The sequence below is a fragment of the Pseudomonas sp. Irchel 3H9 genome (assembly GCF_900187495.1).
In the GTDB taxonomy this organism is placed as follows: domain Bacteria; phylum Pseudomonadota; class Gammaproteobacteria; order Pseudomonadales; family Pseudomonadaceae; genus Aquipseudomonas; species Aquipseudomonas sivasensis.
The window spans coordinates 342,395-454,127 of record NZ_FYDK01000003.1; the positions used below are offsets into that span (position 1 = coordinate 342,395).

Sequence of the window (111,733 nt, forward strand, 5' to 3'; positions counted from 1 at the left end):
GCCGTCGCCCTGCAACTGCCGCGCTACCAGCAACAACCGGAAGACCTGGCCGAGCAACTGCCGCGTATCGAACGCATCCAGGCCTGGCTGCACCATGCGCGTAACGTGGTGGATATTCCTGAGCTGGACCGTTTGTACGGCGAACTGAACAAGTTGGCGCAATTGGCCAACCAGCCGATCACTGATGAATCGCTGGATGCGCGTATGCATCAGGCGATTGCGGTGTATCAGAACCGTGCCTGGAAGACTCTTCTGCGTCTGTAATACCACCATCGGGGGGCAATCCCCTCCCACATTTGGACGCGTTTCAACTGTGGGGGGGGGACTTGCCCCCGATGAAGCCCCCGCTGTCAGCGCTAGACTGGCAGGGAAGTGGTGGACTTGATTTCCGACAGCGCCACAATCGAATTCACCTCCTGAATCCCCGGCACCATCGACAATTTCTCAAAGAAAAACCGCTCGTACGCCTCGATGTCCGACGTCACGATGCGCAGCAGAAAATCCACCGCCCCCATTAGCACATAGCACTCCAACACTTCCGGAAAGCCGCGAATCGCATCGGTGAACTCAGTGAAGTTGGATCGGCCGTGGGCGTTGAGTTTGACCTCGGCAAAAATCTGCGTGTTGAGGCCGATCTTCTTGCGATCCAACAACGTCACCTGCCCGCGGATCACACCTTCCTCCTTCAGCCGCTGGATTCGTCGCCAGCATGGCGACTGGGACAAACCCACCTGTTCGGCAATCTGTGCACTGGAAAGCGAAGCGTCCTCCTGCAACAGGGCCAGGATGCGACGGTCGTAAGCGTCTAACTCGCTATGCATAGAAATACCTATTATTGAATCTAACTCGAATTGATCTATTCGATTTTTAGCAAAACATGCCCATCTTAGATAAGAAATCTCCGCTGGCGAATGTAAAAATTCCTTCCATCGAATCTGGAGAGTCAGCATGCACGCCGTCGAAACCATCCAACCTGCTGCGCGCGCCGATGCGTGGGCTGTCACCAGCGCCCATTGCCAGGCGCACTACCAGATCGTCGCCGAGGCGGAGCCCGATGTGTTGTGCCGAGTACTCAACTATTTTGCGTTGCAGTTTCTGACGCCTCGGCACGTCGCCGTGAATCGGGAAGACGACCTGCTGAAAATCGATATCGTGATCGACGGCCTGAGCTGGCATCGGGCCCAAGTCATCGGTGAAAAGATTCGAAACCTGATCAGCGTGTGCGCGCTGGACATGTGGTCAGCTGATTCCGTGGGGCCTATAGCGGTGGTTGCAGCCGCTCAGTAAAGACCTGCAACACACACTGGGAGGATGAAACTCGGGAGCTGGCTAGCCTGAAATTTCGTCCAAGGCTACCCAGGAACACCTTCATGTCTGTTGATCAGCGATTGGAACTGCATGCGTTGCTGCCGGCCTTGGTGGAGGAAGGTTTGATCACTCCCGACGCCGCGCAGCGGTTATCGGCGGCGCACCCCGACAACGCTCAACACCCATTGGAGCGTATCGCCGCCCATGGGCCCTCCCTGGAAACCCTGACCCAATGGCTTGCCCAGCGTGTCCGGCAACCTTATCTGCGTATCGACCCGTTGAAGATAGATGTCGCAACAGTGGTGCCACTGATGTCCCACGCGTTCGCCCAGCGCCACGCCATTCTTGCCGTGGCCGTGGATGCGCATACCGTTACCGTCGCCAGCGCCCAGCCCCACGTCAGCAGTTGGGAATCCGGACTGGCGCAAGTACTCAAGCGTTCGATCAAACGAGTGGTTGCAAACCCTCAGGACATCCAGCGGTGTATCAGCGAGTTTTACCGGCTGGCGAAGTCCGTCAGCGGGGCCGATCAAAAGGTCGCGGTGCCGGGTAACTTCGAGTTGCTGAACCTTGGCGCCAGCGACCAGGAGCCGGACGCGAATGACGCACATATCGTTAATATCGTCGACTGGCTGTTGCAGTACGCCTTCGCACAGCGGGCCAGCGATATTCATATCGAGCCTGGCAGTGAGCAGGGTCGGGTACGTTTTCGCATTGATGGGTTGCTGCACGACGTCTATCAATTTCCACCCCAGGTGACGATGGCGGTGGTCAGCCGCCTGAAAAGCCTGGGGCGGATGAACGTGGCAGAAAAGCGCAAGCCCCAGGATGGCCGGGTCAAGACCAAAAGCCCGACGGGCGCAGAAGTTGAGTTGCGTCTGTCGACCTTGCCCACAGCCTTCGGCGAGAAACTGGTGATGCGGATTTTCGACCCCCAGGTGCTGCTCAAGGATTTTGACCAGTTGGGTTTATCCACCGAGGACCAGCACCGCTGGCACGCGATGACGCGCCAGACCAACGGCATCATCCTCGTCACCGGTCCTACCGGCTCAGGCAAGACCAGCACTCTTTACACCACGCTCAAGCAACTGGCTACCCGGGAGGTCAACCTGTGCACGGTGGAAGATCCGATCGAGATGGTCGAGCCGGCCTTTAACCAGATGCAGGTGCAGCACAACATCGACCTGACCTTCGCCAGCGGCATCCGCGCTCTGCTGCGCCAAGACCCGGACATCATCATGATCGGCGAGATTCGCGATCAGGAAACCGCAGAAATGGCTATCCAGGCCGCACTGACCGGGCACTTGGTCCTCTCGACGCTGCACACCAACGATGCGCCCAGCGCCATTAGCCGCTTGCAGGAACTGGGCATCGCTCATTATTTGATCAAGGCCACCTTGTTGGGTGTTATGGCGCAGCGCTTGGTACGAGTGCTGTGCCCCCATTGCAAGCGCTCGACGGGCGATGTCCACGAGGCCGTCGGATGTGCGGAATGTCGGAACAGCGGGTACCGGGGACGCGCAGGGGTCTACGAAATCATGGTGTTGAATGAGTCGATCAAAGCACTGATCACTCCGGGCGCCGACGTGCAGACCTTACGCCAGGCGGCTATTGCGCAAGGCATGTGCAGCCTGCGCATGGCCGGATTGAGGAAGGCGCAAGCTGGGCTGACCACGATGGCCGAAGTGTTGCGAGTAACGCCTGGGGATTCGGTAACAAATCCTTTAGTTACGGCGCGCTGAAATCGTTCTTATCTGTGACAACACCGTTACACTCGGCCAACCGTCGTTTAACTGACACCATCAGATAGGGAATCGCTATGCAGATCGGAACCGTACTGCTTCTTTTCGTGGGCTTGGCCGCCGCCATATTATTCATGGGCTTCAAGGTGGTGCCTCAAGGCTACCAGTGGACCGTCGAGCGTTTCGGCCGTTATACCAACACCCTCAAGCCTGGCCTGAACATCATCATCCCGGTCATGGATCGCATCGGTCGCAAGATCAACGTGATGGAGAGCGTGCTGGATATTCCACCCCAGGAAGTCATCACCGCCGACAACGCCACCGTACAGATCGACGCCGTGTGTTTTTTCCAGGTGGTCAATACCGCCCAGGCCGCCTACGAGGTCAACAACCTCGAACACGCCATCCGCAATTTGCTGCAAACCAATATCCGCACCGTGCTCGGCTCCATGGAGCTGGATGCCATGCTCAGCCAGCGTGACGGCATCAACGAAAAACTGCTGCGCACCGTGGATGAAGCCACCGCTCCGTGGGGCATCAAGATCACCCGTATCGAGATCAAAGACATCAGCCCGCCCGCCGACCTGATGGCCGCCATGTCCGGCCAGATGAAAGCCGAGCGGATCAAGCGTGCGCAAATCCTTGAGGCCGAAGGCCTGCGAGCATCGGCAATCCTGACTGCCGAAGGCAAGAAGCAGGCACAGATTCTTGAAGCTGAAGGTGGACGCCAAGCCGCATTCCTGGAGTCTGAAGCCCGTGAGCGTCAAGCAGAGGCTGAAGCCCGTGCAACCCAGGTGGTCTCCGAGGCCATCGCCACCGGTAACGTGCAGGCCATCAACTACTTCGTTGCGCAAAAATACATCGACGCCCTGGGCAAACTTGCCTCGGCCAACAACAGCAAGGTCATCCTGATGCCGCTTGAAGCCAGCCAGGTGATCGGTGCGGTGGGCGGCATCGGCGAGATCGTCAAGGCAACGTTCGATAACAAGAAAGGTTGAGGCCGTCGCCATGTGGGATTTCCTGCAGCATCTTTCATTCTGGGATTGGCTGGCGCTGGGTACAGTGCTGTTGATTCTTGAAGTGTTCGGCGCCGGTGGTTACCTGCTATGGATGGGTATCGCAGCAGCAGCCGTAGGCGTTATCAAGTTCCTGGTGCCGCCCCTGGGACCGGAATGGCAACTGCTGCTGTTCGCCGTGTTGTCGATATTGACAGCGGTCTATTGGTGGAAACGCCAGCGAAGCAGCGCAAAGGCCAGTGACCAACCGGGGCTCAACGAGCGCGGCTCGGAGCTGATCGGCCGCACATTTGTAGTGCATCAGGCGATTGCGGGCGGTCGGGGTAAGGTAAAAGTCGGTGATGGCGTATGGATGGTGACCGGTCCTGACAGCCCTGCAGGCGCTCAAGTACGGGTGGTTGGTCTGGATGGCGTGATTTTGAAGGTAGAAACTGTTTAGTCAGTGATGGAACTCGGTTGGGCTAACTACAATCAAACGGTACAGATCACCCACCCGGAGTCACCCACCATGCGTCTCAAATATGCTGTCGCTACCCTTGCTGTGCTTTCCCTTCCTGTCGGTTCAGCCATGGCCGACAGTTTCTGGCGCAATGTCATCTCGTCGGGCGCCACCACCGGCTCGACGTACCTGACCTTCAAGGACCACAAGCTGGTCGTTGCCGCACAAGACGACGCAGGCAGCTTTGTTGCCAGCGACGGCGGCATCCGTGGCCCATACCTGGAAGCCGCCATGCAGAAAGTCCGCGCCGACAATCCTGGCCTGCAGGCCACGGATATGGAGCTGGCTAACGCTATCCTCGCGAAAAACGCTGTCACCGAGTGATTTCCGCACTCTGAAGAATGCCGCTTTCGAAGCGGCATTTTTTTTGCCCGTAACATGACGATTCATTCACAGGTGACAGGCTATATTCAGTCAAGCCGTGCAACCATGCCGGCACTGATACCTCCCGTACTCATCGCCAACCTGAAACGGATGCATTCGTCGTTATGAGCCAACTGCCCTTTCTGCCGTTCTCCAAACCCACCATCGATGAAGCCACCATCTCGGCGGTGGGCGATGTATTGCGTTCGGGCTGGATCACCAGCGGGCCGAAGGTGCAGGCGTTCGAGGCGCAGCTGTCGGAATATTTTGGCGGGCGCCACGTTCGCACCTTCAACTCGGGCACCTGCACCATGGAGATTGCCTTGCGCATCGCCGGTATCGGGCCTGGGGATGAAGTCATCACCACACCGATTTCCTGGGTGGCAACGGCCAACGTAATACTGGAAGTCGGCGCAACACCTGTGTTCGCCGATATCGACCCAATCACCCGCAATATCGACCTGTCCCAGGTGGAAGCCGCGATCACACCGCGCACCAAGGCCATCATCCCCGTTTACCTGGCCGGGCTGCCGTTGGATATGCCAATGCTTTACGCGCTGGCCAACAAGTACAAACTGCGCATCGTCGAAGACGCGGCCCAGGCCCTTGGCTCCAGTTGGGATGGCGAACGCATTGGCGCCACCGGGGACTTCGTTTCGTTCAGCTTCCAGGCCAACAAGAACATCACCTCGTCCGAGGGTGGTTGCCTGGTTTTGAATAGCGCCGAAGAGGCACGCCTGGCAGAAAAATACCGCCTGCAGGGCGTCACCCGTACCGGCTTCGACGGCCTGGATGTTGATGTGCTGGGTGGCAAGTTCAATATGACCGATATCGCTGCGGCCATTGGCCTGGGGCAGTTTGCCCATATCGAGAAAATCACCGCCCACCGCCAGAACCTGGCGAGGCACTACTTCAAGTGTTTCGGCAGTGACTTTGAAGAGAAGTACGGCGCACAACTGCCACCCGCCGACTTCGAAAACAGCAACTGGCACCTGTTCCAGCTAGTGCTGCCGGAACGTCAGGACGGCCTGCCGGCCCGCGCAACGTTCATGGAACAGATGCAGGCTCATGGCGTGGGCATTGGTTATCACTACCCACCGATCCACCTGCTAAGCCTTTATCGGGCACAGGGTTTCAAGGAAGGCATGTTCCCGGTGGCGGAAAAGGTTGGGCGCTTGATTGTTTCATTGCCGATGTTCACGGCGATGACTGAGGCGGATGTGGAGCGGTCGGTGGCGGCAGTGAAAGCGGTGCTCAAACGCTAACCCTATAGGGGCCGGTTTGCCGGCCCCTATAGGGTTATGTGCGGTGTTACTCGCCGATGGCGGCTTTGTAACCAGCAGCATCCAGCAGTTTTTCCAGGTCAGCCGGGTTGCTTGGCTTGAGCTTGAAGATCCAGGCGCCGTACGGGTCGGAGTTCAGCAACTCGGGGCTACCACTCAGTTCCTCGTTGACTGCAATCACTTCGCCTGCAACCGGGGCGTAGATATCCGAAGCGGCCTTGACCGACTCCACCACACCTGCCTGATCAGTCGCGCCAAACTGGGCGCCGACTTCGGCCAACTCAACAAACACCACATCACCCAACGCTTCCTGGGCGTGGTCGGAGATCCCGACGGTCACGGTACCGTCAGCTTCCAGACGGGCCCATTCATGACTCTCGGCAAAACGCAGGTCGGCCGGGATATTGCTCATAGTCTGTGTCCTCAGAAGTAGTGTCAGCGGCCATCGGCCTGCCGGAAATAGTTAGATCAAGGTTTTGCCATGGCGCACGAAGGTCGGTTTGACCACTCGAACCGGGTACCACTTGCCGCGGATTTCCACTTCGGCCCGGTCGGCAGTTGCCGTCGGTACACGCGCCAAGGCAATGGATTTGCTCAGCGTAGGAGAGAAACTACCACTGGTGATCTCACCTTCGCCAACATTGGCGATGCGAACTACCTGATGAGCGCGTAAAACCCCACGTTCTTCCAGTACCAGCCCGACCAGTTTGAACTGCACACCGGCGGCCAGCTCTGCTTCCAGCGCCGCACGCCCGATGAAATCGCGCTCGGCTGGTTCCCAGGCAATACTCCACGCCATGTTGGCCGCCAGGGGCGAAACGCTCTGGTGGATATCCTGGCCGTACAGGTTCATGCCGGCTTCCAGGCGCAGGGTGTCCCGCGCGCCGAGGCCGATAGGTGAGATGCCTGCACCCACCAGATCGTTGAAAAATCCCGGTGCCTGATCGGCAGGCAACACAATTTCCAGGCCGTCTTCGCCGGTGTAACCCGTGCGGGCGATAAACCAATCGCCGTCGGCCTCGCCTTCAAATGGCTTGAGCTGGTGGATCAGGGTGCCGCGAGACTGGGTGACCAACTCGGCGATCTTCTGCCGAGCATGGGGGCCTTGAATGGCGAGCATGGCCAACTCGGGCCGCTCGTGCAGTTGCACTTGATAGCTGCCGAGTTGCGCCTGCATCCAGGCGATGTCCTGGTCACGAGTGGCGGCGTTGACCACCAACCGGTACCCGGCATCAGTGCGATAGACAATCATGTCGTCCACCACGCCGCCCTGCTCGTTGAGCATGGCGCTGTACAACGCACGGCCACAGCCATGCAAACGTTCGACATCATTGGCCAGCAGGTGCTGGAGCCATTCCTTGGCCTGGGGGCCGCTGATATCGATCACGGTCATATGAGATACATCGAACACCCCGCAGTCGCGTCGCACCTGATGGTGCTCTTCAACTTGCGAGCCGTAATGCAAAGGCATATCCCAACCGCCAAAATCGACCATTTTCGCGCCGAGGGCGAGATGCAGGTCATACAGAGGCGTACGCTGTCCCATGGGTTTCTCCTTCCGGGCTTGGCGAAGGTGCGCAGCGTTGCTGTTCGTGCTGAAGACCTTGAATTACAAGGGCTGCAGCCACGTACAACGACCCGATCCGAAAGGCGGAGCGCACCGAATGCCGCGCATTGTAGCCTCAAGCCGTAGGACTGACACCTAACCGATTGGTCGGGCAGAGCGTCGGATCAGCCCGATCACCGGCAGCAGGCCCACCAGTACCAGTGTCAGTGCCGGCAGCGAAGCCCGTGCCCACTCGCCTTCGCTGGTCATTTCAAAGATCCGCACCGCCAGGGTGTCCCAGCCGAACGGGCGCATCAGCAAGGTTGCGGGCATTTCCTTGAGCACATCCACGAACACCAGCAGCGCAGCACTCAGGGTGCCGGGTAGCAACAGCGGAAGATACACTTTGCAAAACAGTCGCGGCCCACTCACGCCCAAACTACGCGCCGCTTCCGGCAACGAAGGCCGGATGCGCGCCAGGCTATTTTCCAGCGGCCCGTAGGCCACCGCCAGAAAACGCACCAGATACGCCAGCACCAGCGCCGACAGGCTGCCCAGCAACAGCGGTTTGCCCGCACCACCGAGCCAGCCGGACAGCGGCACCACCAGTTCGCGGTCCAGATAACTGAACGCCAACATGATCGACACCGCCAGCACCGAACCCGGCAATGCATAGCCAACATTGGCCAGGCTGATACCGGAGCGAATCGCCCGGGTCGGCGACAGGCGGTTGGCGAAGGCAAGTACCAGCGCCACGCTGACCGTGATCAATGCCGCAATACCACCGAGATAGAGGGTGTGGACGATCAGGCCCGAATAGCGCTCATCCAGGTCGAACCGGCCGCGCTGCCAGAACCAGACGATCAACTGCAGCACCGGAATGACAAAGGCGCACGCAAACACCAGCCCACACCAGGCACTGGCGGCTAACGCTTTGAACCCACGCAGGTGGTAGAGCGCCTTGCCCCGAGGCCGCTCATTGCTGGGACGGCTCGCGCCACGGGCACGCCGTTCGCCGTACAGCACCAGCATCACCACCAGCAATAACAGGCTGGCCAGTTGGGCGGCGCTGGAAAGACTGAAAAAGCCGTACCAGGTTTTATAGATCGCGGTGGTAAAGGTATCGAAGTTGAACACCGAGACCGCACCGAAATCCGCCAGGGTTTCCATCAACGCCAGGGCGACCCCGGCGCCAATCGCCGGCCGCGCCATGGGTAGCGCCACGCGCCAGAACGCTTGCCACGGCGATTGCCCCAACACTCGCGCGGCTTCCATCAGGCCTTTGCCCTGGGCCAGGAATGCAGTGCGCGCCAGCAGGTAGACGTAGGGGTAGAACACCAGCACCAACACGATGATCACGCCACTGGTGGAACGCACGCGAGGCAGGCGCAGACCGGTGCCGAACCACTCTCGCAGCAGGGTCTGCACTGGGCCTGCGAAATCCAGCAGGCCAACAAAGACGAAGGCAAGCACGTAGGCGGGGATGGCGAAGGGGAGCATCAACGCCCAGTCAAGCCAGCGCCGGCCGGGGAATTCGCAGAGGCTAGTGAGCCAGGCCAGGCTTACGCCCAAGAGGGTCACGCCCAAACCCACCCCAACCACAAGGGTCAGGGTATTGCCCAGCAGCCGGGGCATCTGGGTTTCCCACAGATGGGACCAGATTTGCGCATCGATGCTTTGCCAGGACAGCAACAGCACGCTCAGCGGCAGCAGCACCAGGGCAGCGACGGTGAAAACCGGCAGGTACCAGCGGCGTTGGGCGGGGTGGGCCAAAGGTGGGTTCTCGATAATGAAGATCTTGAAATCACCACAACCCAATGTGGAAGGGGGCTTGCCCCCGATGTCGGAATGTCAGTCGACTCATCGGTGACTGATCCTCCGCCATCGGGGCAAGCCCCCTCCCACATTTGGATCTGCGGCGTCCTACAAATTGTACTTAGTTCCAGCCGGCGCGATCCATCAAGCGAATGGCTTCAGCCTGGCGCTTACCCGCCACTTCCACCGGCAAGGTGTCCGCAACGAACTTGCCCCAGGTCGCCACTTCGGCCGACGGCGGTACAGCCGGGTTGGCCGGGAACTCCTGATTCACATCGGCAAAGATCTTCTGCGCTTCAGGTGTGGTCATCCATTCCACCAGAGCCTTGGCGGCTTCCGGGTGTGGCGCGTGCTTGGTCAAGCCGATACCCGACAGGTTCACATGCACACCACGGTCGCCCTGGTTCGGCCAGAACAGCTTCACAGCCAGGTCCGGCTTCTGCTTGTGCAGGCGGCCGTAGTAGTAGGTGTTGACGATACCCACGTCGCACTGCCCGGCGTTGATCGCCTCCAGCACGGCGATGTCATCAGAGAACACGTCAGTAGAGAGGTTATTCACCCAGCCCTTGACGATTTCTTCGGTCTTGGCCGCGCCGTGGGTTTCGATCAGGGTCGCGGTGAGCGACTGGTTGTAGACCTTTTTCGCCGTGCGCAGGCACAGACGACCTTCCCACTGTTTGTCGGCCAGGGCTTCGTAGGTGGTCAAATCACCCGGTTTTACCCGGTCAGTGGAATAGGCGATGGTCCGCGCACGCAGGCTCAAGCCAGTCCAAGCGTGGGCGGATGAGCGGTATTGCAGAGGAATGTTCTTGTCGATCACGGGCGAGGTGAAGGGTTGCAGGATGCCCATTTGCTCGGCCTGCCAGAGGTTGCCGGCATCCACGGTGAGCAACAGGTCGGCGGTAGCGTTTTCGCCCTCGGCCTTGATGCGCTGCATCAGCGGGGCTTCCTTGTCGGTGATGAACTTCACCTGGACGCCAGTCTTTTTGGTGTAGGCATCGAACACGGGGTTGATCAGTTCGTCGATGCGCGAGGAGTAGACCACCACTTCGTCGGCTGCCTGCACAGTCGTGCTGCCGATCAGGGTGAGTGCCAGGGCAGTCAGTAGGCGCTTGGGTGCCAACATGGGTGCGGTCTCTCATTTGCAAAGTGAGCGCAAATGATAGGGACTCACATTTGGTAACGCTCGGTAGAGGCGTTACCAGATGTTGCACAGATGCCTCAGGGTTTCGCGAGTGTTGGCAGATCGCCCGTCAAGCCCAAGGCCTGGCGCACAAATACCGCTTTGGCTTCGGGCATCTGGTCGACCATCTTCAGCCCGGCGTTACGCAACCAACGTAACGGCAGTTGATCGGCCTGGAACAACCGCTCAAAACCTTCCATTGCGGCCATCAGCGCCAAGTTGTGGGGCATCCGACGACGTTCATAACGGCTCAGCACTTTCACATCCGCCAGACGCTCGCCGCGTTCAGTAGCCGACAGCAACACTTCGGCCAGCACCGCAGCATCAAGGAAACCCAGGTTGACGCCCTGCCCGGCCAACGGGTGGATCACATGAGCCGCATCGCCGATCAACGCCAGGCCCTCGGCCACGTAGCGTTTGGCGTGACGCTGGCGCAACGGTACGCAAACCCGTGGATCAGCACTGACCACAGTGCCAAGCCGCCCTTCAAAGGCGCGCTCCAGCTCACGGCAAAAACTTTCATCATCCAAGGCCATTAGGCGCTCGGACTCAGCCGGTGTGGTGGACCATACGATCGAACACCAATCTTCCTGCCCATCGCGTACCAACGGCAAAAACGCCAACGGGCCGGTGTCGGTAAAGCGTTGCCACGCCGTACGCTGGTGCGGCTGACTGCTACGTACGCTGGTGACGATGGCGTTATGCAAGTAATCCCATTCACGGGTGGCGGTGCCGGTCAGGCGACGCACGGCGGAGTTGGCGCCATCGGCGGCGACCACCAACGGCGCGCGCAAGGTGCGGCCATCGGCCAGGGTCAGCAGCCAGTCATCGCCGGAGCGGCGCATCTGCTCCAACCGCGCGTTGGCCAGCAGGCCCAGGTCGCAGTCGTGCAGGCGATCAAGCAAAGCATCCTGCACCACACGGTTTTCGACGATATGCCCGAGCACCTCGGCGTGCACGCTGGCCGCCGAAAAGTGGATCTGCCCAGTGCCGCTGCCATCCCACACCTGCATCTCGCCGTAAGGGCTGGCCCGGCGCGACACAATGCCGTCCCACACGCCCAAGCGCTCCAGGATGCGCTGGCTGGCGGCCGATAAGGCGCTCACGCGGGGTTCGAAGGCCGCGTCACGGTCGAACGGTTTGACGCTCAGCGGGCTGCCATCGAGCAGCAGCACTTGCAGGCCACTGCCCTGCAACGCCAGCGCCAGCGCGCTTCCGACCATTCCGGCCCCGACAATCAGCACATCTGCGCGCATGTCCATGGTTTAAGCCTGTCTCGCTTGCGGCTTGCGCCGCACGTAAAGGGTTTTGTCGACCCGCGCCACCAGGGTGCCGGAGCCGTCATGAATCTGGACCGTGAGGTGAGGCAGGTATTTCTCGCCGCCTTCGGTCTGTCGGCGCACCTCGTCAAGCAAGGCCTCGTCGATGAAAAATTCGGCGTACACCGGGCCTTTGCCCGGCGAGATAAAGTCGATGCTCGCGGCCTTGTCCCAGACGATGTAGTCGCGGCCCAGATTTTCCATCAGCATCAGCATGTAGAACGGGTCGACCATCGAATACAGGCTACCGCCGAACTGCGTGCCGACGTAATTACGGTTGTACCAACCCAGCCCCATGCGCACTTTGACGTGACGAAAATCCGCGCTCATATGCTGCACGCTGACGCCAGCGCCCAGGTATGGCGGGTACAGGGTCATGATCCAACGCAGCAAGCGCGCCTTGCCCAACCGCGCCACCAGCCACTTACGCATCGGGACGCGTCCCCAAGCCCATGGCCTGACGGGCGAACCAGCGTTTGGCCGGCGGCAACAAATCCAGGCCCAGCAGACCCATATTGCGGCCCAGCGCTACCAGCGGTTGTGCACTGCCAAACAGGCGCGTGACCTGATCGGAGAAACCGACAGTCAACTTCTGGTCCATACGCTGGCGCTCGCGGTACGCCTGTAACGTCGCCAGGTCTCCGGGCACCGCTGGCCCGGCTAGCAGAGCCTCGGCCAAGGCACTCGCATCGCGCAGGGAAAGGTTGAAGCCCTGCCCTGCAATTGGGTGCAGGCTGTGGGCGGCGTTGCCAAGGATCACCAGGTGGGAACGTACCTGCTCTTCGGCCTCCACCAGGGTCAGCGGATACAAATGGCGCGCGCCGACTTGCTTCAAGGTGCCCAGACGGTAGCCGAACACGCTCTGTAATTCGCTGAGGAAACTGCGTTCGTCGAGGGCGGCCAGGCGCTGGGCGTCCATACCGATGCGTGTCCACACCAGCGCGCAGCGGTTGTCTGGCAGCGGCAGCAAGGCCATCGGGCCTTCGTCGGTGAAGCGCTCGAAGGCTTCGCCGTTATGGGCTTCGCTGGAAGTGATGTTGGCAATCAGCGCGCTCTGGTTGTACGGACGGGTCTTCACGCCAATGCCCAATTGCTCGCGCAAGCCGGATCGGCCGCCATCGGCGAGCACGGCGAGGTCGCATTCCAACACGGTTTCATCGTTGAGCGTCAGGCGATAGCCGTCGGGCCGCGGCTCCATGCGGGTGACTTCCGCCGGGCAGCGCCAGCTGACCACGTCTTTGTCCAGGCCTTGCCACAGGCATTGGCCGAGCCAGGCATTTTCCACTACGTAGCCGAGTGCTGGCACGCCCTCCTCCATGGCGGACAAACGTGCGGTGGAGAAACGCCCACGGTCCGACACGTGAATCTGCTTGATCGGCTCGGCTCGGCGGGAAACCTCCTGCCAGATACCCAGCCGCTGATAAATCTGGCGCGCGCCAAACGACAGTGCCGACGATCGTGCATCGTAGCTCGGCTGGTAGCTGTCGCCCGGAGCGAAGGGTTCGATCAGCATGATCTTCCAGCCCCGCGCCTTGGCCCCGGCCTGCAACGCCAGCGCCAGGCTGGCGCCCACCAGGCCACCGCCGATAATCGCGAGATTGACCCGGCTCATCGGGAGGCCGCCATCAGCGCTTCGATCTCGACGACGGTCTTGGGAACGCCGCCGGTCAGGATTTCACAGCCTTGCTTGGTCACTACCACGTCGTCCTCGATGCGTACGCCAATGCCACGCCATTTCTTCGCCACGTTCTGGTTGTCCGGCGAAATATAGATCCCCGGCTCCACGGTCAACGCCATGCCGACTTCCAGCACCCGCCATTCACCGCCCACCTTGTACTCGCCCACATCGTGCACATCCATGCCCAGCCAATGGCCGGCGCGGTGCATATAGAAAGGTTTATAGGCTTCGCTGGCGATCAGTTCGTCAACGTCACCTTGCAGCAGTCCCAACTTAACCAGCCCAGCGGTGATGACCTGCACGGTCGCCTCATGGGCCTGGTTCCAATGTTTATTCGGCGCGATCTCGGCAAAGGCGGCTTCCTGGGAGGCCAGCACAATCTCGTAGATCGCTTTTTGCTCAGGTGAAAACTTTCCGTTGACCGGCCAGGTGCGGGTAATGTCGCTGGCGTAGCAGTCGATCTCGCAACCGGCGTCGATCAGCACCAGGTCCCCATCCTTGAGCAGCGCGTCATTCTGCTGGTAATGCAGGATGCAGCTGTTGCGCCCGGCGGCGACGATGGAGCCGTAAGCCGGCATCTTCGCGCCGCCTTTGCGGAACTCGTAATCCAGCTCGGCTTCCAGGCTGAACTCATGCAACCCAGCGCGGCTGGCCTGCATCGCCTTGACGTGGGCAGCGCAGGAAATCCGCGCGGCCTCGCGCATCACCCTCACTTCTGCCGCCGATTTATACAGGCGCATGTCGTGGAGCAGATGATCCAAGGCAACAAATTCGTTCGGGGGCTGGGCGCCGAGGTGCGCTTTAGAGCGGATCACGTTGATCCACTCCATCACGTGCCGGTCAAATTCAGCGTTGCTGCCCATGGCCGAATACACCCGGTCACGGCCTTCGATCAGGCCGGGCAGGATGTCGTCGATATCGGTGATGGGGAAGGCATCGTCGGCACCAAACTCACGGATTGCGCCTTCGGTACCGGCACGCAGGCCGTCCCACAGTTCACGCTCGGCATTGCGTTCGCGGCAGAACAGCACGTACTCGCCATGCTGGCGACCGGGCATCAGCACGATCACAGCTTCCGGTTCGGGGAAACCGCTCAGGTACTGGAAGTCGCTGTCCTGACGATAGACGTGCTCCACATCGCGATTGCGGATGGCCACGGCGGCGGCCGGCAGAATCGCGATGCTGTTGGGTTCCATCTGCGCCATGAGCGCCTTGCGGCGGCGGGTGTATTCCGCTTTGGGGATATGGATCATGGGCAGATGGGCTTCCTTTCTTAATGCAGCGACGGCTTGGGTGCAGCAGGCTCAGCGGACTTCTTGGTCTCGGTGAACAGCAGCAGCGGCGCGACGCGCAGGTATTCCATGACTTCCATGTAGTCGCCTTCGCCGTCTTCGGACTCTTCCAGCGCATCTTGCACTTGGGAGATCGCGGCGAGGTCCTGCAGCACTTCCTTCGCGTCGGTGCTCAGCTCCAGGCCGCCGGCGTTCACGCCGAAACCGTGAAGGAAACCCTGGCACCATTGGCCCAATGCGGCGGCGCGTTCGGTGAGCGGAGCGTCGTCGGTCGGTAGCAACAGGACTACGGTGACGTCATCACCGGTCAGTTCGCCCTTGACCATCTCTTGCAGGCCGATCAGCGCGTTACGCACGTTGTCGGTCGGTTCGGTTTCCAACAGCTCGGCGACATCGGCCAACCAGTTGTCGGCATCAAAGCCAACACCGGTGCAGCTGCGACCCAACAGCACGCCGTGCAGTTCGGCAGGCGAGCATGGGTGGCCGCTGGTGCTCAGCAGTTTGGAAAAAGCATCGTACGGGGAGTTCTGAATGGGCATGGTGAGCTAGGCGCCAGACGGCGCAATGTCTAGAATGGAGCGCTGTATCCTAGCACCGGCAGACGTACCAAGACTATCAAGGGCGTCAGATCGTTTATCCTGCAGTTGCCATTCATCAGACAAAATCCAGTGGAACCCAATGGAAGACACCGACCTGCAAGCGCTGATGGCCAGACTCGAATTGCTAATTACTCGGGTCGAGCAACTTAAGAGTCAAAACGGACTCCTATTAGCTCAGGAAAAGACCTGGCGCGAGGAACGCGCTCACCTCATTGAAAAAAACGAAATCGCCCGGCGTAAGGTCGAATCGATGATTTCGCGCCTGAAGGCCCTGGAGCAAGACTCATGAGTTCAAGCAATAGCGTCACCGTGCAGATCCTCGACAAAGAATATTCGATCATCTGTCCCCAGGAAGAGCGCAACAACCTGGTGAGCGCCGCCCGTTACCTGGATGGCAAAATGCGTGAAATCCGCAGCAGCGGCAAAGTGATCGGCGCCGACCGTATCGCCGTGATGGCCGCGCTGAACATTACCCACGATCTGCTGCATAAGCAGGAACGCCCTGACGTGCAGGCCAGCGGCTCGACCCGCGAGCAGGTTCGCGATCTGCTCGAACGTGTTGATCTGGTGCTTTCCAGCGACACAGAGCAACCCAAGGGCTGATCCCCGCGACTGTTTAAGGTATACTCGCCCCACTCCCTGGCGTGCTTGCCAGTCGGCGATGTCCCGGAGCCGATTCGCACTACCCTGGAAGTTGCACGTTGGGCTGGTGTGCATGTCCGCTAGACGGAAAGCCTTAAAGCCTACTGCTTCTTCCACCTTGAACTTTCGGGTTCAAGGGCTTAGTCGACAGCGGTTCTGTCGGGGAGCCTGAATTCCAAACTCAATGCCAGTCTTAAGGACTGGCATTGTTTTATGAGCCGAAAAACCATGACCGAACCTGCGCCGCTTTCCCGTCCGCAACTTCGACGCATGTTACGCAACGCCCGCCGCGCCCTTACGCCGAGCGAGCAGCGCCAAGCCGCCCACGGCCTGTATCGGCAACTGGCACAGCACCCGCTGTTTCGCCGGGCCAAACATATTTCCTTGTATCTACCGACGGACGGTGAAATCGATCCGCGCCTGCTGCTGCGCGCCGCTCAGCGCCGGGGCAAGGCCACCTATCTGCCGGTGCTCAGCGCTTGGCCGCGTACCAAGATGGTGTTCCAGCGCGTGAAGCCTGGGGACAAGCTGCTGCCCAACCGCTTTCGGATTCTGGAACCAAGGGTCAATGCCAAGCGCCAGCGCAAGGTGTGGGCGCTGGACCTGGTGTTGCTGCCGTTGGTGGGGTTCGATGACGCAGGTGGCCGCCTGGGCATGGGCGGCGGTTTCTACGACCGCAGCCTGGCGTATCTGGCACGCCGTCAAAGCTGGCGCAAGCCGACGCTGCTAGGCCTGGCCCATGAATGTCAGAAGGTCGATCGATTGGCACAAGCCAGTTGGGATGTGCCATTGGCTGGCACTGTCACTGATAAGCAGTGGTATGTCGCAAAAACGCCGCTTGAAGCAGCGGCGTCTTGAAGAAGGCTTAACGCTTGAACGGTTGCGGCTGCTGTTGAGCCAGTTCAACGGGAGCATCGGTCTTGTTCGACCACAAGCTTTGGGCATACCCGGTGGTCACGACGCCCAGACCAAACAAAATCACCAAAATCCATAGTAAATCCGGTTTACGTTGCATCGATTGCCCCCCTTCAGGCATCTCGTACACGATGACAACAACGTTCCAAAGTAGTCCGTTGCAGCTGCGTCAAGCTTAAAGGCCGGCATTTTGCGGTAACGTGAACCAACACGCAAACCTTGGCGCCAACCGACTGTCGGTTTGTCATCAAATTGCCTGACAACTTGCCCACTGCCTTTTTCAGGAGCCCAAAAATGGCCTACTGGCTGATGAAATCCGAGCCCGACGAACTGTCCATCAGCGGCCTGGAAAAGCTTGGCGAAGCGCGCTGGGACGGCGTACGCAACTACCAGGCGCGCAACTTCCTACGCGCCATGGCCGTGGGCGATGAGTTTTTCTTCTATCACTCCAGTTGCCCAGAGCCAGGCATTGCGGGTATCGGCAAAATTGTCGAAGCGGCCTACCCGGATCCGACCGCACTGGAACCGGACAGCCACTATTTCGACGCCAAAGCCACCCCGGAGAAAAACCCGTGGACTGCGATCAACGTCGCGCACGTCCAAACCTTCCCCAAGGTGCTGGGGCTCGGCTACCTGAAACAGCAAACCGCCCTCGCCGAATTGCCCCTGGTGCAGAAAGGCAGCCGCCTGTCGGTGATGCCGGTCACCGCCGAGCAATGGGCGACGGTGCTGGCGCTGCGCTGACGAGAACCCTGCGGTCACGCGCTCGACGCATGCATCTGCCCCTTAACCGGGTTAGGCTTGCGCTTCATTTGATCGGTATCAACGCCCCTTGGGCAGCACCGATCAAACTAGGATGCTAAAGCCGCAGGATGCACCCATGTCGACCACACCCCGCTCTTCCCACCTGTTTGCCGTTCTCTTGATCGCGTTGTTGCTCGGTGCCGGCGGCTTCGGTTACTGGCGCTCCACCCAGGACCGTCTGCCCGAAGGTCTGGGCATGGGCAATGGCCGCCTGGAATCCACCGAAGTGCAGATAGCCGCCAAGATCCCGGGGCGCCTGGCCGAAGTGCGGGTCGACGAAGGCGACAAGGTCCTCAAGGGCCAACTGCTGGCGCGCATGGACACCCGTACGCTGGAAGCCCAGCGCGCCCAGGCCGAAGCCGAAGTGCTGCGGGCCAAGGAGAACTTCGCCGCCGCCGAGGCCAACGTGCAACTGCGCCAGAGCGAACAACTGCTGGCCAACCAGGAACTCAAGCGTACCCAGGAGCTGTACAAACGCGGCTTCGCCAGCGGCCAGTTGATCGACCAGCAGCAAGCCCGCCAGAACACCGGCAACGCCGCCGTGACCGCCGCCCAGGCCCAGGTCAATTCGGCAAAAGCCACCATCGGTGCCGCACAAGCCCAGGTCGCGCAGCTCACCAGTGAAATCGACGACAGCAGCCTGCGCGCGCCTATCGACGGCATTATCCAACTGCGCCTGGCCGAACCGGGTGAAGTGCTTGGCGCGGGCGGGCGCGTGTTGCTGCTGATCGACCCCAATGATCAGTACATGAACCTCTATCTGCCCGCCTCCGTGACCGGACGCCTGACCGTCGGCAGTGACGCGCGGATTCTGCTCGACGCCCTGCCCCAGCAGCCGTTGCCGGCCAAGATCAGTTTTGTCGCCGCCAAGTCGCAGTTCACCCCCAAGGAAGTGGAGACCCGCGACGAACGCCAGAAACTGGTATTCCGCGTCAAATTGCACCTGACTCAACCGAGCGCCGTGCCCCAAGCCAAACCGGGCATGCCCGGCTCCGGCTATGTGCGCACAGCTGATATCGACTGGCCGGCCAATCTGCAATGACCGGCCTGGCGCTGCACGCCAAAGGCATCAACCACCATTACGGCAAACAACAGGCGCTGATCGACATCGCCTTCAGCCTGCCCGCCGGTACACGCTGCGGGCTGATCGGCCCGGATGGTGCGGGCAAATCGAGTTTGTTGGGGTTGATCGCCGGCGTTAAGAAACTCCAGGCCGGCCAATTAGAGGTACTCGGCGGCTCCATTCAGGATCGCCGTCACCGCAACAGCCTGTATCCGCGCATCGCCTTCATGCCTCAGGGTTTGGGTGGCAACCTGTACCCCGAGCTGTCCATCAGCGAGAACATCCGCTTCTTCGCCACCCTGTTCGGCCTGTCCAAAGCCGACTGCGACCAGCGCATGCACAACCTGCTGCTGGCCACCGACCTGGCTCGCTTCGCCGAGCGCCCAGCCGGCAAACTCTCCGGCGGCATGAAGCAGAAGCTCGGCCTGTGCTGCGCGCTGATCCACGACCCGGACCTGCTTATCCTTGATGAGCCCACCACCGGCGTCGATCCGCTGTCCCGTCGACGCTTCTGGGAGCTGGTAGAAACCGTACGCAGCGAACGCCCGCAACTGACGCTGCTGGTAGCCACGGCCTACATGGAGGAAGCCGAGCAGTTCGAACATTGCATGATGCTCGACCGCGGCAAACTGATCGCCGACGGTCTCAGTCGCGAACTGGCGGCAGCGACGTCGAGCGGCAAACTGGATGAGGCCTTCACCCACTTCCAGGGCGATGGCGCCCATGACAACCAGCCGCTGGTGATCCCGCCAAGGGAAAACGCCAACGCCGATATCGCCATCGAAGCGCACGAGTTGACCCTGCGTTTCGGTGATTTCACAGCGGTGAACAAGGTTAGCTTTGCTATTGGTCGCGGCGAGATTTTCGGCTTCCTTGGTTCCAACGGTTGCGGCAAGACCACCACCATGAAGGTCCTCACCGGGCTGATGCCGGCCACCGAAGGCAGCGCGACACTGCTGGGCAACCCTGTGAACGCCAAGGACCTGGCCACCCGCAAGCGCGTGGGTTTCATGTCCCAGAGTTTCTCGCTGTACGGCGAGCTCAGCGTGCGCCAGAACCTGGTGCTGCACGCGCAACTGTTCGACCTGCCCAAAGCAGACAGTGGGCCGCGTATCGATGAATTGATCCAACGCTTTGACCTGAGCAAGATAGCCGAGCAACCCTCCGGCGAATTACCCCTCGGTCTGCGCCAGCGCTTGTCTTTGGCAGTGGCCGTGCTGCATCGCCCGGAAGTGCTGATCCTCGATGAACCCACTTCCGGCGTCGACCCGGCAGCTCGGGATGATTTCTGGCGGCTGCTGGTCGAGTTGTCTCGGGAGCAAGGCGTAACCATCTTCCTGTCCACCCACTTCATGAACGAAGCCCAGCGCTGCGACCGCATTTCCTTGATGCACGCCGGCAAAGTGCTGGCCTGCGACACACCGGAGGCACTGCAACAGCAGTTCCACGGCGACACCCTGGAAGCCGCGTTCGTCACCTGCCTGGAACAGGCCCAAGGCGAACCCGAACCCGCCGCACCGGCCAAAACCGTCAGCGAAATCAGTGCGCCGCCCGTGAGCAAACGCGGCTTCAGCCTTTCTCGCCTGTTGGCCGTGGCCAGCCGTGAAGGCAAAGAACTACTGCGCGACAAAGTGCGCATGGCCTTCGCCCTCCTCGGCGCGATGTTCATGATGGTTATCTTCGGCTACGGCATTTCCCTGGACGTGGAAAACCTCGCCTTTGCCGTCTACGACCAGGACCAAAGCCCCCAAAGCCGAGCCTATCTGGAAGCCTTCCGCAGCTCGCGCTACTTCGCCGAACAGGCGCCCATCCAGGATTCCAGTGAGTTGCACCGGCGCCTGCAGCGCTCGGAAATCAAACTGGCCCTGGAGATCCCGCCAGGGTTTGGCCGTGACCTCTACGCTGGCCGCCAACCCACAGTCGCCGCCTGGCTCGACGGCGGCATGCCGTTTCGCGCGGAAACCAGCCGCAACTATGTAGAAGCGGTACACCAGGGCAACCTGCAACAACTGGCCGAACTGAGCAGCCTGCCGCAGACCACCCAGGCCGCCGCCAAGCTGGAAACCCGCTTTCGCTATAACCAGGACGTGGTCAGCGTGAATGCCATCGGCCCAGGGGTGATGGCGCTGATCCTGGCGTTTATCCCAGCGATGCTCACGGCTCTGGGAATCGTGCGCGAGAAAGAACTGGGCTCGATCACCAACTTCTATGCCACACCACTGACGCGCCTGGAGTTCCTGCTGGGCAAGCAGGCGCCCTACATCGCCGTGAGCCTGATCAACCTGGCGCTGCTGGTGGCCATGAATCGCTGGCTGTTTGGCGTACCGTTCAAGGGCAGCGGCCTGACGTTGGCCTTTGGCGGACTGCTTTACGTGCTGGCCACCACCAGCATGGGCCTGCTGATTTCCGCGTTCACCCGTACTCAAATCGCGGCGATCCTCGGCACCATGATCATCACCAGCCTGCCGACCATCCAGTTTTCCGGGCTGATCGTGCCGCGCTCCTCTCTGGAAGGCGCGGCGGCACTGATGGGCACGCTGTTTCCAGCCGGGCACTTCCTGGATATCGCAGTCGGCACGTTCACCAAAGCTTTGGACCTACGCCAGTTGTGGCCGCAATGCCTGGCGCTGTTCGGGTTCTTCATCGGATTCACCGGGCTAAGCCTGATCATGCTCAAGAAGCAGGAGGCCTGATGCACACGCTCACTCATATCCTGCGCCTGGGCATCAAGGAACTCACCAGCCTGCGCCACGACAGCGTATTGCTGCTGTTCCTGTTCTACGCCTTCACTGTCGCCATCTATATGCCTGCCGCCGGATCGGTAATTGGCGTACACAACGCCAGCGTCGCCTTTGTGGACGAGGATCACAGCGCGCTCTCCAGGCAGATGGCAGAGGCGCTGCAACCGCCGGAATTCCAGGCGCCTGCGCCGCTGGCCTACGACCAATTGGACAAGCTGATGGACAGCGGCCAGTACACCTTCGTGATCAACGTGCCGGCCAACTTCCAGGCTGATCTGCTCGCGGGTCGCCAGCCCGGCGTGCAGGTGAACGTCGATGCCACAGCAATGAGCCAGGCGTTCATGGGCGCGGGCTATATCGGCAGGATTTTCCAACGGGAGTTGCTGAGCTACAGCGGCCAAACCGATACCGCCAGCAAAGCCCCGGCGCTGCTGACCACACGAGCGCTGTTCAATACCAACCTGGAAGGTGGCTGGTTCCTGGCGGTAATCCAGATCGTCAACAACATCACCATTCTCGCCATCGTATTGACCGGCACCGCGCTGTTGCGTGAGCGAGAGCACGGCACCCTCGACCATCTGCTGGTGCTGCCGCTGACCGCGCTGGAAATCATGCTGGCAAAAATCTGGAGCAACATGTTGGTGGTGGTGGTGTGTACTTGGTTGTCGCTGGAGGTGGTGGTCAAAGGCTTGCTCGGCGTGCCACTGGCGGGATCGATGGGCCTGTTTCTATTCGTGACCGCGCTGTACCTGTTTGCCAGCACCGCACTGGGAATCTTCCTCGCCACCCTTGCCCGCTCGACGCCGCAGTTCGGCTTGCTGGCAATCCCGGTGATTATCCCAATGCTGTTGCTATCCGGCGGCAGTACGCCACTGGACAGCATGCCCGAGTGGTTGCAGTGGGTGATGCAGGGCTCGCCGTCGACGCACTTTGTGAGCCTGAGTGCAGCGATCCTGTTTCGGGACGCGGGCGTCAGTGTGGTATGGCCGGACTTGCTGGCGCTGGCGGCAATTGGATTGTTGTTTTTTGCGGTGGCGTTGGTGCGGTTCAGGAAGAGTTTGGCTTCCTGAACCGCCAGCCAGGCTGATTACTGAATGATCAGGTTGTTGAACAACAGGTCTTCCACCACCGGCTTGCCGGTCTCGTCGTTCATCACTTGCTGCGTTTGCTTGAGGGCTTCCTGGCGCAGCTTTTCCTTGCCTTCGACGGTGCTCATGGCCTCGTTGGTCTGCTGGGTAAACAGCGCCACCAACTGGTTACGAATCAACGCATCGTTGGCTTTGACAGCAGCAGCGGCTTCGGTACCGGTCACGCGCAGGGCGATGTCAGCCTTGAACACCTTGAGTTTCGCCGTGCCGTCCAGGCCGTAGTTACCCACGAACGGCGGGCTCAGGCTGATATAGCTGACCTTCGGCGCCTCGCCTTCTTTGGCTTCTTCGGCCTGGGCAGCCATGGGCAAGGTCAGGGCCAGCATCAACAGGATCCACGCTTTCACAGTTCATTCCTCACATTCGGTTGCCGGGTAGCATAACGCTAGCAAGGCAGAGCACAAGCTTATGGCGGCTTATCAGGGCCGGGCATGCTCGTTGACCCACGGGCCTACCCTCCTACACTTATCGGCCACGACACCAAAAGGAATAGCCCGATGAAAGCTGTGCTGTGCAAAGCCTTCGGCCCCGCCGAAACCCTGGTGCTGGAAGAAATCGCCAGCCCGGCGATCAAGAAGAACGAAATCCTGCTGGACGTACACGCGGCGGGGGTGAACTTCCCGGACACCCTGATCATCGAGGGAAAGTACCAGTTCAAGCCGCCCTTTCCGTTTTCGCCGGGTGGCGAGGCGTCGGGCGTGGTCAGCGAAGTGGGTGAGAAGATCAGCCATTTGAAAGTCGGCGACCGGGTCATGGCACTCACCGGCTGGGGCAGCTTTGCCGAGCAGGTCGCTGTGCCGGGCTATAACGTGCTACCGATCCCGCCGAGCATGGACTTCAACACCGCTGCCGCCTTCAGCATGACCTACGGCACCTCGATGCATGCGCTCAAACAACGCGCCAACCTGCAACCGGGCGAAACCTTGCTGGTGCTCGGTGCGTCCGGCGGCGTAGGCCTGGCCGCGGTGGAAATCGGCAAGGCCATGGGCGCCCGTGTGATCGCCGCAGCCAGCAGCGCCGACAAGCTCGCCGTGGCCAAGGCCGCGGGTGCCGATGAACTGATCAACTACAGCGAAACCAGCCTCAAAGAAGAGATCAAGCGCCTCACCGACGGCAACGGCGCCGATGTGATCTACGACCCGGTGGGCGGTGACCTGTTTGACCAGGCCATCCGCGCCATCGCCTGGAACGGGCGTTTGCTGGTGGTTGGGTTCGCCAGCGGGCGTATTCCAGAGCTGCCGGTGAACCTGGCTTTGCTCAAGGGCGCAGCGGTGGTCGGGGTGTTCTGGGGCTCGTTTGCCCAGCGCCAGCCGCAGGACAATGCGGCGAACTTCCAGCAACTGTTCACTTGGTACGGTGAGGGCAAGCTCAAGCCGTTGGTGTCGCAGGTGTATCCACTGGAGCAAGCCGCCCAGGCGATCAATGACCTCGGCCAGCGCAAGGCTGTCGGCAAGGTCGTCGTCCAGACCCGCTAACCGACCTGAAATGCAATCAAATGTGGGAGGGGGCTTGCCCCCGATGGCAGTGGGTCAGCTACAGATAAGCTGGCTGACCTACCGCTATCGGGGGCAAGCCCCCTCCCACATTTGATCTCCTGCGATCATAAAATCGATAACGACCCACACTTATCCATTTACGACATGTTCGTAAAAGAACATGCAATTGCTCCCATTTCCTGTGTTTGTGCATGAGAAGCGATGCTATTTTCGGTAACGAAACTGTAACATTCGCATCCGCAGTCAAAACAAGAAATTTGGAGCTCTTGAATGTTTGCTTTCTTTCGTCCTGCCGCGCATCAGGCGCCCCTGCCTGAAGAAAAAATAGACAGTACCTACCGACGACTGCGCTGGCAGATCTTCGCCGGTATTTTCTTCGGTTACGCCGGTTATTACCTGCTGCGTAAAAACTTCTCCCTGGCCATGCCCTACCTGATCGACGAGGGTTACACCCGTGGTCAACTGGGCTTGGCGATGTCGGCCATCGCCATTGCCTACGGCCTGTCCAAGTTCCTCATGGGCCTGGTGTCCGACCGTTCCAACCCACGCTACTTCCTGCCTTTCGGCCTGCTGATATCGGCGGGTGTGATGTTCATTTTCGGGTTCGCACCTTGGGCAACGTCCAGCGTGACCATGATGTTCATTCTGCTGTTCATCAACGGCTGGGCCCAGGGCATGGGCTGGCCGCCAAGTGGGCGGACGATGGTGCACTGGTGGTCGCAGAAAGAGCGCGGCGGTGTAGTGTCGGTGTGGAACGTGGCGCACAACGTCGGTGGCGGCCTGATCGGTCCGCTGTTCCTGCTGGGCATGGCGTGGTTCAACGACTGGCACGCAGCTTTCTATGTGCCGGCCACTGTGGCCTTGGCGGTAGCGGCCTTTGCCTTCATCACCATGCGCGACACACCGCAATCGGTTGGCCTGCCGCCCATCGAGAAATACAAGAACGACTATCCCGAAGGCTACGACGCCAGCCATGAGGAAGAATTCAGCGCCAAGGAAATCTTCGTCAAATACGTGCTGCGCAACAAAATGCTTTGGTACATCGCCTTCGCCAACGTGTTCGTCTACCTGTTGCGCTACGGCGTGCTGGACTGGGCGCCAACTTATCTGAAGGAAGCCAAGCACTTCGACGTGGATAAAACGTCCTGGGCGTATTTCTTCTACGAGTGGGCAGGCATTCCAGGCACGCTGCTGTGCGGCTGGATGTCGGACAAGATCTTCCGTGGCAACCGTGGCCTGACGGGCGTGGTGTTCATGGCGCTGGTGACCGTGGCAACCCTGGTGTACTGGCTCAATCCGCCGGGCAACCCGATGGTCGACATGATTGCGCTGTTCTCCATCGGTTTCCTGATCTACGGCCCGGTGATGCTGATCGGCCTGCAGGCCCTGGAGTTGGCACCCAAGAAAGCCGCCGGTACGGCCGCGGGCTTCACCGGTCTGTTCGGTTATCTGGGCGGTTCGGTGGCAGCCAGTGCGGCAATGGGCTACACCGTGGACCACTTCGGCTGGGACGGTGGTTTCGTACTGCTGATCGGTGCGTGCCTGCTGGCTATCGCGTTCCTGATCCCAACGCTGTGGCACACCAACAGCGTCAGCTCGGCGCGTTAATCGCCAGAGCAACCCTTTGCACAACGCTTGAGCCGCGCCTCCAGATTCTTATCTGGCATGGCGTGGCTACGCAGGGCGTTTACGGTCTGCTCGACATAATCGCGAGTAGTGCCGTAACGCCCGCAAGCGCTTTGCAGCACATGGTTGAGCACAATATCCGGCAAGTTGCCAGCATAGCTGGGCAAGTGCCTCTCCAGGACAAACCCCAACGCCTGCACCTGACTGCCATCCTCAAGACGGCAGCTGAGCCAGTGCGGCCGGTAGGACGGGTAAGGCATCTCGCGCTGCCACAAGGCGTAAAGCGAGGCCTCCAACTGATCTTCGGGCAAGCGGTAAGCGAACCCGCTGCAAGAGCCACCGCGATCCAACCCAAACACCAACCCTGGCGTTTCCGGCGTGCCCCGATGCTCGTGGGACCACAGGTACAGGCCGCGGTGATAGCCGTGGACCCGCGCCCGCACCCGCTCGGAAGACGAGCATTCAGGACGCCAGATCAGCGAACCGTACGCAAATAGCCAGACCGGCCCACCTTTATGCCGGCCCATGGTGGCCTGCATCGAGCTCATTAACTGTTCGTGAGTGAGTTGCGGCCCCAGATCGAGCCGCGGAGGGTAAGCCAACTGCTGAAGATCGGTTTCTATGGCGGTCATGGCGAAAAGCGGTACGCCTCCTGTGTGTTACCAGTTGTAAGCAACTTTACCGTAATAAAACGCGCCGCTGTAACCGTACGGCGAAAAAGTGCTATAGGCCAAATTGCCACCACTGCTGGCGAAGGCGTTGACCTTCTCTGGGTATTTATCGGTGACGTTGTCGCCGCCCAAGGTGAAGGTCCAGTTCTTCAGCTTGTAGTCAGCCGATAAATCCAGTACCCAGGCGGCCTTGAAAGTCTGGTCGTTGACCTTGTCCGCCTGGTAGCTGGTGAACTCACCATAGCGCACCAAATTGCTGTGCAGTGCCCAATTGCCGTAGGTGAAGTCGTTACCCAAGCTCAGCTTGTGCTGGGGCGTGGTATCGCCGAGCAAACCGATGCGCTCGCGACGGTCCACCCTCACCAGGTTCGCCCCAAGGCTATCGAGGATGGCCGGGTTGGGTTTCACATCGGTCACTTTGGTATGGTTGTAGTTGTAGCCCACGGTGCTGTTCCAGCGGATACCGCTATCGAATTGGTAGCGATAGTTGGCTACCAGATCGACGCCGTCGGTGCTGGTGTCGGTGGCGTTGGTGAAGTAGCGGGCGGTGGTGTAATCAATGTTGCCCACGCCGTTGGCCTGCAGGTAGGCACGCGTCGCCGCGTTTATGCCGAGGTTGGAGGACAGGCTGATACGGTCGCGAATGTCGATACGGTACACATCCACCGTCACCGTCAGGTCATCGGCCGGCTCCAGTACCAGACCAAGGCTGTAGTTGCGCGACTTCTCGGCCTTGAGGTCTTCAGCACCGAGCAAGCGCGCAACCTGGCTGTTGGCCGGGAAGGTACCGGCTTCCTGGATGGTGCTGCCGATCAGCTGCGATGAGGTGTAGGCAAAGTTCTGCTGGGCCAGGGACGGCGCGCGGAAACCGTTGGACACACTGCCGCGCAAGGCCACTTGCGGGGTGAAGTCATAACGGGCTGACAGCGAGCCGCTGACGTTGGAGCCAAAGTCACTGTAGTCCTCATGGCGCACGGCGGCCGAGGCGCTGAGTTTTTCGGTGAAGTTGGTTTCCAGGTCCAGATACTGCGCCCAATTGTGACGAGAGCTGGTGCCCGCGTCGGCATCCCGGAAGCCGCCCAGCCCAGAGCTGCCGGTCTGGAAGTAGGACGCTGGCTCGCCCGCCTCGATTTCATAACCCTGATGCAGGTATTCACCGCCGAACGCCACGGACACCGGGTAAGGCAGCCAGCCCACGTCGAACTCGCGGGACAGGTCCAGGCTGACTTGCTTCTGGTCGTTGCTCAGGGTGCCGTTGTCGAACTTGCGCGGTGTCGCCAGGCCCAGGGAGGTGTTGATGGTTTCAGTGCTGAGTGCGTACTGGTTCTTGCCGTAGTTGGCCGACAGGTCGTAATGCCAGTCGTACGCCAGCAAGCCACGCAGGCCTACCACCAACGACGTGTCTTCAAGGTTGCCCTTGATCAGCGGCAGGTAACCGTTGGGGTTGAGCGCCGGGATGTTGTTGGACGCATTGCTCGCGCGGTAGAACGCCGCCGTCTCGCCACGCCGCTTGCTGTAACCGCCGAAGGTGTAGAACTCGGCCGCGTCGTTGAAGGAATATTCGGAGTTGAACTGGAACTTGCCTTCATTGGTGGCCGGCTCACCTTGGCGGAACACGCGCTGGCCATAGGTGGTAGAGCCGACGCTTCCGGTGCGGTAGTCATCACCGGCGCGGTTGGTGTAGTCGTTGTCAGCCCCTTCGGCCGACAGGTTGATAAAGCCGTTGTCGCCCAATGCCAGGCCGGTGTTGCCGCTGACATTACGCTGGATGCCGTCGCCCTTCTTGTATTCGCCGAACTTGGTGGAGATCGAGCCGCCATGGTCAGCGTGCTTGAGGATCACGTTGATCACCCCGGCAATCGCATCCGAGCCGTAGCGCGCGGAAGCACCGTCTCGCAGCACTTCGATATGGTCCACCGCCGACAGCGGGATCGCATTCAGGTCCGCCGGTGCCGACCCACGGCCCACTGCGCCGCCCAGGTTGACGAAGGCACTGGTGTGGCGGCGCTTGCCGTTGACCAGCACCAGCACCTGATCAGGTGACAGGCCGCGCAACTGTGCAGGCCGCACCAATTCGGCGCCGTCCACCAGGCTTGGGCGTGGGAAATTGATTGATGGAATAAGGCGCGCCAGCACTGCGCCCAGCTCATCGGAGCCGGTGCTGCGCAGACTGTCACCGGAAATCACATCGATGGGTGACAGTGAAGCACTCGCCGTACGCTCCTGAGCGCGGGTGCCGGTGACAATCACGGTGTCGAGTTTGGGTGCATCGGTGGCGGACGTTTCGGCCGCAAAGACTGGATTGAAGCTCACAGCGGTCAGCAAATTGGCCGACAAAATCGCCGAGTACAGCGCGTGTTTCTTGTAGCTCCCCATACCGCTCCCCTTTCCCTTATGAATCAGTAATCAAACATCAGAACGTCAGTGCTCTGAGCTCATACGATCGATCCGGCTGGCGGGCGGTGGCGGTCAGTTGTTGGTGATTGGCAGAAAATCGGTAGTCCGTTGCGATATAGCTTAAAGATATTCATGTAACAAATTAAATACCTTTAAGGAATAAGAGAATGCATAAGCCCAGAGGCCCCTCCGTCAGGATTATCCGTAGCGATCCCGTTACTTTCAGCCCCGGTTCAGCCTGGGCACGCGCCAAGCCGTCAAAATAGGGTGCACATCACGACCCACTTAGCCGCCCATCAAACCGACTACCGAGGTCGCACCCATGAAGAATTTTCGACTGCCTGGCCTGTTATTGCTGGCCCAGGCCACCACCGCGCTAGCTGGCGAATCGCCCGTCACCGAAGACGACAAGGGCTTCTGGTACGCGCAGACCAGCGTCTACACTCGGCACTTCGCGCCGGACAAGGACCACAACAACAACCAAGACCTGATTGGCCTGGAGCGCAATGAAGCTTCAGGGTTGGTGTATGGCGGGGCAACCTTTCGCAACTCGTTCCGCCAGCGCTCGTACTACGCCTACGCGGGCAAGCGCTATGACATGACCGACTATCCGGTGTACCTGAAGGTCACGGGCGGGGCGATCCAGGGCTATCGCGGCAAATACCGCGACAAGATCCCATTGAACCGTTTCGGTGTGGCGCCGGTGATTATTCCGTCGGTAGGCACCCATTACGGGCCGGTGGCGGCGGAGTTGGTGTTGTTGGGGTTCAATGCGGCGATGGTGACGACCGGCGTGCGCTTCTAAGCGAGCACTGAGCGGGGCTTTTGTGATGAACAGGCTTGCCCGCTCACCACAAAAAGCCGGCGGCTCTTGGAATGGATCAGCGCGGCGCGTAGGCGAATACGTCGGCGCGCATCTGATGCGCATCCATGCCGGCGTCGACCAGCGCATCCAGCGTGCCGTAGATCATCGCCGGTGAGCCGCTGGCGTAGACGTGCACGGCCTTGAGGTCGGCGATGTCCTCGCACACCGCTTCATGGAGCAAACCGCAGCGTCCTTCCCAACCGCACAGATCACTGACGACTTTGTGCAGGAACAGGTTTGGCAGTTGCAGCCATTGGTCCCAGTGTTCGATCTGGTAGAAGTCTTCCGGGCGTCGCACGCCCCAGTACAGGTGCACCGGGTGCTTGAAGCCGGAGGCGCGGCAATGTTCGATCAGGCTATGCATCTGTGCCATACCGGTGCCGGCGGCGATCAACACCAGCGGACCGTCCGGCAGTTCAGCCAGATGGGTATCGCCAAACGGCAACTCCACACGGGCCATCTGATTGCGTTGCAGCTGTTCCAGCAGGGCGCGCGCGCTGTCCTCACGGGCCAGCACATGCAGTTCCAGCTCGCGCCCGGAGTGAGGCGCCGACGCTAGGGAGAATGCGGATTTTTCGCCATTTTCCCGTTCGATCATCAGGTATTGCCCGGCGTGGTAGCGCACCGCCTTGCCGGCCGGGGCCAGCAGGCGCACGCGCCACACATCACCACCGACCTCTACGCATTCACTCAATTGGCACGACAACTTGCGCAACGGCAACTCTCCCGGCGCCAACACGCCATCCCACAACACAATGCAATCTTCCAACGGTTCGGCGATGCAGGTGTAGAACTCACCGTGGTCGCGCACCTCACCTGCTTGCTGCACCCGGCCTTCCACCAGCAGCGCGGCACACACGTGGCAGACGCCATTGCGACAGGCCTGCGGGCATTCGTAGCCCAGGCGGCGCGCCCCTTCGAGGATTCGCTCGCCGGGGACCAGCTCCAGCACGGCGCCGGAAGGTTGCAGGGTTACACGCATCAATCTATTCCCAATTCTTTCCACATCGCATCGACGCGCGCGGTCACGGCTTCATCCTTGACGATCACCCGACCCCACTCGCGGGTAGTTTCACCCGGCCATTTGTGGGTAGCATCCAGGCCCATCTTAGAGCCCAGGCCCGATACCGGCGACGCGAAGTCGAGGTAGTCGATCGGCGTATTGTCGATCATCACCGTGTCGCGCTTGGGGTCCATGCGCGTGGTGATGGCCCAGATCACGTCGTTCCAGTCGCGGGCGTTGATGTCGTCGTCGGTGACAATAACGAACTTGGTGTACATGAACTGTCGCAAAAACGACCACACACCCAACATGACGCGCTTGGCATGGCCAGGGTACGACTTCTTCATGGTCACGATGGCCATGCGGTACGAACAGCCTTCCGGCGGCAGGTAGAAGTCGGTGATTTCCGGGAATTGCTTTTGCAGGATAGGCACGAACACTTCGTTGAGCGCCACGCCGAGAATGGCCGGCTCATCCGGCGGACGGCCGGTGTAAGTGCTGTGGTAGATCGGCTTGATCCGGTGGGTAATGCGTTCGACGGTGAATACCGGGAAGCTGTCGACTTCGTTGTAATAGCCGGTGTGGTCGCCGTAAGGACCTTCGTCGGCCATCTCGCCAGGGTGGATCACGCCTTCGAGGATGATTTCAGCAGTGGCCGGCACTTGCAGGTCGTTGCCACGGCATTTGACCAGCTCGGTACGGTTGCCACGCAACAGGCCCGCGAAGGCGTATTCGGACAGGCTGTCCGGCACAGGGGTCACAGCGCCCAGGATGGTGGCGGGGTCTGCACCCAAGGCCACGGAAACCGGGAACGGCTGGCCAGGGTGTTTTTCGCACCACTCACGGAAGTCCAGCGCGCCGCCACGGTGACTCAGCCAACGCATGATCACCTTGTTGCGGCCGATCACTTGCTGACGGTAGATACCGAGGTTCTGACGGTCTTTGTTCGGGCCTTTGGTGACGGTCAGGCCCCAGGTGATCAGCGGGCCGACGTCGCCGGGCCAGCAGGTTTGCACCGGGAGCATGGCCAGGTCGACGTCATCGCCTTCGATGACCACTTCCTGGCACACCGCGTCCTTGACCACTTTGGGGGCCATGGCAATGATTTTGCGGAAGATCGGCAGCTTCGACCAGGCGTCCTTCAGACCCTTGGGGGGCTCGGGCTCCTTGAGGAAGGCCAGTAGTTTGCCGATCTCGCGCAGTTCGCTGACCGACTCGGCGCCCATGCCGAACGCCACGCGATCGGGCGTGCCGAACAGGTTGCCGAGCACCGGAATATCAAAGCCGGTCGGGTTTTCGAACAGCAGCGCCGGGCCCTTGCTACGCAGGGTACGGTCGCAAATCTCAGTCATTTCCAGCACTGGGGAAACCGGCACTTGGATACGTTTCAACTCTCCGCGCTGCTCAAGTTGCTGCACGAAATCCCGAAGATCCTTGAATTTCATTAACCATGCCACCCGTAAAATAGGCGTACATCCTACCTGCTCTGAGGCTGGCTGGCAGCTTATCGCGGTGCATTTGACTGCCGAATGCGCTTAAAAAACGCGCAAAAAAAAATGGCGCCCCTGGGGGCGCCATTCTTTCGGACCTGAAACGTCGTATTACTTACGCTTCATCGACAGGAAGAACTCGTCGTTGGTCTTGGTGGTTTTCAGCTTGTCGATAAGGAACTCGATGGCTGCAACTTCGTCCATCGGGTGCAGCAGCTTGCGAAGGATCCACATACGCTGCAGTTCGTCGTCGGCAGTCAGCAACTCTTCGCGGCGGGTGCCGGAACGGTTGATGTTGATCGCCGGGAACACGCGTTTTTCCGCGATGCGACGGTCCAAAGGCAGTTCCATGTTGCCGGTACCCTTGAACTCTTCGTAGATCACTTCGTCCATCTTCGAGCCGGTTTCAACCAGCGCGGTGGCGATAATGGTCAGCGAGCCGCCTTCTTCGATGTTCCGCGCGGCGCCGAAGAAACGCTTCGGCTTCTCCAGGGCGTGGGCATCGACACCACCGGTCAATACCTTGCCGGAGCTCGGGATCACGGTGTTGTAAGCACGGGCCAGACGGGTGATGGAGTCGAGCAGGATCACCACGTCCTTCTTGTGTTCGACCAGGCGCTTGGCCTTCTCGATCACCATTTCGGCAACCTGCACGTGGCGGGTTGGCGGCTCATCGAACGTCGAGGCAACCACTTCGCCGCGCACGGTGCGCTGCATTTCGGTCACTTCTTCCGGACGTTCATCGATCAGCAATACGATCAGGTGAACTTCGGGGTTGTTACGCGCGATGTTCGCTGCAATGTTCTGCAGCATGATGGTCTTACCGGCTTTCGGCGGTGCGACGATCAGGCCACGCTGGCCTTTGCCAATCGGAGCGCACAGGTCGATCACACGACCGGTCAAGTCTTCGGTGGAACCATTACCGGCTTCCATCTTCATGCGCACAGTCGGGAACAGCGGGGTCAAGTTCTCGAAGAGAATCTTGTTTTTCGCGTTCTCTGGACGATCGAAGTTGATCGTGTCGACCTTGAGCAGGGCGAAGTAACGCTCGCCTTCCTTCGGTGGACGGATCTTGCCAACGATGGTGTCACCGGTGCGCAAGTTGAAGCGACGGATCTGGCTCGGCGAGACGTAGATATCGTCTGGGCCGGCGAGATAGGAAGCGTCTGCAGAGCGGAGGAAGCCGAAGCCGTCCTGGAGAATCTCCAGCACGCCATCACCGGAGATTTCCTCGCCGCTTTTCGCGTGCTTCTTGAGCAGGGAGAAAATCACGTCCTGCTTGCGCGAACGGGCCATATTTTCTATGCCCATTTCTTCGGCCAATTGGAGCAGGTCGGTAATCGGCTTTTGCTTGAGTTCAGTCAGATTCATATAGGAATGACGTAATCATTTATGGAGGGGGGGAAATTAAGCTTTTGGCTTAATGAGGCCGCGCCGCAGAGAAGGCGACAGGATCGCGTACTAATCGAAAAGGAATGCGTCGGCGACGGCTTGCAGGGGGCAGTGGAGAAACCAGTGCGGGGCCGAATGTACCACCTGAATTTCGGAGCGTCTAGCCCTGTTTAACGAAAAAGCCCCGCAATTTGCGGGGCCTTTTTGACGACGCTTAGATGTTGGCGTCGAGGAAAGCTTGCAGCTGGGACTTCGACAGCGCACCTACTTTGGTGGCTTCAACGTTGCCGTTCTTGAACAGCATCAGCGTAGGAATACCGCGCACACCGTGCTTGGCCGGGGTTTCCTGATTGTCGTCGATGTTCAGCTTGGCAATGGTCAGCTTGCCTTCGTAAGTAGTTGCAATGTCGTCCAGGACCGGAGCGATCATTTTGCAAGGGCCGCACCATTCAGCCCAGTAGTCAACCAGCACCGGGCCAGCAGCCTTGAGTACTTCGGCCTCAAAGGTCGCGTCGGTGACGTGCTTGATAAGATCGTTGCTCATGGATGTCTCCGGATTGTAAGCAAAAAAAACGTTGCCCATCATAGCCGCCCTTCCCCCGTTCAGGAAGCCGCCTCTGATTGAGTCTTGCTATGGTGATGCATGAGTTTGGGTATAGCCCAATTCAAGACGCGACGGGACTCACAAAGGTAATGCCCGTGCGTAACGCTGCATTACGTACGTGTTCCTGCATGGTTTTCTGCGCTGTCGCACTCGCACGCCGGGCCAAGGCACGCAAAATTTTGCGATGTTCCTGCCAGGTTTCCATGGCCCGCTCTGGCCGGATGAACGGTAATTTCTGACTTTCCAGGAACACCTCGGCGCTGGCACTGAGAATACTCACCATCGCTTGGTTGCCGCTGGCCAACAGGATGCGCTGGTGAAACTCGAAGTCCAGCCGCGCCGCGGCGTCGAAGTCGCCGGCCTTGAGCACCTTGCGCATCGCCTCAACGTTGTCCTCAAGACTGTCCAGCTCATCGATGGTCAGCGTGACCGCCGCCAGCCCCGCCGCAAACCCCTCCAGCGCATAGCGCAATTGGAAGATATCCAACGGCGTGGCCTGGGCCGCGAAAGGCCAGGCAAAGCCCGGCGCGTCCTCCGCCGCCTGCACGAATACGCCTTTGCCCGGCAGCACGCTGACCACGCCCAACGCACTCAGGGACGATAACGCCTCACGCAACGACGCTCGGCTCACGCCCAACTGCACCGCCAGGTCGCGTTGGGACGGCAACGCGTCGCCTGGCCCGAAGCCCTGCTCCTTGATCAGTTTGCGAATGGCCTGCAGGGCCGCTTCCGGTACGGCTTGGGCGATGGAATTCATAAAAAACTCAAGGTTTCAGTCAGCAGAGCGGCTAGTTGTAAAGCTATTCGCGGCCGGCGGCAAGCCACGCCCCAAAGGGGCTCGCAGGTTTTTGCCGGCGCTCGAAAAGGGTGCGAAAGGCTATGCCACTGTTCAGACCAGTAAGACCAATGAAGCTCAACAAATCCCAGCCTTACAGACGATTTCGAGCCTACTGGCATGGGCTGTGCAATCACGCAAGCAAGCCAAATCCAGAAAATCCTTTCGCCCTTTTCGGAGAGTTGCCATGACTAAGCGCTACAGCGCCCTGCTCACTGCCCTGTTTGCCAGCCTGATGCTGAGCCAGGCACCCGCCCAGGCCAATGGGCTGGACGATATCGTCGCCCGTGGCACCCTTAAGGTAGCCGTGCCCCAGGACTTCCCGCCGTTTGGCTCGGTCGGCCCCGACATGAAGCCGCGCGGCCTGGACATCGATACTGCCAAGCTGCTGGCCGACCAACTCAAGGTCAAGCTGGAGCTGACCCCGGTCAACAGCACCAACCGCATCCCGTTCCTCACCACCGGCAAGGTTGATCTGGTGATCTCCAGCCTGGGCAAAAACCCGGAGCGGGAAAAAGTCATCGATTTCTCCAAGGCTTACGCGCCGTTCTACCTGGCCGTATTCGGCCCACCTGATGCCGCCATCAGCAGCACCGACGACCTTAAGGGCAAGACCATCAGCGTGACCCGTGGCGCCATCGAAGACATCGAGCTGACCGCAGTAGCGCCCAAGGAAGCGACCATCAAGCGCTTCGAAGACAATAACTCCACCATCGCCGCCTACCTGGCAGGCCAGGTCGACCTGATCGCCAGCGGCAACGTGGTGATGGTGGCGATCAGCGAGCGCAACCCGAAACGCGTGCCCGCGCTGAAAGTGAAACTCAAAGATTCGCCGGTGTACGTCGGTGTGAACAAAAACGAGCCGGCGCTGCTGGAGAAGGTCAACCAGATCCTGGTCGCGGCCAAGGCCGATGGCAGCCTGGAAAAGAACGCGATGCAATGGCTGAAAGAGCCGCTGCCCGCCGATCTTTGATACGACGGAGCTGACTCATGGCGTATCAATTTGACTTTGTGCCGGTGCTGGCCAATACCGATCTGCTGTTGCGCGGCGCGTTGTTCACCCTTGAGCTGACAGCCATCGGTGCGATCCTGGGGGTGGCCCTGGGCACCGTCGGCGCGGTGGTGCGGGCGTGGAAGATCCAGCCGTTTGCCTGGTTCTTCGGCGTCTATGTCGAGTTGATCCGCAACACGCCGTTCCTGGTGCAACTGTTCTTCATCTTCTTTGGCCTGCCGTCCCTGGGGCTAAAGATTACCGAGTGGCAAGCCGCCGTATTGGCGATGGTGATCAACCTGGGGGCCTACTCCACGGAGATCATTCGCGCCGGCATCCAGGCCATCCCGCGCGGGCAACTGGAAGCCGCCGCCGCGCTGGCGATGACGCGTTTCGAAGCGTTCCGCCATGTGGTGTTGCTGCCGGCGCTGGGCAAAGTGTGGCCGGCACTGAGCAGCCAGATCATCATCGTGATGCTCGGTTCGGCGGTGTGTTCACAGATCGCCACCGAAGAGCTGAGCTTCGCCGCCAACTTTATTCAGTCGCGTAATTTTCGCGCGTTTGAAACCTATGCCCTGACCACCCTGGTGTACCTGTGCATGGCGTTAATGATTCGCCAGTTGCTCAACTGGATCGGCCGCCGCTTTGTGATGAGGAATAGCCGATGAGTGATTTTTCCTTCTGGGACATCGTACGCAATCTGCTTACGGGCCTTCAGTGGACGCTGTTGCTGTCGCTGGTGGCGTTCATCGGCGGCGGCCTGATCGGCTTGCTGGTGATGACCATGCGCATCAGCAGCAAGGCGTTCGCGCGCAATCTTGCGCGCACCTACATCGAGCTGTTCCAGGGCACACCGTTGTTGATGCAGCTGTTCCTGGTGTTCTTCGGCATCGCGCTGCTGGGGGTGGATATTTCACCGTGGCTGGCAGCGGCGATTGCCCTGACATTGTTTACCAGCGCCTACCTCGCTGAAATCTGGCGCGGTTGTGTCGACTCCATCGCCCACGGGCAGTGGGAAGCCTCGGCCAGCCTGGCGCTGAATCCTCTTGAACAACTGCGCTACGTGATCCTGCCCCAGGCCCTGCGGATCGCCGTGGCGCCAACGGTGGGGTTCTCGGTGCAGGTGGTCAAAGGCACCGCCGTGACCTCCATCATCGGCTTCACCGAATTGACCAAGACCGGCGGCATGCTCGCCAACGCGACCTTCGAGCCCTTCATGGTCTACGGCCTAGTGGCCCTCGGTTACTTCCTGCTTTGCTACCCCTTGTCCCTCAGTGCTCGCTACCTGGAAAGGAGACTGCATGCCTCTGCTTAGAATTTCCGCCCTGCATAAGTATTACGGCGATCACCACGTCCTCAAGGGCATCGACCTGACGGTTGAAGAAGGCCAGGTGGTGGCGATCATCGGGCGCAGCGGCTCGGGTAAATCCACCCTGCTGCGCACCCTCAATGGCCTGGAGTCGATTAACGATGGAGTGATCGAGGTCGACGGCGAATACCTTGATGCCGCCCGCGCTGACTTGCGCAGCCTGCGGCAGAAAGTCGGCATGGTGTTCCAACAGTTCAACCTGTTCCCGCACCTGACGGTGGGTGAAAACGTCATGCTCGCGCCACAAGTGGTGCAGAAAGTACCCAAGGCCAAAGCGGCACAGTTGGCCAAGCAGATGCTGGAACGCGTTGGGCTGGGAGAGAAATTCGACGCTTTCCCAGATCGCTTGTCCGGCGGCCAGCAACAGCGCGTCGCCATTGCCCGGGCCCTGGCTATGTCACCCAAAGTGCTGCTGTGCGATGAAATCACCTCAGCCCTGGACCCGGAGTTGGTCAACGAAGTGCTCAGCGTGGTGCGCCAGCTGGCCAAGGACGGTATGACCTTGATCATGGTGACGCACGAAATGCGCTTCGCCCGGGAAGTCGGTGACAAGCTGGTATTTATGCACCAGGGCAAGGTGCATGAAGTCGGCGATCCAAAACTGCTGTTTGCCAATCCCCAGACCGCTGAGTTGGCAAACTTCATCGGTACAACAGAAGCCCACGCCTGATCGATTAGCCGCCAGGTACCAACTCGAAGCGCCCGCCGCCCTCCAATAACGTTTTATCGCGTACTGAGGCGGCGGCATTCGAGAGATAGGTGTCAATCTGCACCTGCGCTGAAAACACCCGCCCGCTGACAGGCTGCCCTGCCTTCAACAGCACCAGCGCTTGGTCCGGCCTCAGGTGACCACCGCGCTCCGCCCTGTTGTGCATCGGCGCCAACTCTATCGCCTGGCCATCGAGCACTGGCTGCTGCAGCGTCAGGTCAAACCGCCCCTCCCCGCCAAACCTGAAACCTTGACCATCGGCCGGCACGCCCATAAAACGCAGGGCTATAACCCTAGCGTCGGCGCACACCACACTCACACGCACCATGCGTTTACCCAGGAAAACCCCGCGAGCATCAGGCTTTGAAACGGGGCGCAGAAGCCCGTAATCAATTTGCGGTTGGCTCACTGACAGGTGGCACTCAGAAGCCGACGCCTCAAAAACCGTCAATAGGCTCACCACCGCCGCGAGCATCCCTGACGTCAGAGCACTTTTAGCTGCAGACCGCCGCTGTGTTTTCATAAAGTTGGCCTTCATCGATTTGTTCCGACAGTTCGAGTTGTAGTTTGCAGGAGGTCGCGTTCGGCGATGACACGGTCAAGATTTGTGGCGCGTCGATGTTATTCAGGAAAATCAGGCCGTCTCCGACGACGGAGGTCAGGAATGCATTGTCTGCCGTAAGCACCGAAGCACCTTTGGGTAACGCTTGGCCACTCTGATCGACGGCACGCAACAGCACCCTCCTGACCTTAACCACTTCAAAGTCGACCTTGCTGAATGAGCCTCGTCCAACTTCCAGGGATTGGGTGCCGTTCTTGATATCTACCTGCCGTGGCAGGGATTTGCCTTCCACCTCGACAAGGCTGCTCTGATAAGCGGGCAATCCCGGTATCACCGCCATTCCCCACCGATCGGTCCATACAGGCCCCTGGGGTGTAGTGATACGCGCGCCCGACACATCGCCGACCGATGCAACCCCAAACGTATCCTCGACCCTGTACGGAGACAGCGTCAGCCCCCGCTCATGAGCCACGACTGCACCCTGCAACTGACCGCTATAGCTGGTGTTGGTCGAGTCCCGGTTGATGCCCAGGCCCAACTGAGCATAACGGGACGTCATGTTCAGCAAACCGCCCTGCGCATGCCGGGCGGCCGTACCAAGGTCGCTGTCAGCGCGCAGTTCATAATTGAGTGTGTCGTCGACGCGTTCGTTGAAGGCTGCGCCAATACTCGATCGACGCCCCTGGTGCCTGGCGGTAGAAGTGAGCGAACGATCCCCCCCCAAGGGAACACTTACTTGCAAACGCACGCCTAGCCCATCGTTGTTGTTCTTGTTAGTGCCAGAAGTGCCAACTTGCGAGTCCACGCTCAACCCGACATTGGCGTACCTGAACTGCTTGTTCCAGGCGCCATGCACATACTGAGAGGCGCTACTGTTGAAGTTTGCAGCACGGGTGTATCCAATCGTGAACACACCCAATTGCGGGTCCGCCCAGCTGAGACCTGCCGTGTATTGGTTTTTGAACCGCGAGTTCGCCAACTCACCACTGTCAGCGCGCACACTATCGAGCACATCACGATAGCCAGGTGTCTGGGTCGTAGCGCTCAGGGTCATCTGCACGTCACCCGGCAGCACGCTGCCCAACGAAACGCTATTACGCACACCCCGTACGTTGTTCTTGTCGTCCCGTGAGAGGTTGTTACGCAGACCAACAGAGAATCGCTGCGCGAAACTGCTGTCCAGCGCAAGCCCCACCGAATTGTAATGATCGGTAACCTGCACACCCGAACTGAGGGCCGTGGCGGGGGTGAGCGCCCAGGTCCCGCTTGCCACGGCCAGCATAGGCTCATCGGCACCGCTACGTTCCACATCCCGTATCTTGCCGACGGCCGCGGTATACCCAGACTTCACCGGCATCGCATCGCGAAACGAAGCGGCCGGCACTACAAAGCTACGCTGTCCGCCACGGGTCTCAATGACCCGTACATCAAGGTCACTCGTGCCGTTGAGCAACGGCAGGTTGCTCAATGCAAACGGCCCTTCCGGCACGACTGTTGTGTAGATCAGTGCGCCCGACTGGCGTACCTCTATCCGAGACTGACTAAGGGCCTGGCCTTCGACCACTACTCCATTACCGCCGGCACCGCCGTCGACACCGTCTGGAGACAGTTGGAAACCGGTCAGTTGCACCCCGCCGAACACCGGGCTGTTACCGGATATCTGCCCCACCTGGAGGGTCGACGCCAACCGCGCAATATCCCGTTGCGCATAGGCGTACAGGTGCTCGGCCCCAGACCGACCATCGGTAGAGATATAGAGCTGACGACTGCGCGCAATCCAATCGCCTACGTTAAACCCCACCTCCGTGGACGCCGATAGAAAACGGCCCCTGGCATCGCGCGAATGACTGTTGATGCCTTGCACGTCATAGTTGAGCAAGCCCGCCGCTCCACCTCGAGCGAAATGACCAGTGGCTCGTTGCGGCTCACGGATCGCCTGGGTGGGAACGACGATCGCTACCTCCTCATTGCCCGGACGCAGGTTCAATTCCGTGCTGGGAAACTCGGTAAGGAAGTCATGGCAGGCCTGGTCAGCAGAAACCTGTTTATCTATCACTGAAGCAGGTACACGCAGCCCCGCTCGGTCCAGCAAGCCACGGGTAAAGCACAACGCCCCTTCATGGTTGAACCGCGCATCGGTCAATCCAACGCGATCACCATTAACCGTCAGATCAACAACCCGAACACCTTCAGTGAATCGTGGCGCGTCTCGAAAATAGCGGGCAACCGAAGGATCGAGTCCGCGATGCTGCAAGATAGTCAGATCGAATTCCAGCGGGTGCGCCCCGGGCCCGGCGTAAACGTGTCCTGCGGCGCCAGAAAACATCGCTACGCAGGCTGAGAGACTGACTCGGTTGAACTTAAAAGGCGCTGCGGCCTTTTTACCCCCACACCGTTTTTTACCAACAGCGCCGGTAACCTCGTTTATTTTTCCCATACGAGGTCAAGGCATGTTGGCTAGGAGCAAGGCATCGTAGTTGTCTACGGTAAATCCATAAACAGTGGCAGGCATGATGGTGACTGACGTGGCATCAGGGTGAGCGCTTGAAAATTCAGCGCTCAGCACCTCACCCGGCAAGATATAGGTGCGTGAAAGATAGGCTTTGGCTTTTTGCGGGTTCAGTTGCACCTCGGCGGCCAAACGAACGACATAGGGACTGTCGTTATGCACGCTCAACGTTTTGCCCTGCAGGCGCCAGGTCAGTAACTCCCAAGGCGCATTGTGCTGTGGCAGTCCCTTGGGATGGAGAATCAGCGGCAGGTTTTGTCGCAGGCTGATACCGATCGTCGCACCCGAGCCTGGCTGGGTTTGTGGGATACCCTCGAAGGTGACACGCTTCAAACGCTGAGTCTTGAGCGGTTCCTTGCCAATCAACATGAACCTCACCATTTGCAGTTGGCCACCATCCACCCTTGCAACCGGGGGAGTGACAACCACCAAGGGTTCCAGGTCTTCCGGAGCATCTTCAATAGCCGAATGGAGTAGCGCAGGCCCGACGTCAGTATTTTTGACGTTAATACTGGCCTCGCCATCGGACTCATTTAGCACAATGACAGTGGTTTCAGGCTCCATGCCATCGGCGTACGCCACACCGCATAAAATAAAGTTAACGCACACGCTAAACGCTAAAAAGAACTTCGACTTGGAGACGATACACATCCGACGTTTCCTTTACTTCGAACACAGCAAAACAGTCAGAACACGTTAAAACTTCAAACACCTAAAGTTTCAACGTGTGCTGACCGACTCAACATTGCTTACAAGTAACGTAACTCTAGGGTGGCATGGCCATCCAGATTGATACCCTCACCGACGGAGAAAGCAGAGGTCTTGTTGATAACCCCTTGCACTTGCAAGTTTCCGGAAACCACTGAAAGCTTAATCGGCGTAGTGGTCCCAGACGCCCAGCTTGTCAAATGCGGAGGCTGTGCCAGGGCCCCGTCGCCGACAGACCAAGTAACGCCGTTATTGTTCGAACCATTAACCCTGACCGTTTTACCGTCAGCAACGGTATTGGCCATGAACATAACGTAACCGCCAACTTTCTCACCTTTGGATGACGTGCCTAGCCCATAGTTAAAGGTGTCAACATAGGTCTGATTAAATGCACTTCGCATCATACCAGGCACTTTACTGCTTGCACGATTGTCCTGTGTCTTGATGCTTACCAAAGTAGGTGCATCGCATTTGACGGTAAAGGGCGTGCTTTTTTTATCCAACTTTGTGTAATGGGTGGCACTTAGCGAACTCGGTCGAATCATACCGTAATCAAATACCGAGTTGACTATCGTAAAGCTGCAGCTTGCGGGCGCGATGGTTCCTTTAACACGGACATCAGCTGCTTGGGCATTGAGCACCGTCGCAGCCAAACATACACCCATCATTACAATAATTTTATTTTTCAAACTTATCACCTTTAACAAAAAAATGGATAGCCACAGATAAAACTCGCCCATAGGCCTGGCACTGAAAAAATTCACTGCAGAGCGCCGTCGCCCCGCCGAAAAGCAATCAGCCCCAGTTGACCATTAGGGTAGTTATGTTCAGATGTACTTCAGTTCCAGCGTGGCATGACCGTCCAGCTTGATTTCATTACTGAGGCTGAGAGCGGATGTCTTATTAAGAATGGCCCGAACGTTTAGCGTACCGGACAGCGTGGAAAACTTCAGCGGTGTAAGGTCACCCGACCACCAGCTGGTCAAGACAGGAGTTTGCGCCATGGCACCGGCGATACCGCGCCAAACGCCACCATTGTCGAATGACTGCATAATATTGACAGCCTTGCCATCAGCCACCGAACTTCTCATGTATAAAATATAACCGCCGATATGTTCACCATTACCGGTATTACCAAGCCCGTAGTTATAGTTATCATTGTACTGCGAGCCATATTGAAGCGTTATGCCACCCACTTTACTTGCCGCACGATTATCCGTTGCACTTATAGCGACCCGAGCTTGTGCAGCACACTTTATGACGAACGGAGTGCTTTTGTTTGGTAACGGACTATATTGGGTGGCGCTTAAAGAGCTCGGATTGATTTTGCCATAATCAATGGTCGAATTTGTGAGTGTAAAACTGCAACTGGAAGGTGCAATGGAGCCTTTGACACGTAAGTCCGCAGCTTGAACGCTCAGGCAAGCAACTGCAAGGAACACGCCCCCAAACAAAGCACTTTTATTTTTCATATACAGTCCACCTTACTATCAAAGATCATTTATCCGCGCACAACTAAAAACTCAAACTATCTAAAAGCCAATCTTACAAGCCCACATTTAAAAGCCGCCCACACCGAACGCTCAACTATAAATAAATAACACCTAGGCAAAATCGCCGGACCGAAGTATTAACACTCCACCCCTTCAATTAAACCGGAAAAAATATCAATGATTGTAAGAGTACTCAGCGGCAGCCATTCCACACTGGAATATTCGTTGTGCGAATCAAAACAACAACTTGGAGGACTAATACAGAAGCATGTAGGAATTAGTTACCAATCCCATAAATAAAGCCCCGGAAATCAAGGACTACGGCATCTGTTAACTTTGTAATGCAATCGTCATGAAAATCTCCTACAACCCGCATCGGCAATTTCCGCTGAAGCCCTGATTGGAAATCCTATGGCGCTACGCGTTGGCGCCAGCGGTCGATCGTGGCACGATGGTCAGGTTATCGACCGAGACCCCCAAACCATGCCGCAATCCCAAGCCAAGAATCTGTCCCTGATCGCCGCCATAGACCTGGGTTCCAATAGCTTTCACATGGTCGTGGCCAAGGCCCAGAACGGCGAAATCCGCATCCTTGAACGGCTCGGCGAGAAAGTGCAACTGGCTGCCGGGATCGACGACGCCCGCCAGCTCAATGAAGAATCCATGCAGCGCGGGCTCGATTGCCTCAAGCGTTTTGCGCAGCTGATTAACGGTATGCCCCTGGGCGCGGTGCGGATTGTCGGCACTAATGCCCTGCGCGAAGCGCGCAATCGCGGCGAATTCATCCGCCGCGCCGAGGAAATCCTCGGCCACCCGGTAGAAGTCATCTCCGGCCGTGAAGAAGCGCGCCTGATCTATCTAGGCGTGTCCCACACCTTGGCCGACACCCCCGGCAAGCGTCTGGTGGCGGACATCGGCGGCGGCAGTACCGAGTTCATCATCGGCCAGCGTTTCGAACCACTGCTGCGCGAAAGCCTGCAGATGGGTTGCGTCAGCTATACCCAACGTTACTTTAAGGACGGCAAGATCACTCCGGCGCGCTACGCCCAGGCCTACACCGCAGCGCGGCTGGAAATCATGAGTATCGAACACGCCCTGCACCGCCTGACCTGGGATGAGGCCATCGGCTCGTCTGGCACCATCCGTGCTATCGGCCTGGCACTCAAGGCCGGCGGCCATGGCACGGGTGAGGTCAACGCCGAAGGCCTGGCGTGGCTCAAGCGCAAGCTATTCAAACTGGGGGACGCCGAGAAAATCGACTTCGACGGCATCAAGCCCGACCGTCGCACCATTTTCCCGGCCGGCCTGGCGATTCTCGAAGCCATCTTCGACGCCCTCGAACTGCAACGCATGGACCACTGTGACGGCGCCCTGCGCGAAGGTGTGCTCTACGACCTGCTGGGCCGCCATCACCACGAGGACGTACGTGAGCGCACGCTCAGCTCGCTGATGGAGCGTTATCACGTCGACCTGGAACAAGCCGCCCGTGTGGAACGCAAAGCCTTGCACGCGTTCGACCAAGTGGCCGAGGACTGGGACCTGGAAGACGGCGTATGGCGAGAGCTGCTGGGCTGGGCCGCCAAGGTGCATGAGGTAGGCCTGGATATCGCCCACTACCACTACCACAAGCACGGCGCCTACCTGATCGAGCACTCCGACCTGGCCGGGTTCTCCCGGGAAGACCAGCAGATGCTCGCACTGCTGGTGCGCGGCCATCGTCGCAATATTCCCAAGGATAAGTTTGCCGAGTTCGGTGATGAAGGCATCAAGCTGATCCGCCTGTGCGTACTGCTGCGCTTCGCGATCCTGTTCCACCACATTCGCGGCACCCAGGAAATGCCCCAGGTGAGCCTGCGCGCCAATGGCGAGAGCCTGGATGTCGTGTTCCCGAAAGGCTGGCTGGATGAGAACCAACTGACCCAGGCGGACTTCGCCCAGGAAGCGGAGTGGCTGACACGAGTGGGGTTCAGCCTGAACCTGCGCTAGAGAACACCGGAAACAACTGTGGGAGGGGGCTTGCTCCCGATGGCGGTGGACCAGTCAATGAATCTGTTGACTGACACTCCCTCATCGGGAGCAAGCCCCCTCCCACATTTTCAGACCGCGTCGGTGCTTAGTTCACCGACAGAATCGGACTGCCCAACTTCTCCAGCAACGTCGCCTGCGCACTGCGTGGGTTCTGGTTGCCGGTCGGCGTGTTGCGCACGTAACGGCCGTCGGATTGCAGGCTCCAGCTGTGGGTGTTGTCGGTCAGGTAGCTTTCCAGCTCTTTCTTGACCCGCATGATCAGCTTCTTGCCCTCTACAGGGAAGCAGGTCTCCACACGCTTATCCAGGTTGCGCTCCATCCAGTCTGCACTGGACAGGAACATCTGCTCTTCGCCGCCGTTGAGGAAGTAGAACACCCGCGTGTGCTCCAGGAAGCGGCCGATGATCGAACGCACATGGATATTGTGCGACACGCCAACAATGCCCGGACGCAGGCAGCACATGCCACGCACCACCAAGTCGATACGCACGCCGGACTGGCTGGCCTTGTACAGCGCGCGGATGATCTTCGGATCGGTCAGCGAGTTGAACTTGGCAATGATGTGCGCCGGTTTGCCGTCGAGGGCGAACTGGGTTTCGCGGGCAATCATGTCGAGCATGCCCTTCTTCAGGGTGAACGGCGCGTGCAGCAGCTTCTTCATGCGCAAGGTCTTGCCCATGCCGATTAACTGGCTGAACAACTTGCCGACGTCTTCACACAAGGCGTCGTCGGAAGTCAGCAGGCTGTAGTCGGTATAGAGCTTGGCGTTGCCAGCGTGGTAGTTGCCGGTACCCAAGTGGGCGTAGCGCACGATCTCACCCGCTTCGCGGCGCAGGATCAGCATCATCTTGGCGTGTGTCTTGAAGCCCACCACGCCGTAGATCACCACCGCGCCGGCCGCTTGCAGACGGCTGGCCAGTTGCAGGTTGGACTCTTCGTCGAACCGCGCACGCAACTCGATCACCGCGGTGACTTCCTTGCCGTTGCGCGCAGCGTCCACCAGGGCATCGACGATTTCCGAGTTGGCGCCGCTGCGGTACAGGGTCTGGCGTACGGCCAACACGTGCGGATCCTTGGCGGCCTGGCGCAGCAGGTCGACCACCGGAGTGAAGGACTCGAACGGGTGCAGCAGCAGGATGTCCTGCTTGCTCACAACGCTGAAGATGTTCTCGCTGTTTTGCAGCAGTTTCGGGATCTGCGGCGTGAACGGCGTGTATTGCAGCTCCGGGTGGCTGTCCAGGCCGGTGATGCTGAACAGACGCGTCAGGTTCACCGGACCGTTGACCTGATACAACTCGGTCTCGCCCAGGTTGAACTGCTTGAGCAGGTAGTCCGACAGGTGTTTCGGGCAGGTGTCGGCCACTTCCAGGCGCACCGCATCGCCGTAGCGCCGCGAGAACAGCTCGCCGCGCAGGGCACGGGCCAAGTCTTCGACGTCTTCGGAGTCGAGCGCCAGGTCGGCGTTACGGGTCAGGCGGAACTGGTAGCAGCCCTTGACCTTCATGCCTTGGAACAGATCATCGGCGTGGGCGTGGATCATCGAGGACAGGAATACATAGTTGTCGCCAGCGCCCCCCACCTCTTCCGGCACCTTGATGATCCGTGGCAGCAAACGCGGCGCCGGGATGATCGCCAGGCCGGAATCGCGACCGAAGGCGTCGATACCTTCCAGCTCAACGATGAAGTTGAGGCTCTTGTTCACCAGCAACGGGAACGGGTGCGTCGGGTCGAGGCCGATCGGCGTGATGATTGGCGCGATCTCGTCACGGAAATAGCGACGCACCCACGTTTTGATCTTGGTGGTCCAGTGACGGCGACGGATGAAGCGGACCTGATGTTTTTCCAGCTCCGGCAGCAGGATGTCGTTGAGGATCGCGTATTGGCGGTCCACATGGCCGTGCACCAGCTCGCTGATGCGCGCCAACGCCTGGTGCGGTTGCAGGCCGTCGGCGCCGGCTTGTTCGCGGGCGAAGGTGATCTGCTTTTTGAGGCCGGCAACACGGATCTCGAAGAACTCGTCCAGGTTGCTGGAGAAAATCAGCAGGAATTTCAGCCGCTCCAGCAACGGGTAGGACTCATCCAGCGCCTGTTCCAGCACGCGGATGTTGAATTGCAGTTGCGACAGCTCGCGGTGGATGTAAAGGCTGCTGTCATCCAGGTTGGTCACCATCGGCACTGGCGCCGGCGCTGGTACTTCGGCCACCAAGGCAGGCGGAGCCGGTTCCAGCTCCGGCGGGGTCTCGGCGACTTGTTCAACCACCGGGTGAGCGTCTTTTACTGCAACTTCGGAGAGTCCTTCGGTATTCATCGAGTGTTCCTGTGAGGGCTATTGTTGCTCTCTAAGCAATTGGGCGGCGCGGGCGGCAAAGTAGGTCAGAATGCCATCAGCTCCGGCACGTTTAAAGGCCGTCAGGGATTCCAGAATCACCCCTTCACTCAACCATCCATTCTGTATTGCAGCCATGTGCATGGCGTATTCGCCGCTGACCTGATAGACAAAGGTCGGCACCTTGAATTCATCTTTGACCCGCCAAAGGATGTCCAGGTACGGCATCCCCGGCTTGACCATCACCATGTCGGCGCCTTCGGCCAGATCGGCCGCCACTTCGTGCAAGGCTTCATGGCTATTGGCAGGATCCATCTGGTAAGAGGCCTTGTTGGCCTTGCCCAAATTCAGTGCCGAGCCCACCGCGTCCCGGAACGGGCCGTAGTAGGCGCTGGCGTACTTCGCTGAATAGGCCATGATTCGCACATTGACGTGGCCGGCCAGCTCCAGGGCTTCGCGAATCGCCTGGATGCGGCCGTCCATCATGTCCGAAGGTGCGACCACCTGGGCGCCTGCCGCGGCGTGGGACAAGGCCTGCCTGACCAACGCATCGACGGTGATGTCGTTCTGAACATAGCCGTCTTCGTCAAGGATGCCATCCTGACCGTGGGTCGTGAACGGGTCCAACGCCACGTCGGTGATCACCCCCAACTCAGGGAAACGCTCGCGCAGAGCACGTGTTGCGCGCTGGGCGATCCCTTGCGGGTTCCAGGCTTCGGCCGCATCGAGGGACTTGAGTTCAGCCGGCGTGACCGGGAACAGCGCCAACGCCGGAATCCCCAGTTCGACCCAACCCGCCGCCTCTTCCAGCAGCAGATCAATGGTCAGACGCTCCACCCCCGGCATCGACGCAACGGCTTCCCGACGATTTTCGCCATCGAGCACAAACACCGGCAGGATCAGATCATTCGTCGTCAGTACGTTTTCACGAACCAGACGGCGAGAAAAATCATCACGGCGATTGCGACGCAGACGAGTGGCTGGGAACAGGCGATTGGCAGGGGTAAAGCTCACGACAGACTCCTGAGCCCGGGTTTACGGGCGAGCGTTGCAGTTATAAGCGGCCATTATGACGAAGGTATGACAGTTGTGCTTATCGATGCGACCTGTAGTCGCATTCGTCGTTTATGTAGGAATTGTTCACTTCGTGACACATCTCGATACTTTCATGAATGTTCACGAAGGCGTAGGCTGCGCGTTCATTTCGCCAGCACCCAGACCATGCTTCAACAATTTCTGCATGACTTCGGCTACTTTGCCCTCTTCCTCGGGACGTTCTTTGAAGGCGAGACCATTCTGGTGCTCGCAGGCTTCCTGGCGTTCCGTGGCTATATGGATATCAACCTGGTGGTAGTCGTTGCCTTCTTTGGCAGCTACGCCGGCGACCAGCTTTGGTATTACATGGGGCGCAAGCACGGCCGCAAACTGCTGGCACGCAAGCCGCGCTGGCAACTGATGGGCGACAAAGCACTGGAACATATCCGCAAACACCCGGATATCTGGGTGCTGAGTTTCCGCTTCGTCTACGGATTGCGCACGGTGATGCCGGTCGCGATTGGTCTGTCGGGCTACCCGCCACTGCGCTACCTGATCCTCAACGGGATTGGTGCTGCCATCTGGGCCGCGGCTTTGGGTGCGGCGGCTTATCACTTCGGCGCAGTACTGGAAGGCATGCTCGGCAGCGTCAAAAAGTACGAATTGTGGGTGCTCGGCGCGTTGTTGTTACTAGGCTTTGGCCTGTGGCTGCGGCGCCGCTTCAAGAACGCTCGAATCGCCCGCCAGGCCTGTGCAGATGCCAAGGCCCGGCTCGCAGCCGAGCCTGCCTCGATCGAAGCGCCTAAGACACCAGTCGAGTAAGCCGGCTTCTACAGCAGTAGAGGCCGATCACGCTGAGCAGGCTATAACTCAGCAGCCCAAGCCAGCCCAAGTGGCTGGCCGGCCACAGCCCCACCTGCGGTGCCAGCCACACCAGCGGTACATTCAATGCCAGCCGTACCAGCTCAGCCTTCAAGGTCCACGGGCGATTCTCCAGAGCCACGCCCAACGTAAACAACCCAAACGCCATCGCACCCCAGCCCACAATCAGCGCGGTGGCGGGCAAACCCTCGCCGAAATTCATCAAATAGCTGCCAAACCCCACATAAGCAGCAAACTGCAGGGCGATGTACACCTGTTGGCGCGCGTCCAGCGGCACGTCGAATTTGCGGAACTGGCTCAAGTCAGGCTTGGCCAGGGGGTATTTGGCCTTCACGTCCGCAGGGCGCCAGCCGGTGCGCATGAACCAGATGCGCAGCTTGTCCCACTTACTCTCGGTACGCCGTGCATCGCTCCAAAGCTGCGCATAAAACTGCAAGTTGGCCCACAGCGGGTTCCAACTCGCCAAGGGGGTCGTCACACCAAAAACCACCGGTTCGTTGTCGTCTTCTTCCTGGAAGGTGCCGAACAGCCGGTCCCAAAGAATGAACACCCCGCCGTAGTTGCGATCCATGTAAAGAGCGTTCTGTGCATGGTGGGCCCGATGATTGGATGGCGTGACGAAGAACCACTCGAACCAGCCGAGCTTGGACACATGACGGGTGTGCACCCAGAATTGATAGAGCAGGTTGAGCGAGGCGACGCTGATGAATACCACCAACGGCACACCGAGCACGGCCAGGGGCAGGTAGAAAATCCAGCTCAGCAGAAACCCGGTGCTGGTCTGGCGCAGGGCGGTGCTGAGGTTGTAGTCCTCGCTCTGATGATGCACCGAGTGCGCGGCCCACAGGATATTGCGCTCGTGCCCCATCCGGTGCAGCCAGTAGTAGCAGAAGTCGTAGAGCACAAAGGCGAAGACCCAGGTCCAGACACTCTGGGCAGGCAGTTCTATCAGCGCCAAGTGCTTGAGGGCGAATGCGTAGGTCAGCAGCCCGACGCCCTTGGTCAACAACCCCGTGGTGGTGGACAGCACGCCGGTGCTGAGGCTGTTGATGGCGTCCGCGACCCGGTAGTTGCGCTGGCCGCGCCAACGGTCAGCGAGCAATTCCACCACGATCAAGGCGATGAAAAACGGTACCGCGTAAGGCACGAAGTCCATGAGCTAGTCCGGTCTATTGTTGTGGCATCAAGATTAGGTGCAGCGACGCGAGATCCCATTGGCAACAGGTTACAAATTAGTAGACATTTAACGCCAAGATCCCAGGAGAAATGCCCATGAGCAAAAAGATTGCAGTGATCCTTTCCGGCTGCGGCGTGTATGACGGCGCAGAGATCCAAGAAAGCGTGATCACCCTGCTGCGCCTGGACCAGCGCGGCGCTCAGGTCCAATGCTTTGCCCCCGACATTCCACAGCTGCACGTAGTCAACCATCTCACCGGTGAAGAGATGCCTGAGTCACGTAATGTGCTGGTGGAGTCGGCGCGCATTGCCCGAGGCGAGGTGAAGGACATCAAAGAGGCCAATGCCGAAGAGTTCGATGCGTTGATCGTGCCCGGCGGGTTTGGTGCGGCGAAGAACCTGTCGGACTTTGCTGTGAAAGGCGCAGAGTGCAGCGTTAATCCACAAGTATTGGCACTGGCTGAAGCCTTTGCCGAAGCCGGAAAGCCGGTCGGGCTGATCTGCATCTCACCGGCCCTGGCCGCAAAAATCTACGGCCCAGGCGTGACCTGCACCATCGGCAACGACACCGACACCGTCGCAGCCCTGGACAAAATGGGCGCCTCCCATCAGGAGTGCGCGGTTGAAGATATCGCCGAAGACACCGCGCGCAAGCTCGTGAGTACGCCGGCCTATATGCTCGGCAAGAACATCAGCGAGGTGGCTTCAGGCATCAACAAGCTGGTGGATCGGGTGTTGGAACTGACCCACGAAAACGACTGATCCGCTCACACAACACTAGATTTTGGTGAGCGGGCTTGCCCCGGGCGAGGTACGGAAGTCAGGCGGGGCGCATCAACTGGGTGAGGATGCGGTCGAGCGAGTTGGCGAACGCCTGCTTATCCTTCTCGCTATGGGGCGGCGGCCCACCGCCCATCTGGCCTTGCTCACGCAGATCGGTAAACAGGTTACGCACCGCCAACCGCTCACTCATGTTCGCGGGGCTGAACTCCTTGCCCCGCGGGTCGAGCGCCGTGACACCCTTTTTCACAAGGCGGTCGGCCAACGGCACATCGCTGCAGATCACCAGTTCGCCGGGCACGGCGTGCTCTACCAAGTAATCATCCGCCGCGTCCGGACCACTGGGCACCACGATCAGCTTCACGCAGGCAAAGCTCGGCTTGATCTGGCTCTGCCCAGCCACCAGCACCACCTCGAACTGGCGTTTGAGGGCAAACTTCACCACTTGGTCCTTGGCCGCCCGAGGGCAGGCATCGGCGTCAATCCATACCCGCATAGTCAAGCCGTCACGCGGCGTTTTTCGGCCAAACGACTGCGACCATACAGCACCACAATCGCCAGGATCGCTAAGGCCTGGGCGCTCAACGAATACGCGTCGGCGTGGATACCCAGCCAGTCGAAATCAAAGAATGCCACTGGCCGCGTGCCGAAGATGCCGGCTTCCTGCAACGCCTTGACGCCATGTCCGGCGAACACCACCGACAGCGCGCACAGTAGCGCCGCGTTGATGCCGAAGAACAGCGCCAGCGGCAACCTCGCCGAACCGCGCAGGATTACCCAAGCCAGGCCCACCAGCAGCACCAGCGCCGTTGCACCGCCCGCCAGCACAGCGTTGTGCCCGGCCGGGCCGGCTTGAAGCCACAGGGTTTCGTAGAACAGGATTACTTCGAACAGCTCGCGGTATACCGAGAAGAACGCCAGCACCGCGAAACCAAAACGCCCACCACCGCCCACCAAGCTGCTCTTGATGTAGTCCTGCCACGCCGCTGCATGGCGGCGATCATGCATCCAGACGCCCAGCCACAGCACCATGACACTGGCGAACAGTGCCGTGCAGCCTTCAAGCAATTCGCGCTGGGCCCCACTGACATCAATGACATACGCCGCCAATGCCCAGGTGGCCAAGCCCGCCAGCAACGCCAGGCCCCAGCCGACGTTAACGCTACGCACCGCCGATTGCTGGCCGGTGTTACGCAGGAAGGCAAGGATCGCTGCCAGCACCAAAATTGCTTCCAGGCCTTCGCGCAGCAGGATCAGCAGGCCTGAGATGTAGCTCAACGACCAACTCAAACCGTCGCTGCCCAGCAAACCGGCGGATTCGGTGAGCTTGCCCTTGGCCACGTCCAGGCGCTGCTGCACCTGCTCAATCGGCAAGCCATCCTGCAACGACTGACGGTAGGCCATCAGGGCCTTCTCGGTGTCTTTGCGCACGTTAGCATCGACGTTATCCAGGGAGCTTTCCACCAGCTCGAAACCTTCCAGATAAGCCGCTACGGACAGGTCGTAGGCTTGTTCGTGGTCGCCATTACGGAACGCGGCGAGGCTTTTGTCCAAGGTCGTTGCGGTGTAGTCGAGCAACTGGGCCGGGCCACGCTTGACCTGCGGTGGTTGCGCACGCTGGGCGCGGAAGGTTGCGGCAGCGGCCGGGCCGTCTGCGGCCAACACTTCGTTGGGGGTTCGGCGAGCCAGATCGGCGAGGTTGAAGGGCTGCTCACTTTTTGCCGCAGCCGGGTCAGCGGTGAAGCCAGCGATGTAGGTCGCCAGGTCCCAACGCTGACGGTCGTCCAACTGATCGGCAAAGGACGGCATATCGGTGCCTTCGACGCCCAGGCCCAGGGTGTTATAGATCGCGTAGAGGCTCAGACGATCCAGGCGCGCGGCATCCCGCAGGTTGGCAGGCGGCGGTGTGAGGCCCACGCCCGCCGGGCCATCACCCGCGCCGGCAGTGCCGTGGCACACCGAGCAATGCTGGGCATAGAGCGGTGCACCGCGCGTCGGGTCGGGCGTGATGGCCGGGGCCTGACTGACTTCATACGCGACGGCCAACTTGGCGCCCAACTGACGGGCCTGCCGGGCGACGGTCGCGCCATCCTCATGCGCGTTGACAGCTGACAGTAATTCATCAACGCCCTTTACCAGCTCGGCACGCTCGGGTCTTTGCGGCAAGTCCGCCACCAACCCCTGCAACACCCCGAGAAACTCCACCTGCTCGCGAAATTCCGAATCATCCACCACCTTGCCCGCCTCCACCGTCGGCGGATAGTCAGCGCCAATGTAGTCCAGCAAATGCAGGGCTTGTGGCGCGCCTTCGGCAGTTGCCGCCAACAGGTTGGAGCTGCACGACATCAACGCCGGCAACATCAGCCAGGCGAGAAAACGGAAGGGGGCAGTCATGAACGAATCTCAAAGGGAAATACGAAGTAACACATTGTTAAGGCTTATCCGGTTTGACTCAAGGTGTAAGTGATGGGGTGCGGATAAGGACCCTGGATTTTTGCAGTCGAATAGTGGCACTTCGGCATGGCTTACCCATATAGGCTCCAAATCAGTTCACTCAAACAGGTAACAGCTATTAACCGCGAGGATCTGGCCATGCTCTGGAGAACTCCCACAGCCACTCAACCGTACTGGGCCTGACGCTGGTGGAGGATTTCAGCCGGTCAACACACGCACCTTTGAGATCACCTCGGCATTTACCACCACGGTGAGGGCCAGGACACCAAACTGGTGAACAGCCGCAATGTGCGCGTTAGCCTGAACCGCCCGAATGGTATGAAAGAAGTGGCAAAGGCACTCGGAGAGGATGTGGAGCAATTGGGTGGTGGGCATCAAGCGCCCAACCTACCGGTGTTGCGTAATAACGTGCCTAGGAATGAAGCGCCGAAGACTTTGCGCAGAGCGGTGATCCTCTGGGCGACACAAACCCAATGTGAGAGGGGGCTTGCTCCCGATAGCAGTGTCTCAGTCAGTTTAGCTGAAGCTGAGACACCGCCATCGGGAGCAAGCCCCCTCCCACACTTTTGACCCCGTTTCTTCAGTTATGCCGTGGCGCGGTGCAAGCTGGCCAGGAAACCCGCAGCCCCAACGAACAATCCGGCAAACGTGCGGTTAACACGTTTTTGCTGCTTAGGCGTACGCAACAGCCGCAGCACTTTTGACGCCAATCCCGTATATCCCGCCATCACGATCATATCGACGCTGATCATCGTCGCGCCCAGGATCAGATACTGGATCAGCAAAGGCGCCTGCGGGTTCACGAACTGCGGCAGTACCGCCAACATGAACACTAGGGCTTTTGGATTGCTGGCGTTGACCAGAAAGCCACGGAACATCATCGCCATCGGCTTGCCGATCGGACGTGGCGCCGCGTCATCGGTCATGTCCATGGGCAAGGCGCGCCATTGCTTGATAGCCAGGTACACCAGGTACGCCACACCAAACCATTTGATCGCATAGAACGCGGTCGACGACGCCGCCAGAATGGCACCCAAGCCGCCCGCCACCACAGCAATCTGCATCGCCAGGCCCAATTGCAGGCCAATGGCGTTCCAATAACCGCGCACGAAACCATATTGCAGGCCGCTGGACATCGAAGCGATGGCACCGGCGCCAGGGGAAAGGGAGATGATCCAACTGGCCAGGAAAAAGGCCAGCCACGTATCGAGTGCCATTGCACACCTCGGGAGAGAGTCAGCGATTGTTGTGCCTAAAGCTAACTCCGCCGACCAGAGGCTGGCTATAGATTTTTACGCGCGGTGAATGCTAGCGGTCACCAGGAAACACATGGGTGCCTGGCCAGCGTCGTACAGAGCGTTGGAAGAATAGGCTGTTTGGGACCTGCACCATCGCGCTGTCGGTGCCGGCTTCCGCCACTTCGATCAGCGTGGTGTAGAGCAGATTGATTGCCACCACACGGCCTTTCACCCCCGGTTTGTCGACCGTATCCACCAGCTCGACGATGTCACCAATGCGGAACGGCCCAACGGTGAAGATTAAGATCGCGCACAGCAGGTTCGACAGCACCGACCACATCGCGAAGAACGCTACGGCGGCAACCGCAACAAACCCCGACAGCGCCGTCCACAACACCGTGGCGGACACGCCCAGGCGACCCAGCACGAAGATCAGCGCACTGCCCATGATCAGCCAGCGCAAGCCACCGCGCAGCGGCATCAACAGTTGCGGCGGAAACGGGTAGCGCTCACCCAAACGGGTCAGGCCTTTGGCAACGAAACGCTGGGCGAGGTATGCGCCCAGCAGGATCAGCAGGATTTGTACGCCGATCCACGCGGGCTCGACCCATTGCGTGGGTATCGGCAACTGCAACGCCTCCATCAGGACAGCGCCTCCAGCTCCGCTTGCAGGGTTTCAAGCAGTTCGAGGGCTTCCATCCAGGTTTCCTCCAACTGCCCTTCACGGACCTTGAGCTTGGCCTGCTCGGCCAGCAGGTCACGCAGCTCGTCCTTGCGGGCCGCCTCGTATACAGCGCTGTCGCCCAAACTGGCTTCGATCTTGGCCAGGCGCTCGTGAACCTTGCCCAGCTCGGCTTCGAGCTTGTCGGCTTCGCGCTTATGCGGCGCCAACTGTTGGCGCAATGCAGCAGCAGCCTGACGTTGAGCCTTCTTGTCAGTCTTATCCGGGTTAACCGGTGTGTTGCTGACCGGCGCGTTACGCAGACGGTAATCCGTCAGCCAGCGTGCGTAGTCATCGAGGTCGCCGTCGAACTCTTCGACTTTGCCATCTGCGACCAGCAGGAAGTTATCGGTGGTGCTCTTGAGCAAGTGGCGATCGTGAGACACCACCAGCACCGCACCGCTGAACTCCTGCAGGGCCATGGTCAGCGCCAGGCGCATTTCCAGGTCCAGGTGGTTGGTGGGTTCATCGAGCAGCAGCAGGTTTGGGCGGTCCCAGGCGATCAGCGCCAAGGCCAGGCGGGCTTTTTCGCCACCGGAGAAGTTCAGCACCGGCTCATCGATACGCGCACCACGGAAGTCGAAACCACCTAGGAAATCACGCAGGGTTTGCTCGCGCTCGGTCGGCGCCAGGCGTTGCAAGTGCAGCAACGGACTTGCCTTGGAATCGAGAGAGTCCAGCTGATGCTGGGCGAAGTAGCCCACCACCAGGTTCTCACCACGAGTCAGGCGGCCGGCCAAAGGTTGCAGTTCGCCCGAGAGGTTCTTGATCAGGGTCGACTTGCCCGCGCCGTTGGGGCCGAGCAAACCGATGCGCGCGCCTGGCGTGAGCTGCAGTTTGACCTTTTCCAGGATGGTTTTTTCGCCATAACCCAGGCGAGCATCCGAGAGGTCCAACAAGGGACTGGAGATCTTCACCGACTCGCGGAACACAAAGTCGAATGGCGAATCGACGTGGGCCGCCGACAGTTCTTCCATGCGCTCCAACGCCTTGATCCGGCTTTGGGCCTGACGGGCCTTGGTGGCCTGGGCCTTGAACCGTGCGATGTAGCTTTCCATGTGCGCACGCTGCGCCTGCTGCTTCTCGAACGCCTGCTGCTGCTGGGCCAGGCGCTCGGCACGCGCACGTTCGAACGCGGTGTAGCCGCCACGGTAGAGGGTGATCTTCTTCTGTTCGACGTGGGCGATGTTGTCGACCACAGCATCGAGGAAATCCCGGTCGTGGGAAATCAGCAGCAAGGTGCCCTGGTAGCTCTTGAGGAAGTCTTCCAGCCACAGGATCGCATCGAGGTCCAAGTGGTTGGTTGGTTCGTCGAGCAGCAACAGGTCCGAGGGGCACATCAGCGCCTGGGCCAAGTTAAGGCGCATGCGCCAGCCACCGGAAAAGTCGGCGACCTGCCGATCCATCTGCTCGTTGGTGAAGCCAAGGCCGGCAAGCATCTTGCGGGCGCGGGCGTCGGCGGTGTAGCCGTCGGCGCTGTCGAGTTCCGCGTGCAGGCGGGCCTGTGCGGCGCCATCCTGGGCTTTCTCGGCCTCGGCCAGGTCGTGTTGCACCTGGCGCAGACGCAGGTCGCCATCGAGCACGTAGTCGATCGCGATGCGGTCCAGGGTGTCGATCTCCTGGCGCATATGGGCGATGCGCCAGTCGGCGGGCAGCAAGCAGTCCCCGGAATCCGGGGTCAGCTCACCCAGCAACAGGGCAAACAACGTGGATTTGCCGGCGCCGTTGGCACCGATCAGGCCGGCTTTGTGACCGGCGTGCAGGGTCAGCTCGGCGTCTTCGAGAAGACGTTGCGGGCCACGCTGTAATGTTAGGCTTTGAAGTCGGATCATAATGGCGGCGGAGTCTACCAGCTTCGTTGCCCGCTGGCTTGGGTGTGAATATGTGCGCTGACCTGTGGAGCTTTGCCCTCTCGACTTACGCCCGTCCGGGCGTGGAAGCCGCTTGTCTGCGCTTGCAGGAACAAGGAGCGGATGTGTGCCTGCTGCTGTGTGGGGCATGGCTGGAACATCGTGGCGTGGCGCTGACCTGCGAGCGCATTCAAGCGTTAACACAGATAGCCGGGCCGTGGCAGAAGCAAGTCATCGAGCCCTTGCGACAAGTGCGCGTGCAATGGCGGACGTTGGCGCAGCAGGACGAACAGCTGGCGGCGTTACGGGAGCGGGTCAAAGCCCTGGAGTTGGAGGCGGAGCGCGGGCTACTGACACGCCTGGAGGCGCTGGCACAGAACTGGATGAGCGCAGAGGTGAGCGGGGGTCAGAAATGGCTTGAAGGACTGGGGGCTGAGGCGGCCAACAACCTTGACCACGACGCGCTGCAACACTTGCGCGCCGTGGCCACCGGCACTTAGGAAGCGCTGGTTGGGGTGGTGTTCGATGCTGCCGGTGCAGGAGTGCTGCTGGCCGGTGCTGTTGGAGCGGTGGAGGCTGTCGGGGCGGTTGCAGTTGTTGCTGGTTTTGCAGCAGCAGGCTTAACAGCTGGTTTTGCAGCTGGTTTTGCAGCGGCAGGCTTAGCAGCTGGCTTGGCGGCTGGCTTTGCAGCAGCAGTCTTGGCAGCTGGCTTGGCGGCTGGTTTTGCAGCAGCAGTCTTGGCAGCTGGCTTGGCGGCTGGTTTTGCAGCAGCAGTCTTGGCAGCTGGCTTGGCGGCTGGTTTTGCAGCAGCAGTCTTAGCAACTGGCTTGGCGGCTGGTTTTGCAGCAGCAGTCTTAGCAACTGGCTTGGCGGCTGGCTTTGCAGCAGCAGTCTTAGCAGCTGGCTTGGCGGCTGGTTTTGCAGCAGCAGTCTTAGCAACTGGCTTGGCGGCTGGTTTTGCAGCAGCAGTCTTAGCAGCTGGCTTGGCGGCTGGTTTTGCAGCAGCAGTCTTAGCAACTGGCTTGGCGGCTGGTTTTGCAGCAGCAGTCTTAGCAGCTGGTTTTGCAGCAGCGGTCTTAGCAGCTGGCTTGGCGGCTGGTTTTGCAGCAGCAGTCTTAGCAGCTGGCTTAGCGGCTGGTTTTGCAGCAGCAGCCTTAGCAGCTGGCTTGGCGGCGGCTTTGGCGGGTGCCTTCGCTGCAACTGCTTTTGCAGGTGTACGAGCGCCCAGCACTTTCGCCACGGCTTCTTTAACACGACCAACGCCCTGGGCCAATTTCAGGCTTTCCTGAGCATCTTTCTTGAGTTGGGAAATGTACGCGCGCGTTTCAGCTTGGCGATCCTTGAGGGCGTCCAGCAGGTCCTCAAGTTCTTTGACAGCGTCTTTGGCTTTGGCTTGTGCCTTGGCCTTGCCGGCGGTGGCGGCGTCTTGCAGTTTGGTACGGGATTTATGCAGCTTTTCTTGCGCCTTACCGCGTTGTTTTTCCAACTTGGCGAGCAGTTTTTCTGCATCGGCCAACGCTTGGGAACACGCGCTTTCCAGATGTTCGAGCAGGCTGCTCGACAGTTGTTGGAGTAAGTGCAACGGGGTATTAACAGGCTTCTGTTTGGCCGACATGGTTTACCTCCTGGCTGACGTGGGTGCGGCTCATACTAGCCCTCTGCTCTTACCGCCGCTAGGGCATGTTGACAGTATCGTTTGCCTTGCGTTGCACGGTACGAAAATTCTTATCGATATATCGAAAACACGCGACACTTTTTACCCTTTCACACTGGCATAATCCGTCGCACTTTCGGCGGGAGAATGCCCATGTCGCGTTACCTTTTTCTTGTTCTGGGCTTGGCAATTTCCGTAGCCAATGCGGGCGAGAAATCACCCTCCAAAACGGCAGACCAAGAGCAGCACGACCTTGCCTACAGCCTGGGCGCCAGCCTCGGTGAACGCCTGCGCCAGGAGGTGCCGGACCTGCAGATCCAGGCGTTGATCGAGGGCCTCAATCAAGCCTATCAAGGCAAGCCGCTGGCGTTGGATAACAAGCGCATCGAACAGATTCTTGCCCAGCATGAAGCGCAGGCCGAAGCCGACGCCCAAGCACCCAAAAGTGAAAAGTCGCTCGCAGCTGAACAGCAGTTTCTAGCCAAGGAAAAAACGGCAAAAGGGGTGCGCGAATTAGCTGACGGAATCCTGCTCACGGAACTGACACCCGGCAGCGGCAGCAAACCTGGAGCTAATGATCAGGTTCAAGTGAAATACGTTGGACGGTTACCCGATGGCACAGTCTTCGATCAGAGCACACAGCCCCAGTGGTTTCGCCTGGACAGTGTGATCAGCGGCTGGAGCAGTGCGTTACAACAGATGCCGGTGGGAGCGAAATGGCGCTTGGTGATCCCATCATCCCAAGCCTACGGTGCCGACGGCGCGGGCGAGTTGATCCCGCCTTACACGCCATTGGTATTCGAGATCGAGTTACTCGGCACTCGCCAATGATCCAATAAAAAACGGTGCGTCATGCGCACCGTTTTTTTAAATCACCGTTGAGGATCAAGCCTGAGTGGCTGGCTCTTCCTTGTGGGCATTGTGCAGCACTTCGATCAAGCAATCTTCCAGTTCGAAGCGCTCATGCAACAGCGCGCCCAACTCCTTGAATTTTTCGGCAACGCAGTTTCCGGCATCACACAGGTCGGTGAACGCCAGCAGCTTCTCGGTGATGACATCAATGCGTGGGTAAATGGTTTCGGCCAAGTCGAGACCACGTTGATCGTCGAAGGCTTCGGCCTCCTTGGTCAGCTGCTCGTAGACGCCGAAGTGGCCGGCCGACACGTAGTCCACCAAGACACCACAGAAATCCTGCAACGGCTCGCGATTCTCACCCAGTGCCTCAGGCTTGGCGCCGAGAGCATCAAAGGCCCGAACCAGTTCGTGACGTGCCTTCAACCAGCTGTCGATCAGCTTGTGCACCCCACCCCAGCGTTCCTGAGCATTCTGACAACTTTCCAGCATGATGATCTCTCTTCCCTATAGGGGCGCTGCCGCCTGATGCCCGCGCAACACTTCAAGGAGTAAGCCGCAGCGGGACAAGGCCGCATCTGACAAGCAAACGGTTTTAATAACGCGTGCGGGCCAGATTATGCCCGCACGACTATGGCTTCAAGGTACGCAGGAGAGAAAGTTCATACAAGTGTTTAATCCCATCCTACAAACCGCGACCTTCGTTCAGCGCCCTACCGGACGCAGGGGACGGCTCAAATACAGCCGTGAAAACTGTATGACACCGAGGACTAGCATGCCCAGGAAGAACAACAGGCTCCATTCGGGAAGGCTCAAGTCGAACAGCGTCCAGCTTATTTCCACACAATCGACGGTACCCTCGACCACCAATCGTAAGGCCTGCCACACCGAGAGGTTATCGATCATGTGGCTCAGGCTGGGCCAGCAATCGGCGGCCTGATCCGGTGCGGCATTTTGCAGCAGCACCTGACGCACAGCGGTAACGGCACCCAACAATGCACATCCCATGCTCGTCAGCCCGTACAGGTAGTAAGTGGATCGACTGGATGAATGGATAGCGGCAACCAGATTGATGAGCGTGAATGCGGCCAGAAAGGCCCGTTGTATCTGGCACAGGAAGCACGGGCGTAACGATGCACCGAACTCAAGATAGAAGGACGCCCCCAACGTCAGCGCACCCGCCATGAACGCAAGAAAAAACAAGGAGCGTGAAGGGGCCAAAGACATGCTTTATCCGCACAGCGAGAGATAGGTCGTTACGGTAGAGGAAAGGCCCGACCCCTTTCAATACGCGACAGAGCAGACAGTTCTGTGAGATCGCAGGGATATCCCGCATAAGCATGAAAGACTTCGAGCATCCCAGTGTAGGAGTTTGCAGTAGAGCGCTTAAAACCCAGCATCTGCTGGGCATTGAAGGGCTAACTCTCAGACGTATCTGAGCAAACCCTCCATTCCTTTCCTACATCAAGACCGGGTAGGAACTGGCAGGGGAGAGGCCAGTAAGCGGTTATCCAGCAGACCCAAACCTTCTTGGAACAGTTGGTTGCTGCGCTCGGTATCACCCAACTGGGCCAATAACCGCGCCAGCTCGGCACACGCCTCAGGATTACGCTGCACTTGAAGGCTACTTTCCAGATAATCCCGTGCCTTGCCCCATAGGCTGTTTTGCAAGCACAGACGACCCAACGTCAGCAGCAGGCTGGCATCACCCGGATGATCCTTGAGCCACCCCTCGGCAAACTTCAATTGCCGGGCCTGGTCACCGCCGCGCAGCAGGCCGTACAGACGAATCAGGTGGCTGTCATAGCCGCGCTTGATAGCACCGCGCAACGCCTCCTCCGCCTTGGCATCGGCGCCCAGCTGGCGCAGTTGCTCAGCGTAAGCCAGCACCAACTGCGGCTCCTGACGCTGAGCCGAAGTGAGTTGCTGCCAGGCCCGCTCAAGGGACTGCAAACCCGCTTCGCCCTGCTCTTCGCGCTGAGCAGCCAGGCTCAGGTTCTCTCCCCAGGCACGGCGCTCCAACTCGGCCAGTTCGCTGGCAGGCAGCACTTTGTCCTTGCGCAGCTCCGGCAGCAGTCGAATGACCGAAGACCAGTCGCCTCGCTGCTGGTGCAAACGCTGCAATTGGCGCAATACCTGGGCGTTATGGGGATGACGCTCGTGCATGACCTGCAAGGTCGTCAGCGCGCCGTCAGTATCGCCACGGTCCAACTGCAATTGCGCATGGCTCAACGCGACCGCCAACTCCGCTTGGGGCTGACGCTCCAGCGCACGCGCCAGCAAACCGTCGGACTCCTCATAACGACCCTGCTCATTCGCCGCACGGGCCGCGCCCAGGTAGTACAACAAAGGCTGGCGCTCAGCTTCAGCTGCACGATGCAGATGACGCTCAGCGCTGGCCCAGCGGCCCTCAGCGAGGTCCATCTGGCCCTGTTCGATGGCGATCTGCACACGGCGACTGCGGTTACGCCGAGACCACGGGTTGACCACGCCACCGGAGGTGGTCAACAGGCTCAGCAACACGCGAATCAGGTAAATGGCGAGGCCGATGGCAAACACTGCTACCACGGTCGCCCATAGGCTCGACTCGTAATGCAGCACATGAGGATAGGTAATCAGCACATAGCCGGTGTGTTTCGAAATGCCCACAGCGAGTGCCAGGGCGATCGCAACCACCAGCACCAGGATCACATAGAAACGCTTCATCGGCTCTACTCCTGGATCGCCGGCTTGCCAGCCGCCGCCTTAGCTTCGTCAGCAGACACATGACGACGTTCTAGGTACGCCTGCACCGCAGCCAGACTCGCCGCCAGGTCCGGTGTCACTACCGACACAGCTTTTGGCTCAAGCTCGGCGATACGCGCCAGCATCGCCTTGCTCTGCGGATTGTCCTGGTTGAAGTTGTCCTGCAACACGCTGCGCGCCTCGCCCAGCGAACGGCTGTACACCGCCGACTCTCCATTGAGCGCCGCCCATTGCGCCTGCTCCAGCGCCAGGCTCAGGGCCAGGCGAACTTGGTTCAGCCCCTGACCGGCGAGCAGTGGTCGAATGTTATCGTCGGGATTGAAGTCGATGCGGAAGTAACGGGAAATCTGCTCCCACCACTGTCTCCAGCGGCTATCCGTATCAGTGCTTGGACGCCCCTGCCCAGAGGGCTCGGTGAGTTGATATTCAGGGGCAATGGCTGCCAACTGCACAACCTGGTCACGCAAGGCTGCCAATTGCAGGTAGAGCCCGGTACGGTCCGGCTGCTCGGTACTGCGCAACGCGGCCAGGCTCTTGGCCAATTGTTCTCGCGCAGCGTAGGAACCTGGATCGCTCTGCTCGCGAAGAATCTCGTCGGCGCCCTGCACCAGCGCCTGGGCACTGTTGATATCTTGCAGGGCGGACAGCCGCAAACTCGCCAGACGGATCAAGTGCTCGGCCTCGGCCAGGCGCCAGTCTTTACGGCTGGCCCCCAGCACGGTTTCCAGACGCTGGTTAAGGCGCTGCTGATCACCTTGCAACTGGGCGACCAGACGGCGGCGCTCTTCCAACTCGTCAGCGCCCGGCAACTGGGCCAAGCGCGCAGCCAGTTGCTGCTGACTTTGCTTGAGGGACTGGGATTGGTCATTCAGGGTCTGCACCTGACCCAGCTGCTGCTGGCTGCTGGCTTGCAGGGCGCGGACCTGCCAGATCCCCCAACCCCCGGCAGCAACCCCCACGGCGCCAAGCAGCAAGGCGACAACTGCCAGGCCATTGCCACGGCGCGGCGTGGTGACCGGTGACTCAACCGGCGCATCGAGTGCGGGTTGGGTTTCATCTTTAGGCAAGGCTGTTTCGCTCACGTATCCGTCCTTTGCGTATCAGAGAGTGGGAACGGGATGACTCCGTAACGCCACTAACAAAGCCGCGGCACTCGCGCCGCGACAATCCACAACTTTTTCTGCGCCAGCAGCCCGTGCCATCTCGGCGACTCGTGGGCTGGGCACGAACAACGGCAGCTGTGCCACCTGTGGCCAATCGGGGCCGGCCAAGGCTTGCAGGTGCAAAAAACCCTGCCCACTGCTGACCACCAGGCCGTTCAAGCGTTCCAACTGGATGCGTTGCACCAGCACACCGGCGTCATAGGTCGGCAGGAAACGGCGGTACAACTCCAGATAGTCGACACTAGCACCTTGCTCGCGCAAACGCTCCGCCAGCAACTCTCGACCGCCCTCGCCACGCAGAATCAACACCCGTGAATCGCGGCACGCGATAGCCTCGCGCAACGCCGGTAATTGAAGCAAGGCCTCGCTGTCGTCGCCGCTTTGGGGATAATGAATGTTCAGGCCCTGATCGGACAGTACCTGCGCTGTTGCCGCGCCGACGCTGAACCAAGGCATTTGTGGCTTGGGATGATGAGCCAACTGCTGCAGGGCAAGGCGCGCAGCGGGCTTGCTCACCACGATCACCGCGCAATAGCGATGCAGGTCACGGAAGACAGCCTGTTGCTCGGGCGTGATGGGTAAAGGCTCAGTGTCCAGCAGGGGCAAACTGCTGCTGAAAATGCCGGTTTCAGATAACGACGCCGCCAGGGCGGTCGATTCCTCTGCAGGCCGCGTCAGCAGCACTCGCCACCCACTCACTGCGGACCGGCCTCACCGTAGACTTTTTGCAGAATGGCACCAGCGCCTTTATTCAGGAGTTCTTCAGCGACCTGGATACCCAAGGCCGTGGCATCACGCTGCGGCCCGCGCACTTCGGCCGTCAACAAGGTGCCGCCGTCAGGGTCGCCGACCAGGCCACGCAGCCACAGGTCTTCACCTTCGAGCACGGCGTAGCAAGCAATCGGCACTTGGCAGCCGCCATTGAGGTGCTTGTTCAGAGCTCGCTCGGCTGTGACACGCACTTCGGTATCGTGGTGATCGAGCGGCTTGAGAAGTTCGTGGATTTGGCTGTCGGCGGTGCGACATTCGATGCCCACGGCGCCCTGCCCACCCGCTGGCAAGCTGTCTTCGACGCTGATGGCGGAGGTGATGCGATCTTCGAAACCCAGCCGGATCAAACCAGCGGCAGCCAGGATGATCGCGTCATATTCGCCAGCATCCAGCTTAGCCAGGCGAGTGTTGACGTTGCCACGTAGAAAGCGGATCTGCAGGTCTGGACGGCGGGTCAGCAGCTGGGCCTGACGACGTAAGCTGGAGGTGCCGACGATGCTGCCCAGCGGCAGCTCATCCAGGGATGCATAGGTGTTGGAAACGAAGGCATCACGCGGGTCTTCGCGCTCGCAGATGCAAAAAAGGCCCAGGCCTTCGGGAAAGTCCATGGGCACGTCTTTCATCGAGTGCACGGCGATGTCGGCTTCGTTTTCCAGCAGCGCAGTTTCCAGTTCCTTGACGAACAGGCCCTTGCCCCCGATTTTCGACAGTGGCGAGTCAAGCAGCTTGTCGCCGCGACTGACCATGGGCACCAGGGACACCGTGAGGCCGGGATGGGCCTGTTCAAGGCGTGCTTTGACGTATTCGGCCTGCCATAAGGCCAGAGCACTTTTACGGGTGGCGATGCGGATTTCGCGAGAGGACATGGATCAATCCGTACTGAATAGATACGGCAGATAATAACAGCTCAGGCAAATGCGCTTTGATTTGAATCAGCAAGTGCGGGGCCTCCCTGGCCACGTCGCACCGGGATAAGGAATGCAGGCCTCGCTACAGCCCTCGAACTAAAGCTGCTGCATCATTTTGCGCACGCCCGCGACATGGCGTCGACTGACGATCAACGCATCGCCGTTAAGCCCTTTAAGGAACAACTGGAAGTGCCCCAGAGGTGTGCGTTGAAGACGTTCGATCCGCTCGCGGGCCACCAGCGCATTGCGGTGGATACGCACGAAGCGTTCGCCGAACTCATCCTCAAGGGCCTTGAGCGGCTCATCGAGCAACACTTCGCCAGCCTCATGTCGCAGGGTCACGTACTTGTGATCGGCAATAAAATAAACAACCTGGCTCAGTGGGATCAGCTCAATCCCTTTGCGCGTACGTGCGCTGATGTGGCTGCGCGGCCCGTTACCACTTTGGGCGGCAGGCTGGGTCAAGGCTGCCAGTTGGGCGCGGTTGGGGCGCTCGGCTTTCTTCATGGCCTTGAGCAAGGCTTCGGCAGTCACTGGTTTAATCACAAAGCTGACGCCACTGGCTTCCAGCGTCTGCTCAGCAAACTCTTCTTGCGCGGCGCATAACACCACGGCGGGTGGCGATTCTCGCTCGCTCAGCCGGGCGGCGACTTGCAGGCCATCAAGGCCCGGCATGCGGATATCGAGCAACACCAGGTCGGGCTTGAGGCTGTCGATCAGCGTCAACGCCTCCTCCCCGTTGGTGGCACTCGGCTCAAGGACTGTATAACCCTCAAGTTCACTGACCAAGCGGGTCAGTCGCTCGCGGGCTTGGGGTTCGTCATCAACGATCAGGACATTCATATAGCGCTGGATTCCTGCGTGAGTCTCGCACAAGGATAGCGTAGACAGGTGCGGTGACTTGCGTCACAGCGATCCACGCTAAGACTAGCGCGAGCGGCAAAAAGTGCCCTGACAGCGGCACCCATATTTACCCGGACCTGTTCAATAGCGCCCAAGACCTGCTGCCATCGGGCATCGTCGTAGGGTTTGCTGATACACAATCCGAATACCCCCCTTTTAAATGGATAGTCAGGCTCTGACCGCAATACCCGACTTTGGTGCATTCACACACTATCAGTCCAACTGTAGACGCTCACCGGAACGATATTGCGCAATCGTCAAATATCGTTTCGATAAACATCTACCTCCAGTCTCTTCCCGGACGCGTTCGGCGGCAAGGCACTTAGCCATCCTTTGCACAAATAAAAATGCCGACGACCCGCAGCACCGCCTCCACGGGCAACCCTGTTATTATCGCCGGCAGACTTCCACGCCTCTTTATTAAGCAGACCACGAGCGAATCCATGAGCACCGACAAGACCAACCAGTCCTGGGGCGGCCGCTTCAGTGAACCCGTCGACGCCTTCGTCGCCCGCTTCACCGCCTCCGTCACCTTCGACCAGCGCCTGTACCGCCACGACATCATGGGCTCCATCGCCCACGCGACGATGCTGGCCAAAGTCGGCGTGCTGACCGACGCCGAGCGCGACAGCATCATTGACGGCCTGACCACCATCCGCGGTGAGATCGAAGCCGGTACGTTCGACTGGCGCGTCGACCTGGAAGACGTGCACATGAATATCGAGGCCCGCCTCACCGACCGTATCGGTGTGACCGGCAAGAAACTGCACACCGGTCGTAGCCGTAACGACCAAGTGGCCACCGATATCCGCCTGTGGCTGCGCGATGAAATCGACCTGATCCTGTCCGAAATAACTCGCCTGCAAAAAGGCCTGCTGGAGCAGGCCGAACGCGAATCGGACACCATCATGCCCGGCTTCACTCACCTGCAAACCGCCCAGCCTGTGACGTTCGGTCACCACCTGCTGGCCTGGTTCGAAATGCTCAGCCGCGACTACGAGCGCCTGGTCGATTGCCGCAAGCGCGCCAACCGTATGCCATTGGGTAGCGCCGCGCTGGCTGGCACCACTTACCCGATCGACCGCGAGTACACCGCACAACTGCTGGGCTTCGACGCTGTGGGCGGCAACTCCCTGGACGGCGTCTCGGACCGTGACTTCGCCATCGAATTCTGCGCCGCCGCCAGCATTGCGATGATGCACCTGTCACGCTTCTCCGAAGAGTTGGTGCTGTGGACCAGCGCGCAATTCCAGTTCATCGACCTGCCGGATCGCTTCTGCACCGGCAGCTCGATCATGCCGCAAAAGAAAAACCCCGACGTGCCAGAGCTGGTCCGCGGCAAGAGCGGCCGCGTATTCGGCGCACTGATGGGCCTGCTGACCCTGATGAAAGGCCAGCCGTTGGCTTACAACAAGGACAACCAGGAAGACAAGGAACCGCTGTTCGACGCCGCCGACACCCTGCGCGACTCGCTGCGTGCCTTTGCCGACATGATCCCGGCGATCAAGCCAAAACACGCGATCATGCGTGAAGCGGCTTTGCGCGGTTTCTCCACGGCAACGGACCTGGCGGACTACCTGGTACGCCGTGGCCTGCCGTTCCGTGACTGCCACGAAATCGTCGGCCACGCAGTGAAATACGGCGTGGAAACCGGCAAAGACCTGGCAGAAATGAGTCTGGAAGAACTGCGCCAGTTCAGCGACCAGATCGAGCAGGATGTGTTCGCCGTACTGACCCTGGAAGGTTCGGTGAATGCGCGTAATCACATCGGCGGCACTGCGCCCGCGCAGGTGAAGGCAGCGGTCGTACGCGGCCAGGCGTTGCTCGCCAGCCGCTAAAAAATGTGGGAGGGGCTTGCCCCTCCCACACTTGGTCACTTTTTGGCCGCAATCATCGCCATAAACGCCGGCATCGCCGCCTCCCGGTCCGCTGCCACCTTTTGGGCGTTGGGCATGGCATGCAATCGCTCCAACAACGCTTTCGCCTTTGGCAACTCAGCCAGCAAATCCAATCCAAACAGCTTCTCGCCCACGCCACAGGCGAGGTTCACGCTGTACATGAAATACAGATCCGCAATCGTAAAACTTTCCCCCGCCACGTAAGGCGCGAACTTGCCGTGCCGACCTAAAGAACCAATCCCCAGCAGCAACTCAGCCTTGGATTTTTCCTTGATCGCCTCCGGCACCGGCATACCGAAAAACGCCTCGGCAAAACACGCGCGGGCGGGCAATTCGATGTACAGCTCGATTTCCCGGCACAGCGCCAGCACTTGGGCACGCTGGAATGGGTCTGCCGGCAACAGCGAAGGGCCTTCCTGGGTTTGCTCGATGTATTCGAGTATCACGCTGGTTTCGTTGATAAACCCCTGCTTTACGCCAAGCGCCGGTACCTTGCCGCGCGGACTGATTGCCAGGGCTTCCGGGGTTTGACCGGCATAGAAAGGTACCTCTTCAAACAGGAGCCCTTTCTCCAACAGCGCCAGTTTCACCATGTTGTAGTAGTTGCTGACCGAAAATCCGTAGAGCTTGAGCATCGCAAAGCCTCCAGGCCGTGTGCGGGGTTGGCTGCAAGAGTTATAGATCTTGGCGCCCAGCCTGACCAGCAGCATCACCTGCCTGAATGGAGGTAGACTGGCGCCCTTTCCTTGAGGAGCCTGCCATGAGCGAGCCGACCGATATCGACAGTGACGAAGAAGAATTCACCGAAAACACCCTGATCGAAGCGATCGAGAACCAGATCGAAAGCGACAATCCCCCCGCCGCCAAAGCGACCTTCAACAAACTGACCCTGGTGGGTTATGAACGCGAAGACATCCTGAATCTTATGGCCCACGTGCTGGCGTTCGAGATCGACGCGATGCTGGACGAGGACCGTGCCTTCAATACCGAATGGTATGAAACCGCGCTGCGGGCGCTGCCTGAGTTGCCGCCTGAAAAGGAATAATCCCGGCACGCAGCAACACGCTGGACAGTTCGGCAAAGTGCGTTCACCTTATGGCCTGCTAGCCTCTAATAAATTTTAGAAAGTCTGGAGTCCTTATGTCGTATACCCCTGAATTGGTTGCCGAACTGGAAATCCTTGTACTCTTCCCCTTGGACAGCACCAAGGAAGGTCTGAAGGTCCATCAGACCGCCGCTCCTACTGCCATCGCCGCTGCCAAGCGCCTCCATGCCAAAGGACTTATCGACCAGCCAGACGGGGGCTATCTGACCAGCCTCGGTCGGGACGCCGCAGAGCAGGCCCAAACCCTGCTGACTATTCTGACCACTGCCAGCACCAAAGAAGCAGCCTGATACCCGATACCGCCCATGGAGTCCGCTCACTGCGGATTCCAAGGGCGTTGCTGTGGGCCAGTTAAAATTCTGGCGTCAAAGACCATTTCCCCCTAAACCTCCTACGCCACTGGCTGTAAACTCCTACACGGCCGCCCACGTCGGGCCCTGCGAGCCACCGAGTTCGACATGACCCGCACCCATGAAATCCGCCCTGACTTGGACGAAGGCATCGACCGCAAGGTGCTGGCCCAATTGCGTGCGCGCTTCATGGCCCTCAATGAGGGGCGCATGGCGCGTGCCGTCGAGGGGCTGACGCCGCGCCAGCAAAGCGTGCTGACCCTCCTGCCACTGTTTTTTCACGTTAATCATCCGCTGTTGCCCGGTTATGTTTCGGGCAGCACGCCAGCCGGGCTTTCGAATTTCGAGCCCGACGCTCAGGCCTTGACCGAAGCCCAACGCCTGACCCGCTCGTTCTCTTACAAGCCGCGCCCGGTCAATCAGCCCAAGCCTATCCATGGCCTATTTCTGATGGGCAGCCTTGGCACCCTCGCCCAAGCGGATCAGAGCGATATGGACGTATGGGTGTGCCACGCCCCCGACTTGAGCGAAAACGAGCTGGCCGAACTGCGCAAGAAATGCCAACTGCTGGAAGCCTGGGCCCTCACCATGGGCGCCGAGGCACACTTCTTCCTGATCGAGCCAACGCGCTTCGTACTCGGCGAGCGCGACACCCAACTGAGCTCCGACGACTGCGGTACCACCCAGCATTACCTGCTGCTGGACGAGTTCTACCGCACAGCCATCTGGTTGGCCGGGCGCACGCCGATTTGGTGGCTGGTGCCGGTATACGAAGAGACCCGTTACGCCGAATTCACCCACACACTGCTCTCCAAGCGGTTTATCCGCGCCGATGAAACCCTTGACCTCGGCCACCTGGCACATATTCCACCCGGCGAATTCATCGGAGCCGGTCTATGGCAGTTGTTCAAAGGCATCGAGTCACCTTACAAATCGGTGCTCAAACTGCTGCTGACTGAGGTCTACGCCAGCGAACACCCCAACGTGCATTGCCTGAGCCTGCGCTTCAAGCGCGCGGTGTTCGCGAACCAGATGGACCTGGATGAGCTGGACCCATACATCGTGGTGTACCGCCGCATCGAGGAATACCTCAAGGCACGCAACGAGCCCGAACGCCTGGAATTGGTACGCCGCGCGCTGTACCTGAAGGTCAATCGCAAGCTCACCGCCGGCCAACGCACCAGCAGTTGGCAGCGACTGTTGCTGGAGCGCCTGGCCCGCGAATGGAGCTGGGACCAGCGTCAACTCGCCCTGCTGGACAGCCGCAGCCAGTGGAAAGTGCGTCAGGTGGCCTCGGAACGCCGCGCCCTGGTCAGCGAGCTGAACTACAGCTATCGCTTCCTGACCCAGTTTGCCCGGACCGAACAAACCGTCAGCCTGATCAACAAGCGCGACCTTAACGTGCTGGGCCGGCGCCTGTATGCCGCTTTTGAGCGCAAGGCCGGCAAGGTCGAATTCATCAACCCCGGCATCGCACCGGACCTGGCTGAAGACACCTTGACCCTGGTGCAGTCGCCCAACCGCAAGGAACCGGGCCAGCATCACTGGGGGTTGTACAACGGCAACCTCACGGCCCTGGAGTGGGAACACTTTGCGCCGATCAAGCGCAGCCGCGACCTGCTGGAAATGCTGACGTGGTGCCATCGCAACGGTGTAATCGACAGCAGCACGCGCCTGGCGCTGCACCCCGGCACCAGCGACATGACCGAATTCGAGTTGTTCAACCTGCTGGGCAGCCTGCAACAAACGGTCGCCCTGCCCCTGACCAGCGTCGATGAAATAAGCCTGCTGCGATCGGCGGTGCCCGAGGAAGTGTTACTGCTGATCAACGTCGGCGTCGACCCGCTCAAGCATCACCGCGACCTGAACATCCTGATGACCACCGAGCGCACCGACTCCCTGAGTTATGCCGGTGTTCGCGATAACCTGGTGCTGACCCTGGACCAAGTCACGCTCAACAGCTGGAACGAGGTGATGGTCAGCCGTTACGACGGCCCGCACGCTTTGCTCGATTGCCTGCGCGACTACCTCAACCAACTGCCATCGGACCGCCTGCCGCGTCTGCGGGTGCGCTGCTTCTGTCATAACCGTGCGCAGTTCATTGCCCAACGCGTGGAGGAAATCTTCGACACCGCGCAGAACCTGCTGCTGGGTCAGTCCAACCACCGCTACTTGCTGCAAGTTCAGCAGCACTACCACGTAATGGAGTTGATGCCGGGCCAAGCCACCCATGTGTCACTGGCAACCCAGGACGCGCTGATCGCCTACCTCAGCGAGGAGCTGGCCAGCTACAGCCCGCTGCATCTGGACACGATGGCCCTGGAAGACCACGACCTGGCGCTGCTGCTGCCCATGGGCATGGCTGATTGCGTGCAAGTGTTCTACCGGGTCAATGAGGATTTCGCCGAGCTGTATGTGCTGGATGAGTTCAACGCGCTCTGGCAGCAGCGCCTGCCGTTTCATGATGAGCAGAGCCTGCTGGCGCCTTTGCAGCGCTTTCTGCAATCCATCATCTATCGGCGGGATGCGTTGTCGCCGCTGGACACGCAACAACCCCTGGGCGCGGTGCAGACCTTGTATTACCAACTATTGCCGACAGGAAGCGGACGCGCCCGCGGGATCGAACCTCGGCCGGCGCCGCACAATCCAACGAACAAACCGTTTTACGACGTGCAGGCGATTATCGGCAAAGCAGCACACGGCAAGGTGGGCATTACCCTGTACTGCAATCAGCGGGAGTTTTCCGAATTGGAATTCGGCGACCAGCTATTTGCCGTGGTCGCCCAGGAGATCGTTGGACAGCGCCGGGAAACCGAGCGCTACCGTTGCTACATCACCGACCTGGATCTATCGGGCCTGCTCGGTGATGTGCAGAGCCCGAGCAACCTTTACCTGCGCTACAAGGCCGAGCTGGAGCTGTCGCTCAACGAGGCGCTGAGCCAGATTTAGAGAGTGAAGGCGCCGCCGTCTTTTGGCTGGCCTTCAACACTGAGCAATTCAAGCTTGAGGGTCTTGCCGCCAGGTGCCGGCCAGTCGATATGCTGGCCCACTTTCAGGCCTAACAACGCGCTGCCCACGGGTGCCAGGATCGAGATCTTGCCGGCGTCTGCATTGGCATCTTTCGGATAGACCAGCGTCAGGTGGTAGTCCTTGCCGCTGCCTTGCTCACGGCAATGTACGCTGGAGTTCATGGTCACGACACCCGCAGGCACTTCATCGTGGCCAACCACTTCTTCGGCGCGATCGAGTTCGGCTTGCAACGCTTCGACGCCGGGAGTTTCGTCGCCCAACCGGTCGATCAGTTGCTCCAGACGCTGCACGTCAAGACGGGTGAGGATGATGGACGGTGCGGTGGTCATGATTCAGGCAGACTCCTTTTTTCTGCACAAAAAAGCAAAACCCCGCCAAAAAAAGGCGGGGTTCTCGCGGGCCTCGATGAGTTGAGGCGTATCCGGACACTACCACAGCGTCACAAATAAACAAGACAGCCTCAGGCGTGCGCCCTGCGCTGCTCGGCCTCGGCGCAGATCACCCTGCGCCGGGCATCGTCGGCGGAGCGCCATTCGCGGATGTCTTCAACGTGACGAAAGCAGCCGAGGCAGACTTTTTGCTCATCCAGACGACACAAACTGATACAAGGTGACGGCACCGCCGGGCTGACATTACTGAACAGCGGCTTTGGCGGACGTACGGGCGCAGGCTGAGTCACGGTCAAATCTCGTCGAAATCCAGCTCGGCGCCGGTATATTCGTGGACCAGGCGCGTGAGCATCTCGCCCAACAACTCTTCACTCTTATCGCACTGCCATTTGCCGCTTTCTTCGTCGTAGTCGAAGTGAACGCCACCGGAGCGCGCCGCCAGCCAGAGCTGACGCAGGGGTTCCTGGCGACTGAAGATCAGTTGCTGGCCACTCTCGAACTTGACGGTCAGCACGCCGGCCGAGTTTTCCAGGTCCACATCCAGGCCGCTGTCGTCAAAAATATCTTCCAGCGCCTGCTGGGTCGCATCCACCAGGTCGTGAAAACGGGCTTCGGTCAAACTCATTGTGGCAACCTCAAAAGTGTCTGGTTTTGCTCAAGCGCCGCACGATACGGGCGAGCCTCGCCGATTGCAAAGGATACCGATTTCATTACCGATGACGGTATGAAATATCCTCTGCCAGCGTAGCCCGCTTCACCTTCATGTCGGCAAACCCCCGCCGGACGGGTATTTCGGCGCATAGGCAAGCTGGCGGGTGGTCGGTATACTCGGGCGCAATTAATGCATATTCAAGGATTTCGCCATGAAGCGCCTGATCTCTTCCCTTGCTGCGCTCGTCGCGGTCGCTTGCCTCGTTAGTGCCTGTGGTCAAAAAGGCCCGCTGTACCTGCCCGATGACAGCAAAGACCCGAATGAACAGGCGCAATCGTCGCAAAAGCCATCCAAAGCGCATAAGCACGACACCTACGAATAAGGGAGCTCCATGGACGCTTTTAACTACCGGGACGGCGAGCTGTTCGCGGAAGGCGTGGCGCTGTCCGCGATTGCCCAGCGCTTTGGTACCCCGACGTACGTGTACTCACGCGCTCACATCGAAGCTCAATACCGCTCCTTCACCGACGCACTCGACGGCGTACCGCACTTGGTGTGCTACGCGGTCAAGGCAAACTCCAATCTGGGTGTACTGAATGTCCTGGCGCGTATGGGCGCTGGTTTTGACATCGTCTCCCGTGGCGAGCTGGAGCGGGTACTGGCAGCTGGTGGCCAGGCTGACAAGATCGTGTTCTCCGGCGTCGGCAAGAGCCGCGAAGACATGCGCCGTGCCCTGGAAATCGGTGTGCATTGCTTCAACATCGAATCCACCGACGAGCTGGAGCGCCTGCAAGTCGTGGCCGCCGAAATGGGCGTACGCGCGCCGATCTCCCTGCGCGTCAACCCGGACGTCGATGCTGGCACCCACCCGTACATTTCCACCGGTCTCAAAGAGAACAAGTTCGGCATCGCCATTGCTGACGCCGAGGACGTGTATATCCGCGCCGCGCAGTTGCCGAACCTGGAAGTGCTGGGCGTCGACTGCCACATCGGTTCGCAACTGACCACTCTGCCGCCGTTCCTAGATGCCCTCGACCGCCTGCTGGCGCTGATTGATCGCCTGGGCGAATGCGGCATCTACCTGCACCACATCGACCTCGGTGGCGGCGTGGGCGTGCGGTATCGCGATGAAGAGCCGCCGCTGATTGCCGACTATATCCAGGCCGTGCGCGAGCGCATCGAAGGTCGCGACCTGACGCTGATGTTCGAGCCGGGCCGCTACATCGTCGCCAACGCCGGCGTGCTGCTGACCCAGGTCGAGTACCTCAAGCACACCGAGCACAAGGATTTCGCCATCGTCGACGCGGCGATGAACGACCTGATCCGCCCGGCGCTGTACCAGGCCTGGATGAATGTCACCGCTGTGACGCCTCGCGACAGCGAAGCTCGCGCCTATGACATCGTCGGCCCGATCTGCGAAACCGGCGACTTCCTCGCCAAGGATCGTCAGCTTGCGCTGGAGGAAGGCGATCTGCTGGCCGTGCATTCGGCTGGTGCCTACGGGTTTGTCATGAGTTCCAACTACAACACCCGCGGCCGTACCGCCGAGGTACTGGTGGACGGTGATCAAGCGTTTGAAGTGCGTCGCCGCGAGACGGTAGCCGAGTTGTATGCTGGCGAAAGCCTGCTGCCGGAGTAAGCCATGCTGCTGCGTTTTACCAAGATGCACGGGCTCGGCAATGATTTCATGGTCCTCGACCTGGTCAGCCAGCACGCGCACATCCTGCCCAAGCACGCTAAACAGTGGGGCGACCGGCATACAGGGATTGGCTTCGACCAATTGCTGATCGTCGAGGCGCCAAGCAACCCGGAGGTGGATTTCCGTTATCGGATCTTCAACTCCGACGGTTCCGAAGTGGAACAGTGCGGCAACGGTGCGCGGTGTTTCGCGCGTTTCGTGCTGGATAAGCGCCTGACCGCCAAGCGCCAGATCCGCGTCGAGACCAAGAGCGGTGTGATCGAGCTGGATATTCGCAGCGACGGCCAAATCAGCGTCAACATGGGCGCGCCGCGCTTGGTGCCAGCGGATATTCCGTTCCAGGCCAGCGAGCAGGCCACCAGCTACGCAGTCGATGTCGACGGCAAGATCGTCGACTTGGCGGCCGTCTCCATGGGCAACCCCCATGCTGTGTTGCGGGTCAACGACATCAACAATGCCCCCGTACATGAACTGGGGCCGAAGATCGAACACCACCCGCGCTTTCCGGCACGGGTCAACGTGGGTTTCCTGCAGGTGATCGACCGTTCCCGCGCGCAATTGCGTGTGTGGGAACGCGGCGCCGGCGAAACCCAGGCCTGCGGCACCGGTGCTTGCGCCGCTGCCGTGGCCGCGATCAGCCAGGGGTGGATGGATTCGCCGCTGCTGATCGACCTGCCCGGTGGACGCCTGTCCATCGAATGGGCAGGCCCTGGCCACCCGGTTCTGATGACCGGGCCGGCCTCGCGTGTATACGAAGGACAGGTCCGTCTATGAGTGAGCCAAGCTAATGACCGATAAGCCTCAAGTACCCGCACCCGCAACCCCGAGCGAAAGTCTGGAGGCCGCTGCTGTCGCGGCGTACCTTGAGGCGAATCCGGATTTCTTCGTCGAGCACGAAGAACTGCTGCCGGCGCTGCGCATCCCCCACCAACGCGGCGACACCGTGTCGCTGGTGGAGCGACAGATGAAGATCCTGCGCGAGCGCAATATCGAGATGCGTCATAAGCTCTCGCACTTGATGGACGTCGCCCGCGACAACGACCGCCTGTTCGACAAAACCCGTCGCCTGATCCTTGCGCTGATGGACGCCACCAGCCTGGAAGAAACCGTGATCGCCGTGGAAGACAGCCTGCGCCAGGACTTCCAAGTGCCATTTGTCAGCCTGATCCTATTCAGCGACAACCCGATGCCTGTAGGCCGCTGGGTCAGCGGCAGCGACGCACAGACCGCGATTGGCGGCCTGTTGTCCGAGGGCAAGACCATCAGCGGCACCTTGCGCGAGCATGAGCTGGACTTCCTGTTTGGTCCCGAACAGCTCAAGGAGATCGGCTCCACAGCTGTGGTCGCCCTCAGCCATCAAGGCTTGCATGGCGTGCTGGCTATCGCCAGCCGTGATCCTGCGCACTACAAAAGCTCGGTGGGCACGCTGTTCCTGACCTATATCGCCGAAGTGTTGGGCCGCGTCCTGCCGCGCTTCACCACCGCCCTGCGCGCGGTGCGCTAGCCATGGAACGGCAACTGGACGCTTACTGCGCTCACCTGCGCAACGAGCGCCAGGTGTCGCCCCACACACTGGAAGCCTATCGGCGGGACTTGAACAAAGTCCTGGCCTACTGCGAAAAACAGCAGGTCACCAGTTGGAAGGCCTTGGATATCCAAAGCCTGCGCAGCCTGATCGCGCGCTTGCACCAGACGGGCCAATCCTCGCGCAGCCTGGCTCGCCTGCTGTCGGCTGTGCGCGGGCTCTATCACTACCTCAACCGCGAAGGCCTGTGCGACCACGACCCGGCCAACGGCCTGTCTCCGCCCAAGGGCGAACGGCGCCTGCCCAAGACCCTGGACACCGACCGCGCCCTGCAATTGCTCGATGGCGCCGTAGAGGATGACTTCCTGGCCCACCGCGACCAGGCGATCCTGGAGCTTTTCTATTCCTCGGGCCTGCGCCTGTCGGAACTCACCGGCCTGAACCTAGACCAATTGGACCTGGCAGACGGCCTGGTGCAAGTACTCGGCAAGGGCAGCAAAACCCGCGTGCTGCCGGTGGGCAGGAAGGCCCGCGAAGCCCTGCAACTCTGGCTTCCGCTGCGGGCGTTGGCCAACCCGGCGGACGACGCCGTGTTTATCAGCCAGCAAGGCCGGCGACTGGGGCCGCGGGCTATTCAGGTGCGGGTCAAAGCCGCCGGGGAGCGCGAACTGGGTCAAAACCTGCACCCGCATATGCTGCGGCACTCCTTTGCCAGCCATATGCTGGAATCGTCCCAGGATCTGCGCGCCGTGCAGGAGTTGCTGGGCCACTCCGATATCAAGACCACGCAGATCTATACCCATCTGGACTTCCAACACCTGGCAACGGTTTACGACAGCGCCCATCCACGGGCCAAACGCATCAAGGGCGGCGACTCATGAGTATCAAGCTGATCACCTTCGACCTGGACGACACACTCTGGGACAACGTACCCGTCATCATCAGCGCCGAGGCGTCGATGCGCGAATGGCTGGCCGTGCATGCCCCCAACGTCGGCGACCTGCCACTGGAGCATTTCGCCAGCCTGCGCCAACAGGTGCTGCAGCGTCATCCGGAGCTCAAACACCGCATCAGCGTGTTGCGCCACCGGGTGCTGATGCACGCCTTCGAGGAGGCCGGATATCCACAGCCGCAAGCCACGGAAATGGCAGACGTGTGCTTCGAGGCGTTCATTCACGCCCGTCATCAGCTCACTCCCTTCCCTGAAGCCGAGCCGATGTTGCAAGCGCTGCGCCAGCACTTTCTGCTGGGTGTGATCACCAATGGCAATGCCGATGTGCAGCGTGTGGGCCTGGCTGACTACTTTCACTTTGCGCTGCGCGCTGAAGATATTGGTATTGCCAAGCCGGATGCGCGGCTGTTCCAGGAGGCGCTGCAACGCGGCGGAGTGGATGCCAGCGCAGCGGTGCATGTTGGCGACCATCCCGGGGACGACATTGCGGGGGCGCAGCAGGCGGGGCTGCGGGCCGTGTGGTTTAACCCCAGCGCAAAGGTGTGGGAGGGGGATAAACGCCCCGACGCGGAGATTCGTAGCCTTACGGAGCTGCCGGAATTACTCCGCAAGTGGCAGTAGTACTAGAGATCCCAATATGGGGATCACCACGAAGCTCAAATAAATCAGCAAGCATGAAAAAGCCCGCAGCGACGGCGGGCTTTTTCTTACAAGCAGGTGACTGACCTCAGATAGGTCGGCTGCCGTACTTGTTATCCGGCTTCTTGGGTGGGTCTGCCACCACGTTAGCCTCGACTTCCTGCACTCTGCCGCCTTTAGCGAGGAATTCTTCCATCGCACGGGCCAGAGCATCGCGCTCTTTGTTCTTGGCCTCAACGCTCGGCAATTCATCTACCGAAACAGCTGCCTTGGCTTTGCCTTTGGCCGCAGGGGCAGGCGCATCATCGCCACCATCGTCGTCCGCAACGTCTTCCGCTGCAGCTTCAAGACCTTCTTCGGTGTCGTCTTCGTCACCTACTTCGAGTTCGTCGTTTTCCAGATCATCGTCGCTCATGTTCTACCTCATGACTTGCGAAAAGCAGCTTAGTTATAGCCCAGCTTCGCCCTCTGTCGAGGCCGCCAGGGAAAAATCAACATCCACTGGATAACCAGTGGCTTACGCCCCGTCACCGTGCAAGGTGGCGAGGACTTTACGAGCACCGCCATGATCACGGTGCTCGCCCAGATAAACACCTTGCCAGGTACCCATCGCCAAGCGGCCGGCCTTGACCGGCAAACTCAGCTGGCAGCCCAGGAGACTGGCCTTGAAGTGCGCCGGCAGATCATCCGGACCTTCGTCATTGTGTTCGAACCCGGCACGGCCTTGCGGCACCAGCAAGTTGAAGAAACGTTCGAAGTCACGGCGAACCGCCGGATCGGCATTCTCGTTGACGGTCAGAGAAGCCGAGGTGTGCTGCAACCACAGGTGTAACAGGCCCACACGACACGCCTTCAATTCAGGCAAGCCGGCAAGCAACTCATCGGTCACCAAGTGAAAGCCCCGGGGCTTGGCCCGCAGGGTAATCAGGGTCTGTTGCCACATAGAGTTCTCCGCCCATCGGCGCGCATTCTAGCGCGCTCTGGGAAAAAACAAAGTGCCGAATACGCCTACGTGCCTGTAAGACATTCGCACACTGAAAAGTGCCGTGTGCGGCCGATCAAAAACTTTGCGCAAAAACCGGCACAGCGTCTTACGACTGACAAACACCAGGCAAAAAAATGCCCGGCAAGCCGGGCATTTTTTTTACGCGCATTTACAAGTTGTAGCCGCGTTCGTTGTGTTGCGCCAGGTCGAGGCCGACAGCCTCTTCCTCTTCGGTAACACGCAGGCCAATGACCATATCGAGCACCTTGAGGATGACGTAGGTGACGATCGCCGTGTAGATCACGGTGAAGCCAACACCCTTGCACTGGATCCAGACTTGAGCCGCGATGTCAGTGACGGTGCCGAAGCCGCCCAAAGCAGGGGCTGCGAATACACCTGTGAGGATCGCACCGACGATGCCGCCGATACCGTGCACGCCGAATGCGTCCAGGGAGTCGTCGTAGCCCAGCTTACGCTTGAGGCTGGTCGCGCAGAAGAAGCAGACCACACCGGCCACCAGGCCGATTACCAGAGCGCCCATCGGGCCAACGGTGCCGGCGGCTGGTGTTACAGCTACCAGACCAGCGACTACACCCGAGGCGATGCCCAATGCACTTGGCTTGCCGTGAGTGATCCACTCGGCGAACATCCAGCCCAACGCCGCAGCAGCGGTAGCGATCTGAGTGACCAGCATCGCCATGCCAGCAGTGCCGTTGGCCGCAGCAGCGGAGCCGGCGTTGAAGCCGAACCAACCGATCCACAGCATTGCCGCGCCCACCAGGGTGTAACCCAGGTTGTGCGGTGCCATCGGGGTGGTAGGGAAGCCTTTACGCTTGCCGAGCACGATGCACGCCACCAGCCCAGCCACACCGGCGTTGATGTGCACCACGGTGCCGCCGGCAAAGTCCAGCACGCCCCAGTCCCACATCAGGCCGCCGTTGCCGCTCCAGACCATGTGCGCGATTGGCGCATAAACCAGGGTGAACCAGATGCCCATGAAGATCAGCATCGCAGAGAACTTCATACGCTCAGCGAAGGCACCGACGATCAGCGCCGGGGTGATGATGGCGAAGGTCATCTGGAAGGTGATGAACACCGCTTCCGGGAACAACGCCGCAGGCCCGGTGATGCTGGCTGGGGTCACACCCGCCAGGAACGCCTTGCCCATGCCGCCGAAGAAGGAATTGAAGTTGACCACACCCTGTTCCATACCGGTGGTATCGAACGCAATGCTGTAGCCGTAGACGACCCACAGGATGCTGATCAGGCCAGTGATGGCGAAGCACTGCATCATCACCGACAGAATATTTTTGGAGCGGACCATGCCGCCGTAGAACAGCGCCAGGCCGGGAATGGTCATGAACAGCACCAGTGCGGTGGCGGTCAGCATCCAGGCGGTGTCGCCAGAGTTGAGGACTGGAGCAGCCACTTCGTCTGCCGCCATGGCCAGGCTTGGCATTACGATGGACAACAGGGCTCCGAGCCCTGCGAATTTACGCAGAGTCATATTGTTTTCTCCTGGGGCGTTGGGGTTTGGCGGCTTAGATTGCGTCGGTATCGGTTTCGCCGGTACGGATGCGAATAGCCTGTTCCAGATTGACCACGAAGATCTTGCCGTCACCGATCTTGCCGGTGTTGGCGGCCTTGGTTATCGCTTCGATAACCCGGTCAAGATCCTTGTCGTCAATGGCGACATCAATCTTCACCTTCGGCAGGAAATCGACTACGTATTCCGCGCCGCGATACAGCTCGGTGTGACCCTTCTGCCGACCGAAGCCCTTGACCTCAGTAACGGTAATGCCCTGCACGCCGATCTCGGACAGCGACTCGCGTACATCGTCCAACTTGAACGGCTTGATGATGGCAGTGACTAGCTTCATGAAAACTCTCTCCCGAATTGGTGGACTTGCCCCAGGAAAACAAACCCGTCTCAAGTCTAAGCGCAGTGCCTGGCTTTGTAACGCATCGTCGCAAGGGCAGTTGCCTTTGCGACGCCAGCGAACCACTGGTGACGAAACCTGTACCCCTGATCCGTCGGCGCACTGCATTCGTCACAGCGACTGCATCAGTGCATGGGTCATGATCGTCTAAGCAGAAACCTTGCCAGCTCCGTAAAAATCACTGAAATCAGTCCTTTGCCCACTTAACCTCACCCACAGGACTATTTGGCAGCTGCAATGCGCACGAAAACAGTGCGCCGTCGCACAGCCCGATGCGCGAAAAGCGTGCGCTGCAGGCCGCGAAAAAGACTATAGACGCTGCGTGATACACTGCCCGCCAACAGTTTCCGGAATATTTCCCATGCTCGCGCCCAAAGACCTACTCGACGCCCTGAGCGGCCACGCCTCTCGCCTGTTCAGCGGCGAAACCCCTCTGCCCCGCAATGAAATCGAAAGCCAGTTCAAGGCCTTGCTGCAAAGTGGTTTCAGCAAGCTCGACTTGGTAAGCCGGGAAGAGTTTGATAGCCAAATGGTGGTGCTGGCCCGCACGCGTGCGCGGCTGGAGAGCCTGGAGGCGAAGGTGGCTGAACTGGAAGCGCGGCTAACCCCAACGGCCGAGTAACTGACGCAACGAGGCCAAAATGTGGGAGGGGGCTTGCTCCCGATGGCGCTGGGTCAGTGACATATTTATCAACTGACCCACTGCTATCGGGGGCAAGCCCCTTCCCACATTTGTTCTGCGTCGTTCTCTGGATACGTTCTGTAAAACCTCCCTCCCTCGCTAGCCCCACCCCTCGTCTACCCTTGAAAAACCCGCAGGAAGCGGCCTCTCTTTCAAGGAACGAGCATGTCCCTCGCCATCGTCCACAGCCGCGCCCAGATCGGCGTAGAAGCCCCAGCCGTCACCGTCGAAGTGCACATGGCCAACGGCCTCCCGTCCCTCACGCTGGTGGGCCTTCCCGAAACCGCCGTCAAGGAAAGCAAGGACCGAGTACGCAGCGCCATCCTCAACTCCGCCCTGCAATACCCCTCCCGCCGCATCACGCTCAACCTCGCGCCCGCCGACCTGCCCAAGGACGGCGGGCGTTTTGATTTGGCGATTGCACTGGGGATCCTCGCCGCCAGTGTGCAGGTGCCAGCGTTGATGCTCGATGACATTGAATGCCTGGGTGAGTTGGCGTTGTCCGGCGAAGTGCGTGCGGTCAAAGGTGTGTTGCCAGCCGCTTTGGCGGCGCGCAAGGCTGGGCGCACCGTGATAGTTCCGCGGGCGAATGCAGAGGAAGCTTGCCTGGCGTCGGGGCTGAAGGTGATTGCCGTGGATCACTTGCTACAGGTGGTGGCGCACCTCAACGGACAAGTGCCGATTGAGCCCTATAAATCCGATGGTTTGTTGTACCTGAACAAGCCCTACCCGGATTTGAGCGAAGTGCAAGGCCAACTCTCCGCCAAGCGGGCGTTGTTGATTGCAGCAGCGGGCGCACATAACCTTCTGTTCAGCGGGCCACCGGGCACCGGCAAGACCTTGCTTGCCAGCCGCTTGCCCGGTTTGCTGCCTCCGCTGAGCGAGCAGGAGGCCCTGGAAGTGGCGGCAATTCAGTCGGTGGTCAGCCTCGCACCGCTGAGCCATTGGCCGCACCGGCCGTTTCGCCAGCCGCACCACTCTGCGTCAGGGCCCGCACTGGTGGGCGGTGGATCGAAACCGCAGCCTGGGGAAATCACCATGGCTCATCATGGCGTGCTTTTCCTGGATGAGCTACCGGAGTTTGATCGCAAGGTGCTGGAGGTTTTGCGTGAGCCATTGGAGTCAGGGCATATCGTGATTTCCCGTGCCCGCGACCGCGTGAGTTTCCCAGCGCGTTTTCAACTGGTGGCAGCGATGAACCCCTGCCCTTGCGGGTATATGGGCGAACCCACTGGGCGTTGTCGCTGTACACCGGAGCAGGTCCAGCGGTATCGCAATAAGCTGTCTGGGCCGTTACTGGATCGGATTGACTTGCACCTCACCGTGGCGCGGGAAACAACTGCGCTGAATCCAACCCAGCAGGTTGGAGATACGACGGCAACGGCCTCAGCCCAGGTGGCAGATGCTCGGGAGCGTCAGCAACAGCGCCAAGGCTGTGCCAACGCCTTCCTTGATCTACCGAGGTTGCGTGAGCACTGCCAACTTTTGAAAGCCGACGAAGGCTGGCTGGAAAGCGCCTGCGAGCGACTGACATTGTCGCTGCGTGCGGCTCATCGGCTGCTCAAAGTGTCACGCACATTGGCGGACCTGGATCAGGTGGATGCCATCACGCGGGACCATTTGAAGGAGGCCTTGCAGTACCGCCCGGCCTCCCTCAATTGAGCCTCAGCGAAAGCGATCCACCTCATGACGCAAGCCCGCCGCCAACGTCTCGAGCTCCTTGGCCGTAATCGCTAGGTTCGACACCACTTCCCGCTGCTCGCTGTTGGCCAGTGCGATGCTCTGCAAATTGCTGCTGAGCAATGTCGCGGTGCTGCTCTGCTCCTGAGTCGCCGTGGTGATCGCCGCGAACTGCTGACCGGCCGAACGGCTCTGCTCGTCGATACGTGCCAGGGCCGAAGCCACGTCGGCGTTGCGCGACAGGCCTTCCTGCATCAGCGTGTTGCCGTGCTCCATGGTGCTGATGGCGTTGCCGGTTTCCCGCTGAATGCTCTGGATCATCCCGGAAATTTCATCGGTGGCTTCGCGGGTACGCGAGGCCAGGTTACGCACTTCGTCAGCGACCACGGCAAACCCACGGCCCTGTTCACCTGCGCGAGCAGCCTCGATGGCGGCGTTCAGTGCCAGCAGGTTGGTCTGTTCGGCGATGGAGGTGATCACACCGACGATGCCGCCGATTTCCTGGGAGCGCTGGCCCAGGGTATTGATCACCGTGGCCGTGCTATTCAGCGCGGTCGCGATATGTTCCAGCGACGACGACGCCTCCTGCATCGAGGTGCGGCCGATGCGGGTTTGCTGGGCATTTTCTTGAGCCAGACGCTCGGTGTTGCCCATGTTGTCGGCGATATTCAGCGAAGTGGCGCTGAACTCTTCCACCGCACCAGCCATGCTGGTGATTTCGCCAGACTGCTGCTCCATCCCGTCATAGGCCCCGCCGGATAACCCGGACAGTGCCTGTGCACGGTTGTTGACCTCTTCGGCCGCCTTGCGGATATGGGAAACCATGGTCGAGAGCGCTTCACCCATCTGGTTGAAGCTGCGGGCCAGTTGGCCGATTTCATCATGGCTGGAGACGTTGAGGCGCGCACTCAAGTCCCCCGCGCCCAAGGCTTCGGCCTGGCGCACCAGATCACTCAGCGGCTGCAGTTTGCTGCGCAGCAACCAGACCGTGGCGCCTACCGCCAGCAACATCGCCAGTATGCTGCCGATCACCAGGCGAATACCGACCGCCCAGGTCACTGCACGGATTTCAGCTTTCGGCATGCTCGCAACGACGGCCCAAGGACCGCCGTCGAACGGTACCGAAACACTGTAGAAGTCTTCGTTCTTATCGCTCCAGAAGCGGCCTTTGCCTGGGGTCTTGGCCAGGTCCAGCATCACCGCAACCGACTGGTCCAAGGCCTGCACACCCGCGGGCGGTACCAGCCAACGCTTCTGCTCGTCGAGCAACGCCAAGGAGCCGGTCTGACCGATGCGGAAGCGCTTGAGGTTCTCAAACTGCGCGGCCTGGGCGTCGGTGTAGTCAAAGCCGATGAACAACACAGCGATCACTTTGCCGCTGCTGTCTCGTACGGGACTGTATTGGGTCATGTAGGAGCGATCGAACAACACCGCGCGGCCGATATACGCCTGACCACCGAGCACGCGCTGGTAAGCCGGACCCTGGCGGTCAAGCACGGTGCCGATGGCGCGGCTGCCGTCCTGCTTGGTCAGGGAAGTGCTGACGCGAACAAAGTCGTCGCCGCTGCGCACGAACACCGTGGCCACACCGCCGGACATCTGCTTGAACTCATCGACTTCAGTGAAGTTGTTATTGAGCACTTCGCTGCCCAGCAACAAGCTCGGCGTCTGGACCCCAGCCACCGCGACCATTTGATCAGCCTGCACACGCAACCCGGCGCTGAAGCGCTTTTCAAACAATCCGGTCAGACGCTGGGTGCTCTCGCGCAGCGTGCTGTGGAAGGTATTGAGTTGGTCGGCCAGCAGTCGTGCCTCGCTGGCCAAGTGTTCCTCGCGGGTATCGAGGTTGGCGGAGTCAAGGGAACGCAAGGCGAAAACAGTACTGCCGCTGATGACGACAGCCAAAATCACGGCTAATGCAAGACCTAACTGCGAGGCGATCCGGGCGCGAGGTTGAGACATGAAAGCTCCTGGCCGAGGCCAGGATCATCCTGATCTCATAGCGCTGCTCGGCAAATTATCTGGTGGGAAACGTTGGTGCACGATGGTTCCAACACCCCTACTTCGGCGGCGCTTTGCAATACTTGAGCGAATCGCAGGGGTATCACGCAAACGGTTGCGTGATAGAGCCAGAATTATTCAATCAAGCCGTTCGACATCGGGTAAAACCATGGCCTGCACTTCGCTCTGGAGGAAATCCGCCAAGCGTCGCAAGCGCTCGCCGCCCGGACGGGTTTTCGGCCACACCAAATAGTAATTTTCCCTGCTCGCTACCGCCGTCGGCAACAGCAAGCTCAAACGTCCCTGCGCCACATCCTCGGCCACCATCAGCAGATCGCCCATGGAGACGCCATAACCGCGAGCGGCGGCGATCATGCCCAGCTCCAGGGTATCGAACACCTGCCCACCCTTGAGCGAAACCTGATTCGAAAGCCCCATGCGCTCCAGCCAATTGCGCCAGTCCCTGCGGTCGGGCGTGGGGTGCAGCAACTCGGCACCGGCGAGTCGATTTACATCCCATGGGCCATCGTCCAACAGATTCGGCGCGCCCACCGGTATCAACAGCTCAGGAAACAAATAGCTGGCCTCCCAATCCGCCGGAAAGTGCCCGTAGCTCAACAGCACCGCACAGTCGAAAGGCTCCTGGTTGAAATCCACTTCATCCACATTCATCCAGGCGCTGGTCAATTGCACTTCATTGCCTGGCTGTAATGCGCGGAAGCGACTGAGGCGCGCCAACAACCACCGCATAGTCAGGGTCGACGGCGCTTTCATGCGCAGGATGTCATCTTCGGCGTTCAGGGTATGGCAGGCCCGCTCCAGCGCCGCGAACCCCTCGCGCACACCGGGCAACAGCAGGCGCGCCGCTTCCGTGAGCTGTAGGTTACGGCCGCTGCGCTGGAAGAGGCGACAGGCGAAATGCTCTTCCAGCGTGCGGATATGTCGGCTCACCGCACTTTGGGTAATCGACAGTTCCTCGGCGGCGCGGGTAAAGGAGTTATGCCGGGAGGCCGCTTCAAATGCACGCAAGGCATAAAGAGGAGGAAGACGACGAGACATGAGGAAAGCTCCGACAGCAGGATGCCGAAACCGTACCAGAATCAGTCAGGCATGAGTTTTAATCATGTAGATGATCGCTTTTATCCCTTTGTGCAATGAGCTGAGAGGGCCGAGAATCCAACCCTCTCCAACCCTCTGACTTTCTGAGTGTGATGATCATGCAGCATCCAGCGCGTAACGAACTCTGGGCCATTCTGCGGCTGTCTGGGCCGTTGATTGGCTCACAGTTGGCGCATATGCTGATGGTACTGACCGACACTTTGATGATGGCTCGCCTGAGCCCTGAAGCGCTGGCCGGTGGTGGCCTGGGCGCAGCGAGCTATTCGTTCGTGTCGATCTTCTGCATCGGAGTGATTGCTGCCGTGGGCACCTTGGTGGCAATCCGTCACGGCGCTGGCGACATCGAAGGTGCCACTCGCCTAACCCAGGCCGGGCTCTGGCTCGCCTGGCTGATGGCCTTGGCGGCGGCGCTGCTGTTATGGAACTTGAAGCCGGTGCTGCTGATGTTCGGCCAGACCGATACCAACGTGCAGTCGGCGGGGCAATTCCTGACCATGCTGCCGTTCGCCCTGCCCGGCTACCTGAGTTTCATGGCCTTGCGCGGCTTCACCAGCGCCATTGGCAAGGCCACTCCGGTGATGGTGATCAGCCTCGGCGGCACGGTGCTGAACTACCTGCTCAACCACGCCTTGATCGAAGGTATGTTCGGCCTGCCGAAGCTCGGCTTGATGGGCATTGGCCTGGTCACTGCCATCGTCGCCAATGGCATGGCCCTGACGCTGATGTGGTACATCCGCAGCAACCGCGCTTACGCCGCTTACCCGCTGAGCGCCGGCCTGCTGCGCCTCAACACCCAGTACTTGCGCGAGTTGTGGCGTCTGGGCCTGCCGATTGGCGGCACCTATGCAGTAGAAGTCGGGCTGTTTGCCTTCGCCGCGCTGTGCATGGGCACCATGGGGAGTACGCAATTGGCGGCGCATCAGATTGCCCTGCAAATCGTCTCGGTGGCGTTCATGGTGCCAGCGGGCATGTCCTATGCGGTGACCATGCGTATCGGCCAGCACTATGGCGCCGGGCAGTTGCTGCAAGCGCGCATGGCCGGTCGTGTCGGCATCAGTTTTGGCGCGGCGGTGATGTTGGGATTTGCCTTAGTGTTGTGGCTGTTTTCCGACCCGCTGATCGGCCTGTTCCTCGACCATGACGACCCGGCATTCCACGAGGTGATCGTGCTTGCCGTCAGCCTGCTGGCCGTCGCGGCTTGGTTCGAGCTGTTTGATGGCGTCCAGACCATCGCCATGGGCTGCATCCGTGGGCTCAAGGATGCCAAGACCACCTTCCTGGTGGGCCTGGGTTGCTACTGGTTAATCGGCGCGCCTTCGGCGTGGTTGATGGCTTTCACCCTAGGCTGGGGGCCGACCGGCGTGTGGTGGGGATTGGCGCTGGGGCTGGCGTGTGCGGCAGTCAGCCTGACTTGGGCGTTTGAAGCGAAGATGAAGCGCATGATTGGTCTGGAAGGTGCAGTACCCGAAACCCGCCAAGGGTTCCGGGCCACTCAGCCGGATTAGAACACTTCGCCAGCGAGCGTCTGCTGGCCCTTGCCGAATGTCAGGTATTCCACCAACTCCGGCAACGGCAGCGGCTTGCTGATCAAGTAACCCTGAGCCTGATCGCAGCCAAACAGCCTCAGCAGCGCCAACTGCTCCGGAGTCTCCACGCCCTCAGCCACCACTTCCAGATTCAGGTTGTGCGCCAGGTTGATCATCGCGTGCACCAGCTTGCGATTCTCTTCGCGCTCTTCCATGCCACCGACAAAGCTCTTATCGATTTTCAACAAGGCAATCGGCAGGCTGTTGAGGTGCACGAACGACGAGAAACCGGTGCCGAAGTCATCCAAAGAAAACCGCACACCCAGCCGCCCGAGGGCATCCATGGTCTGTTTGACCAGATCGCTGCGGCGCATCACGGCAGTTTCGGTCAGCTCGAACTCCAGCCATTGCGCTTCCACACCGCGCTCGGCAATCAGCCGGCTGAGGGTAGAGAGCAACTGACTGTCCTGAAACTGGCGGAACGACAGGTTGACCGCCATGTGCAACGGCGGCAGGCCGCGCTCGCGTAGGTCCTGCATATCGCGTAGGGCGCGGGAGATCACCCAGTAGCCCAACGGCACGATCAGGCCGCTCTGTTCGGCCAGGGGGACGAATTCGCTGGGCGGCAATAGGCCGCGCTCGCCGTGGCGCCAGCGCACCAGGGCTTCGAGGCCGACAATGTGGCCGTCATCCAGGTCCAGGCGCGGCTGGTAGTGCAGCTCCAACTCATCCCGGCGCAAGGCGCGGCGCAGTTCACTTTCCAGGTCGGCCAGGCTGCGCGCGTTGCGGTTGATGCGCTCGTTGAAGATATGGAAGGTGCAGCCTTGAGTGCTCTTGGCTTGCTGCATGGCGATATGGGCGTGCCACATCAATGGGTCGGCCCCAGCGCGGGCGCGGGCATGGGCCACGCCCAGGCTGCAACCGATCAGCAGGCTTTCGCCATCCACCCAATACGGTTCGGCCATGGCTTCGGTGATGCGTTCGGCCATCCACTCTGCACGCTGGGGTGCGCGGCGGGTGTCAATCAGCAAAGCGAACTCGTCGCTGCCCAGGCGTGCCAGTTGGTCGCCGATTTCGAGCTGGCTCTTGAGCCGCGAGACCACTTGCAGGATCAAACGGTCGCCAGCCTGGTGGCCGAGGGCATCGTTGGCGTGGCGGAAGTTGTCGAGGTCAAGGTGACCGAGGGCCAGGCCACGGCCCTCGTTCTCGGCGAGCCGCGCCGCCAGCAGGGTCTGGAAGCCCTGGCGGTTGGCGATACCGGTAAGCGGATCTTGTTCGGCCAGGCGTTGCAGGGTGTTTTCCAGCAAGCCGCGCTCACGAACATGGCGCAGGCAGCGGCGCAGTGTGTCGGCGTCCAATGCATCACGGATCAGCCAATCACTCACGCCAAGCGGAGAAACCAACGGTTCCTGCTCCAACAACACCACGCACGACAAGCTGCAACGGCCAGGGCCGGGTTGCAGGCTGGGCGTGGTCAACAGCACGGCGCTGGTGTCATCTTCGAACAGACGACTCACCGAGTCCCAGTTTGGCGCGCTGATCAGCACAGCCCCATCGCCCATCGGCGCCAGGCACTCGCGCAACAACGCTGCCCACTCAGGCGTATCGGCCAGTAGCAGCAAACGCAAGGGTTCGACAGGCGTAGACAAGCTAGCTCCCTAGACTCTGCAAAGTTTCGTTGGCGGCGGGCATTATGACGTGCGGCCTGATAATGACCAATGATAGGGGTTATCAAATACGCAGGTGTAAGCATTTGTCGCTGTTTTAACCGCAAAAAGCCTCGACATCCTGCGGCAAAGTAGCAAAACCGGCAAATTTAGATCGAGTGGTACGTCACACCGTCGATCCAGAGCAGCAGAATCTTGCCAGCCTGTTAAAATGCCCGCCCTTTTGAACAACGACTCCCTGAATTCTGTATGTCCCGACTCAATCCCCGGCAGCAAGAAGCCGTGAACTACGTCGGCGGCCCTCTATTGGTGCTCGCCGGTGCAGGCTCCGGCAAGACCAGCGTGATCACCCGCAAGATCGCACACCTGATCCAGAGCTGTGGCATCCGCGCCCAGTACATCGTCGCCATGACCTTTACCAACAAGGCCGCGCGCGAGATGAAAGAACGCGTCGGCAGCCTGCTCAAGGGTGGCGAAGGCCGTGGCCTCACGGTGTGTACCTTCCACAACCTGGGGCTGAACATCATCCGCAAGGAGCATGCGCGGCTGGGCTACAAGCCGGGCTTCTCGATCTTTGACGAGACCGACGTCAAGGCCCTGATGACCGACATCATGCAGAAGGAATACGCAGGCGACGACGGCGTCGACGAGATCAAAAACATGATCGGCGCCTGGAAAAACGACCTGATCCTCCCCCCCGAGGCCCTGGAAAACGCGCGCAACCCCAAGGAACAGACCGCGGCCATCGTCTACACCCACTACCAGCGCACGCTCAAGGCGTTCAACGCGGTGGACTTCGACGACCTGATCCTGCAGCCGGTCAAGCTCTTCCAGGAACACGCCGACATCCTCGAAAAGTGGCAGAACAAGGTGCGCTACCTGCTGGTGGACGAATACCAGGACACCAACGCCAGCCAGTACTTGCTGGTGAAGTTGCTGATCGGTAAGCGCAACCAGTTCACCGTGGTGGGCGACGATGACCAGTCGATCTACGCCTGGCGCGGCGCCCGCCCGGAGAACCTGATGCTGCTCAAGGTCGACTACCCGTCCTTGAAAGTGGTGATGTTGGAGCAGAACTACCGCTCCACCAGCCGCATCCTGCGTTGCGCCAACGTGCTGATCTCGAACAACCCCCACGAGTTTGAAAAACAGCTGTGGAGTGAGATGGGCCACGGCGATGAGATCCGCGTAATCCGCTGCCGCAACGAAGACGCCGAAGCCGAGCGCGTGGCCGTCGAGCTGCTCACATTGCACCTGCGTACCGATCGGCCCTACAGCGACTTTGCGATCCTGTATCGCGGTAACTACCAGGCCAAGCTGATCGAGCTGAAGTTGCAGCACCACCAGATTCCATATCGTCTGTCGGGGGGCAATAGCTTTTTCGGACGCCAGGAAGTGAAAGACCTGATGGCCTACTTCCGGTTGATCGTTAACCCGGACGACGACAACGCCTTCCTGCGCGTGATCAACGTGCCGCGCCGGGAAATCGGCTCGACGACCCTGGAAAAACTCGGCAACTACGCGACCGAACGCAAGATTTCGATGTACGCCGCCACCGACGAGATCGGCCTGGGCGAGCACTTGGACACGCGCTTCACCGATCGCCTGGCGCGCTTCAAGCGCTTCATGGACAAGGTTCGCGAGCAGTGCGCCGGCGAAGACCCGATCAGCGCCCTGCGCAGCATGGTCATGGACATCGACTACGAAAACTGGCTGCGCACCAACAGCTCCAGCGACAAAGCTGCGGATTACCGCATGGGCAACGTCTGGTTCCTGATCGAAGCCCTGAAGAACACCCTGGAAAAAGACGAAGACGGCGAGATGACCGTCGAAGACGCCATCGGCAAGCTGGTACTGCGCGACATGCTCGAACGTCAGCAGGAAGAGGAAGACGGCGCCGAAGGTGTGCAGATGATGACCTTGCATGCCTCAAAGGGCTTGGAATTCCCCTACGTGTTCATCATGGGGATGGAAGAAGAAATCCTCCCGCACCGCTCCAGCATTGAAGCCGACACTATCGAGGAAGAACGCCGTCTGGCCTACGTGGGCATTACCCGCGCGCGTCAGACCCTGGCCTTCACCTTTGCCGCTAAGCGCAAGCAATACGGCGAGATCATCGATTGTGCACCCAGCCGGTTCCTGGATGAACTGCCGCCGGATGACCTGGCCTGGGAAGGCAATGACGACACCCCGACCGAGGTGAAAGCCGTACGCGGCAACACCGCCCTGGCGGACATACGCGCGATGTTAAAGCGCTAGAATCGACTACTTTTTAATCTACTTTCGGCGCAGACCGCGCCATTAGAGGAAGCTTTCCGTGGAAGCACTGCACAAGAAAATTCGCGAAGAAGGCATCGTGCTTTCCGATCAGGTACTCAAAGTCGACGCCTTTTTGAACCATCAGATCGACCCGGCGCTGATGAAGCTGATTGGTGATGAATTCGCCGCACTGTTCAAGGACTCGGGCATCACCAAGATCGTCACTATCGAGGCCTCGGGCATTGCGCCGGCGATCATGACCGGCCTGAACCTGGGCGTGCCGGTGATCTTCGCCCGCAAGCAGCAGTCCCTGACCCTGACCGAAAACCTGCTGTCGGCAACGGTGTATTCCTTCACCAAGAAAACCGAGAGCACCGTGGCCATCTCGCCGCGTCACCTGACCAGCAGCGACCGTGTACTGGTGATCGATGACTTCCTGGCCAACGGCAAGGCGTCCCAGGCGCTGATTTCGATCATCAAGCAGGCCGGTGCGACCGTTGCCGGTTTGGGGATTGTGATTGAGAAGTCGTTCCAGGGTGGCCGTGCAGAGCTGGATGCGCAGGGTTATCGGGTTGAGTCGCTGGCGCGGGTGAAATCGCTGGCCGGTGGCGTGGTTACCTTCATCTGAAGCCAACACCGCTCAACATGTGGGAGGGAGCTTGCTCCCGATAGCAGTGGGTCAGCCAATATTTTCGGTGACTGATACACCGCAATCGGGGGCAAGTCCCCTCCCACATTTGCCCTCTTTTGTCTGTTAGTGCGCGGTGGCCTGCAGGCCGGCGAGTAACAAGCGCTGATACAGATCCTCCTTCAACCCCTCCGGCTTATCCAGGCACATCCGTTTCAGGTGCTCGGGAAACGCCTCCGGCTCCGGTGCATCCAGCGCCGCCTTGCCCAACTCCAGAATTTCCGTCAGCTTGAATTTGCTCTTGAGCCAGTTCAATGCGCGCAACAGATCCCGCTCTTCGTCCGTGAAATCGCTGCCCAGCGGATACTCCGGGAACAAACGCCGATGCCGCGCCTGGATACCCTGGAGCCGCTCCGGCGTGTTGTCGGTGAAGCGCGGATCCATCTGGAAATCCTTGGGCAACTTGCCAGCCTTTTGCGCCTGCTCAATCAAGTCGGCCTGGAAGCGCGAGTCGGTGATGTTGAGCAACGCCTCAATGACCTTGGCATCCGTCTGCCCGCGCAGGTCGGCAATGCCGTACTCGGTGATGACGATGTCCCGCAGGTGCCGGGGAATGGTGCAGTGTCCGTACTCCCAGACGATATTGGAACTGACCTCCCCCGCCGACTCACGCCAGCTGCGCAGGATCAGGATGGAGCGCGCGCCTTCCAGCGCATGCCCCTGAGCCACAAAGTTGTATTGTCCGCCCACACCGCTGAGCACGCGGCCGTCCTCCAACTGGTCGGCCACGCCTGCGCCCAGCAACGTCACCGTGATCGCGCTGTTGATAAACCGTGCATCCTGGCGCTGCAAACGCTTGAGTTCTTCCTGGCCGTACAGCTCGTTGATATAGCTGATGCGGGTCATGTTGAATTCAAGGCGTTTGGCGTGGGTCATTTCCTGCAAACGCTGGTAAAAACTGCGTGGCCCGAGGAAGAAGCCACCGTGGATCGATACCCCATCGGGCTGCGCCGCATCGTCCAGCAAACCGGCGTTGGCTTGTTCCTGAGTGGCCACATCCGGGTAGACCTTGCGCCGGATAATCCCCGCATCCGCCAGCACCAGCAGGCCGTTGACGAACATTTCGCTGCAACCGTAAAGGCCACGGGCAAAGGGATCGACACCCCCTTCATGGCTGATCAGCGGTGCCCACTGATACACATCCAGATCCGTCAGCAGCAGGCGGTAAGCTTCGTTATCGGCTTGGCGCGCCAGCAAGGCGGCGGTCAACGCATCGCCCATGGAGCCAATACCGATCTGCAAGGTGCCGCCATCGCGCACCAAAGTGCTGGCATGCAGGCCGATGAAATGGTCCTGAAACCCCACCGGCATGTTCGGCGTGGAGAACAGTGTGGTGCTGTCCTTAGCATCGATCAGGTAGTCGAACGCGTCCATGCCCAACTCGGAATCGCCGGGCATGTAGGGCAAATCGGTGTGAACCTGCCCAACGATCAAAACGGTTTCGCCCGCTTCACGGCGCTTGGCGATCATGGGCAGCAGGTCGAGGGTGATGTCGGGGTTGCAGCTCAGGCTCAGGCGGTCCGGGTGTTCCGCGCTGCTCGCGACCAGTTGTGCCACCAGGTTCAGGCCAGCGGCGTTGATATCGCGGGCTGCGTGGCTGTAGTTGCTGCTGACGTAATCCTGCTGGGCCGACGTGCTGTGCAGCAGACTACCGGGCTGCATGAAGAACTGCTGCACGTGGATATTCTTCGGCAAGCTGTCTGAATGCAGCGCGGCGAGAAACTCCAACTCCGGGTAATCCCCAAACACCCGCTCGATAAAGGGTTCAAGAAAGCGCTTCTGCAAGCCATCACCCATTGTCGGACGGCCCAGGCTCAACGCGGTATAGATCGTCAGCGCCCGCTCCGGCAGCTTGGCGATACGCCGGTACAGCGCATTAACGAACAGATTGGGCTTGCCCAGGCCCAGCGGCATGCCCATGTGAATATGCGCTGGCAAACGCGCCAATACGTCGTCAACTGCTTGCTCGATTGAACACAACTGCACCATCCGACCCTCCTGAACATTCCATGATTAGGGGTTGGACCGAGCTTGCCGGGTCTTTGCTGCAAAGAACAGCCTCGACGGGTAAATCACAGGCACAAAAAAGCCGCTCGTAAGCGGCTTTTTTGGCGAAGATCGGCAGGTTACAGGCCGGACATCTTCTTGATCGCGCCTTTAAGCTCTTCATCCGAGCAATCAGCACAGGTGCCTTTAGGTGGCATGGCGTTGATGCCGGTGATCGCCTTGGCCAGGATGCCGTCGAGGCCGCCCTGGTGGTCGGCGCGTTCTTTCCAGGCGGCGGTGTCGCCGATTTTCGGCGCGTTCAGCAGGCCGGTACCGTGGCACGCGTTGCAGTGTTTGGCGATGATGTCATCCGGGGTTTTCGCGCCGCCGCCGCCGCCCGCTGCCACGGCGACTTCCATGCCTTTGCATTCCTCGCCCTGGACGCAGACCTGGCCCACCGGCTCCAGACGCTTGGCAATGTCATCATTGGTCGCAGCTTGTGCGCTCACAGCCCATAGGGCCAGTACGGTTGCTGGTGCAGCCAGCATTTTCATAATTAGGTTCACGCGTTCACCCTCAATGGTGGCTATTCACGCCTGCGGCCACGGTTTCGCAGGCGGCGAAAGTATAACGGTTAGCCCGCCGGGCCGAAACAACCCTATTAAATAAAGGGAGATTCAGCCTCGCGGAATACAGCTCGGGTGTCTCTGCAACGCTGGCAGGACGCCTCTATTCTTAAAAGTTCGCGGGTGTGGCTGCGCTGATTAGTCGCGCCGGTACGTCGAACGGATTGCGAAAACGATGGGGCTTGGTACTTTCAAAGTAGTAGCTATCGCCAGCTTCGAGCACAAAAGTTTCAAGACCGACCACCAATTCAAGGCGACCTTCCACCAGAATCCCGGTTTCTTCGCCTTCGTGGGTGAGCATTTCTTCGCCAGTGTCGGCGCCCGGTGGGTAGATCTCGTTGAGAAACGCGATGGCCCGGCTCGGGTGCGCTCGACCCACCAGTTTCATGGTGACGGCGCCGTCAGAGATGTCGATCAGCTCATTGGCTTTATAGACGATCTGTGTCGGTATTTCCTGGAGGATCTCTTCGGAAAAGAACTCGACCATGGACATGGGGATGCCGCCCAGCACCTTGCGCAAGGAGCTGATCGAGGGGCTGACACTATTTTTTTCGATCATCGAAATGGTGCTGTTGGTGACGCCCGCGCGCTTGGCGAGTTCACGCTGGGAAAGACCCTTCAGCTTGCGGATGGATTGCAGTCGTTCGCCGACGTCCAATGCGGGAGCCTCCTAGGATTCAGGCTTTGTTGTAATTGAGCGTTATCATGGCGACAGCGTTCAGTATTTACAACACTTGGGCCTAAATCCCAGGAAGCTGTGTTCGTGCCTGACCGTCAAGCGCCGGAATAGAGCCTTGGTACCCGTCGCAGGTTGCAGAAGATCTGGTAGGGAATGGTCTCAGCGGCAACCGCAACGTCACTGGCGAGGATGTTCTTGCCCCACAGCTCCACCGTAGAGCCAAGACCTGCCTCAGGGACGTCGGTCAGATCGATGCACAGCATGTCCATGGACACGCGCCCCAGCAATTGGCTGCGCTGCCCCGCTACCAACACAGGCGTGCCAGTAGGCGCGTGGCGCGGGTAGCCGTCGGCATAACCCATGGCAACCACGCCGATACGCATCGGTTTAGGCGTGATAAACCGGGCGCCGTAGCCCACTGGCTCGCCGGCCGGCAGTTCGCGTACGCAGATCACTTTCGATTCCAGGGTCATCACCGGCTGCAGACGTGCGGCAATGGAATGGTCTTCGCCAAACGGCGTCGCGCCATAAAGCATGATGCCGGGGCGCACCCAGTCGCTGGTCATGCTCGGCCAGCCCAGCACCGACGGCGAATTGCGCAGGCTGACCTCGGCCGCCAGGCCTTGGCGCGCCGCCTCAAACACCGCGACTTGCTCGTTGCTGCTGACGCAATCGAGTTCATCGGCGCGAGCAAAGTGGCTCATCAATACGATTTTCGCGACTTTGCCGCTGGCCAGCAGGCGCTGGTAGGCCTCGTGATAATCCTTTGGATGCAGGCCGACGCGGTGCATGCCCGAATCCAGCTTGAGCCAGATGGTCAGGGGTTTGCTCAGTTTGGCCTGTTCGATCGCCTCCAGTTGCCACAAAGAATGCACTACGCACCACAAATCATGCTCGATGATCAGCGGCAACTCTTCGGCTTCGAAGAAACCTTCCAGCAGCAGCACCGGCGCCCGAATACCGGCGGCGCGCAGCTCCAGTGCTTCCTCGATGCATGCCACGGCAAACCCATCTGCCTCGGCTTCCAGCGCCTGGGCCACACGCACGGCACCATGGCCGTAGGCGTCGGCCTTGACCACGGCAAGGGCCTTGGTCCCCGTAATTTCACGGGCCAGTTGGTAGTTGTGGCGCAGGGCTTGGAGGTCGATCAGGGCACGGGCAGGACGCATGGCGGCAGGCTTCTAGGCGGCTAAGTGAAGAAAAAACCGGCACCGACCAACAGCTTCGGCACCGGGAGAGGGATCGTTGTTTAAGGCAGCGCGGCCACGACGGACAGCTCTACCAGGATTTCTGGTTCGCACAATTTGGCCTCGACAGTGGCGCGGGCCGGAGCGACGCCTTTTGGCAGCCACTTGTCCCACACCGCGTTCATGCCGGCGAAATCGGCGTCGATGTCTTTCAGGTAGATCGTCACCGACAGCAGCTTGGTCTTGTCGGTGCCGGCCAGGTCCAGCAAACGCTCGATATTGGCGAGGGTTTCACGGGTCTGCTGTTCAATCCCGGCGTTCATGTCGTCGCCGACTTGCCCGGCCAGATACACGGTACCGCTGTGGACTACGATCTGGCTCATGCGCTCATTGGTGAGCTGGCGCTGGATTGACATGTTGTGCGGACTCCTGGTGGTTGCCGTAACGGGAAATATCGAGGCCTGCGGCGCTGATCTGCGGGGTTTTCTTAGCCATCAGATCAGCCAGCAAACGACCGGAACCGCAGGCCATGGTCCAACCGAGGGTGCCGTGGCCGGTGTTCAGGAACAGATTCTTGAACGGGGTGGCACCGACAATTGGTGTGCCGTCGGGTGTAGTCGGGCGCAGGCCGGTCCAGAACTCGGCGGTTGCCAGATCGCCGCCCTGAGGATAAAGGTCGTTGACGATCATCTCCAGGGTTTCACGCCGACGCGGGTTAAGCGACAGGTCAAAACCGGCTATTTCAGCCATGCCTCCGACGCGAATGCGGTTGTCGAAACGGGTGATCGCGACCTTGTAGGTCTCGTCAAGAATGGTCGAAGTCGGCGCCATCGCAGGGTTAGTGATCGGCACTGTCAGCGAGTAGCCCTTGAGCGGGTAAACCGGCGCCTTGATTCCCAGCGGTTTGAGCAGCTTCGGCGAGTAGCTGCCGAGCGCGAGCACATAGCGGTCGGCGGTTTCCAGCTTGCCGTCGATCCACACGCCGTTGATGCGGTCACCGGCGCGGTCGAGGCGCTGGATGTCCTGTTCAAAGCGAAACTCCACGCCCAACTGCTTGCACATCTCGGCCAGGCGGGTGGTGAACATCTGGCAGTCGCCAGTCTGGTCGTTCGGCAGGCGCAAGGCACCTGCAAGGATATCGGTGACATTGGCCAGGGCCGGCTCAACGCGGGCAATGCCGGCGCGGTCGAGCAGTTCGAAGGGCACGCCGGATTCTTTCAATACAGCGATGTCTTTGGCGGCGCCATCCAACTGGGCCTGAGTGCGGAACAGTTGAGTAGTCCCCAGGCTGCGACCTTCGTAGGCAATGCCGGTCTCGGCGCGCAACTCGTCGAGGCAGTCACGGCTGTACTCGGACAAGCGCACCATCCGCTCCTTGTTCACCGCATAACGGCTGGCGGTGCAGTTGCGCAGCATCTGCGCCATCCACAGGTATTGATCGATATCGGCCGTGGCCTTGATCGCCAGCGGTGCGTGGCGTTGCAGCAGCCATTTGATGGCCTTGAGCGGCACACCTGGCGCGGCCCATGGCGAAGCGTAGCCTGGGGACACTTGGCCGGCGTTGGCGAAACTGGTTTCCATGGCAGCAGCGGGCTGACGGTCGACCACAACGACTTCAAAGCCAGCCCGAGCCAAATAGTAGGCACTGGTCACACCAATGACGCCGCTACCCAAGACCAGAACGCGCATTTTTATATCCTCATCGCGGGCTTAGCCGCTGACGTGTGTTATTCGAGCAATGATGGGCGCAGTATAAAAAGCAATCACCAGTGCATTTCACTATATAAATGCCTATATTTGGCGACAATTCTCGGCAAAAACCCTTTTCACAGAGGCGTATCCCCTATGCGTACCAACACCCAGACCAAACGGGAACTGGACAAGATCGACCGCAACATTCTGCGCATCCTGCAGACCGACGGGCGTATCTCGTTCACAGAGCTGGGGGAAAAGGTCGGGTTGTCGACCACGCCATGCACCGAACGGGTCCGTCGGCTGGAGCGTGAAGGGATCATCATGGGCTATAACGCGCGGCTCAATCCCCAGCATTTGAAGGGCAGTTTGCTGGTATTTGTCGAGATCAGCCTCGATTACAAATCCGGCGACACCTTTGAAGAGTTCCGCCGCGCCGTACTGAAACTGCCCCATGTGCTGGAATGCCACCTGGTGTCCGGCGACTTCGATTACCTGGTGAAAGCGCGGATTTCCGAGATGGCGTCGTACCGCAAATTGCTGGGGGACATTCTGCTCAAGCTGCCCCATGTGCGGGAGTCCAAGAGCTATATCGTGATGGAAGAGGTGAAAGAGAGCCTGAACCTGCCGATTCCTGACTAACCGACGAAATTTTGATCGAGCTCACCCGCTAGACGAGTACTTGCCGGGTGCTCGCCATGTACTCATGGATTTGCTTCTCCACCCGAGGATGAATCAGCTCCACCGGCCGCCGCCCATTGGGGCACGGCAAGGTCGAGGTGGTACCGAACAACCGGCAGATTAGCGGCCTTTCGTCATACACCGTGCAGCCATTGGGCCCTAGGTGGACGCAGTTCAGTTCGTCCATGGCCGCGTCCTGCTCGGCGGCGGTCTTACGCGGCAGGCGCGACATTTCCTCGGGCGATGTGGTCACCGGCCCACAGCAGTCGTGACAACCGGGGACGCACTCGAACGAAGGAATCTGACGGCGCAATGCGCTGACTTTCTGACTGTTGCAACTCATCGAAACACGTACCAAACGGCGAATAGGCGTGGATTCTGACGCAAAACGCCCTGCGCAGACAGCTTCGCCCGACCGTTGTATCCTGCGTCAAATTTTCCAAACAGGGATTCCGCCCATGATCGCCAGCGCCCGGCACACCGCTTCCTACTACGCCGCCAGCAGCGTGCCGCAACCCGATTACCCGGCGTTGACAGGCGAAGTGACTGCCGACGTGTGTGTTATCGGTGGGGGGTTTTCCGGGCTTAACACCGCCCTGGAACTGGCCGAGCGCGGCTTGCGCGTGGTGTTGCTGGAAGCGCGCAAGATCGCCTGGGGCGCCAGCGGGCGTAATGGCGGGCAACTGATTCGCGGCGTCGGCCACGGCCTGGACCAGTTCACCAACGTGATCGGCGCCGATGGCGTGCGCGAGATGAAGTTGATGGGCTTGGAGGCTGTGGAGATCGTGCGCGAGCGTGTCGAGCGCTACCAGATCCCCTGCGACCTGACGTGGGGCTACTGCGACCTTGCCAACAGGCCTCGTGACCTGCACGGCCTGGCCGAAGACGCCGAAGAACTGCGCAGCCTGGGCTATCGCCATGAGGTGCGCCTGCTGCAAGCCGCCGAGATGGGCAGTGTGATCGGTTCCGACCGCTATGTGGGCGGCATGATCGACATGGGTTCAGGCCACCTGCACCCGCTGAACCTGGCGCTCGGCGAAGCGGCCGCCGCACAGGGGTTGGGCGTACAGTTGTTTGAGCAGTCCGAAGTGACGCGCATCGACTACGGCCCCGAGGTCAAGGTGTATACCGCCAATGGCCATGTGCGTGCCAAGACTCTGGTGCTGGCCTGCAACGCCTACCTCAACGGCCTCAACCCGCACCTGAGCGGCAAAGTGCTGCCCGCCGGAAGCTACATCATCGCCACCGAACCTTTGAGCGAAGCTCAGGCCGCCAGCCTGTTACCGCAAAACATGGCGGTGTGCGACCAACGAGTGACGGTGGACTACTTCCGCCTGTCCGCCGACCGTCGCCTGCTGTTCGGGGGGGCGTGCCACTACTCCGGTCGTGATCCCCAGGACATCAGCGCCTACATGCGGCCGAAAATGCTACAGGTGTTCCCACAGTTGGCCGACGCAAAAATCGACTATCAGTGGGGCGGCATGATCGGCATCGGCGCCAATCGCTTGCCGCAGATCGGCCGGTTGGCGGATCAACCCAACGTGTATTACGCCCAGGCTTACGCGGGCCATGGCCTAAACGCCACGCACCTGGCAGGCAAGCTGCTGGCCGAAGCCATCAGCGGCCAACAGCAAGGGCGTTTCGATCTGTTCGCAAAGGTGCCGCACATCACCTTCCCCGGCGGCAAGCACCTGCGCTCGCCGCTTCTGGCGCTGGGGATGCTCTGGCACCGCCTCAAAGAGCTGGTGTGATCAACCGCGCCAGAAAGGCTTCAAGCCTTCCTGGCGTGCCTGTTCGACAGTCAGCCCGATATCCTGCAATTGCTCGCAGGTCAGCGTCAGCAGGGCCTTGCGGGTATGGCGACGATGCCAGAACAGGCTCCAGCGGTTACTCGTCAGCACAGACAGTGCCCGCTGCTGCCCTGCTTCCAGTTCCTGACCGTGTAACGCCAGCCTCACATCGCTCATGCCGTTCATTTTGTTGCCCCTCAGTGGCGTGTTGCCTTGAGTGACAAGAATGGGCGATCGGCAAAAACCATTACAGATTCAACCCACCTTTATTAAATCCATACAGACACTGACTCTGAGCGGCTGAATCCTGTATTTTCCCCCTATCTGTACTGGTCCATTGGGAGCGACCGTCATGACCCTCTATGTCAACCTCGCCGAATTGCTGGGCACTCGTATCGAACAGGGCTTCTATCGCCCCGGTGATCGATTGCCATCTGTACGGGCCTTAAGCGTGGAACACGGGGTCAGCCTGAGCACCGTGCAACAGGCTTATCGCGTGCTGGAAGACAACGGTCTGGCGATGCCCAAGCCCAAGTCCGGCTACTTTGTACCCGTCGGCCGCGAGCTGCCGGCATTGCCGGAGGTGGGCCGGCCAGCACAGCGGCCGGTGGAAATCTCCCAGTGGGACCAAGTGCTGGAACTGATTCGCGCCGTGCCACGCAAAGACGTCATACAGATGGGCCGCGGCATGCCGGATGTATTGTCGCCCACCCTGAAGCCCTTGTTGCGCAGCCTCGCGCGCGTAAGCCGGCGTCAGGATCTGCCCGGGCTGTACTACGACAACATCCTCGGCTGTATGGAATTACGTGAGCAAATCGCACGGCTGTCATTGGATTCCGGCTGCCAACTGACCGCCGAAGACATCGTAATCACCACTGGCTGCCATGAGGCGCTGTCCGCCAGCATCCACGCTATCTGTGATCCTGGCGATATCGTCGCGGTGGACTCGCCGAGCTTTCACGGCGCCATGCAGACCCTCAAGGGGCTGGGCATGAAAGCCTTGGAGATTCCCACCGACCCCATCACCGGCATCAGCCTTGAAGCACTGGAACTAGCCTTGGAGCAGTGGCCGATCAAGGTCATCCAGTTGACCCCCAACTGCAATAACCCCTTGGGCTACATCATGCCGGAGGCACGCAAACGCGCACTGCTGACCCTGGCCCAACGCTTTGACGTGGCAATCATCGAAGACGACGTCTATGGCGAATTGGCCTACAGCTACCCGCGCCCGCGCACTATCAAATCCTTCGACGAAGACGGCCGAGTGCTGCTCTGCAGCTCCTTCTCGAAAACCCTCGCGCCGGGCCTGCGTATTGGCTGGGTAGCACCGGGGCGCTACCTTGAGCGGGTACTGCACATGAAATACATCAGCACCGGCTCCACCGCGACCCAACCGCAGATCGCGATTGCCGAATTTCTCAAGGGCGGGCATTTCGAACCTCATTTGCGGCGGATGCGCACTCAATACCAGCGTAATCGCGACTTGATGCTCGATTGGGTCAGCCGCTATTTCCCGGCGGGCACCCGCGCCAGCCGCCCCCAAGGCAGCTTCATGCTCTGGGTAGAACTGCCGGAAGGCTTCGATACCCTCAAGCTCAACCGGGTGCTGGTGGAACAGGGTGTGCAGATTGCGGTAGGGAGTATCTTTTCTGCGTCGGGCAAGTACCGCAACTGCCTGCGCATGAACTACGGTGCCAAGCCAACCCCGCAGATTGAAGAAGCGGTACGCAAGGTCGGTGCCGCCGCGATAAAGATGTTGGCCGAGTCGACCGACTGACCTTTCGCGGGAAATTGCCGTCATATGCCGACAACTGCCCTGATCTGGAAGCGCCTCCCTTGATGATTCGACGGCTTTTACCGCTTTTCCTGCTGGGAGCACTGAGCCTGGGTGGCTGCGCCACGGTGAGCACTGAGCGCATCCCCAGCGACGCACTGCCGGCTGCACAGTCGTCGTTCGGCCGCTCGATCCAGGCTCAGGCCGCGCCTTACCAAGGGCGCTCCGGTTTCCGCCTGCTGCCCAACAGCAGCGAAGCCTTCATGGCCCGCGCCGAGCTGATCCGTAACGCCCAGACCAGCCTCGATCTGCAGTACTACATCGTCCACGATGGCATCAGTACGCGCATGCTGGTAGATGAACTGCTCAAAGCCGCCGACCGTGGCGTGCGCGTGCGCATCCTTCTGGACGACACCACCAGCGACGGCCTCGACCAAATCATCGCCACCCTCGCCGCCCACCCCAAGATCGAAATTCGCCTGTTTAACCCCCTGCACCTGGGGCGCAGCACGGGTGTGACGCGGGCCATGGGTCGCCTGTTCGACCTGTCGCTGCAACACCGGCGCATGCACAACAAGTTGTGGCTGGCGGACAACAGCGTGGCCATCGTCGGGGGGCGAAATCTGGGAGATGAGTATTTCGACGCCGAGCCCAATCTGAACTTCACCGATATCGACATGCTCAGCGTCGGGCCGGTGGCCGAGCAGCTCGGGCACAGTTTCGATCAGTACTGGAACAGCGCCCTGAGCAAACCCATCGACGACTTCGTATCAAACAGCCCCTCCAAAGGCGACCTGGCCGTCGCGCGCGTGCGCCTGGAGGCGTCGTTGGCCGAGTCGCGCCAGCAGAATCACGCGCTGTACAACCGCCTGCGCGCCTACCAGACCCAACCGCGCATGGACATCTGGCGTCGCGAGTTGATCTGGGCCTGGAATCAGGCGTTGTGGGACGCGCCGAGCAAGGTCCTGTCCAAGGCCGACCCAGACCCACGCCTGCTGCTGACCACCCAACTGGCGCCGGAGCTGGAGGGTGTCAACCAAGAGCTGATAATGATCTCGGCGTACTTCGTACCGGGGCAGCCAGGACTGGTGTACCTAACGGGGCGCGCCGACGCGGGTGTATCCGTGAGCCTGCTGACCAACTCCCTTGAAGCCACCGACGTGCCGGCGGTGCACGGTGGCTATGCGCCGTATCGCAAGGCGCTGCTGGAGCACGGAGTCAAACTCTATGAACTACGCCGCCAACCGGGCGACGGGGGTGGCAGCGGCCCGCACTTGTTTCGCCGGGGCACCTTCCGAGGTTCGGATTCCAGCCTGCACAGCAAGGCAATGATCTTTGATCGGACGAAATCGTTTATCGGCTCGTTCAACTTCGACCCACGCTCTGTGCTGTGGAACACCGAAGTCGGTGTCCTGGTGGACAGCCCCGAACTGGCGGAACACGTGCGCAAACTGGCGCTGCAAGGCATGGCGCCCGCCTTGAGTTATGAGGCGAAACTGCAGGACGGCAACGTGGTGTGGGTGACCGAAGATAACGGTCAACTGCACACCCTGACACGCGAACCTGGCAGTTGGTGGCGGCGCTTCAATGCCTGGTTTGCCACTTCGGTCGGCCTGGAACGCATGCTCTAAGCACAATGAAGATCCAATGCGGGAGAGGGCTTGCCCCCCTCCCACATTCGATCGCCTTTCAAATCAGGCTGGCTGTGCGGTACCGAATGCGCCCTGGCGCAGCAACAGCACCACCAACCCCAACGCCCCGGCTGCCATTAACAGCGGCAGCGCATGCCCGTTGATCCACTGGCTGCCCGCACCGGCCACCAGCGGGCCGACCAGACACCCGATGCCCCACAACTGAGCGATATGGGCATTGGCGCGCACCAGCGCATCGTCACGATAGCGCTCGCCAATCAGGATCAACGAGAGGGTAAACAACCCGCCAGCACTGGCGCCGAACACTACCCATATCGGCCAGATCAACAGCGTGTGCAACGTCAATGGAATCGCCAGGCTGGACGCCAGTAGAAGCACCGCGCAACTCAGAAACAGCGTACGTCGAGGCAGGTAGTCGGCCAGCGCACCGATGGGCAATTGCAGCAGCGCATCGCCGACCACCACCGTGCTGACCATCGCCAAGGCGATCTCGGCAGTGAAACCCTGTTGCAGGCAATACACCGGCAGCAGCGTCAGGATCATTGCCTCGAACGCGGCGAACAGCGCCACCGCCCAGGCAATCGCCGGCAGGCTCTTACAAAAGCGCCACAGGTCAGCGAAGGTCACGCTGAACGAGTCAGCGGTGGGCGCACCTGAGCGTCCCAGCAGCAACAGCGGCGCCACCAGCAACAGGCCAACGCCGACCCAGAAGCCGTAGTCATGGTCGGTGCCAATCAGGCCTAGCAGCAATGGGCCCGAGAGCTGGCTCAGGGCATAACTGCAGCCATATAACGCCACCAGGCGGCCGCGCCACTGCTCCACCACCAGTTGGTTGATCCAGCTTTCGCCGAGGATAAACACAATGGTCAGAATCACCCCGATCATCAGCCGCAGCACCAGCCATACGGGGTAACTGGGCAGAATCGCCAGCAAACCGATGGACACAGCCCCCGCCCACAGGCACAGGCGCATCAGGTTGGCAGTGCCGAGCCAGGAGGCCAGCCGACTGGAGACCTTGGCACCGAGCAATACGCCGAAGGCCGGCATGGCGGCCATCACGCCAATGGCGAAACTGCCGTAACCCCAACCTTCCAGGCGCAGGGACACCAGCGGCATGCTCACCCCCAGGGCCAGACCGACACTGAGTACCGAGGCCAACACGGCGAAATAGGTCGCCCAACGCATTGCCACACTCCTGTGGATAATTCTTGAGGACACACAAAGCAGTGTGGGAGGGGGATTGCCCCCGATCGCGGTGAATCATTGGGCACTTTTAGTACCTGACACACGGCTATCGGGGGCAAGCCCCCTCCCACATTTGGCCTGCGGTGTTGCTTAGAGCTTGATCCAGGTCGACTTCAGCTCGGTGTATTTGTCGAACGCGTGCAGCGACTTGTCGCGACCATTACCCGACTGCTTGAAGCCACCGAACGGCGCGGTCATATCACCGCCGTCGTATTGGTTGACCCACACGCTGCCGGCGCGCAGGGCCTTGGCGGTCAGGTGCGCTTTGGAAATATCAGCAGTCCACACGGCTGCGGCCAGACCATACACCGTGTCGTTGGCGATCTTGATAGCCTCTTCGGCGCTGTCGAACGTAATTACCGACAGGACTGGGCCGAAGATCTCTTCCTGGGCGATCTTCATGGCGTTGGTCACACCATCGAAAATCGTTGGCTCCACGTAAGTACCGCCGGTTTCCTCCAGGATGCGCTTACCACCGGCCACCAGTTTGGCGCCATCGGTGTGACCCGCTTCGATGTAAGACAGCACGGTGTTCATCTGCTGGGTATCCACCACCGCGCCGACGGTAGTCGCCGGGTCCAGCGGGTTGCCAGGTTTCCAGGCCTTGAGGGCCTCGATAACCAGCGGCAGAAATGTATCTTTGATCGAGCGCTCCACCAGCAAGCGCGAACCCGCGGTGCAGACTTCGCCCTGGTTGAAGGCAATGGCGCTGGCTGCGGAGTTGGCGGCAGCTTGCAGGTCCGGCGCATCGGCGAACACGATATTAGGGCTCTTGCCGCCAGCTTCCAGCCATACGCGCTTCATGTTCGACTCGCCGGAGCGGATCAACAGTTGCTTGGCGATCTTGGTCGAACCGGTGAATACCAGCGTGTCGACGTCCATGTGCAGCGCCAGGGCATTTCCGACGGTGTGGCCGTAGCCCGGCAGCACGTTGAAAACGCCTTTCGGAATACCGGCCTCAACAGCCAGGGCCGCGATGCGGATGGCCGTCAGGGGAGATTTTTCGGAAGGCTTGAGGATCACCGAGTTACCGGTGGACAGCGCCGGGCCGAGTTTCCAGCACGCCATCATCAGCGGAAAGTTCCACGGCACAATGGCGCCAACCACGCCGACCGGCTCGCGGGTCACCAGGCCCAGTTGATCGTGCGGCGTGGCGGCGACTTCGTCATAGATCTTGTCGATGGCCTCGCCGCTCCAGCTCAGGGCATTCGCCGCGCCGGGTACGTCAATGTTCAGGGAATCGCTGATTGGCTTGCCCATGTCCAGGGTTTCAAGCAGTGCCAGCTCTTCGGCATTGGCCTTGAGCAGCGCAGCGAAACGGATCATGGTGGCTTTGCGTTTGGCCGGCGCAAGGCGCGACCAGACACCGGAATTGAAGGTGGCGCGGGCATTTTCCACTGCGCTCTGGGCGTCGGCGGCGTCACAGCTGGCGACAGTGGCCAACAGACGGCCATCGACCGGGCTGATGCATTCGAAGGTGTCGCCGGAAGCAGCGTTGGTGTACTCGCCATTGATGTAGGCGCGGCCTTCGATCTTCAGATCCTTGGCGCGTTGTTCCCAATCGGCACGGGTCAGGGTGGTCATGCGAGTGTCCTCCTCTTATTGAATACAAGGGCCAGGCGATGTCCCCCGGCAGCCTCAAAGAATGCTTGCCCGCCAACCAGCTGTTCGGCTCAAAGGCAGCTGCCACCCTAAACCAGCGGCTGGGGATGTTTCAATATATTTGACATAACGCGGGTAAACGCCCTTGCGATGTTCATTTTAATAAACATAGACTTTGGGCACTTCAACCCCAGGCCAGACGGGACACGCACATGAGCATCCAGGACATCGTCGACTTCAGCCAAGCCACCACCGCCCCCGACCGCTATCGCCCTGCCGCCGAAAAAATCCTCAAGGGCGATCCCGAACAAACGGTCTACAACCACTACAACAGCCCATGCGGCCAGATGAGCGCCGGGGTCTGGGAAGGTGATGTCGGGCAGTGGACGGTCAGCTACACCGAGCATGAGTACTGCGAAATCGTGCAGGGTGTGTCCGTGCTGCGCGACGCCGAGGGAAATGCCAAGACCTTGCGCGCCGGCGACCGCTTTGTGATTCCTGCTGGCTTCAGCGGCACCTGGGAAGTACTGGAACCATGCCGCAAGATCTACGTGGTGTTTGAACAGAAGACCTGATCAACCAAATTCCACGCAAAAAAAAGCCCGACTCGTGAGAGACGGGCTTTTTTTCACAAGGAAGAAAATCAATTACTTGATTTTGCCTTCTTTGTAGATCACGTGCTTGCGAACGCGCGGGTCGAACATTTTCTTTTCGAGCTTGTCCGGGGTAGTACGCTTGTTCTTGTCGGTAGTGTAGAAGTGACCAGTACCGGCGCTAGAGATCATTCGAATCAATTCACGCATGATAGAGCTCCTTAGATCTTGCCAGCGGCACGGATTTCGGCCAGCACGACAGTGATGCCACGCTTGTCGATGATACGCATGCCTTTAGCAGATACACGCAGGCGAACAAAACGTTTCTCTTCTTCAACCCAGAAGCGGTGATGCTGCAGGTTCGGCAGGAAACGACGACGGGTTTTGTTATTTGCGTGGGAAATGTTATTCCCAGTCACCGGACCCTTACCGGTAACTTGACAGACTCTCGACATGCCTCAGCCCTCTAAAACCACATGCCCAACCCGGCATGGGTTGGCCGCTTAATCTCTCAGTCATTTGGCGCCAGGCGCCGCGTTTCTTTAGGGTCTTACCGGCTACACCTACAAGCGAAGGAACCGGGCCCCTAGAAAAGAGCGCTGCTTTATACCAGAAAGACCTTGGTGCAACAACAGCGAGTGTGTTTTTACCGGAGTAAATCTCGACCATTGGCGCCTGAACCGTTGCCAGGAGGGGCCGATACAACAGCCGACCGCTCGTCGCACAGAATGATTTTCAGCGCCCGCACGCACCGTAAAGTGCACGGCGAAACAATCTGAGGCGCCATCAAAACAGCATTTGAGCCAAAAGCACAGGCAAAAATGGGCTAGTCATTTATCAATCAGAGCACTACGGTAGGACTTTTCCAGACTGCACTCGCAGATGGGCCTTCGATCTGCAAAGGAAACCGAATATGCGCCTCGCTGCCCTACCGCTGTTGCTTGCCCCTTTCTTTATCGCGCCGCTGGCCTCTGCCGCCACCAACCTGAGCGTGTGCACCGAGGCCAGCCCTGAAGGGTTTGATGTGGTGCAATACAACTCGCTGACCACCACCAACGCCTCCGCCGACGTACTGATGAACCGCCTGGTGGACTTCGATGCCGCCAGCGGCAAGCTGGTGCCAAGTCTGGCGGACAGCTGGGAAGTGTCGCCGGACGGCCTGACCTACACCTTCAAGCTGCACCCGGATGTGAAGTTCCACCGCACCGAGTATTTCACCCCAAGCCGCAGCCTGACCGCCGAAGACGTGCGCTTCAGCTTTGAACGCATGCTCGACCCGGCCAACCCGTGGCACAAGATCGCCCAAAGCGGCTTCCCTCACGCCCAGTCTCTGCAACTGCCAACACTGGTCAAGAAGATCGATGCCCTCGACCCGCTGACGGTGCGCTTCACTCTGGATCATGCCGACTCCACATTCCTCGCAGCCCTGAGCATGGGCTTCGCCTCGATTTACCCGGCCGAATACGCCGACAAGTTGCTCAAGGCCGGCACGCCGGAGAAACTCAACAGCCAACCGATTGGTACCGGCCCGTTCATTTTCAGCCGTTTCCAGAAAGACGCTGTGGTTCGTTACAAAGCCAACCCGGACTACTTCGGCGGCAAACCGGCTGTGGATAACTTGATCTTCGCCATCACGCCGGATGCCAACGTGCGCCTGCAGAAGCTGCACCGCGATGAGTGCCAGATCGCCCTGTCGCCCAAGCCCCTGGATGTAGGCGAGGCAGAGAAAGACCCAGCCCTCAAGGTGGAAAAGACCGCTGCATTCATGACTGCATTCGTGGCGATCAACAGCCAGCACCCTCCCCTGGATAAACCCGAAGTACGTCAAGCGATCAATCTGGCCTTCGATAAGGCCAGCTACCTCAAAGCCGTATTTGAAGGCACCGCCGAAGCCGCCAACGGCCCTTATCCTCCCAACACCTGGAGCTACGCCAAGGACTTGCCGGGTTATCCACAGGACCTCGCCAAGGCCAAGGCCCTGCTGAATCGCGCAGGGCTCAAGGACGGCTTCAAGACCACCATCTGGACACGCCCGACTGGCAGCCTGCTGAACCCTAACCCAAACCTCGGCGCGCAATTGCTGCAAGCCGACCTGGCCAAAGTCGGCATCCAGGCCGAGATCCGAGTGATCGAATGGGGCGAACTGATTCGCCGCGCCAAAGCCGGCGAGCATGACCTGCTGTTCATGGGCTGGGCCGGCGACAACGGTGACCCGGATAACTTCCTGACCCCGCAGTTTTCCTGCGCAGCAGTGAAGTCAGGCACCAACTTCGCTCGC

At 59.9% G+C, this 111,733-nt stretch carries 110 protein-coding genes, 1 other RNA gene and 2 pseudogenes (2 of these 113 cut by a window edge); 49 read left to right on the forward strand and 64 right to left on the reverse strand.

The window, feature by feature from the left end; all coding sequences use genetic code 11:
• A protein-coding gene (locus CKW32_RS13330) for an inorganic triphosphatase (protein WP_032884264.1) crosses the window boundary here: on the forward strand, positions 1-264 show its 3' end. The gene continues 1,104 nt to the left of window position 1, outside the view; only the last 264 of its 1,368 coding nucleotides appear in the window; its start codon lies beyond the left edge, outside the window; it ends in the stop codon at positions 262-264.
• A gap of 92 nt (positions 265-356) precedes the next feature.
• Here the strand turns inward: CKW32_RS13330 and CKW32_RS13335 are convergent, their stop codons facing one another.
• Positions 357-821, reverse strand: coding sequence for an Lrp/AsnC family transcriptional regulator (locus tag CKW32_RS13335; protein WP_032884266.1), 465 nt, complete (start codon positions 819-821; stop codon positions 357-359).
• Positions 822-948: 127 nt separating this feature from the next.
• Between CKW32_RS13335 and CKW32_RS13340 the strand changes: the two genes are divergently transcribed.
• The 6 genes from CKW32_RS13340 (at position 949) to CKW32_RS13365 (ending at position 6,193) form a co-directional block, all read left to right on the forward strand.
• Positions 949-1,287, forward strand: coding sequence for a hypothetical protein (locus tag CKW32_RS13340; RefSeq protein ID WP_095185167.1), 339 nt, complete (start codon positions 949-951; stop codon positions 1,285-1,287).
• A gap of 83 nt (positions 1,288-1,370) precedes the next feature.
• A complete protein-coding gene (locus tag CKW32_RS13345; RefSeq protein WP_032884270.1) occupies positions 1,371-3,050 on the forward strand; it encodes a GspE/PulE family protein in 1,680 nt (559 codons plus the stop codon).
• 77 nt (positions 3,051-3,127) lie between these two features.
• Positions 3,128-4,048, forward strand: a complete 921-nt coding sequence (locus tag CKW32_RS13350) for an SPFH domain-containing protein (protein WP_032884271.1) — start codon at positions 3,128-3,130, stop codon at positions 4,046-4,048.
• Positions 4,049-4,058: 10 nt separating this feature from the next.
• Positions 4,059-4,505 carry an NfeD family protein gene (locus tag CKW32_RS13355; protein WP_095185168.1) on the forward strand — a complete coding sequence of 149 codons (447 nt, stop codon included), beginning with the start codon at positions 4,059-4,061 and terminating at the stop codon, positions 4,503-4,505.
• 69 nt (positions 4,506-4,574) lie between these two features.
• Positions 4,575-4,889, forward strand: a complete 315-nt coding sequence (locus tag CKW32_RS13360; protein WP_003176799.1) for a DUF2388 domain-containing protein — start codon at positions 4,575-4,577, stop codon at positions 4,887-4,889.
• Positions 4,890-5,053: 164 nt separating this feature from the next.
• Entirely contained in the window at positions 5,054-6,193 is a 1,140-nt protein-coding gene (locus CKW32_RS13365; RefSeq protein ID WP_032884274.1) for a DegT/DnrJ/EryC1/StrS aminotransferase family protein, read from the forward strand.
• A 46-nt stretch (positions 6,194-6,239) separates the two neighbouring features.
• Here the strand turns inward: CKW32_RS13365 and gcvH are convergent, their stop codons facing one another.
• The 9 genes from gcvH to CKW32_RS13410 all read right to left on the reverse strand — a co-directional run bounded on the left by gcvH (position 6,240) and on the right by CKW32_RS13410 (position 15,583).
• Positions 6,240-6,623, reverse strand: coding sequence for a glycine cleavage system protein GcvH (gene gcvH, locus CKW32_RS13370; RefSeq protein ID WP_095185169.1), 384 nt, complete (start codon positions 6,621-6,623; stop codon positions 6,240-6,242).
• A gap of 51 nt (positions 6,624-6,674) precedes the next feature.
• Positions 6,675-7,757 (reverse strand): glycine cleavage system aminomethyltransferase GcvT, encoded by a 1,083-nt coding sequence (gcvT, locus tag CKW32_RS13375; RefSeq protein ID WP_095185170.1) that lies wholly within the window; start codon positions 7,755-7,757, stop codon positions 6,675-6,677.
• Between the two features lie 156 nt (positions 7,758-7,913).
• Positions 7,914-9,530, reverse strand: coding sequence for an iron ABC transporter permease (locus tag CKW32_RS13380; protein ID WP_095185318.1), 1,617 nt, complete (start codon positions 9,528-9,530; stop codon positions 7,914-7,916).
• Positions 9,531-9,693: 163 nt separating this feature from the next.
• The gene (locus tag CKW32_RS13385; RefSeq protein ID WP_095185171.1) at positions 9,694-10,698 is read right to left on the reverse strand and encodes an extracellular solute-binding protein; all 1,005 of its coding nucleotides are present in this window, start codon (positions 10,696-10,698) and stop codon (positions 9,694-9,696) included.
• A gap of 95 nt (positions 10,699-10,793) precedes the next feature.
• On the reverse strand, positions 10,794-12,011 hold the full coding sequence (locus tag CKW32_RS13390; protein ID WP_163033280.1) for a 2-octaprenyl-3-methyl-6-methoxy-1,4-benzoquinol hydroxylase: 1,218 nt from the start codon (positions 12,009-12,011) through the stop codon (positions 10,794-10,796).
• Between the two features lie 9 nt (positions 12,012-12,020).
• Positions 12,021-12,506: a DUF4442 domain-containing protein gene (locus CKW32_RS13395; protein ID WP_032884283.1), complete on the reverse strand. Its 486-nt coding sequence runs from the start codon at positions 12,504-12,506 to the stop codon at positions 12,021-12,023.
• A complete protein-coding gene (ubiH, locus tag CKW32_RS13400; protein ID WP_095185172.1) occupies positions 12,499-13,686 on the reverse strand; it encodes a 2-octaprenyl-6-methoxyphenyl hydroxylase in 1,188 nt (395 codons plus the stop codon). The genes CKW32_RS13395 and ubiH overlap by 8 nt, the downstream gene beginning before the upstream one ends.
• The gene (pepP, locus tag CKW32_RS13405) at positions 13,683-15,005 is read right to left on the reverse strand and encodes a Xaa-Pro aminopeptidase (RefSeq protein WP_032884285.1); all 1,323 of its coding nucleotides are present in this window, start codon (positions 15,003-15,005) and stop codon (positions 13,683-13,685) included. Before pepP ends, ubiH begins: the two co-directional genes overlap by 4 nt.
• Positions 15,006-15,025: 20 nt before the next feature.
• Positions 15,026-15,583 carry a YecA family protein gene (locus CKW32_RS13410; protein WP_015886444.1) on the reverse strand — a complete coding sequence of 186 codons (558 nt, stop codon included), beginning with the start codon at positions 15,581-15,583 and terminating at the stop codon, positions 15,026-15,028.
• 139 nt (positions 15,584-15,722) lie between these two features.
• On the opposite strand from CKW32_RS13410, the gene CKW32_RS13415 reads away from it, so the two are divergent.
• The 4 genes from CKW32_RS13415 to CKW32_RS13430 all read left to right on the forward strand — a co-directional run bounded on the left by CKW32_RS13415 (position 15,723) and on the right by CKW32_RS13430 (position 17,143).
• Positions 15,723-15,932 (forward strand): TIGR02449 family protein, encoded by a 210-nt coding sequence (locus CKW32_RS13415; protein ID WP_007982902.1) that lies wholly within the window; start codon positions 15,723-15,725, stop codon positions 15,930-15,932.
• Positions 15,929-16,246, forward strand: coding sequence for a cell division protein ZapA (locus tag CKW32_RS13420; RefSeq protein WP_027608375.1), 318 nt, complete (start codon positions 15,929-15,931; stop codon positions 16,244-16,246). Before CKW32_RS13415 ends, CKW32_RS13420 begins: the two co-directional genes overlap by 4 nt.
• Before the next feature lie 30 nt (positions 16,247-16,276).
• Positions 16,277-16,455: non-coding RNA, 6S RNA (gene ssrS, locus CKW32_RS13425), on the forward strand.
• A 58-nt stretch (positions 16,456-16,513) separates the two neighbouring features.
• A complete protein-coding gene (locus tag CKW32_RS13430) occupies positions 16,514-17,143 on the forward strand; it encodes a 5-formyltetrahydrofolate cyclo-ligase (protein WP_032884520.1) in 630 nt (209 codons plus the stop codon).
• A 7-nt stretch (positions 17,144-17,150) separates the two neighbouring features.
• Here CKW32_RS13430 and CKW32_RS28315 read toward each other — a convergent pair whose 3' ends face one another.
• The gene (locus CKW32_RS28315; protein WP_010207387.1) at positions 17,151-17,300 is read right to left on the reverse strand and encodes a hypothetical protein; all 150 of its coding nucleotides are present in this window, start codon (positions 17,298-17,300) and stop codon (positions 17,151-17,153) included.
• 194 nt (positions 17,301-17,494) lie between these two features.
• Between CKW32_RS28315 and CKW32_RS13440 the strand changes: the two genes are divergently transcribed.
• The 4 genes from CKW32_RS13440 to CKW32_RS13455 all read left to right on the forward strand — a co-directional run bounded on the left by CKW32_RS13440 (position 17,495) and on the right by CKW32_RS13455 (position 22,878).
• Positions 17,495-17,944 (forward strand): EVE domain-containing protein, encoded by a 450-nt coding sequence (locus CKW32_RS13440; protein WP_095185173.1) that lies wholly within the window; start codon positions 17,495-17,497, stop codon positions 17,942-17,944.
• A 136-nt stretch (positions 17,945-18,080) separates the two neighbouring features.
• Positions 18,081-19,046: an HlyD family secretion protein gene (locus CKW32_RS13445; protein ID WP_095185174.1), complete on the forward strand. Its 966-nt coding sequence runs from the start codon at positions 18,081-18,083 to the stop codon at positions 19,044-19,046.
• A complete protein-coding gene (gene rbbA, locus CKW32_RS13450) occupies positions 19,043-21,760 on the forward strand; it encodes a ribosome-associated ATPase/putative transporter RbbA (protein WP_095185175.1) in 2,718 nt (905 codons plus the stop codon). Before CKW32_RS13445 ends, rbbA begins: the two co-directional genes overlap by 4 nt.
• Entirely contained in the window at positions 21,760-22,878 is a 1,119-nt protein-coding gene (locus CKW32_RS13455) for an ABC transporter permease (protein ID WP_095185176.1), read from the forward strand. Before rbbA ends, CKW32_RS13455 begins: the two co-directional genes overlap by 1 nt.
• Positions 22,879-22,895: 17 nt before the next feature.
• Here CKW32_RS13455 and CKW32_RS13460 read toward each other — a convergent pair whose 3' ends face one another.
• On the reverse strand, positions 22,896-23,303 hold the full coding sequence (locus CKW32_RS13460) for a flagellar basal body-associated protein FliL (RefSeq protein WP_032884296.1): 408 nt from the start codon (positions 23,301-23,303) through the stop codon (positions 22,896-22,898).
• Between the two features lie 150 nt (positions 23,304-23,453).
• Between CKW32_RS13460 and CKW32_RS13465 the strand changes: the two genes are divergently transcribed.
• Both CKW32_RS13465 and glpT read left to right on the forward strand, forming a co-directional pair.
• Positions 23,454-24,431, forward strand: a complete 978-nt coding sequence (locus CKW32_RS13465; protein WP_032884298.1) for an NADPH:quinone oxidoreductase family protein — start codon at positions 23,454-23,456, stop codon at positions 24,429-24,431.
• Between the two features lie 291 nt (positions 24,432-24,722).
• Positions 24,723-26,060: a glycerol-3-phosphate transporter gene (gene glpT, locus CKW32_RS13470; protein ID WP_032884299.1), complete on the forward strand. Its 1,338-nt coding sequence runs from the start codon at positions 24,723-24,725 to the stop codon at positions 26,058-26,060.
• Here glpT and CKW32_RS13475 read toward each other — a convergent pair.
• Together CKW32_RS13475 and CKW32_RS13480 are read right to left on the reverse strand one after the other, a co-directional pair.
• Positions 26,057-26,710 carry a gamma-glutamylcyclotransferase gene (locus CKW32_RS13475; RefSeq protein WP_032884300.1) on the reverse strand — a complete coding sequence of 218 codons (654 nt, stop codon included), beginning with the start codon at positions 26,708-26,710 and terminating at the stop codon, positions 26,057-26,059. The two genes, glpT and CKW32_RS13475, sit on opposite strands and share 4 nt — an antisense overlap.
• A gap of 27 nt (positions 26,711-26,737) precedes the next feature.
• The gene (locus tag CKW32_RS13480) at positions 26,738-29,125 is read right to left on the reverse strand and encodes a TonB-dependent siderophore receptor (RefSeq protein WP_032884301.1); all 2,388 of its coding nucleotides are present in this window, start codon (positions 29,123-29,125) and stop codon (positions 26,738-26,740) included.
• 343 nt (positions 29,126-29,468) lie between these two features.
• Here CKW32_RS13480 and CKW32_RS13485 point away from each other — a divergent pair, with 343 nt between their 5' ends.
• The gene (locus CKW32_RS13485) at positions 29,469-29,951 is read left to right on the forward strand and encodes a hypothetical protein (protein WP_032884303.1); all 483 of its coding nucleotides are present in this window, start codon (positions 29,469-29,471) and stop codon (positions 29,949-29,951) included.
• A gap of 76 nt (positions 29,952-30,027) precedes the next feature.
• On the opposite strand, the gene CKW32_RS13490 is transcribed toward CKW32_RS13485, so the two are convergent.
• The 5 genes from CKW32_RS13490 to CKW32_RS13510 form a co-directional block, all read right to left on the reverse strand.
• Positions 30,028-30,993: a CDP-6-deoxy-delta-3,4-glucoseen reductase gene (locus tag CKW32_RS13490; protein WP_032884304.1), complete on the reverse strand. Its 966-nt coding sequence runs from the start codon at positions 30,991-30,993 to the stop codon at positions 30,028-30,030.
• Positions 30,993-32,459 (reverse strand): 4-hydroxy-3-polyprenylbenzoate decarboxylase, encoded by a 1,467-nt coding sequence (gene ubiD / locus CKW32_RS13495; protein WP_032884305.1) that lies wholly within the window; start codon positions 32,457-32,459, stop codon positions 30,993-30,995. The genes CKW32_RS13490 and ubiD overlap by 1 nt, the downstream gene beginning before the upstream one ends.
• 156 nt (positions 32,460-32,615) lie before the next feature.
• A complete protein-coding gene (gene rho / locus CKW32_RS13500) occupies positions 32,616-33,875 on the reverse strand; it encodes a transcription termination factor Rho (protein WP_003176825.1) in 1,260 nt (419 codons plus the stop codon).
• 235 nt (positions 33,876-34,110) lie between these two features.
• On the reverse strand, positions 34,111-34,440 hold the full coding sequence (trxA, locus tag CKW32_RS13505; protein ID WP_015886460.1) for a thioredoxin TrxA: 330 nt from the start codon (positions 34,438-34,440) through the stop codon (positions 34,111-34,113).
• A gap of 121 nt (positions 34,441-34,561) precedes the next feature.
• Positions 34,562-35,257 carry a FadR/GntR family transcriptional regulator gene (locus CKW32_RS13510; RefSeq protein WP_032884308.1) on the reverse strand — a complete coding sequence of 232 codons (696 nt, stop codon included), beginning with the start codon at positions 35,255-35,257 and terminating at the stop codon, positions 34,562-34,564.
• A gap of 265 nt (positions 35,258-35,522) precedes the next feature.
• Between CKW32_RS13510 and CKW32_RS13515 the strand changes: the two genes are divergently transcribed.
• The 4 genes from CKW32_RS13515 to CKW32_RS13530 are packed head-to-tail and all read left to right on the forward strand — an operon-like array spanning position 35,523 to position 38,365.
• Complete coding sequence (locus tag CKW32_RS13515; RefSeq protein WP_017530859.1) at positions 35,523-36,308, forward strand: transporter substrate-binding domain-containing protein; 786 nt, start codon at positions 35,523-35,525, stop codon at positions 36,306-36,308.
• Between the two features lie 17 nt (positions 36,309-36,325).
• Positions 36,326-36,994 carry an amino acid ABC transporter permease gene (locus CKW32_RS13520; protein WP_017736949.1) on the forward strand — a complete coding sequence of 223 codons (669 nt, stop codon included), beginning with the start codon at positions 36,326-36,328 and terminating at the stop codon, positions 36,992-36,994.
• Positions 36,991-37,641: an amino acid ABC transporter permease gene (locus tag CKW32_RS13525; RefSeq protein ID WP_095185177.1), complete on the forward strand. Its 651-nt coding sequence runs from the start codon at positions 36,991-36,993 to the stop codon at positions 37,639-37,641. Before CKW32_RS13520 ends, CKW32_RS13525 begins: the two co-directional genes overlap by 4 nt.
• Positions 37,628-38,365: an amino acid ABC transporter ATP-binding protein gene (locus CKW32_RS13530; protein ID WP_032884313.1), complete on the forward strand. Its 738-nt coding sequence runs from the start codon at positions 37,628-37,630 to the stop codon at positions 38,363-38,365. The genes CKW32_RS13525 and CKW32_RS13530 overlap by 14 nt, the downstream gene beginning before the upstream one ends.
• Before the next feature lie 4 nt (positions 38,366-38,369).
• On the opposite strand, the gene CKW32_RS13535 is transcribed toward CKW32_RS13530, so the two are convergent.
• The 5 genes from CKW32_RS13535 to CKW32_RS13555 form a co-directional block, all read right to left on the reverse strand.
• Positions 38,370-38,942, reverse strand: coding sequence for a hypothetical protein (locus CKW32_RS13535; protein ID WP_143499371.1), 573 nt, complete (start codon positions 38,940-38,942; stop codon positions 38,370-38,372).
• Positions 38,899-41,403, reverse strand: coding sequence for a fimbria/pilus outer membrane usher protein (locus tag CKW32_RS13540; protein WP_256585324.1), 2,505 nt, complete (start codon positions 41,401-41,403; stop codon positions 38,899-38,901). The genes CKW32_RS13535 and CKW32_RS13540 overlap by 44 nt, the downstream gene beginning before the upstream one ends.
• Positions 41,404-41,409: 6 nt before the next feature.
• Complete coding sequence (locus CKW32_RS13545; RefSeq protein ID WP_095185179.1) at positions 41,410-42,126, reverse strand: fimbria/pilus chaperone family protein; 717 nt, start codon at positions 42,124-42,126, stop codon at positions 41,410-41,412.
• Positions 42,127-42,224: 98 nt separating this feature from the next.
• The gene (locus CKW32_RS13550) at positions 42,225-42,947 is read right to left on the reverse strand and encodes a DUF1120 domain-containing protein (RefSeq protein WP_143499374.1); all 723 of its coding nucleotides are present in this window, start codon (positions 42,945-42,947) and stop codon (positions 42,225-42,227) included.
• A gap of 63 nt (positions 42,948-43,010) precedes the next feature.
• Positions 43,011-43,655: a DUF1120 domain-containing protein gene (locus CKW32_RS13555; RefSeq protein ID WP_095185181.1), complete on the reverse strand. Its 645-nt coding sequence runs from the start codon at positions 43,653-43,655 to the stop codon at positions 43,011-43,013.
• 504 nt (positions 43,656-44,159) lie between these two features.
• On the opposite strand from CKW32_RS13555, the gene ppx reads away from it, so the two are divergent.
• The gene (gene ppx, locus CKW32_RS13560; protein WP_032884523.1) at positions 44,160-45,662 is read left to right on the forward strand and encodes an exopolyphosphatase; all 1,503 of its coding nucleotides are present in this window, start codon (positions 44,160-44,162) and stop codon (positions 45,660-45,662) included.
• Between the two features lie 127 nt (positions 45,663-45,789).
• On the opposite strand, the gene ppk1 is transcribed toward ppx, so the two are convergent.
• Both ppk1 and hemB read right to left on the reverse strand, forming a co-directional pair.
• A complete protein-coding gene (gene ppk1, locus CKW32_RS13565; protein ID WP_095185182.1) occupies positions 45,790-48,012 on the reverse strand; it encodes a polyphosphate kinase 1 in 2,223 nt (740 codons plus the stop codon).
• An 18-nt stretch (positions 48,013-48,030) separates the two neighbouring features.
• Entirely contained in the window at positions 48,031-49,044 is a 1,014-nt protein-coding gene (hemB, locus tag CKW32_RS13570; RefSeq protein WP_032884324.1) for a porphobilinogen synthase, read from the reverse strand.
• Between the two features lie 207 nt (positions 49,045-49,251).
• On the opposite strand from hemB, the gene CKW32_RS13575 reads away from it, so the two are divergent.
• Positions 49,252-49,887 carry a DedA family protein gene (locus tag CKW32_RS13575; RefSeq protein ID WP_032884326.1) on the forward strand — a complete coding sequence of 212 codons (636 nt, stop codon included), beginning with the start codon at positions 49,252-49,254 and terminating at the stop codon, positions 49,885-49,887.
• Here CKW32_RS13575 and CKW32_RS13580 read toward each other — a convergent pair.
• On the reverse strand, positions 49,868-51,103 hold the full coding sequence (locus CKW32_RS13580; RefSeq protein WP_095185183.1) for a sterol desaturase family protein: 1,236 nt from the start codon (positions 51,101-51,103) through the stop codon (positions 49,868-49,870). The genes CKW32_RS13575 and CKW32_RS13580 overlap by 20 nt on opposite strands.
• A gap of 116 nt (positions 51,104-51,219) precedes the next feature.
• Here CKW32_RS13580 and elbB point away from each other — a divergent pair, with 116 nt between their 5' ends.
• On the forward strand, positions 51,220-51,885 hold the full coding sequence (gene elbB / locus CKW32_RS13585; protein ID WP_032884330.1) for an isoprenoid biosynthesis glyoxalase ElbB: 666 nt from the start codon (positions 51,220-51,222) through the stop codon (positions 51,883-51,885).
• Between the two features lie 58 nt (positions 51,886-51,943).
• Here elbB and CKW32_RS13590 read toward each other — a convergent pair whose 3' ends face one another.
• Together CKW32_RS13590 and CKW32_RS13595 are read right to left on the reverse strand one after the other, a co-directional pair.
• Complete coding sequence (locus CKW32_RS13590) at positions 51,944-52,399, reverse strand: YaiI/YqxD family protein (RefSeq protein WP_032884331.1); 456 nt, start codon at positions 52,397-52,399, stop codon at positions 51,944-51,946.
• Between the two features lie 2 nt (positions 52,400-52,401).
• Positions 52,402-54,297 carry a cytochrome c/FTR1 family iron permease gene (locus tag CKW32_RS13595; protein ID WP_032884334.1) on the reverse strand — a complete coding sequence of 632 codons (1,896 nt, stop codon included), beginning with the start codon at positions 54,295-54,297 and terminating at the stop codon, positions 52,402-52,404.
• 203 nt (positions 54,298-54,500) lie between these two features.
• Between CKW32_RS13595 and CKW32_RS28580 the strand changes: the two are divergent.
• Positions 54,501-54,798: pseudogene (locus tag CKW32_RS28580) on the forward strand (penicillin-binding protein activator LpoB); the annotation flags it as partial.
• A 143-nt stretch (positions 54,799-54,941) separates the two neighbouring features.
• Here CKW32_RS28580 and CKW32_RS13605 read toward each other — a convergent pair.
• The 3 genes from CKW32_RS13605 to CKW32_RS13615 all read right to left on the reverse strand — a co-directional run bounded on the left by CKW32_RS13605 (position 54,942) and on the right by CKW32_RS13615 (position 58,148).
• Positions 54,942-55,574 carry a LysE family transporter gene (locus CKW32_RS13605; protein WP_032884337.1) on the reverse strand — a complete coding sequence of 211 codons (633 nt, stop codon included), beginning with the start codon at positions 55,572-55,574 and terminating at the stop codon, positions 54,942-54,944.
• A gap of 91 nt (positions 55,575-55,665) precedes the next feature.
• Positions 55,666-56,238 carry a mechanosensitive ion channel family protein gene (locus CKW32_RS13610; RefSeq protein ID WP_032884339.1) on the reverse strand — a complete coding sequence of 191 codons (573 nt, stop codon included), beginning with the start codon at positions 56,236-56,238 and terminating at the stop codon, positions 55,666-55,668.
• Positions 56,238-58,148, reverse strand: a complete 1,911-nt coding sequence (locus tag CKW32_RS13615; protein ID WP_095185184.1) for an ATP-binding cassette domain-containing protein — start codon at positions 58,146-58,148, stop codon at positions 56,238-56,240. The genes CKW32_RS13610 and CKW32_RS13615 overlap by 1 nt, the downstream gene beginning before the upstream one ends.
• A gap of 50 nt (positions 58,149-58,198) precedes the next feature.
• On the opposite strand from CKW32_RS13615, the gene CKW32_RS13620 reads away from it, so the two are divergent.
• Positions 58,199-58,666, forward strand: a complete 468-nt coding sequence (locus tag CKW32_RS13620) for a TIGR02444 family protein (protein WP_095185185.1) — start codon at positions 58,199-58,201, stop codon at positions 58,664-58,666.
• On the opposite strand, the gene CKW32_RS13625 is transcribed toward CKW32_RS13620, so the two are convergent.
• Complete coding sequence (locus CKW32_RS13625; protein WP_095185186.1) at positions 58,663-59,781, reverse strand: AlgP family protein; 1,119 nt, start codon at positions 59,779-59,781, stop codon at positions 58,663-58,665. The two genes, CKW32_RS13620 and CKW32_RS13625, sit on opposite strands and share 4 nt — an antisense overlap.
• 192 nt (positions 59,782-59,973) lie before the next feature.
• On the opposite strand from CKW32_RS13625, the gene CKW32_RS13630 reads away from it, so the two are divergent.
• The gene (locus CKW32_RS13630) at positions 59,974-60,651 is read left to right on the forward strand and encodes an FKBP-type peptidyl-prolyl cis-trans isomerase (RefSeq protein WP_095185187.1); all 678 of its coding nucleotides are present in this window, start codon (positions 59,974-59,976) and stop codon (positions 60,649-60,651) included.
• Between the two features lie 54 nt (positions 60,652-60,705).
• Here CKW32_RS13630 and CKW32_RS13635 read toward each other — a convergent pair whose 3' ends face one another.
• The 8 genes and pseudogenes from CKW32_RS13635 to CKW32_RS28840 form a co-directional block, all read right to left on the reverse strand.
• The gene (locus tag CKW32_RS13635; RefSeq protein WP_032884346.1) at positions 60,706-61,164 is read right to left on the reverse strand and encodes an Rsd/AlgQ family anti-sigma factor; all 459 of its coding nucleotides are present in this window, start codon (positions 61,162-61,164) and stop codon (positions 60,706-60,708) included.
• A 213-nt stretch (positions 61,165-61,377) separates the two neighbouring features.
• Positions 61,378-61,899, reverse strand: a complete 522-nt coding sequence (locus CKW32_RS13640) for a disulfide bond formation protein B (RefSeq protein ID WP_095185188.1) — start codon at positions 61,897-61,899, stop codon at positions 61,378-61,380.
• A 237-nt stretch (positions 61,900-62,136) separates the two neighbouring features.
• A complete protein-coding gene (locus tag CKW32_RS13645) occupies positions 62,137-63,378 on the reverse strand; it encodes a heme biosynthesis protein HemY (RefSeq protein WP_032884349.1) in 1,242 nt (413 codons plus the stop codon).
• A gap of 5 nt (positions 63,379-63,383) precedes the next feature.
• Complete coding sequence (locus CKW32_RS28585) at positions 63,384-64,499, reverse strand: uroporphyrinogen-III C-methyltransferase (protein WP_256585326.1); 1,116 nt, start codon at positions 64,497-64,499, stop codon at positions 63,384-63,386.
• A gap of 18 nt (positions 64,500-64,517) precedes the next feature.
• Positions 64,518-65,279 (reverse strand): uroporphyrinogen-III synthase, encoded by a 762-nt coding sequence (locus tag CKW32_RS28590; RefSeq protein ID WP_256585327.1) that lies wholly within the window; start codon positions 65,277-65,279, stop codon positions 64,518-64,520.
• Positions 65,276-66,217, reverse strand: coding sequence for a hydroxymethylbilane synthase (hemC, locus tag CKW32_RS13655; RefSeq protein ID WP_095185189.1), 942 nt, complete (start codon positions 66,215-66,217; stop codon positions 65,276-65,278). The genes CKW32_RS28590 and hemC overlap by 4 nt, the downstream gene beginning before the upstream one ends.
• Positions 66,218-66,355: 138 nt before the next feature.
• Positions 66,356-67,102: a LytTR family DNA-binding domain-containing protein gene (locus CKW32_RS13660; RefSeq protein WP_095185190.1), complete on the reverse strand. Its 747-nt coding sequence runs from the start codon at positions 67,100-67,102 to the stop codon at positions 66,356-66,358.
• Positions 67,099-67,215 (reverse strand): annotated as a pseudogene (locus CKW32_RS28840) (sensor histidine kinase); the annotation flags it as partial. The pseudogene CKW32_RS28840 and the gene CKW32_RS13660, both read right to left, overlap by 4 nt.
• A 390-nt stretch (positions 67,216-67,605) precedes the next feature.
• Here CKW32_RS28840 and argH point away from each other — a divergent pair.
• Positions 67,606-69,000, forward strand: a complete 1,395-nt coding sequence (gene argH / locus CKW32_RS13665) for an argininosuccinate lyase (protein ID WP_032884354.1) — start codon at positions 67,606-67,608, stop codon at positions 68,998-69,000.
• Between the two features lie 35 nt (positions 69,001-69,035).
• Here argH and CKW32_RS13670 read toward each other — a convergent pair whose 3' ends face one another.
• Positions 69,036-69,695, reverse strand: coding sequence for a glutathione S-transferase family protein (locus CKW32_RS13670; RefSeq protein ID WP_095185191.1), 660 nt, complete (start codon positions 69,693-69,695; stop codon positions 69,036-69,038).
• A 125-nt stretch (positions 69,696-69,820) separates the two neighbouring features.
• On the opposite strand from CKW32_RS13670, the gene CKW32_RS13675 reads away from it, so the two are divergent.
• From CKW32_RS13675 to CKW32_RS13685, 3 genes are all read left to right on the forward strand, one after another.
• Entirely contained in the window at positions 69,821-70,105 is a 285-nt protein-coding gene (locus tag CKW32_RS13675) for a hypothetical protein (protein ID WP_032884356.1), read from the forward strand.
• Between the two features lie 95 nt (positions 70,106-70,200).
• Complete coding sequence (locus CKW32_RS13680) at positions 70,201-70,455, forward strand: TIGR02647 family protein (protein WP_003195403.1); 255 nt, start codon at positions 70,201-70,203, stop codon at positions 70,453-70,455.
• A 168-nt stretch (positions 70,456-70,623) separates the two neighbouring features.
• Positions 70,624-73,464: a class I adenylate cyclase gene (locus CKW32_RS13685; RefSeq protein ID WP_095185192.1), complete on the forward strand. Its 2,841-nt coding sequence runs from the start codon at positions 70,624-70,626 to the stop codon at positions 73,462-73,464.
• Here CKW32_RS13685 and rnk read toward each other — a convergent pair.
• From rnk to cyaY, 3 genes are all read right to left on the reverse strand, one after another.
• Positions 73,461-73,874, reverse strand: coding sequence for a nucleoside diphosphate kinase regulator (rnk, locus tag CKW32_RS13690; protein WP_032884359.1), 414 nt, complete (start codon positions 73,872-73,874; stop codon positions 73,461-73,463). The two genes, CKW32_RS13685 and rnk, sit on opposite strands and share 4 nt — an antisense overlap.
• Positions 73,875-74,005: 131 nt before the next feature.
• On the reverse strand, positions 74,006-74,224 hold the full coding sequence (locus tag CKW32_RS13695) for a DUF1289 domain-containing protein (RefSeq protein WP_015886498.1): 219 nt from the start codon (positions 74,222-74,224) through the stop codon (positions 74,006-74,008).
• 2 nt (positions 74,225-74,226) lie between these two features.
• Complete coding sequence (gene cyaY, locus CKW32_RS13700; RefSeq protein ID WP_032884360.1) at positions 74,227-74,559, reverse strand: iron donor protein CyaY; 333 nt, start codon at positions 74,557-74,559, stop codon at positions 74,227-74,229.
• A 238-nt stretch (positions 74,560-74,797) separates the two neighbouring features.
• Between cyaY and CKW32_RS13705 the strand changes: the two genes are divergently transcribed.
• Genes CKW32_RS13705 through CKW32_RS13730 form a run of 6 tightly spaced genes read left to right on the forward strand, consistent with a single transcriptional unit; the run spans position 74,798 to position 79,383 of the window.
• Positions 74,798-74,968 carry a lipoprotein gene (locus CKW32_RS13705; protein WP_010207449.1) on the forward strand — a complete coding sequence of 57 codons (171 nt, stop codon included), beginning with the start codon at positions 74,798-74,800 and terminating at the stop codon, positions 74,966-74,968.
• 9 nt (positions 74,969-74,977) lie between these two features.
• The gene (gene lysA / locus CKW32_RS13710) at positions 74,978-76,225 is read left to right on the forward strand and encodes a diaminopimelate decarboxylase (RefSeq protein WP_095185193.1); all 1,248 of its coding nucleotides are present in this window, start codon (positions 74,978-74,980) and stop codon (positions 76,223-76,225) included.
• 3 nt (positions 76,226-76,228) lie between these two features.
• Positions 76,229-77,059, forward strand: a complete 831-nt coding sequence (gene dapF, locus CKW32_RS13715; RefSeq protein ID WP_032884362.1) for a diaminopimelate epimerase — start codon at positions 76,229-76,231, stop codon at positions 77,057-77,059.
• A 13-nt stretch (positions 77,060-77,072) separates the two neighbouring features.
• Positions 77,073-77,789 carry a DUF484 family protein gene (locus CKW32_RS13720; RefSeq protein ID WP_032884363.1) on the forward strand — a complete coding sequence of 239 codons (717 nt, stop codon included), beginning with the start codon at positions 77,073-77,075 and terminating at the stop codon, positions 77,787-77,789.
• Between the two features lie 2 nt (positions 77,790-77,791).
• Positions 77,792-78,691 (forward strand): tyrosine recombinase XerC, encoded by a 900-nt coding sequence (xerC, locus tag CKW32_RS13725; protein ID WP_032884365.1) that lies wholly within the window; start codon positions 77,792-77,794, stop codon positions 78,689-78,691.
• On the forward strand, positions 78,688-79,383 hold the full coding sequence (locus tag CKW32_RS13730) for an HAD family hydrolase (RefSeq protein WP_095185194.1): 696 nt from the start codon (positions 78,688-78,690) through the stop codon (positions 79,381-79,383). The genes xerC and CKW32_RS13730 overlap by 4 nt, the downstream gene beginning before the upstream one ends.
• 106 nt (positions 79,384-79,489) lie before the next feature.
• Here CKW32_RS13730 and sutA read toward each other — a convergent pair whose 3' ends face one another.
• From sutA to glnK, 4 genes are all read right to left on the reverse strand, one after another.
• On the reverse strand, positions 79,490-79,816 hold the full coding sequence (gene sutA, locus CKW32_RS13735; RefSeq protein WP_032884367.1) for a transcriptional regulator SutA: 327 nt from the start codon (positions 79,814-79,816) through the stop codon (positions 79,490-79,492).
• A gap of 102 nt (positions 79,817-79,918) precedes the next feature.
• Positions 79,919-80,344: a secondary thiamine-phosphate synthase enzyme YjbQ gene (locus CKW32_RS13740; protein ID WP_032884368.1), complete on the reverse strand. Its 426-nt coding sequence runs from the start codon at positions 80,342-80,344 to the stop codon at positions 79,919-79,921.
• A 211-nt stretch (positions 80,345-80,555) separates the two neighbouring features.
• The gene (locus tag CKW32_RS13745) at positions 80,556-81,893 is read right to left on the reverse strand and encodes an ammonium transporter (protein WP_032884369.1); all 1,338 of its coding nucleotides are present in this window, start codon (positions 81,891-81,893) and stop codon (positions 80,556-80,558) included.
• A 34-nt stretch (positions 81,894-81,927) separates the two neighbouring features.
• Positions 81,928-82,266, reverse strand: coding sequence for a P-II family nitrogen regulator (gene glnK, locus CKW32_RS13750; protein ID WP_002555808.1), 339 nt, complete (start codon positions 82,264-82,266; stop codon positions 81,928-81,930).
• Between the two features lie 421 nt (positions 82,267-82,687).
• Between glnK and CKW32_RS13755 the strand changes: the two genes are divergently transcribed.
• Both CKW32_RS13755 and CKW32_RS13760 read left to right on the forward strand, forming a co-directional pair.
• On the forward strand, positions 82,688-82,948 hold the full coding sequence (locus CKW32_RS13755) for an accessory factor UbiK family protein (protein WP_095185195.1): 261 nt from the start codon (positions 82,688-82,690) through the stop codon (positions 82,946-82,948).
• A 225-nt stretch (positions 82,949-83,173) separates the two neighbouring features.
• The gene (locus tag CKW32_RS13760) at positions 83,174-84,670 is read left to right on the forward strand and encodes a YifB family Mg chelatase-like AAA ATPase (RefSeq protein ID WP_095185196.1); all 1,497 of its coding nucleotides are present in this window, start codon (positions 83,174-83,176) and stop codon (positions 84,668-84,670) included.
• A gap of 3 nt (positions 84,671-84,673) precedes the next feature.
• On the opposite strand, the gene CKW32_RS13765 is transcribed toward CKW32_RS13760, so the two are convergent.
• Both CKW32_RS13765 and CKW32_RS13770 read right to left on the reverse strand, forming a co-directional pair.
• Complete coding sequence (locus CKW32_RS13765; RefSeq protein ID WP_095185197.1) at positions 84,674-86,650, reverse strand: methyl-accepting chemotaxis protein; 1,977 nt, start codon at positions 86,648-86,650, stop codon at positions 84,674-84,676.
• A 177-nt stretch (positions 86,651-86,827) separates the two neighbouring features.
• Positions 86,828-87,748: a LysR substrate-binding domain-containing protein gene (locus CKW32_RS13770; RefSeq protein ID WP_095185198.1), complete on the reverse strand. Its 921-nt coding sequence runs from the start codon at positions 87,746-87,748 to the stop codon at positions 86,828-86,830.
• Between the two features lie 152 nt (positions 87,749-87,900).
• Between CKW32_RS13770 and CKW32_RS13775 the strand changes: the two genes are divergently transcribed.
• A complete protein-coding gene (locus CKW32_RS13775; RefSeq protein ID WP_095185199.1) occupies positions 87,901-89,313 on the forward strand; it encodes a NorM family multidrug efflux MATE transporter in 1,413 nt (470 codons plus the stop codon).
• Here CKW32_RS13775 and CKW32_RS13780 read toward each other — a convergent pair.
• Complete coding sequence (locus CKW32_RS13780; protein ID WP_032884377.1) at positions 89,310-90,983, reverse strand: bifunctional diguanylate cyclase/phosphodiesterase; 1,674 nt, start codon at positions 90,981-90,983, stop codon at positions 89,310-89,312. The genes CKW32_RS13775 and CKW32_RS13780 overlap by 4 nt on opposite strands.
• A gap of 267 nt (positions 90,984-91,250) precedes the next feature.
• Here CKW32_RS13780 and rep point away from each other — a divergent pair, with 267 nt between their 5' ends.
• The gene (gene rep / locus CKW32_RS13785; RefSeq protein ID WP_095185200.1) at positions 91,251-93,260 is read left to right on the forward strand and encodes a DNA helicase Rep; all 2,010 of its coding nucleotides are present in this window, start codon (positions 91,251-91,253) and stop codon (positions 93,258-93,260) included.
• Between the two features lie 58 nt (positions 93,261-93,318).
• Positions 93,319-93,888 (forward strand): xanthine phosphoribosyltransferase, encoded by a 570-nt coding sequence (locus CKW32_RS13790; RefSeq protein ID WP_003176890.1) that lies wholly within the window; start codon positions 93,319-93,321, stop codon positions 93,886-93,888.
• A 126-nt stretch (positions 93,889-94,014) separates the two neighbouring features.
• Here CKW32_RS13790 and CKW32_RS13795 read toward each other — a convergent pair whose 3' ends face one another.
• The 6 genes from CKW32_RS13795 to dadA form a co-directional block, all read right to left on the reverse strand.
• Positions 94,015-95,937: an acetyl-CoA hydrolase/transferase C-terminal domain-containing protein gene (locus CKW32_RS13795; RefSeq protein ID WP_032884379.1), complete on the reverse strand. Its 1,923-nt coding sequence runs from the start codon at positions 95,935-95,937 to the stop codon at positions 94,015-94,017.
• Positions 95,938-96,074: 137 nt separating this feature from the next.
• Positions 96,075-96,488 carry a cytochrome c5 family protein gene (locus tag CKW32_RS13800; protein WP_032884380.1) on the reverse strand — a complete coding sequence of 138 codons (414 nt, stop codon included), beginning with the start codon at positions 96,486-96,488 and terminating at the stop codon, positions 96,075-96,077.
• A gap of 181 nt (positions 96,489-96,669) precedes the next feature.
• Positions 96,670-97,218: a cupin domain-containing protein gene (locus CKW32_RS13805; RefSeq protein WP_003176893.1), complete on the reverse strand. Its 549-nt coding sequence runs from the start codon at positions 97,216-97,218 to the stop codon at positions 96,670-96,672.
• Between the two features lie 116 nt (positions 97,219-97,334).
• On the reverse strand, positions 97,335-98,408 hold the full coding sequence (gene alr, locus CKW32_RS13810; protein ID WP_095185201.1) for an alanine racemase: 1,074 nt from the start codon (positions 98,406-98,408) through the stop codon (positions 97,335-97,337).
• Positions 98,409-98,488: 80 nt separating this feature from the next.
• Entirely contained in the window at positions 98,489-98,842 is a 354-nt protein-coding gene (locus CKW32_RS13815) for a RidA family protein (RefSeq protein WP_017135862.1), read from the reverse strand.
• Positions 98,814-100,115, reverse strand: coding sequence for a D-amino acid dehydrogenase (gene dadA / locus CKW32_RS13820; protein WP_032884384.1), 1,302 nt, complete (start codon positions 100,113-100,115; stop codon positions 98,814-98,816). Before dadA ends, CKW32_RS13815 begins: the two co-directional genes overlap by 29 nt.
• A gap of 156 nt (positions 100,116-100,271) precedes the next feature.
• Between dadA and CKW32_RS13825 the strand changes: the two genes are divergently transcribed.
• Complete coding sequence (locus CKW32_RS13825) at positions 100,272-100,760, forward strand: Lrp/AsnC ligand binding domain-containing protein (RefSeq protein ID WP_003176896.1); 489 nt, start codon at positions 100,272-100,274, stop codon at positions 100,758-100,760.
• A gap of 28 nt (positions 100,761-100,788) precedes the next feature.
• Here the strand turns inward: CKW32_RS13825 and CKW32_RS13830 are convergent, their stop codons facing one another.
• A complete protein-coding gene (locus tag CKW32_RS13830) occupies positions 100,789-101,142 on the reverse strand; it encodes a YkgJ family cysteine cluster protein (RefSeq protein ID WP_032884386.1) in 354 nt (117 codons plus the stop codon).
• Positions 101,143-101,257: 115 nt separating this feature from the next.
• Here CKW32_RS13830 and CKW32_RS13835 point away from each other — a divergent pair, with 115 nt between their 5' ends.
• Positions 101,258-102,550, forward strand: coding sequence for an FAD-binding oxidoreductase (locus tag CKW32_RS13835; RefSeq protein ID WP_095185202.1), 1,293 nt, complete (start codon positions 101,258-101,260; stop codon positions 102,548-102,550).
• Here the strand turns inward: CKW32_RS13835 and CKW32_RS13840 are convergent, their stop codons facing one another.
• Complete coding sequence (locus tag CKW32_RS13840; protein WP_095185203.1) at positions 102,551-102,775, reverse strand: DUF1127 domain-containing protein; 225 nt, start codon at positions 102,773-102,775, stop codon at positions 102,551-102,553.
• 166 nt (positions 102,776-102,941) lie between these two features.
• On the opposite strand from CKW32_RS13840, the gene CKW32_RS13845 reads away from it, so the two are divergent.
• Entirely contained in the window at positions 102,942-104,366 is a 1,425-nt protein-coding gene (locus CKW32_RS13845; RefSeq protein WP_032884391.1) for a PLP-dependent aminotransferase family protein, read from the forward strand.
• Between the two features lie 62 nt (positions 104,367-104,428).
• A complete protein-coding gene (locus CKW32_RS13850; RefSeq protein ID WP_095185204.1) occupies positions 104,429-105,994 on the forward strand; it encodes a phospholipase D family protein in 1,566 nt (521 codons plus the stop codon).
• A gap of 63 nt (positions 105,995-106,057) precedes the next feature.
• Here the strand turns inward: CKW32_RS13850 and CKW32_RS13855 are convergent, their stop codons facing one another.
• Both CKW32_RS13855 and CKW32_RS13860 read right to left on the reverse strand, forming a co-directional pair.
• Entirely contained in the window at positions 106,058-107,200 is a 1,143-nt protein-coding gene (locus tag CKW32_RS13855) for an MFS transporter (RefSeq protein WP_095185205.1), read from the reverse strand.
• Between the two features lie 150 nt (positions 107,201-107,350).
• Positions 107,351-108,844, reverse strand: coding sequence for an aldehyde dehydrogenase (locus tag CKW32_RS13860; protein ID WP_095185206.1), 1,494 nt, complete (start codon positions 108,842-108,844; stop codon positions 107,351-107,353).
• A 230-nt stretch (positions 108,845-109,074) separates the two neighbouring features.
• Here CKW32_RS13860 and CKW32_RS13865 point away from each other — a divergent pair, with 230 nt between their 5' ends.
• A complete protein-coding gene (locus CKW32_RS13865; RefSeq protein ID WP_032884397.1) occupies positions 109,075-109,437 on the forward strand; it encodes a cupin domain-containing protein in 363 nt (120 codons plus the stop codon).
• 72 nt (positions 109,438-109,509) lie between these two features.
• Here the strand turns inward: CKW32_RS13865 and rpmG are convergent, their stop codons facing one another.
• On the reverse strand, positions 109,510-109,665 hold the full coding sequence (gene rpmG, locus CKW32_RS13870) for a 50S ribosomal protein L33 (protein WP_003176906.1): 156 nt from the start codon (positions 109,663-109,665) through the stop codon (positions 109,510-109,512).
• Positions 109,666-109,676: 11 nt separating this feature from the next.
• Positions 109,677-109,910, reverse strand: coding sequence for a 50S ribosomal protein L28 (gene rpmB, locus CKW32_RS13875; RefSeq protein ID WP_003176907.1), 234 nt, complete (start codon positions 109,908-109,910; stop codon positions 109,677-109,679).
• A gap of 458 nt (positions 109,911-110,368) precedes the next feature.
• Between rpmB and CKW32_RS13880 the strand changes: the two genes are divergently transcribed.
• Positions 110,369-111,733, forward strand: the 5' portion of a protein-coding gene (locus CKW32_RS13880) for an ABC transporter substrate-binding protein (protein ID WP_095185207.1). Its footprint extends 228 nt past the window's final position; only the first 1,365 of its 1,593 coding nucleotides appear in the window; its start codon is at positions 110,369-110,371; its stop codon lies beyond the right edge, outside the window.

Bases quoted from the DNA above. Each gene is read 5' to 3' on its own strand.
- CKW32_RS13335 (WP_032884266.1), bottom strand. From the start codon at position 821: ATGCATAGCGAGTTAGACGCTTACGACCGTCGCATCCTGGCCCTGTTG.
- CKW32_RS13340 (WP_095185167.1), top strand. From the start codon at position 949: ATGCACGCCGTCGAAACCATCCAACCTGCTGCGCGCGCCGATGCGTGG.
- CKW32_RS13345 (WP_032884270.1), top strand. From the start codon at position 1,371: ATGTCTGTTGATCAGCGATTGGAACTGCATGCGTTGCTGCCGGCCTTG.
- CKW32_RS13350 (WP_032884271.1), top strand. From the start codon at position 3,128: ATGCAGATCGGAACCGTACTGCTTCTTTTCGTGGGCTTGGCCGCCGCC.
- CKW32_RS13355 (WP_095185168.1), top strand. From the start codon at position 4,059: ATGTGGGATTTCCTGCAGCATCTTTCATTCTGGGATTGGCTGGCGCTG.
- CKW32_RS13360 (WP_003176799.1), top strand. From the start codon at position 4,575: ATGCGTCTCAAATATGCTGTCGCTACCCTTGCTGTGCTTTCCCTTCCT.
- CKW32_RS13365 (WP_032884274.1), top strand. From the start codon at position 5,054: ATGAGCCAACTGCCCTTTCTGCCGTTCTCCAAACCCACCATCGATGAA.
- gcvH (WP_095185169.1), bottom strand. From the start codon at position 6,623: ATGAGCAATATCCCGGCCGACCTGCGTTTTGCCGAGAGTCATGAATGG.
- gcvT (WP_095185170.1), bottom strand. From the start codon at position 7,757: ATGGGACAGCGTACGCCTCTGTATGACCTGCATCTCGCCCTCGGCGCG.
- CKW32_RS13385 (WP_095185171.1), bottom strand. From the start codon at position 10,698: ATGTTGGCACCCAAGCGCCTACTGACTGCCCTGGCACTCACCCTGATC.
- CKW32_RS13390 (WP_163033280.1), bottom strand. From the start codon at position 12,011: ATGCGCGCAGATGTGCTGATTGTCGGGGCCGGAATGGTCGGAAGCGCG.
- CKW32_RS13395 (WP_032884283.1), bottom strand. From the start codon at position 12,506: ATGCGTAAGTGGCTGGTGGCGCGGTTGGGCAAGGCGCGCTTGCTGCGT.
- ubiH (WP_095185172.1), bottom strand. From the start codon at position 13,686: ATGAGCCGGGTCAATCTCGCGATTATCGGCGGTGGCCTGGTGGGCGCC.
- pepP (WP_032884285.1), bottom strand. From the start codon at position 15,005: ATGATCCATATCCCCAAAGCGGAATACACCCGCCGCCGCAAGGCGCTC.
- CKW32_RS13410 (WP_015886444.1), bottom strand. From the start codon at position 15,583: ATGCCCATTCAGAACTCCCCGTACGATGCTTTTTCCAAACTGCTGAGC.
- CKW32_RS13415 (WP_007982902.1), top strand. From the start codon at position 15,723: ATGGAAGACACCGACCTGCAAGCGCTGATGGCCAGACTCGAATTGCTA.
- CKW32_RS13420 (WP_027608375.1), top strand. From the start codon at position 15,929: ATGAGTTCAAGCAATAGCGTCACCGTGCAGATCCTCGACAAAGAATAT.
- CKW32_RS13430 (WP_032884520.1), top strand. From the start codon at position 16,514: ATGACCGAACCTGCGCCGCTTTCCCGTCCGCAACTTCGACGCATGTTA.
- CKW32_RS28315 (WP_010207387.1), bottom strand. From the start codon at position 17,300: ATGCAACGTAAACCGGATTTACTATGGATTTTGGTGATTTTGTTTGGT.
- CKW32_RS13440 (WP_095185173.1), top strand. From the start codon at position 17,495: ATGGCCTACTGGCTGATGAAATCCGAGCCCGACGAACTGTCCATCAGC.
- CKW32_RS13445 (WP_095185174.1), top strand. From the start codon at position 18,081: ATGTCGACCACACCCCGCTCTTCCCACCTGTTTGCCGTTCTCTTGATC.
- rbbA (WP_095185175.1), top strand. From the start codon at position 19,043: ATGACCGGCCTGGCGCTGCACGCCAAAGGCATCAACCACCATTACGGC.
- CKW32_RS13455 (WP_095185176.1), top strand. From the start codon at position 21,760: ATGCACACGCTCACTCATATCCTGCGCCTGGGCATCAAGGAACTCACC.
- CKW32_RS13465 (WP_032884298.1), top strand. From the start codon at position 23,454: ATGAAAGCTGTGCTGTGCAAAGCCTTCGGCCCCGCCGAAACCCTGGTG.
- glpT (WP_032884299.1), top strand. From the start codon at position 24,723: ATGTTTGCTTTCTTTCGTCCTGCCGCGCATCAGGCGCCCCTGCCTGAA.
- CKW32_RS13475 (WP_032884300.1), bottom strand. From the start codon at position 26,710: ATGACCGCCATAGAAACCGATCTTCAGCAGTTGGCTTACCCTCCGCGG.
- CKW32_RS13480 (WP_032884301.1), bottom strand. From the start codon at position 29,125: ATGGGGAGCTACAAGAAACACGCGCTGTACTCGGCGATTTTGTCGGCC.
- CKW32_RS13485 (WP_032884303.1), top strand. From the start codon at position 29,469: ATGAAGAATTTTCGACTGCCTGGCCTGTTATTGCTGGCCCAGGCCACC.
- CKW32_RS13490 (WP_032884304.1), bottom strand. From the start codon at position 30,993: ATGCGTGTAACCCTGCAACCTTCCGGCGCCGTGCTGGAGCTGGTCCCC.
- ubiD (WP_032884305.1), bottom strand. From the start codon at position 32,459: ATGAAATTCAAGGATCTTCGGGATTTCGTGCAGCAACTTGAGCAGCGC.
- rho (WP_003176825.1), bottom strand. From the start codon at position 33,875: ATGAATCTGACTGAACTCAAGCAAAAGCCGATTACCGACCTGCTCCAA.
- trxA (WP_015886460.1), bottom strand. From the start codon at position 34,440: ATGAGCAACGATCTTATCAAGCACGTCACCGACGCGACCTTTGAGGCC.
- CKW32_RS13510 (WP_032884308.1), bottom strand. From the start codon at position 35,257: ATGAATTCCATCGCCCAAGCCGTACCGGAAGCGGCCCTGCAGGCCATT.
- CKW32_RS13515 (WP_017530859.1), top strand. From the start codon at position 35,523: ATGACTAAGCGCTACAGCGCCCTGCTCACTGCCCTGTTTGCCAGCCTG.
- CKW32_RS13520 (WP_017736949.1), top strand. From the start codon at position 36,326: ATGGCGTATCAATTTGACTTTGTGCCGGTGCTGGCCAATACCGATCTG.
- CKW32_RS13525 (WP_095185177.1), top strand. From the start codon at position 36,991: ATGAGTGATTTTTCCTTCTGGGACATCGTACGCAATCTGCTTACGGGC.
- CKW32_RS13530 (WP_032884313.1), top strand. From the start codon at position 37,628: ATGCCTCTGCTTAGAATTTCCGCCCTGCATAAGTATTACGGCGATCAC.
- CKW32_RS13535 (WP_143499371.1), bottom strand. From the start codon at position 38,942: ATGAAGGCCAACTTTATGAAAACACAGCGGCGGTCTGCAGCTAAAAGT.
- CKW32_RS13540 (WP_256585324.1), bottom strand. From the start codon at position 41,403: ATGGGAAAAATAAACGAGGTTACCGGCGCTGTTGGTAAAAAACGGTGT.
- CKW32_RS13545 (WP_095185179.1), bottom strand. From the start codon at position 42,126: ATGTGTATCGTCTCCAAGTCGAAGTTCTTTTTAGCGTTTAGCGTGTGC.
- CKW32_RS13555 (WP_095185181.1), bottom strand. From the start codon at position 43,655: ATGAAAAATAAAAGTGCTTTGTTTGGGGGCGTGTTCCTTGCAGTTGCT.
- ppx (WP_032884523.1), top strand. From the start codon at position 44,160: ATGCCGCAATCCCAAGCCAAGAATCTGTCCCTGATCGCCGCCATAGAC.
- ppk1 (WP_095185182.1), bottom strand. From the start codon at position 48,012: ATGAATACCGAAGGACTCTCCGAAGTTGCAGTAAAAGACGCTCACCCG.
- CKW32_RS13575 (WP_032884326.1), top strand. From the start codon at position 49,252: ATGCTTCAACAATTTCTGCATGACTTCGGCTACTTTGCCCTCTTCCTC.
- CKW32_RS13580 (WP_095185183.1), bottom strand. From the start codon at position 51,103: ATGGACTTCGTGCCTTACGCGGTACCGTTTTTCATCGCCTTGATCGTG.
- elbB (WP_032884330.1), top strand. From the start codon at position 51,220: ATGAGCAAAAAGATTGCAGTGATCCTTTCCGGCTGCGGCGTGTATGAC.
- CKW32_RS13590 (WP_032884331.1), bottom strand. From the start codon at position 52,399: ATGCGGGTATGGATTGACGCCGATGCCTGCCCTCGGGCGGCCAAGGAC.
- CKW32_RS13595 (WP_032884334.1), bottom strand. From the start codon at position 54,297: ATGACTGCCCCCTTCCGTTTTCTCGCCTGGCTGATGTTGCCGGCGTTG.
- CKW32_RS13605 (WP_032884337.1), bottom strand. From the start codon at position 55,574: ATGGCACTCGATACGTGGCTGGCCTTTTTCCTGGCCAGTTGGATCATC.
- CKW32_RS13610 (WP_032884339.1), bottom strand. From the start codon at position 56,238: ATGGAGGCGTTGCAGTTGCCGATACCCACGCAATGGGTCGAGCCCGCG.
- CKW32_RS13615 (WP_095185184.1), bottom strand. From the start codon at position 58,148: ATGATCCGACTTCAAAGCCTAACATTACAGCGTGGCCCGCAACGTCTT.
- CKW32_RS13620 (WP_095185185.1), top strand. From the start codon at position 58,199: ATGTGCGCTGACCTGTGGAGCTTTGCCCTCTCGACTTACGCCCGTCCG.
- CKW32_RS13625 (WP_095185186.1), bottom strand. From the start codon at position 59,781: ATGTCGGCCAAACAGAAGCCTGTTAATACCCCGTTGCACTTACTCCAA.
- CKW32_RS13630 (WP_095185187.1), top strand. From the start codon at position 59,974: ATGTCGCGTTACCTTTTTCTTGTTCTGGGCTTGGCAATTTCCGTAGCC.
- CKW32_RS13635 (WP_032884346.1), bottom strand. From the start codon at position 61,164: ATGCTGGAAAGTTGTCAGAATGCTCAGGAACGCTGGGGTGGGGTGCAC.
- CKW32_RS13640 (WP_095185188.1), bottom strand. From the start codon at position 61,899: ATGTCTTTGGCCCCTTCACGCTCCTTGTTTTTTCTTGCGTTCATGGCG.
- CKW32_RS13645 (WP_032884349.1), bottom strand. From the start codon at position 63,378: ATGAAGCGTTTCTATGTGATCCTGGTGCTGGTGGTTGCGATCGCCCTG.
- hemC (WP_095185189.1), bottom strand. From the start codon at position 66,217: ATGTCCTCTCGCGAAATCCGCATCGCCACCCGTAAAAGTGCTCTGGCC.
- CKW32_RS13660 (WP_095185190.1), bottom strand. From the start codon at position 67,102: ATGAATGTCCTGATCGTTGATGACGAACCCCAAGCCCGCGAGCGACTG.
- argH (WP_032884354.1), top strand. From the start codon at position 67,606: ATGAGCACCGACAAGACCAACCAGTCCTGGGGCGGCCGCTTCAGTGAA.
- CKW32_RS13670 (WP_095185191.1), bottom strand. From the start codon at position 69,695: ATGCTCAAGCTCTACGGATTTTCGGTCAGCAACTACTACAACATGGTG.
- CKW32_RS13675 (WP_032884356.1), top strand. From the start codon at position 69,821: ATGAGCGAGCCGACCGATATCGACAGTGACGAAGAAGAATTCACCGAA.
- CKW32_RS13680 (WP_003195403.1), top strand. From the start codon at position 70,201: ATGTCGTATACCCCTGAATTGGTTGCCGAACTGGAAATCCTTGTACTC.
- CKW32_RS13685 (WP_095185192.1), top strand. From the start codon at position 70,624: ATGACCCGCACCCATGAAATCCGCCCTGACTTGGACGAAGGCATCGAC.
- rnk (WP_032884359.1), bottom strand. From the start codon at position 73,874: ATGACCACCGCACCGTCCATCATCCTCACCCGTCTTGACGTGCAGCGT.
- cyaY (WP_032884360.1), bottom strand. From the start codon at position 74,559: ATGAGTTTGACCGAAGCCCGTTTTCACGACCTGGTGGATGCGACCCAG.
- CKW32_RS13705 (WP_010207449.1), top strand. From the start codon at position 74,798: ATGAAGCGCCTGATCTCTTCCCTTGCTGCGCTCGTCGCGGTCGCTTGC.
- lysA (WP_095185193.1), top strand. From the start codon at position 74,978: ATGGACGCTTTTAACTACCGGGACGGCGAGCTGTTCGCGGAAGGCGTG.
- dapF (WP_032884362.1), top strand. From the start codon at position 76,229: ATGCTGCTGCGTTTTACCAAGATGCACGGGCTCGGCAATGATTTCATG.
- CKW32_RS13720 (WP_032884363.1), top strand. From the start codon at position 77,073: ATGACCGATAAGCCTCAAGTACCCGCACCCGCAACCCCGAGCGAAAGT.
- xerC (WP_032884365.1), top strand. From the start codon at position 77,792: ATGGAACGGCAACTGGACGCTTACTGCGCTCACCTGCGCAACGAGCGC.
- CKW32_RS13730 (WP_095185194.1), top strand. From the start codon at position 78,688: ATGAGTATCAAGCTGATCACCTTCGACCTGGACGACACACTCTGGGAC.
- sutA (WP_032884367.1), bottom strand. From the start codon at position 79,816: ATGAGCGACGATGATCTGGAAAACGACGAACTCGAAGTAGGTGACGAA.
- CKW32_RS13740 (WP_032884368.1), bottom strand. From the start codon at position 80,344: ATGTGGCAACAGACCCTGATTACCCTGCGGGCCAAGCCCCGGGGCTTT.
- CKW32_RS13745 (WP_032884369.1), bottom strand. From the start codon at position 81,893: ATGACTCTGCGTAAATTCGCAGGGCTCGGAGCCCTGTTGTCCATCGTA.
- glnK (WP_002555808.1), bottom strand. From the start codon at position 82,266: ATGAAGCTAGTCACTGCCATCATCAAGCCGTTCAAGTTGGACGATGTA.
- CKW32_RS13755 (WP_095185195.1), top strand. From the start codon at position 82,688: ATGCTCGCGCCCAAAGACCTACTCGACGCCCTGAGCGGCCACGCCTCT.
- CKW32_RS13760 (WP_095185196.1), top strand. From the start codon at position 83,174: ATGTCCCTCGCCATCGTCCACAGCCGCGCCCAGATCGGCGTAGAAGCC.
- CKW32_RS13765 (WP_095185197.1), bottom strand. From the start codon at position 86,650: ATGTCTCAACCTCGCGCCCGGATCGCCTCGCAGTTAGGTCTTGCATTA.
- CKW32_RS13770 (WP_095185198.1), bottom strand. From the start codon at position 87,748: ATGTCTCGTCGTCTTCCTCCTCTTTATGCCTTGCGTGCATTTGAAGCG.
- CKW32_RS13775 (WP_095185199.1), top strand. From the start codon at position 87,901: ATGATCATGCAGCATCCAGCGCGTAACGAACTCTGGGCCATTCTGCGG.
- rep (WP_095185200.1), top strand. From the start codon at position 91,251: ATGTCCCGACTCAATCCCCGGCAGCAAGAAGCCGTGAACTACGTCGGC.
- CKW32_RS13795 (WP_032884379.1), bottom strand. From the start codon at position 95,937: ATGGTGCAGTTGTGTTCAATCGAGCAAGCAGTTGACGACGTATTGGCG.
- CKW32_RS13800 (WP_032884380.1), bottom strand. From the start codon at position 96,488: ATGAAAATGCTGGCTGCACCAGCAACCGTACTGGCCCTATGGGCTGTG.
- alr (WP_095185201.1), bottom strand. From the start codon at position 98,408: ATGCGTCCTGCCCGTGCCCTGATCGACCTCCAAGCCCTGCGCCACAAC.
- CKW32_RS13815 (WP_017135862.1), bottom strand. From the start codon at position 98,842: ATGTCAATCCAGCGCCAGCTCACCAATGAGCGCATGAGCCAGATCGTA.
- dadA (WP_032884384.1), bottom strand. From the start codon at position 100,115: ATGCGCGTTCTGGTCTTGGGTAGCGGCGTCATTGGTGTGACCAGTGCC.
- CKW32_RS13825 (WP_003176896.1), top strand. From the start codon at position 100,272: ATGCGTACCAACACCCAGACCAAACGGGAACTGGACAAGATCGACCGC.
- CKW32_RS13830 (WP_032884386.1), bottom strand. From the start codon at position 101,142: ATGAGTTGCAACAGTCAGAAAGTCAGCGCATTGCGCCGTCAGATTCCT.
- CKW32_RS13835 (WP_095185202.1), top strand. From the start codon at position 101,258: ATGATCGCCAGCGCCCGGCACACCGCTTCCTACTACGCCGCCAGCAGC.
- CKW32_RS13840 (WP_095185203.1), bottom strand. From the start codon at position 102,775: ATGAACGGCATGAGCGATGTGAGGCTGGCGTTACACGGTCAGGAACTG.
- CKW32_RS13845 (WP_032884391.1), top strand. From the start codon at position 102,942: ATGACCCTCTATGTCAACCTCGCCGAATTGCTGGGCACTCGTATCGAA.
- CKW32_RS13850 (WP_095185204.1), top strand. From the start codon at position 104,429: ATGATTCGACGGCTTTTACCGCTTTTCCTGCTGGGAGCACTGAGCCTG.
- CKW32_RS13855 (WP_095185205.1), bottom strand. From the start codon at position 107,200: ATGCGTTGGGCGACCTATTTCGCCGTGTTGGCCTCGGTACTCAGTGTC.
- CKW32_RS13860 (WP_095185206.1), bottom strand. From the start codon at position 108,844: ATGACCACCCTGACCCGTGCCGATTGGGAACAACGCGCCAAGGATCTG.
- CKW32_RS13865 (WP_032884397.1), top strand. From the start codon at position 109,075: ATGAGCATCCAGGACATCGTCGACTTCAGCCAAGCCACCACCGCCCCC.
- rpmG (WP_003176906.1), bottom strand. From the start codon at position 109,665: ATGCGTGAATTGATTCGAATGATCTCTAGCGCCGGTACTGGTCACTTC.
- rpmB (WP_003176907.1), bottom strand. From the start codon at position 109,910: ATGTCGAGAGTCTGTCAAGTTACCGGTAAGGGTCCGGTGACTGGGAAT.